General features: G+C 60.7%; 100 protein-coding genes and 5 pseudogenes. 53 read left to right on the top strand and 52 right to left on the bottom strand.

All coding sequences use genetic code 11. The annotated features are described in order from the left end of the window. Positions 1–103 precede the first annotated feature (103 nt). The 6 genes from RFN30_RS23335 to RFN30_RS23310 all read right to left on the bottom strand — a co-directional run bounded on the left by RFN30_RS23335 (position 104) and on the right by RFN30_RS23310 (position 6,062). Positions 104–1,162 (bottom strand): D-alanine--D-alanine ligase family protein, encoded by a 1,059-nt coding sequence (locus tag RFN30_RS23335; RefSeq protein ID WP_320264433.1) that lies wholly within the window; start codon positions 1,160–1,162, stop codon positions 104–106. A gap of 97 nt (positions 1,163–1,259) precedes the next feature. Continuing rightward, positions 1,260–2,132 (bottom strand): SMP-30/gluconolactonase/LRE family protein, encoded by an 873-nt coding sequence (locus tag RFN30_RS23330; RefSeq protein WP_430699079.1) that lies wholly within the window; start codon positions 2,130–2,132, stop codon positions 1,260–1,262. Beyond that, the gene (locus RFN30_RS23325; protein ID WP_320264431.1) at positions 2,132–2,770 is read right to left on the bottom strand and encodes a 2-dehydro-3-deoxy-6-phosphogalactonate aldolase; all 639 of its coding nucleotides are present in this window, start codon (positions 2,768–2,770) and stop codon (positions 2,132–2,134) included. Before RFN30_RS23325 ends, RFN30_RS23330 begins: the two co-directional genes overlap by 1 nt. Beyond that, positions 2,767–3,702 carry a 2-dehydro-3-deoxygalactonokinase gene (locus RFN30_RS23320; RefSeq protein WP_320264430.1) on the bottom strand — a complete coding sequence of 312 codons (936 nt, stop codon included), beginning with the start codon at positions 3,700–3,702 and terminating at the stop codon, positions 2,767–2,769. The genes RFN30_RS23325 and RFN30_RS23320 overlap by 4 nt, the downstream gene beginning before the upstream one ends. Further along, the gene (locus RFN30_RS23315) at positions 3,699–4,466 is read right to left on the bottom strand and encodes an SDR family NAD(P)-dependent oxidoreductase (protein WP_320264429.1); all 768 of its coding nucleotides are present in this window, start codon (positions 4,464–4,466) and stop codon (positions 3,699–3,701) included. The genes RFN30_RS23320 and RFN30_RS23315 overlap by 4 nt, the downstream gene beginning before the upstream one ends. Before the next feature lie 246 nt (positions 4,467–4,712). Continuing rightward, positions 4,713–6,062, bottom strand: coding sequence for a putative bifunctional diguanylate cyclase/phosphodiesterase (locus tag RFN30_RS23310; protein ID WP_320264428.1), 1,350 nt, complete (start codon positions 6,060–6,062; stop codon positions 4,713–4,715). Between the two features lie 300 nt (positions 6,063–6,362). Here RFN30_RS23310 and RFN30_RS23305 point away from each other — a divergent pair, with 300 nt between their 5' ends. The 3 genes from RFN30_RS23305 to gshB all read left to right on the top strand — a co-directional run bounded on the left by RFN30_RS23305 (position 6,363) and on the right by gshB (position 8,751). Beyond that, the gene (locus RFN30_RS23305; RefSeq protein ID WP_320264427.1) at positions 6,363–7,367 is read left to right on the top strand and encodes a glycosyltransferase; all 1,005 of its coding nucleotides are present in this window, start codon (positions 6,363–6,365) and stop codon (positions 7,365–7,367) included. Beyond that, positions 7,367–7,741 carry a GtrA family protein gene (locus tag RFN30_RS23300; protein WP_320264426.1) on the top strand — a complete coding sequence of 125 codons (375 nt, stop codon included), beginning with the start codon at positions 7,367–7,369 and terminating at the stop codon, positions 7,739–7,741. The genes RFN30_RS23305 and RFN30_RS23300 overlap by 1 nt, the downstream gene beginning before the upstream one ends. A gap of 68 nt (positions 7,742–7,809) precedes the next feature. Further along, on the top strand, positions 7,810–8,751 hold the full coding sequence (gshB, locus tag RFN30_RS23295; protein ID WP_320264425.1) for a glutathione synthase: 942 nt from the start codon (positions 7,810–7,812) through the stop codon (positions 8,749–8,751). Between the two features lie 33 nt (positions 8,752–8,784). Here the strand turns inward: gshB and RFN30_RS23290 are convergent, their stop codons facing one another. Next, on the bottom strand, positions 8,785–9,069 hold the full coding sequence (locus tag RFN30_RS23290; RefSeq protein ID WP_320264424.1) for a hypothetical protein: 285 nt from the start codon (positions 9,067–9,069) through the stop codon (positions 8,785–8,787). Between the two features lie 553 nt (positions 9,070–9,622). Here RFN30_RS23290 and RFN30_RS23285 point away from each other — a divergent pair. Continuing rightward, a complete protein-coding gene (locus tag RFN30_RS23285) occupies positions 9,623–10,741 on the top strand; it encodes a glycosyltransferase family 9 protein (RefSeq protein WP_320264423.1) in 1,119 nt (372 codons plus the stop codon). A gap of 128 nt (positions 10,742–10,869) precedes the next feature. Here RFN30_RS23285 and RFN30_RS23280 read toward each other — a convergent pair whose 3' ends face one another. Further along, entirely contained in the window at positions 10,870–11,028 is a 159-nt protein-coding gene (locus RFN30_RS23280) for a hypothetical protein (RefSeq protein ID WP_320264441.1), read from the bottom strand. Between the two features lie 114 nt (positions 11,029–11,142). On the opposite strand from RFN30_RS23280, the gene RFN30_RS23275 reads away from it, so the two are divergent. The 4 genes and pseudogenes from RFN30_RS23275 (at position 11,143) to RFN30_RS23260 (ending at position 16,582) form a co-directional block, all read left to right on the top strand. Further along, the gene (locus RFN30_RS23275; RefSeq protein WP_320264440.1) at positions 11,143–12,210 is read left to right on the top strand and encodes a cyclic nucleotide-gated potassium channel; all 1,068 of its coding nucleotides are present in this window, start codon (positions 11,143–11,145) and stop codon (positions 12,208–12,210) included. Positions 12,211–12,394: 184 nt separating this feature from the next. Then, positions 12,395–13,045, top strand: a pseudogene (locus RFN30_RS23270) (magnesium chelatase domain-containing protein); the annotation flags it as partial. 349 nt (positions 13,046–13,394) lie between these two features. Beyond that, positions 13,395–15,314, top strand: a complete 1,920-nt coding sequence (locus RFN30_RS23265; protein ID WP_320264422.1) for a tetratricopeptide repeat protein — start codon at positions 13,395–13,397, stop codon at positions 15,312–15,314. Between the two features lie 545 nt (positions 15,315–15,859). Continuing rightward, positions 15,860–16,582 carry an outer membrane protein gene (locus RFN30_RS23260; RefSeq protein ID WP_320264421.1) on the top strand — a complete coding sequence of 241 codons (723 nt, stop codon included), beginning with the start codon at positions 15,860–15,862 and terminating at the stop codon, positions 16,580–16,582. A 119-nt stretch (positions 16,583–16,701) separates the two neighbouring features. Here the strand turns inward: RFN30_RS23260 and RFN30_RS23255 are convergent, their stop codons facing one another. Together RFN30_RS23255 and RFN30_RS23250 are read right to left on the bottom strand one after the other, a co-directional pair. Then, positions 16,702–17,571: a plasmid partitioning protein RepB C-terminal domain-containing protein gene (locus tag RFN30_RS23255; RefSeq protein WP_320264420.1), complete on the bottom strand. Its 870-nt coding sequence runs from the start codon at positions 17,569–17,571 to the stop codon at positions 16,702–16,704. Further along, positions 17,562–19,136, bottom strand: a complete 1,575-nt coding sequence (locus RFN30_RS23250) for a recombinase family protein (RefSeq protein WP_320264419.1) — start codon at positions 19,134–19,136, stop codon at positions 17,562–17,564. Before RFN30_RS23250 ends, RFN30_RS23255 begins: the two co-directional genes overlap by 10 nt. Positions 19,137–19,195: 59 nt before the next feature. Here RFN30_RS23250 and RFN30_RS23245 point away from each other — a divergent pair. The 3 genes and pseudogenes from RFN30_RS23245 to RFN30_RS23235 form a co-directional block, all read left to right on the top strand. Continuing rightward, positions 19,196–19,391 (top strand): annotated as a pseudogene (locus RFN30_RS23245) (type II toxin-antitoxin system HicB family antitoxin); the annotation flags it as partial. A gap of 247 nt (positions 19,392–19,638) precedes the next feature. Further along, positions 19,639–19,956 (top strand): YMGG-like glycine zipper-containing protein, encoded by a 318-nt coding sequence (locus tag RFN30_RS23240; protein ID WP_067327946.1) that lies wholly within the window; start codon positions 19,639–19,641, stop codon positions 19,954–19,956. A gap of 116 nt (positions 19,957–20,072) precedes the next feature. Further along, a complete protein-coding gene (locus tag RFN30_RS23235; protein ID WP_320264418.1) occupies positions 20,073–20,687 on the top strand; it encodes a class I SAM-dependent methyltransferase in 615 nt (204 codons plus the stop codon). A gap of 174 nt (positions 20,688–20,861) precedes the next feature. Here RFN30_RS23235 and RFN30_RS23230 read toward each other — a convergent pair whose 3' ends face one another. From RFN30_RS23230 to RFN30_RS23220, 3 genes are all read right to left on the bottom strand, one after another. Continuing rightward, entirely contained in the window at positions 20,862–21,764 is a 903-nt protein-coding gene (locus RFN30_RS23230; protein WP_320264417.1) for a hypothetical protein, read from the bottom strand. Next, a complete protein-coding gene (locus tag RFN30_RS23225) occupies positions 21,733–22,902 on the bottom strand; it encodes a Shedu immune nuclease family protein (protein ID WP_320264416.1) in 1,170 nt (389 codons plus the stop codon). The genes RFN30_RS23230 and RFN30_RS23225 overlap by 32 nt, the downstream gene beginning before the upstream one ends. Positions 22,903–23,367: 465 nt before the next feature. Next, positions 23,368–23,943: a helix-turn-helix domain-containing protein gene (locus tag RFN30_RS23220; RefSeq protein WP_320264415.1), complete on the bottom strand. Its 576-nt coding sequence runs from the start codon at positions 23,941–23,943 to the stop codon at positions 23,368–23,370. Between the two features lie 457 nt (positions 23,944–24,400). On the opposite strand from RFN30_RS23220, the gene RFN30_RS23215 reads away from it, so the two are divergent. After that, positions 24,401–25,216, top strand: coding sequence for an alkaline phosphatase family protein (locus RFN30_RS23215; RefSeq protein WP_320264414.1), 816 nt, complete (start codon positions 24,401–24,403; stop codon positions 25,214–25,216). A gap of 403 nt (positions 25,217–25,619) precedes the next feature. Here RFN30_RS23215 and RFN30_RS23210 read toward each other — a convergent pair whose 3' ends face one another. Further along, complete coding sequence (locus tag RFN30_RS23210; RefSeq protein ID WP_320264413.1) at positions 25,620–27,278, bottom strand: caspase family protein; 1,659 nt, start codon at positions 27,276–27,278, stop codon at positions 25,620–25,622. Between the two features lie 141 nt (positions 27,279–27,419). Here RFN30_RS23210 and RFN30_RS23205 point away from each other — a divergent pair, with 141 nt between their 5' ends. Beyond that, a complete protein-coding gene (locus RFN30_RS23205; RefSeq protein WP_320264412.1) occupies positions 27,420–27,896 on the top strand; it encodes a hypothetical protein in 477 nt (158 codons plus the stop codon). Between the two features lie 12 nt (positions 27,897–27,908). Next, entirely contained in the window at positions 27,909–28,694 is a 786-nt protein-coding gene (locus RFN30_RS23200; RefSeq protein ID WP_320264411.1) for an acyltransferase, read from the top strand. A 420-nt stretch (positions 28,695–29,114) separates the two neighbouring features. Here RFN30_RS23200 and RFN30_RS23195 read toward each other — a convergent pair whose 3' ends face one another. Both RFN30_RS23195 and RFN30_RS23190 read right to left on the bottom strand, forming a co-directional pair. Beyond that, complete coding sequence (locus tag RFN30_RS23195; RefSeq protein ID WP_320264410.1) at positions 29,115–29,933, bottom strand: hypothetical protein; 819 nt, start codon at positions 29,931–29,933, stop codon at positions 29,115–29,117. Next, positions 29,926–30,315, bottom strand: coding sequence for a hypothetical protein (locus tag RFN30_RS23190; protein ID WP_320264409.1), 390 nt, complete (start codon positions 30,313–30,315; stop codon positions 29,926–29,928). Before RFN30_RS23190 ends, RFN30_RS23195 begins: the two co-directional genes overlap by 8 nt. A 194-nt stretch (positions 30,316–30,509) precedes the next feature. Between RFN30_RS23190 and RFN30_RS23185 the strand changes: the two genes are divergently transcribed. The 3 genes from RFN30_RS23185 to RFN30_RS23175 all read left to right on the top strand — a co-directional run bounded on the left by RFN30_RS23185 (position 30,510) and on the right by RFN30_RS23175 (position 33,336). Continuing rightward, the gene (locus RFN30_RS23185; protein WP_320264408.1) at positions 30,510–31,172 is read left to right on the top strand and encodes a recombinase family protein; all 663 of its coding nucleotides are present in this window, start codon (positions 30,510–30,512) and stop codon (positions 31,170–31,172) included. A gap of 91 nt (positions 31,173–31,263) precedes the next feature. Then, positions 31,264–32,142, top strand: coding sequence for a DUF6615 family protein (locus RFN30_RS23180; RefSeq protein WP_502572752.1), 879 nt, complete (start codon positions 31,264–31,266; stop codon positions 32,140–32,142). A gap of 42 nt (positions 32,143–32,184) precedes the next feature. Further along, positions 32,185–33,336, top strand: a complete 1,152-nt coding sequence (locus RFN30_RS23175; protein ID WP_320264406.1) for an HNH endonuclease — start codon at positions 32,185–32,187, stop codon at positions 33,334–33,336. Between the two features lie 53 nt (positions 33,337–33,389). Here the strand turns inward: RFN30_RS23175 and RFN30_RS32435 are convergent, their stop codons facing one another. Next, on the bottom strand, positions 33,390–33,542 hold the full coding sequence (locus RFN30_RS32435) for an excalibur calcium-binding domain-containing protein (RefSeq protein WP_430699078.1): 153 nt from the start codon (positions 33,540–33,542) through the stop codon (positions 33,390–33,392). Positions 33,543–33,687: 145 nt separating this feature from the next. Here RFN30_RS32435 and RFN30_RS23170 point away from each other — a divergent pair, with 145 nt between their 5' ends. The 4 genes from RFN30_RS23170 (at position 33,688) to RFN30_RS23155 (ending at position 35,467) form a co-directional block, all read left to right on the top strand. Further along, the gene (locus tag RFN30_RS23170) at positions 33,688–33,969 is read left to right on the top strand and encodes an ATP dependent DNA ligase (protein ID WP_320264405.1); all 282 of its coding nucleotides are present in this window, start codon (positions 33,688–33,690) and stop codon (positions 33,967–33,969) included. A 45-nt stretch (positions 33,970–34,014) separates the two neighbouring features. Continuing rightward, the gene (locus tag RFN30_RS23165) at positions 34,015–34,188 is read left to right on the top strand and encodes a hypothetical protein (RefSeq protein ID WP_320264404.1); all 174 of its coding nucleotides are present in this window, start codon (positions 34,015–34,017) and stop codon (positions 34,186–34,188) included. A gap of 1 nt (position 34,189) precedes the next feature. Next, complete coding sequence (locus tag RFN30_RS23160; RefSeq protein WP_320264403.1) at positions 34,190–34,411, top strand: DUF768 domain-containing protein; 222 nt, start codon at positions 34,190–34,192, stop codon at positions 34,409–34,411. A 615-nt stretch (positions 34,412–35,026) separates the two neighbouring features. After that, positions 35,027–35,467, top strand: coding sequence for a thermonuclease family protein (locus RFN30_RS23155; RefSeq protein ID WP_320264402.1), 441 nt, complete (start codon positions 35,027–35,029; stop codon positions 35,465–35,467). 303 nt (positions 35,468–35,770) lie between these two features. Here RFN30_RS23155 and RFN30_RS23150 read toward each other — a convergent pair whose 3' ends face one another. The 4 genes from RFN30_RS23150 to RFN30_RS23135 form a co-directional block, all read right to left on the bottom strand. Continuing rightward, a complete protein-coding gene (locus RFN30_RS23150) occupies positions 35,771–35,911 on the bottom strand; it encodes a hypothetical protein (protein ID WP_320264401.1) in 141 nt (46 codons plus the stop codon). A gap of 4 nt (positions 35,912–35,915) precedes the next feature. Beyond that, positions 35,916–36,254, bottom strand: a complete 339-nt coding sequence (locus tag RFN30_RS23145) for a hypothetical protein (protein ID WP_320264400.1) — start codon at positions 36,252–36,254, stop codon at positions 35,916–35,918. Positions 36,255–36,315: 61 nt separating this feature from the next. Next, positions 36,316–36,756, bottom strand: coding sequence for a Ros/MucR family transcriptional regulator (locus tag RFN30_RS23140; RefSeq protein ID WP_320264399.1), 441 nt, complete (start codon positions 36,754–36,756; stop codon positions 36,316–36,318). 82 nt (positions 36,757–36,838) lie between these two features. Beyond that, positions 36,839–37,828, bottom strand: a complete 990-nt coding sequence (locus tag RFN30_RS23135; protein WP_320264398.1) for a hypothetical protein — start codon at positions 37,826–37,828, stop codon at positions 36,839–36,841. A 174-nt stretch (positions 37,829–38,002) separates the two neighbouring features. On the opposite strand from RFN30_RS23135, the gene RFN30_RS23130 reads away from it, so the two are divergent. The 5 genes and pseudogenes from RFN30_RS23130 (at position 38,003) to RFN30_RS23110 (ending at position 39,853) form a co-directional block, all read left to right on the top strand. After that, a complete protein-coding gene (locus RFN30_RS23130; protein WP_320264397.1) occupies positions 38,003–38,662 on the top strand; it encodes a hypothetical protein in 660 nt (219 codons plus the stop codon). 7 nt (positions 38,663–38,669) lie between these two features. Beyond that, positions 38,670–38,759 (top strand): annotated as a pseudogene (locus RFN30_RS23125) (SOS response-associated peptidase); the annotation flags it as partial. Positions 38,760–38,930: 171 nt separating this feature from the next. Further along, complete coding sequence (locus tag RFN30_RS23120; RefSeq protein ID WP_320264396.1) at positions 38,931–39,209, top strand: hypothetical protein; 279 nt, start codon at positions 38,931–38,933, stop codon at positions 39,207–39,209. A 27-nt stretch (positions 39,210–39,236) separates the two neighbouring features. Next, positions 39,237–39,629, top strand: coding sequence for a hypothetical protein (locus RFN30_RS23115; protein WP_320264395.1), 393 nt, complete (start codon positions 39,237–39,239; stop codon positions 39,627–39,629). A gap of 23 nt (positions 39,630–39,652) precedes the next feature. Beyond that, the gene (locus RFN30_RS23110; protein WP_320264394.1) at positions 39,653–39,853 is read left to right on the top strand and encodes a hypothetical protein; all 201 of its coding nucleotides are present in this window, start codon (positions 39,653–39,655) and stop codon (positions 39,851–39,853) included. Between the two features lie 489 nt (positions 39,854–40,342). On the opposite strand, the gene RFN30_RS23105 is transcribed toward RFN30_RS23110, so the two are convergent. Further along, positions 40,343–40,636: a hypothetical protein gene (locus tag RFN30_RS23105; protein WP_320264393.1), complete on the bottom strand. Its 294-nt coding sequence runs from the start codon at positions 40,634–40,636 to the stop codon at positions 40,343–40,345. 114 nt (positions 40,637–40,750) lie between these two features. Further along, positions 40,751–41,005, bottom strand: a complete 255-nt coding sequence (locus tag RFN30_RS23100) for a hypothetical protein (RefSeq protein WP_320264392.1) — start codon at positions 41,003–41,005, stop codon at positions 40,751–40,753. Between RFN30_RS23100 and RFN30_RS23095 the strand changes: the two genes are divergently transcribed. Further along, the gene (locus RFN30_RS23095) at positions 40,989–41,309 is read left to right on the top strand and encodes an ArsR/SmtB family transcription factor (RefSeq protein ID WP_320264391.1); all 321 of its coding nucleotides are present in this window, start codon (positions 40,989–40,991) and stop codon (positions 41,307–41,309) included. The genes RFN30_RS23100 and RFN30_RS23095 overlap by 17 nt on opposite strands. 17 nt (positions 41,310–41,326) lie before the next feature. On the opposite strand, the gene RFN30_RS23090 is transcribed toward RFN30_RS23095, so the two are convergent. From RFN30_RS23090 to RFN30_RS23080, 3 genes are all read right to left on the bottom strand, one after another. Then, positions 41,327–42,055: a hypothetical protein gene (locus RFN30_RS23090; RefSeq protein WP_320264390.1), complete on the bottom strand. Its 729-nt coding sequence runs from the start codon at positions 42,053–42,055 to the stop codon at positions 41,327–41,329. A gap of 77 nt (positions 42,056–42,132) precedes the next feature. Then, positions 42,133–42,606 carry a hypothetical protein gene (locus RFN30_RS23085; protein WP_320264389.1) on the bottom strand — a complete coding sequence of 158 codons (474 nt, stop codon included), beginning with the start codon at positions 42,604–42,606 and terminating at the stop codon, positions 42,133–42,135. Between the two features lie 62 nt (positions 42,607–42,668). After that, a complete protein-coding gene (locus tag RFN30_RS23080; RefSeq protein WP_320264388.1) occupies positions 42,669–43,001 on the bottom strand; it encodes a hypothetical protein in 333 nt (110 codons plus the stop codon). Positions 43,002–43,104: 103 nt separating this feature from the next. On the opposite strand from RFN30_RS23080, the gene RFN30_RS23075 reads away from it, so the two are divergent. Continuing rightward, positions 43,105–43,368: a helix-turn-helix domain-containing protein gene (locus tag RFN30_RS23075; protein ID WP_292325499.1), complete on the top strand. Its 264-nt coding sequence runs from the start codon at positions 43,105–43,107 to the stop codon at positions 43,366–43,368. A 56-nt stretch (positions 43,369–43,424) separates the two neighbouring features. Here the strand turns inward: RFN30_RS23075 and RFN30_RS23070 are convergent, their stop codons facing one another. Next, positions 43,425–43,796 carry a DUF6641 family protein gene (locus tag RFN30_RS23070; protein ID WP_320264387.1) on the bottom strand — a complete coding sequence of 124 codons (372 nt, stop codon included), beginning with the start codon at positions 43,794–43,796 and terminating at the stop codon, positions 43,425–43,427. Between the two features lie 222 nt (positions 43,797–44,018). Further along, on the bottom strand, positions 44,019–46,889 hold the full coding sequence (locus RFN30_RS23065) for a plasmid replication protein, CyRepA1 family (protein ID WP_320264386.1): 2,871 nt from the start codon (positions 46,887–46,889) through the stop codon (positions 44,019–44,021). A gap of 428 nt (positions 46,890–47,317) precedes the next feature. Here RFN30_RS23065 and RFN30_RS23060 point away from each other — a divergent pair, with 428 nt between their 5' ends. Both RFN30_RS23060 and RFN30_RS23055 read left to right on the top strand, forming a co-directional pair. Then, positions 47,318–47,650, top strand: coding sequence for a type II toxin-antitoxin system RelE/ParE family toxin (locus RFN30_RS23060; RefSeq protein ID WP_320264385.1), 333 nt, complete (start codon positions 47,318–47,320; stop codon positions 47,648–47,650). A gap of 68 nt (positions 47,651–47,718) precedes the next feature. Continuing rightward, positions 47,719–48,816: a HigA family addiction module antitoxin gene (locus RFN30_RS23055; protein WP_320264384.1), complete on the top strand. Its 1,098-nt coding sequence runs from the start codon at positions 47,719–47,721 to the stop codon at positions 48,814–48,816. Between the two features lie 7 nt (positions 48,817–48,823). On the opposite strand, the gene RFN30_RS23050 is transcribed toward RFN30_RS23055, so the two are convergent. Both RFN30_RS23050 and RFN30_RS23045 read right to left on the bottom strand, forming a co-directional pair. Next, positions 48,824–49,480, bottom strand: a complete 657-nt coding sequence (locus RFN30_RS23050; RefSeq protein WP_320264383.1) for a hypothetical protein — start codon at positions 49,478–49,480, stop codon at positions 48,824–48,826. A 243-nt stretch (positions 49,481–49,723) separates the two neighbouring features. After that, positions 49,724–51,520, bottom strand: a complete 1,797-nt coding sequence (locus RFN30_RS23045) for a recombinase family protein (RefSeq protein ID WP_320264439.1) — start codon at positions 51,518–51,520, stop codon at positions 49,724–49,726. A gap of 120 nt (positions 51,521–51,640) precedes the next feature. On the opposite strand from RFN30_RS23045, the pseudogene RFN30_RS23040 reads away from it, so the two are divergent. Continuing rightward, positions 51,641–52,540: pseudogene (locus RFN30_RS23040) on the top strand (YifB family Mg chelatase-like AAA ATPase); the annotation flags it as partial. 12 nt (positions 52,541–52,552) lie between these two features. Here RFN30_RS23040 and RFN30_RS23035 read toward each other — a convergent pair. The 7 genes from RFN30_RS23035 to RFN30_RS23005 all read right to left on the bottom strand — a co-directional run bounded on the left by RFN30_RS23035 (position 52,553) and on the right by RFN30_RS23005 (position 60,977). Beyond that, on the bottom strand, positions 52,553–53,332 hold the full coding sequence (locus tag RFN30_RS23035; RefSeq protein ID WP_320264382.1) for a hypothetical protein: 780 nt from the start codon (positions 53,330–53,332) through the stop codon (positions 52,553–52,555). Positions 53,333–53,489: 157 nt separating this feature from the next. After that, on the bottom strand, positions 53,490–55,664 hold the full coding sequence (locus RFN30_RS23030) for a malate synthase G (RefSeq protein WP_320264381.1): 2,175 nt from the start codon (positions 55,662–55,664) through the stop codon (positions 53,490–53,492). Positions 55,665–55,962: 298 nt separating this feature from the next. Beyond that, on the bottom strand, positions 55,963–57,999 hold the full coding sequence (locus RFN30_RS23025) for a hydantoinase/oxoprolinase N-terminal domain-containing protein (RefSeq protein WP_320264380.1): 2,037 nt from the start codon (positions 57,997–57,999) through the stop codon (positions 55,963–55,965). A gap of 299 nt (positions 58,000–58,298) precedes the next feature. Then, positions 58,299–58,925: a CDGSH iron-sulfur domain-containing protein gene (locus RFN30_RS23020; RefSeq protein ID WP_320264379.1), complete on the bottom strand. Its 627-nt coding sequence runs from the start codon at positions 58,923–58,925 to the stop codon at positions 58,299–58,301. 257 nt (positions 58,926–59,182) lie between these two features. After that, positions 59,183–59,530 carry a hypothetical protein gene (locus RFN30_RS23015; RefSeq protein ID WP_320264378.1) on the bottom strand — a complete coding sequence of 116 codons (348 nt, stop codon included), beginning with the start codon at positions 59,528–59,530 and terminating at the stop codon, positions 59,183–59,185. A 414-nt stretch (positions 59,531–59,944) separates the two neighbouring features. Continuing rightward, positions 59,945–60,454: a hypothetical protein gene (locus RFN30_RS23010; protein ID WP_320264377.1), complete on the bottom strand. Its 510-nt coding sequence runs from the start codon at positions 60,452–60,454 to the stop codon at positions 59,945–59,947. 10 nt (positions 60,455–60,464) lie between these two features. Then, positions 60,465–60,977: a hypothetical protein gene (locus tag RFN30_RS23005; RefSeq protein ID WP_320264376.1), complete on the bottom strand. Its 513-nt coding sequence runs from the start codon at positions 60,975–60,977 to the stop codon at positions 60,465–60,467. Positions 60,978–61,565: 588 nt separating this feature from the next. Here RFN30_RS23005 and RFN30_RS32430 point away from each other — a divergent pair. Together RFN30_RS32430 and RFN30_RS23000 are read left to right on the top strand one after the other, a co-directional pair. After that, positions 61,566–62,090 (top strand): type II TA system antitoxin MqsA family protein, encoded by a 525-nt coding sequence (locus RFN30_RS32430; protein WP_430699077.1) that lies wholly within the window; start codon positions 61,566–61,568, stop codon positions 62,088–62,090. Positions 62,091–62,092: 2 nt separating this feature from the next. Next, positions 62,093–63,958 (top strand): tetratricopeptide repeat protein, encoded by a 1,866-nt coding sequence (locus RFN30_RS23000; RefSeq protein ID WP_320264375.1) that lies wholly within the window; start codon positions 62,093–62,095, stop codon positions 63,956–63,958. Between the two features lie 9 nt (positions 63,959–63,967). Here RFN30_RS23000 and lepA read toward each other — a convergent pair whose 3' ends face one another. Beyond that, complete coding sequence (lepA, locus tag RFN30_RS22995) at positions 63,968–65,773, bottom strand: translation elongation factor 4 (RefSeq protein ID WP_320264374.1); 1,806 nt, start codon at positions 65,771–65,773, stop codon at positions 63,968–63,970. A gap of 470 nt (positions 65,774–66,243) precedes the next feature. On the opposite strand from lepA, the gene RFN30_RS22990 reads away from it, so the two are divergent. The 4 genes from RFN30_RS22990 (at position 66,244) to msrA (ending at position 69,755) form a co-directional block, all read left to right on the top strand. After that, complete coding sequence (locus RFN30_RS22990) at positions 66,244–67,368, top strand: TadE/TadG family type IV pilus assembly protein (protein WP_320264373.1); 1,125 nt, start codon at positions 66,244–66,246, stop codon at positions 67,366–67,368. Positions 67,369–67,708: 340 nt separating this feature from the next. Next, entirely contained in the window at positions 67,709–68,410 is a 702-nt protein-coding gene (locus tag RFN30_RS22985; protein WP_320264372.1) for a DUF1223 domain-containing protein, read from the top strand. 84 nt (positions 68,411–68,494) lie between these two features. Then, positions 68,495–68,800 carry a hypothetical protein gene (locus RFN30_RS22980; RefSeq protein ID WP_320264371.1) on the top strand — a complete coding sequence of 102 codons (306 nt, stop codon included), beginning with the start codon at positions 68,495–68,497 and terminating at the stop codon, positions 68,798–68,800. Positions 68,801–69,026: 226 nt separating this feature from the next. Then, positions 69,027–69,755, top strand: a complete 729-nt coding sequence (msrA, locus tag RFN30_RS22975; RefSeq protein ID WP_320264370.1) for a peptide-methionine (S)-S-oxide reductase MsrA — start codon at positions 69,027–69,029, stop codon at positions 69,753–69,755. Positions 69,756–69,997: 242 nt separating this feature from the next. Here the strand turns inward: msrA and RFN30_RS22970 are convergent, their stop codons facing one another. Both RFN30_RS22970 and RFN30_RS22965 read right to left on the bottom strand, forming a co-directional pair. Continuing rightward, a complete protein-coding gene (locus RFN30_RS22970) occupies positions 69,998–71,002 on the bottom strand; it encodes a cytochrome d ubiquinol oxidase subunit II (RefSeq protein ID WP_320264369.1) in 1,005 nt (334 codons plus the stop codon). Between the two features lie 12 nt (positions 71,003–71,014). Beyond that, positions 71,015–72,376 (bottom strand): cytochrome ubiquinol oxidase subunit I, encoded by a 1,362-nt coding sequence (locus tag RFN30_RS22965; RefSeq protein WP_320264368.1) that lies wholly within the window; start codon positions 72,374–72,376, stop codon positions 71,015–71,017. A gap of 298 nt (positions 72,377–72,674) precedes the next feature. On the opposite strand from RFN30_RS22965, the gene RFN30_RS22960 reads away from it, so the two are divergent. After that, a complete protein-coding gene (locus RFN30_RS22960) occupies positions 72,675–73,601 on the top strand; it encodes an ABC transporter ATP-binding protein (RefSeq protein ID WP_320264367.1) in 927 nt (308 codons plus the stop codon). A gap of 14 nt (positions 73,602–73,615) precedes the next feature. Further along, positions 73,616–74,377, top strand: coding sequence for an ABC transporter permease (locus RFN30_RS22955; protein ID WP_320264438.1), 762 nt, complete (start codon positions 73,616–73,618; stop codon positions 74,375–74,377). A gap of 260 nt (positions 74,378–74,637) precedes the next feature. Here the strand turns inward: RFN30_RS22955 and RFN30_RS22950 are convergent, their stop codons facing one another. Further along, the gene (locus RFN30_RS22950; protein ID WP_320264366.1) at positions 74,638–75,675 is read right to left on the bottom strand and encodes a phosphatidylglycerol lysyltransferase domain-containing protein; all 1,038 of its coding nucleotides are present in this window, start codon (positions 75,673–75,675) and stop codon (positions 74,638–74,640) included. A 239-nt stretch (positions 75,676–75,914) separates the two neighbouring features. Between RFN30_RS22950 and RFN30_RS22945 the strand changes: the two genes are divergently transcribed. The 5 genes from RFN30_RS22945 to RFN30_RS22925 all read left to right on the top strand — a co-directional run bounded on the left by RFN30_RS22945 (position 75,915) and on the right by RFN30_RS22925 (position 78,909). After that, entirely contained in the window at positions 75,915–76,421 is a 507-nt protein-coding gene (locus tag RFN30_RS22945; protein ID WP_320264365.1) for a MarR family winged helix-turn-helix transcriptional regulator, read from the top strand. Further along, on the top strand, positions 76,418–77,098 hold the full coding sequence (locus tag RFN30_RS22940) for a GNAT family N-acetyltransferase (protein ID WP_320264364.1): 681 nt from the start codon (positions 76,418–76,420) through the stop codon (positions 77,096–77,098). Before RFN30_RS22945 ends, RFN30_RS22940 begins: the two co-directional genes overlap by 4 nt. Before the next feature lie 388 nt (positions 77,099–77,486). After that, positions 77,487–77,825 carry a hypothetical protein gene (locus RFN30_RS22935; RefSeq protein ID WP_127859561.1) on the top strand — a complete coding sequence of 113 codons (339 nt, stop codon included), beginning with the start codon at positions 77,487–77,489 and terminating at the stop codon, positions 77,823–77,825. 19 nt (positions 77,826–77,844) lie between these two features. Further along, positions 77,845–78,546, top strand: a complete 702-nt coding sequence (locus RFN30_RS22930) for a phosphatase PAP2 family protein (protein WP_320264363.1) — start codon at positions 77,845–77,847, stop codon at positions 78,544–78,546. 93 nt (positions 78,547–78,639) lie between these two features. Next, the gene (locus RFN30_RS22925; RefSeq protein ID WP_320264362.1) at positions 78,640–78,909 is read left to right on the top strand and encodes a helix-turn-helix domain-containing protein; all 270 of its coding nucleotides are present in this window, start codon (positions 78,640–78,642) and stop codon (positions 78,907–78,909) included. Between the two features lie 32 nt (positions 78,910–78,941). Here RFN30_RS22925 and RFN30_RS22920 read toward each other — a convergent pair whose 3' ends face one another. After that, a complete protein-coding gene (locus RFN30_RS22920; RefSeq protein WP_320264361.1) occupies positions 78,942–79,868 on the bottom strand; it encodes a DMT family transporter in 927 nt (308 codons plus the stop codon). 98 nt (positions 79,869–79,966) lie between these two features. Further along, a complete protein-coding gene (locus RFN30_RS22915; protein ID WP_320264360.1) occupies positions 79,967–80,824 on the bottom strand; it encodes an SMP-30/gluconolactonase/LRE family protein in 858 nt (285 codons plus the stop codon). 112 nt (positions 80,825–80,936) lie between these two features. Between RFN30_RS22915 and RFN30_RS22910 the strand changes: the two genes are divergently transcribed. Then, positions 80,937–81,731 (top strand): helix-turn-helix domain-containing protein, encoded by a 795-nt coding sequence (locus RFN30_RS22910; protein WP_320264359.1) that lies wholly within the window; start codon positions 80,937–80,939, stop codon positions 81,729–81,731. Between the two features lie 98 nt (positions 81,732–81,829). Next, a pseudogene (locus tag RFN30_RS22905) lies at positions 81,830–82,959 on the top strand (IS481 family transposase). Positions 82,960–83,042: 83 nt separating this feature from the next. Here RFN30_RS22905 and RFN30_RS22900 read toward each other — a convergent pair. Beyond that, entirely contained in the window at positions 83,043–83,975 is a 933-nt protein-coding gene (locus tag RFN30_RS22900) for a CHAD domain-containing protein (RefSeq protein WP_320264358.1), read from the bottom strand. Next, a complete protein-coding gene (locus RFN30_RS22895) occupies positions 83,972–84,445 on the bottom strand; it encodes a CYTH domain-containing protein (RefSeq protein ID WP_320264357.1) in 474 nt (157 codons plus the stop codon). Before RFN30_RS22895 ends, RFN30_RS22900 begins: the two co-directional genes overlap by 4 nt. A gap of 90 nt (positions 84,446–84,535) precedes the next feature. On the opposite strand from RFN30_RS22895, the gene RFN30_RS22890 reads away from it, so the two are divergent. The 4 genes from RFN30_RS22890 to RFN30_RS22875 are packed head-to-tail and all read left to right on the top strand — an operon-like array spanning position 84,536 to position 88,273. After that, a complete protein-coding gene (locus RFN30_RS22890; RefSeq protein ID WP_320264356.1) occupies positions 84,536–85,237 on the top strand; it encodes a CerR family C-terminal domain-containing protein in 702 nt (233 codons plus the stop codon). Further along, the gene (locus RFN30_RS22885) at positions 85,234–86,211 is read left to right on the top strand and encodes an HlyD family secretion protein (protein ID WP_320264355.1); all 978 of its coding nucleotides are present in this window, start codon (positions 85,234–85,236) and stop codon (positions 86,209–86,211) included. The genes RFN30_RS22890 and RFN30_RS22885 overlap by 4 nt, the downstream gene beginning before the upstream one ends. Then, complete coding sequence (locus tag RFN30_RS22880; protein WP_320264354.1) at positions 86,208–87,128, top strand: ABC transporter ATP-binding protein; 921 nt, start codon at positions 86,208–86,210, stop codon at positions 87,126–87,128. Before RFN30_RS22885 ends, RFN30_RS22880 begins: the two co-directional genes overlap by 4 nt. Positions 87,129–87,136: 8 nt before the next feature. Then, positions 87,137–88,273, top strand: coding sequence for an ABC transporter permease (locus tag RFN30_RS22875; protein ID WP_320264437.1), 1,137 nt, complete (start codon positions 87,137–87,139; stop codon positions 88,271–88,273). A 249-nt stretch (positions 88,274–88,522) separates the two neighbouring features. On the opposite strand, the gene RFN30_RS22870 is transcribed toward RFN30_RS22875, so the two are convergent. Together RFN30_RS22870 and RFN30_RS22865 are read right to left on the bottom strand one after the other, a co-directional pair. Further along, on the bottom strand, positions 88,523–89,500 hold the full coding sequence (locus RFN30_RS22870; protein ID WP_320264353.1) for a threonine/serine dehydratase family protein: 978 nt from the start codon (positions 89,498–89,500) through the stop codon (positions 88,523–88,525). Positions 89,501–89,838: 338 nt separating this feature from the next. Further along, positions 89,839–90,162 carry a hypothetical protein gene (locus RFN30_RS22865; RefSeq protein WP_320264352.1) on the bottom strand — a complete coding sequence of 108 codons (324 nt, stop codon included), beginning with the start codon at positions 90,160–90,162 and terminating at the stop codon, positions 89,839–89,841. A gap of 167 nt (positions 90,163–90,329) precedes the next feature. Between RFN30_RS22865 and mbfA the strand changes: the two genes are divergently transcribed. Next, positions 90,330–91,313, top strand: coding sequence for an iron exporter MbfA (mbfA, locus tag RFN30_RS22860; RefSeq protein ID WP_320264351.1), 984 nt, complete (start codon positions 90,330–90,332; stop codon positions 91,311–91,313). 161 nt (positions 91,314–91,474) lie between these two features. On the opposite strand, the gene RFN30_RS22855 is transcribed toward mbfA, so the two are convergent. Next, a complete protein-coding gene (locus tag RFN30_RS22855) occupies positions 91,475–91,819 on the bottom strand; it encodes an antibiotic biosynthesis monooxygenase family protein (RefSeq protein ID WP_292303390.1) in 345 nt (114 codons plus the stop codon). Further along, entirely contained in the window at positions 91,816–92,184 is a 369-nt protein-coding gene (locus RFN30_RS22850; protein WP_320264350.1) for an NIPSNAP family protein, read from the bottom strand. Before RFN30_RS22850 ends, RFN30_RS22855 begins: the two co-directional genes overlap by 4 nt. 171 nt (positions 92,185–92,355) lie before the next feature. On the opposite strand from RFN30_RS22850, the gene RFN30_RS22845 reads away from it, so the two are divergent. After that, on the top strand, positions 92,356–93,030 hold the full coding sequence (locus tag RFN30_RS22845) for an ArsR/SmtB family transcription factor (protein WP_320264349.1): 675 nt from the start codon (positions 92,356–92,358) through the stop codon (positions 93,028–93,030). 228 nt (positions 93,031–93,258) lie between these two features. On the opposite strand, the gene ligD is transcribed toward RFN30_RS22845, so the two are convergent. The 3 genes from ligD to RFN30_RS22830 all read right to left on the bottom strand — a co-directional run bounded on the left by ligD (position 93,259) and on the right by RFN30_RS22830 (position 97,264). Continuing rightward, positions 93,259–95,775 (bottom strand): DNA ligase D, encoded by a 2,517-nt coding sequence (ligD, locus tag RFN30_RS22840; protein WP_320264348.1) that lies wholly within the window; start codon positions 95,773–95,775, stop codon positions 93,259–93,261. A 12-nt stretch (positions 95,776–95,787) separates the two neighbouring features. Beyond that, complete coding sequence (ku, locus tag RFN30_RS22835; protein ID WP_320264347.1) at positions 95,788–96,669, bottom strand: non-homologous end joining protein Ku; 882 nt, start codon at positions 96,667–96,669, stop codon at positions 95,788–95,790. 91 nt (positions 96,670–96,760) lie between these two features. Beyond that, complete coding sequence (locus tag RFN30_RS22830) at positions 96,761–97,264, bottom strand: YciE/YciF ferroxidase family protein (protein ID WP_320264346.1); 504 nt, start codon at positions 97,262–97,264, stop codon at positions 96,761–96,763. A gap of 398 nt (positions 97,265–97,662) precedes the next feature. Here RFN30_RS22830 and RFN30_RS22825 point away from each other — a divergent pair, with 398 nt between their 5' ends. Then, positions 97,663–97,809 (top strand): hypothetical protein, encoded by a 147-nt coding sequence (locus tag RFN30_RS22825; protein WP_127424987.1) that lies wholly within the window; start codon positions 97,663–97,665, stop codon positions 97,807–97,809. Positions 97,810–97,818: the final 9 nt, after the last annotated feature.

Raw genomic sequence — 97,818 nt, 5'->3', positions numbered from 1 at the left:
GTCATGCGAAAGATCGTCGTCACCCTAAATGCCAGGCTCCGGGACGCCATGATTCCTCAGAGTTGATGACGAAAAGATGGGCGTTTTCGCCCAATCGCGAAGATCACGACCTCAGGCGGTTCGCCGCCGACTCCGCCATCGCGTCAGCGAGGCTCATGCCCCACTGCCTGCTGCAATAGTCGCGGAAATCGAAGCAGGGCAGGCCGGGGCAGACTTCGAACTCGATCAGATGGATGGTGTCGTTAGCCTCGACCCTGAGATCGATAGAGAAGACGTCCCTCAGGCCAAGCCCGGCGATCAGCTTTTGCGCCACGGCGCGGATTGCCCGATCGGCCGCCGGCTGGCTGGCGGCGACCGGCTCTAGCTCCGGCTCGGCATAGGTTCCGGCATTGCGGGCCGCCTGACCGGTGTCGCCATAAAGCGCCATCGAGTCGGCCATGGTCTGGAAGTCGCCGCCCGAATCGACGAAGGCGACGCCAAGCGCCTCGACGCCGGCTTCCGGCTTCAGGCCGAGGAAGCTTGCCCGCGCATTGCGGCCGGCGACATAGGGCTGGACGACGACATCGTCGCGATAATGGGCAAAGACACGCCGGCTAAGCTCCAGCGCGTGACCGAGTTCGGTGATGCGCGAATCCGGCCAGATGCCGATCTTGGCGCCGAGCCGATTGGGTTTGACGAACCAGCCGGCAGGCGAGGCGGGAGGCTCGACCAGCCACGCGCCGTTGCGCGCCAGGCCGGCAGCCGGCACCGGCAGGCCGAGTGCTGAGAGCACGGCGCCGGATCGGAACTTGTCTTGGCAGAGCGCGAACAGCGAGTCGTCGGTGCCGAGCGTCTTCAGCCCGTTCAGCCGCGCCAGCGCGGGCGAAGCGCCGCCACGGAAATAGGCGACGCCGTCGGTCAGCGTCCAGACCAGGGTTCTGGCCGGATCGGCCTTCATCAATACAGTCGGGGCGTCGTCCAGCTCGACGGCCGTGAAGGCGAGGCCGCGCTTTTCGCAAGCGCCGGCGAGCTGGCCGAATTCGGGCGCGAGATCGGTCGACTGCGCCAGATAGGACGAGATCTCGGTGGCGCGTTCCGTCGGATAGCCATCGGCGACGAGCCGATCGAAACAAGCCTTTTCCGGCTCGTGGACAAGGATCAGCGTCGGCTGGCTGTTCGGCATGGATAGGCTGCTCCGGCAAATCAGCCGCTACCATCGCATGGCCATCGCAAGCGGCTTGCGGGAAACCGACCGGGCCGGGCGATAATCCGCAAGCCGCTCAGGCGATCAGCACGCGCGGCTCGAAGCGGCCCCTGACGGACAAGCCGAGCAGGAAGGTCATGCCAGCTTGGGGGTCCAGCGCGCGCTGCTTGTCGTCCTTGCCCTTCCAGGCCGACGTCACCGCGATGCGGTCGCCCTTGCGGCCGATAAAGGCGGGGCAAGAGGGCTGCGTCACCGGCATCGGAACCTCGCGCAGCAACGTGCCGTCCGGCGAATAGGCCTTCACAGCCCTACCGCCCCAGACCGCGTTCCAGACCACGCCGTCGCGGTCGACGACGGAGCCGTCGACATAGCCCTTGAAGGAGCGATGGTCGACGAACACTTTCGGCTCGCCTGTCGGCAGCCCGGTCGCCGGGTCGCAGGCGACGCGCATCAGAAGCCCGGTCGAAGTGTCGGTGTAGTAGGCGATCGCTCCGTCCTCGGAAAAGCAGATCGAGTTGGAGACGGTGATGTTCGAAAACAGCCGGCGAAGCTCGCCCTTGAAGAACCAGTAGATCGCGCCGGCGTCCTTCGCCTCGCCCTTGCCCATCGTGCCAGTCCAGAAGGCGCCGCAGGGGTGGACGCGGGAATCGTTGGAGCGGGTCGCCGGATTGTCGGCTTCGATCGGCGTGTGCAGCGTCAGCTTGCCGGTCTTGACGTCCCTGACCTGCAGGCCAACCTCCGTGGCGATCAGCTGGCGGGCATCGTCGATGATTGCGATGGCGCTGGCCATCACCCCGAGATCATGGATTTTCAGCGCGCCGGCTAGCGGCTTTTCCAAGAGCTTGCCGTTGACGATGTCGAACCAGAACAGCGTGTCGGTGGCGGGATCGTAGCTCGGGCCCTCGCCGAGCTCGCAGATGTGGTCGCTGAGAACCGAAACGCTGTCCATCATTCCCCTCCGAAGGCTTCGTCCCAGGCGGCGACCGCGGCGCGGGCGCGCTGCGCCACCTCCTCGACGCCGGCGCCCGGCTTGTAGAGGCTCGATCCCAGACCGAACACGCTGACGCCGACCGCCTTGTAGCCGGCAAAATCCTTGTCTGAAACGCCGCCGACGGCGCCGATCAGCGTTGTCGCCGGCAGCACGGCGCGAATTGCCGAAATACCGGCGGCGCCGAGCACGCTTGCCGGAAAGAATTTCAGCGCCGAGGCGCCAAGCTTTATGGCCTGGAAGGCTTCGGTCGGCGTGAACACGCCGGGCATCGTCACCATTCCGTGGTGCATCGCGCGACCCATGACCTCGGCATCGATGTTGGGGCTGACCAGCAGCCGGCCGCCGGCCTTGTGCAGGGCGTCGACATCGGCGGCCGTCAGCACCGTACCGGCGCCGACCAATGCGGTCTCAGGCAAGGCCTCAACGATGCTGGCGATAGAGACAAACGGTTCCGGCGAGTTCAACGGCACTTCGATCGCCTCGATGCCGGCGTCATGAACCGCCTTGCCGATCAGCACCGCCTCGCCGGGCTTCAGCCCGCGCAGGATGGCGACGAGGCCGCGCTTCAATTTCGGAAAGGGCGCTGTCTGCGTCACGCGACACCTCCAATCATGCCGTTCTCGCGCGCGGCCTCGACAAGCCCGGCGCGCACCGCTTCATCCGCGTCGACGATCCGGTAGGCAAGACCGGCAAAGCCGAGAGCGGCGCCATAAAGTGCGGCCAGCGCACCGGAGGCGATCAGCACCACTGGCGCCTCGCTGACGCCGTAGCGGCGCTTGGCCGAAGCGATCTCGCCGCCGATGAGCAGCCCGGACAGGCACGCCGCCGCTTCGTCGGACTTCAAGTCCTGCAGCAGGCCGGCGGCACGGATCGCGAACAGTTTCGAGGTGACGTCGCCGCCTTCGCCCAGCGCTTGGCTGCACCACTGGCGGAAGAAAGGATTGTCCGCGCCGACGGTTGCCGGATGCTCACCCAGCGAATGTTTCAGGATCGAATGCGCGGCCAGCACGGAAAACAATTCGCCTGTCGGCCAGGTGCCGAAGCCGGCGACCGCGCCGTCCTCGACCGCGACCCATTTGGAATGCGTGCCAGGCATGCAGACGAGGTGACGGCCCTTTGCCGGCAAACCGGCGCCGGCAAGCTGCGTTTCCTCGCCGCGCATGACATCCGGCGCGTCGGCCAGGCGCTGGGCGAGGCCCGGAACAATGCGGATTTCGCGGCTCGAGCCCTCGATACGCGCCGCGCCGGCAAGGATGGCGCCGATCGGTGCCGGCACCGTGACGTAGGGCGCCTCGATCCAGCCCTGGCGCGAGCCCGCCATGCCGCAGATGATGACGGGCAAGGCTTCCGGCGCGCCCATGGCGGCGAGATGGCCTTCCAGCACCTTCGCAAAACCTTTTTCGCGCGCGGTGATCAGCCCGTCGTCGCCGCGCCGCTCGGCGAGCACCGTGCCGGCGCCGTCGAGCAACCAGGCCCGCAGCCTTGTCGTGCCCCAGTCGAGGGCGGCGACCGCAGGCGCGCCGCTCACAGGACGCCTCCGTCGACGATCAGCATTTGGGCCGTCAGCATGCGCGAGGCATCCGATGCCAGGAACAGCACGGTGCCGACGATGTCGTCGGGCTGCATGATCTCCTTGATGCATTGCTTGGCGACATGGGCGGCAAGCGCTTTCTCGGTGACCCAAAGCTCCCGCTGGCGCTCGGTGATGACCCAGCCGGGTGCCACCGCGTTGACGCGGATGCCGTCGGCGCCGAGCTTGCCGGCAAGGCCCTTGGTGAGGCCGAGTATGCCGGCCTTGGCGGCGGTGTAGGCCGGCATGTCCGGATGGTTGATGAGATAGGACGTCGAGGTGAAATTGATGATCGAGCCGCCGCCGGCGCGCTTCATGCCCGGCGCCACCGCCTGCGCGGTGAAGAAGTGCGGCCGCAGGTTGATCGCCAGATTGTTGTCCCAGAACTCGACCGTGACGTCCTTCACCTCATGGCGGTCGTCGAGCGCGGCGTTGTTGACCAGCGCCGTGATATCGCCATGCGCTTCCGCCGCCTTTGCCACGGCGGCACGCAGGGCCTCGACGTCGCGCAGGTCGGTCTTGAGATAGAGCGGGCGCCGGCCGAGCTCCTTTTCCAGGCGGTCGGCAAGCGCCGTGCTGGGCTTGTCGGCGATATCGATGAAAGCGACACTGGCACCCTGCCGCATGAAGCCCTCGGTCAGCGCTGCGCCGATGCCGGAACCGCCGCCGGTGATCAACACCGAGGCGCCGTCGAGGTCGGCGAAACGCGCCGATGGCATCATGATTTCTTTCTCCCTTTGGCCGGCGCGCATCCTAGCCATGCCGGCCCCGGGGGCAAGGGAGAAACGGCGGATTCAGTCGCTTATGTCTGACAAAATAAGGCGCTCCCCCTCACCCAGCCTCCGCTTCGCTCGGCTGACCTCTCCCCGAGGGGAGAGGAGATTGCCGGCGTTTGGCGCCAGTCTCTTCTCCCCAACGGGGAGAAGGTGGCCGCGAAGCGGCCGGATGAGGGGGCCGGGTGGGGGTAGTCAGATCGCCTTGGCGCGCAGCGCGCCGCGATAGGAATCGCGGAGATAACCGAGCGTGGCGTCGGCATCGACCGGCTTGCCGAACAGGTAGCCCTGCCCGCCGGCGCAGCCGAACTGGACGAGGCGGTCGGCCTGCGCTTCCTCCTCGATGCCTTCGGCCACCACGTCCATGCCAAGCCCCTCGCACATGGCGAGAATGGCGCGGATGATATGCTCCGACGGCCGGTCGTCGAGGATGGAGGAGACGAAGGCGCGGTCGATCTTCAGCTTGTCGAAATGGAATTCGCGCAGACGCCCGAGCGAGGACTGGCCGGTGCCGAAATCGTCAAGCGAGACGCGGATGCCGACCCGGCGCAGGTCCCCGACGATCTTTTCGGCCGAAGCCGGATCGGTCATCAGGCCGGTTTCGGTGATCTCGATCTCCAGCCGGCGCGGATCGAAACCGGTGCGCTCGAGGATGGCGAGAATGTGCAGGCCGGTGTTCTGGTCGACCAGCTGCGACGGTGACAGATTGAAGGACAGGAACAAATCCTTCGGCCAGCTGCGCGCCGCCTCGGTCGCCTTGCGCAGCACGAGCTGCGACAACGGGCCGATGATGCCGCGCTCCTCGGCGATGGGAATGAAGACGCTCGGCGGCACCATGCCGAGATCGCGGTCGGTCCAGCGGGCCAGCGTCTCGAAGCCGATGGTGCGGCGGCTGTTGAGGTCGACGATGGGCTGGAAATGCGGCTCGACCTCGCCGGCCGAGACGGCGCGGCGCAGCGCCTGCTCGATGCGGGTGACGCGCTTGGCGGCCTCCTCCATCTCGCGGGTATAGACGACGACGCGGCCGCGGCCCGAACGCTTGGCGTGGTAGAGCGCGGTTTCGGCCTTGTTGATCAGGATCTCGGTGGTCTCGTCGCCGGAATAGAACAGCGAGCAGCCGACCGAGGCCGACAGTCTCGCGGTGCGCTCGCCGACGTCATAGGGCGCCGACAGGATCTCGATCAGCATGCGCGACTTCTCGGCCGCCTGCTCCTCGCTGAACACCATGGGATAGAGGAAGGCGAACTCGTCGGCGCCGATGCGGCAGACGGTGGAGTAGCCGTCCATCGAGGCGCGCAGCCGCATCGCCACCTGGATCAGGATGTCGTCGCCGGCCTTGTGGCCGAACAGGTCGTTGATCGGCTTGAAGCCGTCGAGGTCGAGGATGCCGACGGTGAACGGCGCAGGATCGTCGGCGCGGTCGCTGATCAGGCGATCGACCTTGTCGAAGAAGCGACGATGGTTGCCAAGTCCGGTCAGCGGATCGGTGAAGGCCAGATCCGTGTTTTCCTTGCCTGGCTGCCCGGTGCCAAACGTCGTTTGCATCATGTCCCTGTTGTGATGGCGGTATTTATCCTCAGACTGGCAGCAAAGCGTTTAGGAAAAGTATCGGAAAAATCGATTTTCCCGATAACCCCAAAAATGGGCCGTGCTCCGGTTAGCCGGCTTGCCTGACACGATGGAGCTCGACAGGCTTCCCATGCTTTCGGCGACAGGCTCGAGCCAGTCGAAGGGGATCGGCTTAAACCTGGCCTTAACGGCTTCATTAAATAGTAAAGCGGCCCGGAGGCGCCGGCATTGGGGCCGGCATCGGCGCGGCCGGAGGGCCGGGCACCGGAGACAGACATGCCGCACGAAGTCCGCAACGAGCCGGCGATCGCCGTGCTGCTGCCTTGCCACAATGAGGAGCTGACGGTCGGCGAGGTCGTGCGGCGCTTTCGCGAAACGCTGCCGTCCGCGACGATCTATGTCTACGACAACAATTCGAAGGACCTGACCGCGCTCAGGGCCCGGGCGGCCGGCGCCGTCGTCGTGCGCGAACCGCGCCAGGGCAAGGGCAATGTGGTGCGCCGCATGTTCGCCGACATCGAGGCCGACATCTATGTGATGGCCGACGGCGACGGCACCTATGCGCCGGAAGATGCGCCGCAGCTGATCAACACGCTTTTGACCGAGCGCTGCGACATGGTGGTGGGCACCAGGCGCGGCGTGACCGACGATGCCGGCCGCTCCGGCCACGCCTTCGGCAACCGCGTTTTCAACCGCCTCTACACGGGCCTGTTCGGCACCGATTTCACCGATATCTTTTCCGGCTACCGGGTCTTTTCGCGTCGCTTCGTCAAGAGCTTCCCCGCGGTTTCAGGCGGCTTCGAGATCGAGACCGAGATGTCGGTCCATGCCTCGCAGCTCAAGCTGCCGGTGAACGAGATGGCGCTCGACTACGGCCGCCGGCCGGAAGGCTCGTCGTCGAAGCTGTCGACCTTCAGAGACGGCGCCAGGATCCTGTGGATGTTCGCCATGCTGGTGAAGGAGACGCAGCCGCTGCGCTTCTTCGGCACGTTCGCGCTGTTCTTCCTGGCGGCCAGCATCGGGCTGATGATCCCGCTGCTGATCGAGTTCGCCGAGACTGGACTTGTTCCGCGCATGCCGACCTGGGTGCTGTCCGTAGGCCTGATCCTCTTGTCCATGCTGGCGATGGTGACCGGGCTGATCCTCGATTCGGTGTCGCGCGGCCGCGCCGAACAGAAGCGCATCTTCTACCTTTCGATCCCTGCCGGCCGTATCGAGCGGCGCGCCGGCGTCAACGGGGAGGTTTCCCCGAAGCAGGGCAAGGCCTCGCGGGCGGCCTGATGGGCCGGCTTACCCGCTTCGTCCTTGCCGGCGGCATCGGCTTCGTCGCAGATGCGGCGGCACTTTGGCTGCTGCTCTCCGTCACGCCGCTCGGCCCGCTTCCGGCGCGCGTGCTTTCGATCGGCTTCGCGCTCACCGTCACCTGGCAGATCAACCGCCATCTGACCTTCGCGCCGTCGACCCGGGGCATCACGCGAGAAGGCGCACGCTATGGCGGCGTCGGCGTCGCCACCAGCATCGTCAACTATATCGTCTACTGCGCCATCCTGTTTGCGCTGCCTTCCCTGCCGCCGCTGGCGGCGCTGGCGGTCGCCTCGGCCGTCGCCATGGCGCTGTCGTTCCTCGGCTATTCCCGGCTGGTCTTCGACCGGTAATCTCTGGCCAATTGGCAGAAGCCTTCGAGTTCCTTATATCGGCGACAGAGATCGTGCCGGAGACTCGCATGCCCCTGAAAATCGCCGTCCAGATGGACCATGTCTCCACCGTGTCGATCGCCGGCGACACCTCTTTCGCGCTGTCGCTGGAAGCGCAGCGGCGCGGCCACAAGCTCTTCCACTACACGCCCGACCGGCTGTCGATGCGTGACGGCAAGGTGTTCGCCCACGTCGAGGAGATGCAGGTGCGCGACGAGAAGGGCAGCCATTATTCGCTGGGCGAGAAGGTGCGCACCGACCTTTCGGAGATGGACGTGGTGCTGCTGCGCCAGGATCCGCCCTTCGACATGAACTACATCACCACCACGCATATCCTGGAGCGCATCCACCCGAAGACGCTGGTGGTCAACGACCCGGCCTGGGTGCGCAACAGCCCGGAAAAGATCTTCGTCACCGAATTCCCGGACCTGATGCCGGAAACGCTGATCACCAAGGATCCCCAGGAGGTGGCCGCCTTCCGCAAGGAGTTCGGCGACATCATCGTCAAGCCGCTCTACGGCAATGGCGGCGCCGGCATCTTCCATCTGCACGAGGCCGACCGGAATCTGGCCTCGCTGCTCGAAATGTTCGGCCAGCTGTTCCGCGAGCCCTATATCGTGCAGCGCTACCTCAAGGACGTGCGCAAGGGCGACAAGCGCATCATCCTGATCGACGGCGAACCTGTCGGCGCCATCAACCGCGTGCCGGCCGAGCACGATTCGCGCTCCAACATGCATGTCGGCGGCCGCGCCGAGAAGACCGAGCTGACTGAGCGCGAGCGCGAGATCTGCGCCCGCATCGGCCCGGCGCTAAGGGAGCGCGGCTTCATCCTCGTCGGCATCGACGTGATCGGCGACTGGATGACCGAGATCAACGTCACCTCGCCGACCGGCATTCGCGAGGTGCAGCGCTTCGGCGGGGCGGATATTGCCGCCCTGTTCTGGGATTGCGTCGAGGGGAAGCGGGGGTAGGCCCTTCTTGGATAGGCCCGCTGGGGCGCCATACTATGGCTTCCATAGTCCCAGCAGCCACGTGAAGAAGGTGACTATCAATGCCAGCTTCGCAATACGCTCAACGACTTTTGTGAGCGTTATCTCAAGTAAGAAATGAACTATTTGGGTGCAATACTCAAATCTTGGAAAATAGAACGAGACGCCGTTAGGATTTTTTGTGTCTGGGTTCTCACTCCTCGCCCAGGCGTGATAGTCGGAGACGATATGCACCTCGTCTCTCTCGTTTCTGGTGCCTATGCTCACGGAACCACCCCTCCCGTTTGAAATGCTGGTCATTTCGCAGGACCCTGTTGGCGGGATCCTACTCGCGGGGCAAGATTTGTCATTTACGAAATAGCACTCTGACAGTTGGTCGCCGACCCGTGAACGGCGATGCCGGGGCAGCGGTTGCCCGCGATCCCGCACCGTCGATACCGAAGCTCCGGTAAGCTTTTTGTCGGATCGGCTGGAACGTCGCGAATCAAATGTTCCTGTAATGTTCTTGCCCTGGGCGAAAATCTATGGTTGTATAGCCTGACTTCGCTCGCGGCCTGATGGCAGCGCCGCAGGCGAACCAGATCTGAGCAATGTTCTGGCCTAAGGGCCGTCGTGTCTTTGACCGGGACGTAACCACCAGGTGGCGTCAAATGGATTTTGGGGTTGGATCATGTATTAGTTGGCATTAATATGATGGCGACAATCGGCTGCAATTGCGTTCGACTTCGCCGCCCATCTTCATTTTGCAGGGATAGATGGGGCATCTTATATTATGGGGTACTTTACTAAGCGCAGCGCTGATCTGGTTACATACCGAAGTTGGGAGGCCACGGGTCACTCGAACTCTCGGAAAATGAGAGTTCTTGTACTCAAGCTGGATCACGTGGGCGACTTCTGGATGGCGCTGGGCCCGCTTAAAGAACTGCGCCGACGGTTCTCTCACGCCCATATCACGCTTGCCGTCGGAAGCTGGAATATCGAAACCGCAAGGGAATTCGGGCTCGCCGACGACTACATTGCTTTCAATTTCTTCTCTCGCAATCCGGCGCAGGCCGAAAGGCGGGAGGAAGCGGCCAGCATTGGGCAGATGCTGACCGGCGATTTTGACCTCGCCATCGACATGCGCGTTCCAGATGAGACGAGGCCTGTCTTGCTCGCCGTCCCCGCGCGACATAGGGCGGCGATAGTCGACCGGTACGGCATGGACGGGATCGACATTGCGATCGCTCCATTCAATTTGAAATTGCGCAGAACCATCCTCTATAAGCTCGCCCAGAAGATGGGAATCGCGGACAGAATCCCCAGGCGGTGGCTTGATTGGTTCACCGACCGCGACCAGATGCGTCTTCAGCATGTGACGGAAATCCTCTCATTCCTTGTGGCCAAGACCGCTGCCTATTTCGACAGCGAGAACGAAGCCGACAAACACGCGACGATAAAGGGAGCACCGATCGTGATGGCCCCCTTTTCGAACTCTGCCTTAAGGGATTGGCCTGCCGAGTATTTTGGCCAACTCGCCGCCGCGCTGGCCAAGCGCGGCGACGTGATCGTCGTCGGCCGGAGCGAAAACCGGGCAGCGATCGAGAAGGTCGTGAAAATCGCCGGCGATCTGGGGGCCGCCCGGGTTGGCATTGCCGTCGACCTCCCGGAACTGGAGTTCAATCGGCTCATAAGGTCGGCCGCGCTGGTGGTCTCGAACAACTCGGGCACGGGGCATGTTGCCGCTCAGCTCGGCCGCCCGACCGTGGGCATTTTCACTGCATCACACCTGCCGGAAATCTGGGGCTTTCAAGGCCCGGTGGTCAGCATGCTCATGAGTTCCATCGAATGCCGTGGATGCGGCTTGGACCAAGTCCACCGATGCCCAGTCGGGGTCCGCTGCAAGTTCGACATCAAGCCGGATCGCGTGCTGGTAGAAATAAATCTGATGACGAACTACTTGAGGAGCAATCCGTCAACCTGCAGCCTTTGACCGTGAGCGCTCCCGGTGCGCTGTCCACTACAGCAGGATCCAGCTGCCCGCTTCCTGGGGATCGCCGCCAGAAGCGGCCTAGGCCCGCAAGGATTTCAACATCCTGGCACCACGCAGCCTGATAGCAGTCAGACTTTGCCGGCATCAAAGGCCAGGAGAGCGCCAAGCCGGTACTGGAAGTAGTGGCGGCCGGCGGCCACAACCTCCTGTCCGCTGAGCGCCACCAGCCGGATCGCGTCATTCTCGTCGGGTGTGGCCCTGTCTGTTCGCCTCCCGTCACGAGGCAATCCCGGACATCCGAGTTCACCGTTGGTGATGCACATCGCAGCGACAGCAAGCACCTTTACGCTTGCCTTGAAGGCGTCCTATTTTGCAGGGTAGTAGCGGCTCGTGGGCACAGAATGTCGGTACTGCCTTTCTTAAGAATTTACGCGCCGCTCAACGCGGTGCTGGCTGCGCCTGGGCTTCTGGCGGTGGCTGCGCTCACGATACCGGACCTGTCCGGACGAAGCAGACTGGCTCTGACTGCCCTGCTCGCGGTCATTTGGGGCGCCTATCTTCTCCAGTTGGCCACGACCTTGCTCAGGCGCCGGGCGGGAGACGTTCGGGACAGGACGCCGGCAATCGCCATCGATGTGCTCGCGGTCTTGGTTCCACTCGCCGCATTTCTGCTTGTCGGCACGCCCGACCGGAGCCTCTACTGTGCGGTCTGGCTGCTGAAACCGCTGCGCGACTCGACGTTCTTCCCGGTGCTGGGCAGGGTGCTGGCCAACGAAGCGCGCAACCTGATCGGCGTCACCACGCTCTTCGGCGTCGTTCTGTTCGGTGTCGCGCTCGTGGCCTATGTCATCGAGCGCGACATCCAACCGGAAAAGTTCGGCAGCATCCCCCTGGCAATGTGGTGGGCGGTGGTCACGCTGTCCACCACCGGCTATGGCGACGCTATTCCGCAAAGCTTCGCCGGCCGCGTCCTTTCCGGGGCGGTCATGATGAGCGGCATCGGCATCTTCGCGCTCTGGGCAGGCATTCTTGCCACCGGTTTCTATCAGGAAGTCCGTCGCGGGGATTTCGTGCGTAATTGGCAATTGGTCGCCGCCGTGCCGTTGTTTCAGAAACTCGGCCCGGCCGTGCTGGTCGAGATCGTGCGCGCGTTAAGACCTCGCATGGTGCCGGCGGGCGCCGTGATCTGCCGCCATGGCGAGCCCGGTGATCGGATGTACTTCGTCGTGGAGGGGCGCGTCAGCGTCGCGACGCCGAACCCGGTGGAGCTTGGCCCTGGCGCCTTCTTCGGCGAGATGGCGCTGATCACCGGCGAACCGCGTATGGCGACCGTCAGCGCCGCAACGGCGGTCTCACTCCTGTCGCTGCACTCGGCGGATTTCCAGATGCTGTGCAGCAGCAGCCCGGAGATCGCGGAAATCATCCGCAAGACCGCGCTCGAGCGGCGCGGCGCGGCGCCGACGGCTTGACCGTACCAGGTGTGCAGCCCCGGACCGTAATGGTCATCTCGGGCCCAAGATCGTTGCCGGACGGCGCCCCTTCTGTTCCCGTAATGTTCTTGCCTAAATCCGAAATCTATGGTTGTCTCGGGGTAACATCACCCGCGGTCCGACCAGAGGCCGAGGTGAGCCGGCATCCGGGGGCGCGGGAAACATGGTGGCGCGGGTTCGTACGGTCGCTTTCCAGGGCATCGAGGCCGTGCCGGTCGATGTCCAAGTGATGATCGCGCCGGGCAAGGTCGGCATGCAGATCGTCGGCCTGCCGGACAAGGCGGTGGCCGAAAGCCGCGAGCGGGTGCAGGCAGCGCTGCATGCGTCCGGCCTGTCGATGCCGTCGAAGAAGGTGACGGTGAACCTCGCGCCGGCCGACCTGCCGAAGGAAGGCAGCCATTACGACCTGCCGATCGCGCTTGGATTGATGGCGGCGCTCGGCGCCATTCCGGGCGACATGCTGGCCGGCTATGTCGTGCTCGGCGAATTGTCGCTCGACGGCACCATCGCAGCGGTGGCCGGCGCGCTGCCGGCGGCGATCGGCGCCAATGCCGAAGGCAAGGGCCTGATCTGCCCCTTCGCCTGCGGGCCGGAGGCGGCCTGGGCCGGCAAGGATTTCGATATCCTGGCGCCGCGCAGCCTGATCGCCATCGCCAACCATTTTCGCGGGACACAGGTGCTGTCGCGGCCCGAGGCCGGCATCCAGCTCGCGGCGCGCGACCTGCCGGACCTTGCCGACATCAAGGGCCAGGAGAGCGCCAAGCGGGCGCTGGAAGTGGCGGCAGGCGGCCACAACCTTCTGATGGTGTGTCCAATTAAACGAGCGATAAAGGGCCGAAACGGATTTTGCGACCCCATTGTCATACCGGAGCGTGGGTTAGAGCGGCCTCAAATCAATGAGTTGTCGAGACAGCTGCTCAGCAACAGCACGGAGAAGCAGGCGACGATCATGACGGCGAAGGGAGACACTCAACCCCGAGCATTCGAGGACCGAGAGCATCGATGCAGTACTGCCATGTCCGCAATGCCCCAGCGAACGGACGTAGGGCGGATATTTCAGAAACGACGCGTATGACCCATCTCGGAAGTCGGGCCGGATAGACTCTAGGCCAGGGTACCAATACAATCCCAAGTGCCCGGCTTTCTGAAAGTATTCAACCCACATGGCCGAGATTCGAACCCAACGCCGCCTTGCTGCAATTTTGGCAGCCGATGTTGTTGGTTATTCCCGCCTGATGGAACGCGATGAGGCTGGCACACTAGCCGCATTGAAATCACGTCGGCAGGCCGTGTTGTCTCCATTGGTCGTCCAGCACAATGGTCGCGTAGTCAAACTTATGGGCGATGGTGTGCTAGTCGAGTTCGCCAGTGCAGTTGATGCGGTACAATGCGCGGTTGAACTACAAAGGGGATTCACTGCTGCCAACGAAGGTATTCCCGAAGCCTCGCACATCGTCCTGCGTATCGGCATCAATCTGGGCGACGTCATCGTCGAGGGCAGTGATCTCTATGGCGACGGTGTCAACGTGGCCGCCCGGCTGGAGGGACTGGCTGAGCCCGGCGGCATCTACGTCTCCGCCACCGTGCACGATCATGTCACAGGCAAGCTGGCATTGGCGTTCGACGATCTGGGCGAGCACACACTCAAGAACATCGCGAAGCCAGTGCGGGTTTATCGCGCCGGAACAGGCGGGACCGGCAGACGTGCGGCGCAACCGGCGGCTGCACTCCCGAAAAAACCCTCGATTGCGGTTCTGCCCTTTGCGAATATGAGCGGCGATCCCGAGCAGGAGTACTTTTCCGACGGCATCACCGAGGACATTATCACCGACCTTTCGAAAGCGTCTGGACTCTCCGTCGTCGCGCGCAATACCGTCTTTACCTTCAAGGGCAAGGCGGTATTGATCGAGGAGGTGGCGAAGAAGCTGAATGTCGCCTATGTCCTGGAAGGAAGTGTACGCAAGGCTGGAGGGCGAGTGCGTATCACGGCTCAGCTAATCAATGGTCGCGGCGGTGACCATATCTGGGCTGAGCGGTATGACCGGACGCTGGACGATATCTTTGCCCTTCAGGACGAGATATCCAAAAGCATTGTCGACGTGCTCAAAGTGAAGCTGTTGCCCGAAGAACTGGCGACAATTATAAATCGCTCGACCGACAACCCAGAGGCTTACGAGACGCTGTTGATGGGCAGGTCGTTCCTCAATAGGGGAGTCGAGACCAAGTTTATCAAAACAGCGCAGCGACTGTTTGCCAGAGCTGTTGAAATTGACCCAAATTATGCGCGCGCTTATGCCGCTTTGGCTGATTGTGAGTGGCTTCTGTTGACCTGCAACGATCCCGATGCCAGCTTCGAGGCAGTCCTTTCCAACAGCACACGGGCGCTGGAACTTGAGCCAGGTCTCGCCGATGCCCACGCATCGCGTGGTGGGGCCTTGTTCGTAAGTGGCCGGTATGCCGAGGCGGAAGTGGAGTTCGAGCGAGCTTTAGAGTTAGACGCCAGTTCTTCCGATACCTATTTCTCTTACGGCCGGAATTGTTTCATTCAAGGTCAATACGAGAAAGCTGCCGCTCTGTACCAGCGTGCCGCATCGTTGTCACCCGATGACTATCGGGTCTGGACCAATCTAGTGATGGTCTATGTTTCACTTGGCCGCAGCGTCGACGCCAAGGAAGCAGCAAGGCAAGGTGTGCTGGGAGTGGAAAAGGAAGTCAAAGCGCACCCCGACAATGCCACCGCGCTATGTTACGGCGCCACAATGCTGGCGGAAATTGGCGAGATTGAACGCGCGCTGTCGTGGGCCTCCCGTGCTGAAATGTTCGCCGGAGACAACATTGCGGTTCAGTACAACATAGGCTGTTTTTATGCAAAGCTGGGCAAGACGGAGCAGGCTATCGATTGCCTGGAACGGCAGCTAACTGCATCACATGCCTACATCATTTTGCGCGTGCCTTGGATGCGTCAGGATAGCGACCTCGATTCGCTCCGCGCTCATCCCCGTTATGTCGCGCTTGTCAATCGGATGGAGGCCCAAATAGCTGCGACTGGTGCTTCGAATATCAGTAGGCCACGAGGAGAATGAAGCAATAACCCTGAATATGAAGCCCGGAAAATGAGCTGGTTGAGGGCAGGTCCGTTCCTGGCCCTGTTGCGACATGATAAGGGGCAGAATAGGGCTGCTGAGGGCCCGGGAGCCGACGTCGAACCGGGTCAGTTTTGCCGGATACCAGCTGTGGTCGTTGGCATGGCTGGCCGAAACAAGACATACCCAGGCTAAAAACCGCAGAAACCGACACATGGTTTGGCCCCCTCATGCTCAGCCTATAGCATATTAGTAAGAACTAATCTGTTGGCTGAGGTCGCATGGCTCGGCGCAGAGGTCCGACAAAAACTGGCCGCAATCACGGTATCCGCGACCCGGCGGGTCATCCATGCTGATATAGTGCCAATTAAACGGCGCACCATGATCCGAGGGCGCATCACATGACAATTCGCGGATGCGCCAGAGGCGGAGGCTGTTGCGGCATCTCCACAGTGTTGCGCAGAAAGCACAGACTAAGGCTGTAGAGTAGGCTAAATTCAGGACCGATTTGATCTTATGTCGAACGGTCGTGGGGGCCCTCTCGAATGCGCGCTGTCATTTTTGCCATGGTTGTTTCCGCAACCGTGAGCCCGGTTCTGGCAGCCGATCTAGAGCAGCCAATCCCGGCTGAGCTGCCATATTCGTGGACGGGTTTCTACGCTGGCGTGAACGCGGGAGCCGCGTTCGACATGAGCAAGTTCGACAACACGGCAGATCCGAACCGATTTCTGCAGCCAGTTCCGAACATGAACTTCAGCGGCACCGGCTTTCTTGGCGGTGTGCACGTCGGCTACAACTATCAAATGGGCAACTATGTCGTCGGTGTCGAAGGCAGCGCCGATTTGGGAACGCTCGATGACAAGGCGAAAACGCCAGTTGCACCGCTTGGTTCCGGTTTTATAGAGCTCAAGCAGAAATGGCTTGCTTCGATCGCCGGCCGCATCGGCTACGCATATGACCGATTTCTTGTCTACGGCACGGGTGGCGTTGCCTTCACAAGCTACGGCGTCAATACGGACGACAGCTTTTTCATCGGGCACTTCACGCACAGCTACAACGATAATACGAGGGTAGGTTGGACCATCGGCGCAGGCGTCGAATACGCGATCGATCCAAAATGGACGATTGGCGTTGATTACAAATACTACGACTTCGGTTCCAAGAACTACGCTTCAAACTTTGCTCCCGCGGCCGGGCCAGGCTTTGACTTCTTCAAGGTCAAAGAGCGCGAGAGCGTCGTCACAGCTCGGCTGAGCTACAGGTTCTAAAAAACGTAAGCCTCCATCTATAGACGCGATTTTCGACGCCGCACGGGTCTATGTCGAATCCTCCGACGTCGAAGCAAAGCCGCTGTCGGTTCGCAATCCAGCCTCCGTGAGCCGTGCGACTAGGTAGGACGTTTAATGGGTATAGCAATCCACTCATTTGGGGGGCGCAGCGACAAGCTGTGAAACTCTTCAAATTGGGCTGGGAAGTTGCGTGCGAGGTAGCGCACCACCTTGGAATTATCCATCAGCCGGTCAAAATAGCGGCTAGTTGCCAGCAGTTCCAGGCTCACAGAGCCACGTCGCTCCACAGCGCTCAGAAACTCACTGCCTAGCCTGCCAAGTTCTGGCGTCATCGCGCCCAGTTGATCTTCCGACACGTTGGCAATCATCGCCGGATCGAAACCTTCGGCCAGTAGCGCGCGCGGCGTAAAAGCGACAAGGATCTTTGCGTAAGTAAACGTGACCCGCTCCATGGCAACCATCAGTCGGGCAATCTCCAATTGCCTGGCGGGGAGCACATGCCGTAGCAAGCCGAAGATTTTCACCTTCACAGGACAGTCTTGGAGAAAATCGAGGACGTCCGGGCAAATCCCGCTGACAGGTTGACGGCCTGCGTTCCTGCTAGGAAGGGGCTCGCTGGCATGCGCTGCTGTTTCCGGTTCGAACGTCGTGCCCTGCAACCTCTGGGCCAAGCGTTTTGGCATGGTGGCAAGCCCCTCGGACACCAGCAATAAGCGAAACCTTTTGTCACTCATTATCAGGCGAAGCGCTTCGACCAGACGGTCCAAGCGCTGCTCTGCTTCCACTGCTTCTTTTATGTAATCGCGCTTGCGTCTGCACGCCGCTTCATAGGTTGCCAAGAGCTTAGGCGCGAATAGCTTCTCCTTTGACCCTGGTTGATCAGCAGCAATATTCCGGTCGTGCCTCTGGCCGCCGTCGCGCAGAACTTTGTAGGCGGCTTCCCGGGTCATACGACGCTTCACGCCCACAATATGTTCTCCGTACTTGCTCGCTCCGCCAGCCTGGCAAGGGGGGTGAGCGTGGGAAAAAGGTAGGTGTCGAGGTGTGCTCCATTGTTAGCGCGCAATTCCGATTTGCCGACGATCTCAGGCACAGGGGCAATCAGATAGTCTCGAATGACAAGGTCACCCGGGCGCATCCTGATCAAGGTGAAAATGTCGGCCAGCGATTGACGCTGGGTGTTCAGAGACCAGAAGGGATATCCATAGTCGGAAGTGCTGCAACGCGCGATTTCGATCGCAACCGTGAACTCATCGTTGATCCGGAGGAGATCGTTTTCTTTGTCATAAATCGCTTTTCCGCCAGCGTTTCCGATCGTGGCCAGCAGGGTCTCTATCTCCTGCATACGCACCATCGCCAGTGGCTCTTTCGAAGCGATGAACTGCCAGTTCCTAGCCGTCTGATATCCAATCAATTCGAAGGCCTTAAGAACGCCTCCGAAGCGTTGGTAATACAGGCTAGCTGCAGGGCACTCGGGCGCAGCGTTGATGATGGAGGTAGACAAGGTGCCTTCGCGCGCCAGGACCTTCTTCAGCGCAGCCAGCATCTCTTCGTTGCTCACGCTCAGATGCGAATAGAGCTTTCTGTGGATGGCTTGAGCCCGATCGAACAGCTTGCGGTCAACAATGGGCTCGAATACGCCTTCCACTCGCACCCACTGTTCAGGAGGATTGCTCACTGCCTTTGCTTTCAGCTTGCGGGAGCGCCTGTTCCAGATATTGGCGCCGACGTATTTTTCATTGGTTAGGACGCCGCGCACAGTTTCCCGCTTCCATGGTCGCCCGAGGTCCGTCAGCACGCCGCGCTTGTTCAGGAGCCTTGCCATCTCGAGCTCTGTCATGTGCGTTTTGACGAACTGACGGAAGATCCACCGAACCGTTGCAACCTCTTCGGGCGGCCCGGGCACCAAGATCGTTCTGTCGGTGTGCACGCTCTTTTGCTCGTGCTCGGAGAGAATTAGTTTTGGACGTCCCGAATGGTCCATAATCTGGCGCCTTAAGCCGAGCCCTGGCTTACCACCCTGGCGGAATCCCAACCGGATCAGCCTTGCCTGCCCTATGAACGTCTTTTGCGAGAGCATGCGGCTGTGCTCGGCCGCCATGCTGCGTTTGATGGCCTTAAGCACGTCCGAACCGATACTGCCGTCGTTCAAGAACTGCTCGGCGCAGAATTCGATCCGAACGCCGGCCATATGGCAACGGTATTCGTAGGAGGCGCTTTCATCGATGTTCTGAAAGCGTCCCCAGCGGCTGACATCATAGACAACGATGGTTTCGAAATCGGCGCGGCCGCTCTCCACATCGGCGAGCAAACGTTGAAGGCCAGGGCGTCCGCCTAACTTAAGGCCACTGCGACCCGCGTCCTCGTATGTGGCGACGATATCGTAGCCCATTATGTCGGCATAGTTGCGGATGGCATCTTTCTGGTTGTCGATCGAGTAGGTCTGGTGCTCTTTTGACATGCGCAGATACTGGGCCGCACGGATTCTTGGCCTCCCAAGGGGGCCTGCGGGAGCCGTTGCAAACTTGTCCATCGCCTTGCGCCGTCTTATCGATGTCTCAAACTAGCGCCAGGCGCAGAGAGGAAAAGGGTATGCGGCACTACGTTGGGCTGGTTCATAGAGACAACGATAGCGATTTCGGAGTGTCTTTTCCCGACTTCCCAGGCGTCGTGACTGCCGGTGCAAGCCTGGGCGAGGTGCGTGCGCTCGCTGCGCAGGCGCTGGCTTTCCATGTCGAGGGTCTTGTTGAGGATGGGGAAATAATTCCCGAGCCTTCACCGCTCAACACAGTGACGGCCGGAGGACAGTGTTCAGGCGTCCCGATCATGGTCCCACTAAGAGTGAAGTAGGCCGAGCGATCGTTCCTCGGGCAAGCGCCGTATTTCCGTTTTGGCGACCATGCTCTTCAACAGCGGGGAAACCATGACTCACTTCGTGAGCGGGCTTTGCCGCCGTTCCGCCGCAATGCGAGACCACTGCGGCCGTGTACGCCCCTGTTTCTTTTGGTCTTTGGGGCTTCGAAGGAGTTCTGGAGATGATGATCAAGAAGGTTTTCGTGGCGGTGTTGATGACCGCAGCGCTCGCCGGGTGCGAGACACAGACCGAGGGCCAACAGCGGGCCACCACCGGCGCGCTGATCGGCGGCGCCGGCGGCGCGCTGGTGGGCCAGGCGATCGGCGGCAACACCAAGTCGACGGTGATCGGCGCCGCGAGCGGCGCGCTGCTCGGCGCCGTCGTCGGCAGCGCAACCACGCCGCAGCGTCGCGGCGAGCAGCTCTGCCGCTACCAGGATCGCTATGGCCGGATCTACACCGCACCCTGCGACGACCGCTACTACAACGGCGACTATTGATGAGTGCTGACTAGCGGGAGACCGGCGCCTTCAGCGCCGGCTCCTTCGCGCTGTCATTCTTTTGTACGCTTTGCGGGATAAGGGGATTTTGCGGCGGGCTAGGAGGGAGGTCGAGAATGACTAGCCTGGCCGGCGCGCTGAAAATCCGTGGCAAACAGGCGGTGAAGAGGCTGATCGGTTACGACAGCCGCAACTGGCTGCGCATCCGCCAGATCGAAGCCTTCACCGCCTTCCTCGAAGCGGCCAACCGCAAGTCGCGCGACGTGATCGAGATTTCGCCCGGTTGGAACCGCTGTTGGAAGGCGATGTGTCCGGACTACCGCTCGCTCGATTTTCCCGACTTCGACATCTGCCGGGATCGCACCGACGAGCAATATTCGATCGTCATCGCCGACCAGGTGCTGGAACATGTGCAGCGCCCGATGGCCGCCGCCGCCAACATCCATGCGATGGTGAAGCCCGGCGGCTGGGCGATGGTGGCGACGCCCTTCCTGTTCCGCGTGCATGCCCGCCCGCACGACTACAACCGCTGGACGCCCGCCGGGTTAAAGCAACTGCTGGTCGATGGCGGCTTCGCCGAGGATGACGTGCAGGCCTTTGGCTGGGGCAACAAGGCCTGCGCCAAGGCGCATATCGGCGGTCCGGTGCGAGCCTATGGCGTGTGGCGCGATTTGAGCAACGACGAAGAGTATCCGCTGATGGTCTGGGCTTTCGCCAAAAAAGCAGCTTAAGCTGGCGGGCCGTTCATGCTGACATTGTGGCTGATTAAACGGCGGGCGGCCATCGCGGCGAAACCCGCCCGTTAAGCGCCAACTGTGACCAGACATTCGAGCAGCGCGGCTCTGGAGGAAACAGGGCGGCAGAACCGGCATGGGGGTTCCTCCAGCGCTGCGGGTTTGCGGCGTCTAGTATCCTACTTCAGACCAGAAATTGGCATCCCGCTGCTCCTTAAGCTCGTCCAGGGGTACTTCGATCCTTGTGAAGTCCATCCGATACATCGGCAGCTGCCAGCTTCGATAGAGGTAGCCTAGTTGGTCTTCATTCGCCTGTTCAGTGATCAAGCCTGCCTTTTGTAAGGCTAAGAGCATCTCATGTGACAGCCTGTCTGCTTCCGTTGCGGACACCTCGCCTTTGAAATCGAGGCGGCTCCATACGTCGGAGACGACGTCTAGCCCTGCTCGCGTAAAGGCTCCGAAATCCCGGAGTGCGCAGCAGACTTCCCAAGGTGGTGGATTGCCCCCTGCGAAGCCGAACACTGGCTCGTGGTTCGACGGCTCGCTCCAGACCGGGGTGCCTTCCTCATACGTTATGATGTCGGCATAGAGCAGAGATTCACGTCCCCCGAGGGTGGAATTCGGGACTATGTATTCGCCGATCGAGCCTTCCAGATAATGGGAACGTCGCTGATCATCGAGATATTCCTGCAGTTGCCTGACATGCATAGGTCGCCAGCTCTGGGCGTCAAGGTAAAGCAAGCGGGCAAGGTGATCGTAGAACCATTGCATCATCGGGCCGACGCGCGACGGCCTGATCTTACGTGGGCAGCGCACGATGTCCATGAGCACCAGAATCTTGGCAACCTCCTCAAGCGAGTGTCCGAGCAGGATACTCGACGAGCGAGGATGTCCCTCGAGCGATCTCGCCGCCGCCAGCAGGTCTCCGGCACTCTTCATTAGGATCGGTAAGCCTTCTGCTATGAGGTCGAGTTGGGCGCTGGCTGTCAGGTTTGTCAGCGTGCGGCCTCGCTTCATACCGATGTCACTGGATTTCTGAGCTTCAGGCATTCGTAGAACCTTGATCAGCTTCAACGATCAGGCGCGCTCTCTGGTAGAGTTCATCGAACGTGACTACCTCCGGCCGCACAAGGTTCCGGCGATAGAGTTCGAAACACCGGAACTTCCGGTCGTTGACACCCGGGTTTGTCTGAAACTCGGTGAGACTCCCGCAGATGACGTAGGAGCGCGGCTCCGTCGTAAAAATGACTTCACCCGTCGGGTTTCCGTCTACGTCGTATACGGTCTCCTGAGAGTGCCACTGCTCCAGCGCGGCGGCGACAGTACCCTGGACCTGAGCAACGGCGCCGGTAAGCTCTTTCGACGGCTGCCAGATACCGGAACGATACTGGTCATCCGAGACGAGGCCCGTGTCGTGGCGCTTAATCTCCACGAAGCAGGTCGTCGAGATGAGGGCGTGAGATCGGAGAAGGGCGTCGACACGCTTGCCGGGACCTGTGACAGAGAAACCTCGAACGACCTGCTCCATCTTCCTGTCATCAAGCGGGCCGAAGTGGATCAGGGATAGGCTGGTGCCGAAAATCCATGGGTTCCGCTCGAAGAACCTCTGCCAGACTCCTTCTGGGCTTAGACCTCTATGTTCTTGTGTGGCCTTGAAGAACGCTGGTTCTGTGAGGAAGCGGTCGAATACCCGTAGCTCGCGCTTGCGATATCCCAGGGCGACAACATCTTCCGTGGTGATCTCGTTCCGGGCCAACGCCGCCAGAAGCTGCTGATTGTCACCGGCGACTCTTTTGATCTGTTCCGGACTCAGGAGCAGCTGCTCCAAATCGGCATCGGCGATGTTTACCTTGCCTTCGTCTGGAAAGTTGATGCGCTTGATGTCCGTGAGGAACTTAAGAAGGCGGGTGACCTCCCCGGGTAAAAACGTGAAATACTCTTTGCCTCCGTTTTTCGTGAACTTCTGGATCGTCAGCGTCTGAATGCCGCGGCTGGTCTCGAAGAACGTGGCCTTTATCTGGAAGCGCCCGGCCGGGGTTTCCCTCAGGATTATCTCTCCCTTCACCAGCGCGAACTCGTGGCCGCCTGGGTTGTCGAAGACCTTATTTGCGATGCGGACTTTTTGATCCGCGAAGCCTTTCATAGTCGGACTGACGTACGTCTTGTCGGTCCTCATGCTGAGATGGATTTCCTGCTCGCTGACGTCGTGCATACACATCTCCGTGGGTGCGCACCAACCGGGGAAACTATGTCTAATGTAACCCAGAGGCCAGTTGTGTCCTGGCGCGGCTTATTCCGTATGTCCTGGCCCACATCGATTTTCCCGTGAGTATCGCCATTTCTCTGCCTAAACCAGACCTTGTGGTGTCCAGCCCACGTCCGATGGCTGCGCGATACCGCGCCGTAACCTGACGAGGCGTCATCCGCACATACTCCTCAGCCCAGTCGCGGTCATGGCCCGAGAGCCGTTTTTTCGATCCGTTTAGCGCAATCGTGGCAAATCACGACATGAATGATCGCAGATCGAAGAGGCCGCCAGCGCCAACCGGATGGCGGCGAGCAGCCTGGATTGCAAAAGCCGATATTTCGCGGCACGGCGGTGGGAGCTGCTACACAGTCCCAGATGGATGAAAAATGCGGTCTGCTTCCAGGCTCTCCCAACCTCCTTCGAGCTGAACTAGTGCGCAGGCTGATCTCTTTGGCGAAGCCGCTGCCTGTGATGCCCCATATGGCAAACAAACCCGAGCTTCTCCATCTGACGACACAGTTCGACGAAGCTGCGAGCGTATTCCAACTGTTGTGATCTCGGGCAGTCATCCCACACGTCGTTTAGATCAGTTATGAAATCCGTCATTGCCGCAGCGGTTTCCAGTGCGTCGTCTGTTGCTACGTTTGAGGTATCTATTCGGAACGCGTGCCGCGCCGCAAAGGCGCCCAGGAAATCGCTTGCAGAACGGATGGCATTGGTGGGCGCGACGACCATTTTGCGGACGGCACGCTCCATTTCAGCCTTTTGACGAGCTTGCTCCTCAGGTGTGGGCTTCACAAAGAATTTTACGTCGATCTGCACCGCACGGGCGATGCTGCGAAGTGTTTGTTCTTCGGGACGATGCCGGCCACTCTCGACTTTCTCGATAGTCCGCGTTGTCAATCCTGCTGCATCGGCGAGATTCTCTTGCGTAAGCCCGTGCCATTTGCGGATGAATTTCACCTGCTCGGCGATGTAGGCGGCGTCACGTTCCATAGTGTCCATTTGTTGCTCTCCCTGTTGAAGATGCAACAACTATCGTCAGGGTTGGTCGCTTGTCCCCGAACGCTGCCCGAACGTTTACCGAAAATAACCCTGATGATGCATGCAGCATCTGCAAAATTAGCCAGGGCGTCGCGTCATGCTCAAGTCCGTCGATCGCCTGCATCGAAACCGAGTGGCATTGTGTCTCCGATCCTTCGAAGGCTGGCCAACCAGAAGGTGAGCAGCTCCCTTCTCGTTGAATGGTGCCGGACCCCGTTTCTCGCGTGGTTTCTTAGGCGGCGATATGAGAAGACGAGAGCCTGCGGCACGTGCTATGCTTCCCTGCACTAAACAAGGCGCTGGAGAAATAGGGGCGTTAGGGCGCTTGCCCTGGAATGGTGCCAAGAAGCGCGCTCTCTGCTTTGCAAGGCCTTGCAGTGTCTCGACTATATCGCTGAACACTCTGTGACGAATTGTCATGCGAAAACAACTTTCTGCATTATTCCGACGAAGCTCCGGGCTGTTTCTCATCTACGCTGTTATTGCTTTGGGAGCGGCCGATATTGCATCAGCCGGTGCGCCCCCGAAATACGATCATATCGTAATTGTAATTATGGAGAACCACTCTTTTGGACAGATCCTAAAATCGCCAGCGGCTTCGTATTTGCATAAGCTGGCGAGGAACGGAGCCGTGTTCGACAATTCACACGCGGTCGCTCATCCCAGCCAACCCAATTACCTAGCGTTGTTCAGTGGCTCGACGCAGGGAGTGCGTGATGACGGTGTCCATCACATCGCGGGGCCAAACCTTGCTACACGTCTTCGCGCAGCCGGCAAGACTTTCGCCGGGTATGTCGAGGCTGAATCCCCTCGGAAGCATAACCCATGGGAGTCGTTCGCCAACGCGAAGTCATGTGAGAAACCCCTGGCTACATTCCCAGCCGATTATGGAAAACTACCGGCGGTCAGCTTCGTTATCCCCAACGTTCACCACGACATGCATGACGGTACAATCGGCCAGGCCGACGGCTGGCTGAAGGCCCATCTAAGTAGGTATGCCAACTGGTCGCGGAGACACAATAGCCTCCTCATCATCACCTTTGACGAAGACGACTACGGCATGGAAAATCAAATTTTTACGGTCCTCTACGGCGGGTGGATAAAGCCCGGCCGTTACACAGAAAGGATTGATCATTACACGGTCCTCCGAACCGTCGAGGACATTGAAGTTGCTCGTCCTTTGGGTGCCACGGTCGTGAGAAAAGCAATATCTAGCCCGTGGACAAGGGAATAGCTCCGGCAAGCGCCCCCGGATCGGGCGCTTGCCGATCTGACGACCAGCACGGCCATGCTTATTTATACTCGCCTCTAATCGGAACGCCCTTATAGTTCGGGTTAAGGCTTTTAGTCCCTATCGCGTCACAAATCTTCTCTGCGATTAAAGCGCCTTTGCTTACGTTCGGGATCCCGAGGTCAAGTATTTCAAGAATAGTCTTTGCAGTCGGCACGAAGCTGCAGAGTTGTTGTGCTCGCTCCTTAGCAATGCGGACCGTATCCTCTCTGGCCTCATTCGCATTGGTTCCGGCCGCCGTCGGGGTAGGAGTGTTTGTTTGGCACCCCGACACAGTCATCAACGCGATCACCGCGATTTGCGACGCTTTCCGCATAATTCGTTACTCCGATGGGTTCCGCTTACCTCAGAAGTCAATTTTACGGGTGACACTAAGCAACGTCTCGTCGCGTGTACTAGATACTAGGCTTTCGACGTCCTTCTTTGCCGAATCTGGAAGCGGAGTCTTCCGTTGTGTCAGCGCCACTGCTACGCCCAGCTGATAGCGATAGCTTTTGTCCGCGATACCGCTCGTGAGCTGTTCCACTGTTGGATCGCCAGCGCCAGCTATGTACTTGCCTAGCTCGTTCCGCGCCTGCCGCCTGGTCGTTGTATCGTCTGATACAAGCTTGTCGGTAAGAGTTTTGAGTCGTGGGTCGTCGATGCCTTCGTTCACGGACCCGGAAGGAGTGGCTGCCTCGGGGATGACGGAACCGTCGCAATCACGCGCGCGCCCTTGCACGCTTCCCCAATAGTACGTCTCGTCCCCCTCATGAGCCTCCGTGATTGACGACAGTACGACAGTGTCCGCAGGCTTCAAAGTGCCTACAACACATTGATATTTCAGCATGCCTGCCAAGTCGGGAATAGGTGGACCTCGGCGGATATTTGTCGCCGTTAGCGGTGTCACGTCCCTTTTAAGTATGGAGACGTAGTTCTTGGCCACTATTTTCTTCAGAAAGTCGCAACCGAATGGGTAGCGGTCATTCCCACCCCCATCCTCTTTACAGCCTGAGCTGAGTGAACGCCTACCCAAGAAAACTGCGTTTGTAGTCTTTTCGTCTTGCAACGACGCCTGCTGGTCGGCAGACAGCGCAGCTATTGCGGTGCCCGCGCCCGTCTCTAGTCCCTTTTCGACAGTGATGCCTTTCACCTCGATTGACTGCGCAGCGGTATTTAACGCGACGGCAATTGTGCGCGACGAGCAATCCTGGAAACACCAGAGCCCATCCAGTCCATCATAATACGCCGGCCTCTGCTGATGGGGCATCGCCTTAACGCGGACCTTCTCGCGCACCGCAACGGCTATTTCGTTAACCGGCGAGCCAGGCATATTGTCCAGCGTTTCTAAAAAAAAGCGGGTATATAGCGAGTTCTTTGAACTATCGCCTTTGATCCGCGGCAAGGCCGTCTCCCGAAGACCCGCAGCGTAGAACACAAACGTTCCAGTTGGCGCGGAGGCGATCACGAGCCCAGCAGAGGCGCCTATCGCCTTCGTCTCGCCGGCCTGGGATACCTTAAACGGATTGTCGCGGCAGGCATCCAATATCCAAATAGTCGCACGAGCATGACGCTCGCTCAAATCATCGATCAGTTTCGGCATCGGAATGAGCGCACCTGCAAGCGCTCTCTCGGTCCCAAGCCGATCCGGCGACGGGACATCCATCGGGACGATGTAGTTCGTTCCCCCAATCTCCACCCCATGCCCAGAGTAGTAAATAACGACGTCGTCTCCCTCGTCTACATCATCGAGAAAGTTACTCCAAGCAATGTTAAAGTTGTTCGACGTTACATCGTCGTCCAGGAGCAGCGTAGAGTTGTATCCAAATTTAATTAGGTCGTCATAAATCGCATTCGCATCGTCCGCAGGACCGTCCAGTGGAGGAACGTTAGTGTAACGGCCGATCCCAACGACTAACGCCTTCTTCGCGGCGCTTGCGTCAGTTGCAACAAGAATTACCCCAAGCAACGTACCGAGAATGAGTACGAAACAGGCAATTGCCAAATTCAATGGACGTCTTGGCATAGCTCCCCCGAGAGCAGGCGGCTTCCGCCACCGCTTTCTTGCTAACAAAAGACACTAAGAGGGCACCAGATTTCGGATTGCAAAGATAGCTGTTTTCTTCAACAATGCAAGTCGGCAACCATACTAAGGTAGGTGGCGGTGATGCGCTTGTTCATGATTTGCGTTTGGGCCATGCTTTCAACGTCGCCTCTTTGCGCTCAGGAGAAGATGCCCCTTGGTTCGACCAAATCACTTTCAGTAGGCAACCAAGGGGGCATCGAGCTTTGGAAGCCATCTGAAATTGAGCAGGGTTCGCAGGAGGCGGGCGAGCTTAAGAGTCTAAGTGAAGAAACCAAGCCACCTAAAATTGAAGAGAAGCGTCTAGTGACCCCGCTTGGGACTGTCGTGTTTGCGCAACTGTGGGACCTTACATGCGCGAGTTTGTGTCAGACTAAGGTGTTGTTGGAAAAGCCAGACGGAACAGTCAAGGTATTGTTGGACGATGTGCTGCCACAGATCCGCCCGGAAGAAGAGTCGAAGAGCCTGAAGATAGATAATCAGGTCTCAATCTCCGAGGACTTGAAGACGTTATGGGTCGATACGGATGATGGAGTTCAGACATTTCAGCTGAACAACTGACAGGGGGTTACAATGTCACTGAAAGAGCCATCGCGACTCTGTGTAATTCTCACGATTTTATTGTTCACGACCGCCGCCTCTAACGCCGGTGAATCGGCCGCGAGCCTGGTCGCGGCAGGCTTGAATATCCTATGTGCACCTTTTGGTGCACGGGTTTCAGCAAGTGAAGGGAATTTTCGCAGCAACAGTCCTAAATACCATTGTCTGGGTGCATTTCAGTTCTGCCCAGGTACATTTGAAATCTATTACAGCCGGTCAGCGGCGCAGTTTCTCGCCTCACCATCGGACCAGGTCGTCGCCTGGACGCGGTATGAGCGGGTTCAGTGGCAACTGGCGGTCAAATACAAGCTGACGGAGCTTGTTGGTACGGAGGTCTGCGTCGGCACCAATAATTGCAAGAAAATAGATGCATCCGCGATTTTAATGGCCTGTCAGTTTGGGTGTGGCAACAAGGGAAAGTTGTCTAATTATCGTCAGGGTCGAGATTGCGACGCCAGGAACGTCAAGGACGGAAATTTGGTTAGTGTATGTACGTATCTATACAAAGGCGCTGGGTATAATGTCTCATGCTTCACTGGCGTAAGCAACGATAATGCAGACCAGCCCAAACCGACTTCTGCAGGGAGCGATCATACAACTCAGCCCAAGCCAACGAGCGAAGATTGCTCATCGCCATCCGCATCGGCTGGTTCAGGTCGCATGGAGCTTGTAGTTAACAATATTACCTTTCGCTTTGATGAAAGCGCTTCTACCGACACGGTTGCGAAGATCTTTCAGCTCATTCGAGGGGCTAATTAGGCCTGCTGTTTGGGCGAAAACCGTCCGGCTTCATTTGACGGGATCTGCTGCACGTTCCAAGGCGGAGTCGATTTTGCCCGCAGGCGCGACTTTGGCCTGCATTGTGAGCCGGGCCTGTATTGCTCGGCTATACGCTTGGTCGCAAAATGGTCCGAATAGACAGCTGCCAGTGGGCGCGCCTCAGACAAGCCAGCTCAGTTCTTCTCTCGATATCAGGTCAGAGTGTTCATCAAGGGAAACGTGGTGCAGTTGTCCCAAGCTGCATTTCGGAGGAGCCCTTAAAACATAAACCAGCGTTTATGTTTTACGACGTTGCATCGAATTGCCTACAAATATGCAGGCTTGGCTGCGGGAGAGCGGAGAAGCTCCGGAACTCACACCCGTCGAAAGCGTCTGCTGGTTGCTTCGGTTCGACCAATGCTAAACGGGACCGACCAACTGCACCAGCGATGCTGGAACGAATAAATCTAGACCGCTGCACTTTCCAGGGCCAGTCAAGCGGATGCCGACCCAGCCCTCAAACGGCTTTCTTTGCAGCATCACGCCATTCAGCGGTTGTGCCCCACATTCACCGGAAAGTGAGGCGGCCGCCGCAGCCCAGCCGTCGCCTGGCACAAAAAGAATTTTTGTCGCTAGGTCCCCGCCAGTGTCTACCTTTCCGCCTGCGAGCAGTGAATAGCCCCCGAGACTGAAGATAATGAACACGGTCAATCCGAACAGGATCAGCGTCTTCCCACGAAAACGATTCCGGAGAAAGAGGAACTGTGCAAGATTGTTCACGCGTGCGATCGCATCGTTTGCTGCAAGATATCGCTTGTATGCCGATTGATAGAGGTCGTCCCCGGGGCGGGTCGCTCTCATATCCGTCACGGCGCTTTCTTGAAAAGCGATCAAGTCGGCAATAGTGGGTGTCTGGGGTGGAAGAATGTCTCTCGCCTGGCTGTTTATTTCCGATGTGACAGGATCGGTCAGGTCAGCGAGCTGCGAAAAATAAAAGACACTTGATGTTAGCAGATTCACCATGATGCCGATGGCGATGAGAATGGCGATCAAGCCAGCTGCGCCACAGGCGGACGCCAGGATTAGCTTCTGCCCTTCGAGGGTTGCTAGCCCACTTATGGAAGCCCCTGCCACGACAGCTGCCCCAAGGGCCGCCAATGTCGTCGCTAACCACTTGATCGTGTCGCGCAGGTTCGCTTTAGCCGTGGCGTAAGGGTCCGCAGCAGGCCCGTCACTCATCAGTGGAGCCCATGAGTTTGATCTGAGTTCCCATCCATTCAGGGTCGCCGAGATCTGACAGTGCCTCTTTGATTTTACCGATTTCGAGAGGCTCGGAACCTTTCACCCGATACTCAAACAGCGTCGGCTCCGATGCCAGACGATACAGGTCGTGCTGACCTCCTATTGCTTTGATCACCTCATTCGCAGAAGCGACATCGACAACTTTAGTCTTTACCCTGCCCCCCAAGATGAGCGATGCCGTTACCCTGTCGTTTGGCCAGAGCGTTGGGCCGTCCGAAGACCTCGTTCCGGCCCGGGCTGGCAGACTCATAGTCATTGAGTCACCGCCGCAAGTCACAGTGACCGTTCCGTCTCCATTATGGGTGACTGACAGGCTCATCGTCTGACTACCTCCTGGCGCGCTGATGCAACTAACAAGCGTTGTCGAATATAACAGGTAGACAGCGGTTCGGCATAGTCGTTCTGCCTCTTTTCATTCAGTGGAATTCTCCCGTGGAGACGACCTTCTTCTCTGTATCCTCGTTGTCTTCCTCTCCCGCCCAGAAGGACCATCCGACAGGAGAAGAGGACACAATGAAATACGTCGGCTATTACCGCGTATCGACCAAAAAACAGGCTCGATCCGGGCTTGGATTAGAGGCCCAACAGCAAATGGTCCGGCATTTTGCCGGAGCAAATGGCGTGCTGGTCGGAGAATTCGTTGAGGTGGAATCTGGCAGGAACGATCGACGAATTGAACTGGCAAAAGCGATAAACGCTGCCAAAAAGGCCGGAGCTTCCCTGCTAATCGCCCGTTTGGACCGGTTTTCGCGGCGTGTAAGTTTCATATCTGCGATGATGGAGAAGGGTGTTCGCCTCGTCATCGTCGAGATGCCGAATGCAACGGACTTCCAACTGCATATCTTCGCCGCGCTCGCTCAGGAAGAACGTCGGCTGATTTCAGAACGGACCAAGGCGGCGCTGGCCCAGGCTAAGCGTAGAGGGGCAGTGCTTGGAAAAAATGGAGGTGTTCTGGCTGCGGCCAACAGGGCAAGAGCGATCGCATTTGCAAACCACATCCGCCAGTTGTTGCCGAACGCCTGGGAAACGATGTCTTACTCCGAGTTGGCTCGTCGGCTTAACGAGGCGGGTGCTGTGACGATCAACGGCAATCCCTTTTACCCCCAAACCGCCAAGAATCTGATTTTGTCACTCTCTTCAGCCCCGCCCCGGCTTTCAAGTGAAGAACGTCTCTAGGCAATGATCTTGGCCCACGTCTTCTCGAATCGGTATCTGTGCGGTTAGAAATAGCCTCTGGAAAGGATGTCAGCCGGCACGCGGGGGGTTAATGGCGTCAACTGTCCAACTCTGCTCTAGTTTCCGAGGAGAGGCGGGCCGCGTCTGGAGACAGATGGCGGCCGCTCGTAGCATGGGTCTGTTCGTCGGCGAGGAAACGATAACCGAAACTTGCCTCTACAACCTTGCGTTCCGCCACTGGAAAAGTGGCATTGCGATTATCCCAGCGAGCAAGCCACAGGAAAAGGTTCACGGCGCTGATTGGGAATGGTGGTTCACCAGAAAGGGGCGCGGCGTTGGCTACAGGGTGCAAGCCAAGCGTCTGTTTCCGAGCGGTCGATATGAGAGCCTCTTCAAGTCCGGTGACAAATATGGCCAGTTGAAGACGCTGGTTACCAACGCCAAGGCTGACAACCTCGACCCTCTGTATTGCTTTTACAATTTCGACCATTTTAGCGGCCTTCGCGGCTTGCCAAATAGCTGCTCACATTCCTATCGCGGCCCAAGTTTTTGGGGATGCGCGATCGCCCTGCCCGAAGATGTACAGCGGGTGGGCTCGAATGATATCAAAGATCTTCGGCACGTGATGCATCCGTGGCACTCGCTGGTCTGCCTCTCGTCCTCCGCGGGCCATCTCCCGACCTCGGTTCTCAAGAACGTAAGGCACCTGGCTGCGCCCCGGACGGTGGGCCCAGAAAGAACGGTTCGTCGAGAAGCCATTGAGGTCGCTTCCTCGCAACGCGAACTGCCGAAATATGTGCGTCGTTTAATCGAACTCGACCGCTCGACGCGCAACGCACCGCCCGAGGAACGACGTTACCTTGATTTTGCATATTGGCAGGACAGCCTCCTTTCTGGGGACGATGTCTCCAAAGAGGGAAACCTTCCCAGTGAAGGCGTCGCAGGACTGACTGTCTTCGACGAGGAATGAGCGGGTGCCTGAAAAATCGTCGGAACGTTCTGGGAGCGCAATGTGGGATTCGAAGACATCGACAGGAATGCCATTCTTCGCGCGATTGAAGAATACGAACAGCTCGGCCGGCCAACTTTTCTGGAGCGCTACGGGTTTGGCAAAGCCCGCGCATACGTGTTGGAGCACGAAGGGAAACCGTACGACTCAAAGGCGATCGTAGGTGTCGCCCATCGCTACGCCCGCCCGGACCTCGGTCCATTGAAGGCCTCGGATTTCAGTGGCGGTAACGCGACAGTCCGCAAGAAGCTCGAGCAGCTCGGCTTCCAAATAACCGCCACTTCAGGCGAAATGACATCGCAGCGCTTGCAAATCCACGAGGTCTACACGCGCGATCGACTTCGCCAAATGTTCGGGATCGTCGATGCCACCTTGAATACCGGCGTCTTCCGGCCCAAAGGAACTCTATCGGTCTGGCTTTTCATCACAGCTGAAAAGACCGCCGACAGGACGCAGTACCATGACTCGCTCGTTGACAAAATTCTGCACTGGCAAGGTCAGACGAGCGGCCGAACCGACTCACTGATCATAGATCATCGAGCAAACGGACTTGAGTTGCTGGTCTTTTATCGCCAGCGCAAATACGAGTTCGAAGGTGCCGGGTTTCGCTATTTAGGTCCGTTCAACTATGTTAGCCACTCCGGCGGCTCTCCCACGAGCTTCATTCTGCATCGAGCCAACCAAGGCCATTCGCCGATCATAGCACCGGAGGAGTCCGACCCTGACGTTTTCGATCCGGATAGCGTCCAGGATGCGCGCAAAAGGATTGCACGCACGATTGCTCAGCGTAGAGGGCAGCAGCAGTTCCGCGACGCCCTGCTCTCCGCCTATGACGGCCGCTGCGCCATCAGCAGCTGCAGCGTAGTCGACGTGCTGGAAGCTGCACATATCGTCCCCTACAAAGGCGACGCTACGAACGTCGTCAGTAACGGGCTGCTGCTCCGGTCGGACCTGCACACCCTGTTCGACTGCGGTCTCATCTGGATCGACACTGAGAATATGACCGTCCAGGTTGCGTGCGCCCTTTTGAAGACCGAATACGAAGAACTACGCGGGCGAACGCTGCGCCTACCCGAAAACGCCGCATTGGTGCCGAGCATCAAGGCGTTAGACAAGCACCGCAACCGATCTATGCAGGATGAAGCCTCGGCATGATCGGCGACGAGAATCGCCCGACTGCTTCCTAATCGGGGTGTAGCTGAGGGGCCCTAGCAAAGGGCTTCACAGGCCACACCGTCACCGTCTCGATCCAGCTTGCCGCCCCACGAGCAATTCTGCAGATACCATTGGGCTTCGTCGCAGGAACTGATCTGCTTGCACGTCCGCCGCGGCTCGCATGAATAGCCGCTCTGCGCGACCAACTTGCGGCTGATAATCCCAAGCGGCTGGCTCGACGGCGCTGTCCCGTCAGGGTGTGACGCGCGCCAGTCCCAAGGCGTTTGAAACTTCCCGATCCATAGACCGACCTTCGAGGCTTCCGCCTCAGCTTGCTACGTCGAAAAGGAAATGGACATCATTGGCGTGAAGCGCGAGAGCGGGAAACCGGCGATGGTATTGATGGCCGATAACGGCCGCTACATGGGCGGCGCCTTCGTCACCTTCAAAGCCGACAAGCGGCAGGCGCTATGGGATCGGGTGCAGAGCAAAGCCGGCGCCCCGCCGCCGAAGGGACTGGCGAAGGAAAAGGCAGAGTGGCTGAAGCCCGGCTTGGTCGGCCGGGTCAAATTCCTCAAGGGCGAGGAGAAGCTGCGCCACGCGTCGCTGAAGGATTTCAGAGACGCTGATTGAAACACGTCGCGTCTTGCTCGTTCTGAGCATAGGAGGTGTGTGACCATGGCGGAGGAAGATGGCAAGACTGTTCAACCAGACGCTACGGATTTGCTGGCGGCACGCTTGGCTAGAGAGGTCGCCATCACCGAAGAGCAAGCCCACGAGTTAATCAGGCTGATCGGAACAGATTGGAATTCGCTGCTTCGCGAAGCCCATTTTCTTAAAGGGCGGCATTGAGATGAGCGAACGCGGGGCAGAATTCTTTGGAAAGTGGATCACCGATAACGTGATGCGCGGCAGCGTAGGTGCGGATATCATTTCGGTTGCCGAACTGACCGACAGGCTGTTTTCCGATGCCAAGGCCGCGGGCATTTCCGAGAATGAAATCGAAGTGGAAGTCGGGAGCGCCTACGAAGCGATCCTAGCCGCGATCATGGGGCGCGATGACAAATCCGACTGATCACAATGGGAGCCAGAGCTTGGGGCGCTTTAGCAATTCCTGAAACAAAAGCCGGGCCGCACCGTTGGCCTATGCCAGGTGAAAATCCCACACCCCCACACCTGGCAGTCCCCATAACTCCCGCTGGCTCCGGCCGGCGGGCTTTTTGAATTCTGGCGCGGGCCATGGGAACCAAGTCTGTGTTAGTCCGTTACGTGCCAAATTTGGGCCGGGACTGTGGACGAAGTCGGCTATTTCTGGGCTGTCTATACCGAAACGCTCAGCTTGCGAGCTGAGCGGGAGCGGCTTATGGCCGAAGCCAGAGCCGAACGGGAACGAGCGCAGCAAATCCGCCTCGAAATCCAAGCGATCCGCGAAGCGCCGCACCCATCTAATTCACCGGCCCTGTCCCGTTCCAGCGGATGAACTCGACTTCCCTGCCGGTGATCTGCCGGACCGCTTCAACAGCACTGTGTGAAGCTCTTGGCTGTGATCGCGACCTCGTCGCCGATGCTGAAGCCCTTCGCCATCAAAGGACTCTGGAGCGCGCGCCGGCTTCGTCAAGCGACTGCTAATATATGGTGGCCCGCCACCCGGCCGCCATGTTAATTTAGGCAGGCAATGGTGAAGCTCTTTTTGATCGCACTCGCCTTCGTGCTCACGTGTGGTCCCGTGTCCGCAGTAGAGCATTGGTTTGCCCATGACGGCGACACGCTGTGGCATGACAAGAAACGAGTTCAGCTGCTCGGTATCGATGCCCCCGAACTTTCGCAGCCGTGTTTTGATGCCGCTGACAAGATCTGGCCCTGCGGCAAGTATGCTCGTGACCACATTCAACATCTTATTGCCTCAGGGAATGTATCCTGCATCATTGAGGGCAAGGACCGCTATGACAACGATGTCGGCGTCTGCTTCGTGGGGACCATTGATCTCGGGCGCGACCTGGTGAAACACGGATTGGCGGTAGCCGACACTCGATACCTTGCCGAAGAGCGCGAAGCCCGCATTGCCAAACGTAACTTGTGGGCAGGGACCTTTATCGATCCGGGCGAATATAGACGGGGTGGACGCCCATAGCTGCTATCGTCGGGGTGCGTCACTCGACGCCGGCAGCCTCGATGGCAGCCGTGAGACAGGGCCGCTGGCCGAGACGATCGAAACCTGCAGTTCACGAACCACGCGATGACGCCAGATAAGCGGCGAGGTTGGACGCCTTGTCCCTGACACGGGAGCGGCCCGGCAGGCTAGCCGGTAGGCCAGCAAACGCCGGGCCTAACCGGCGGGGGCTCGGAATCGAAACACGGCACCGGCTGACAATGAACATAGGTCCCTGCCGAAATGATCGGCATCATCCATAAGGACGAAACGGGAGGTAGGTGCCTAACTCAGCAACGCATACAGCGCCAACCCAGCGATGATCAGGCAAGCAGCCATCCCGATGAAGTCGCGCCGAAGATAGAACCAGATCGAGCTGCCGAGCATCAGGGCCGTGATTGCGGCGATGTAGAGCGGGACGCTCATACCGCTAGTTTACTCGACACGGATGCTGCAGCCGGTACTCAAGCACGTGGGCGATGATCTCTTCCTCTTTGTCCAGCTTGTGTTTCTGGGCCAGAGTCACCTTATCGGTGGTTTCGAAGTGCGGCAGCGAGCGTATGAGATCCAGAAGCTGCGGGTTGCACTCGAATGCTATCGTCCTAGCGACAAGATCCGCGGGCTCGCAAAGATCCTTGAATTTGTCGAAGCCCGTGCTGAGACAGCCTTCATAGGCCTCGCGAGGCGTCTGGGCACTAGCGAAATCGCGCTTTAGCACAAAGACTGTCCCTGCAACCGCAACAGCGGCGATCAGCAGCAATCTATTCAAAAAAGGAAAGCCTCCCACATCCCCTGAATAGAAAATCGCGCAACTGCTGAGTGCGCGCCTTTTACGCTCTCGACTTCCTAGTAGCCACCTTCTTCGCAGGCTTCGTTCCAGGCTTGCGGCCGAGTCCGATCGACTTCGCCAGGACAGATCGCTGCGCCGCGTAGTTCGGCGCCACCATCGGGTAGTCCGACTTCAACTCCCACTTCTCCCGGTATTCCTCGGGCGTTAGGCCGTAGTGCACGTTGAGGTGGCGCTTCAGCGATTTGAACTTCTTTCCGTCCTCGAGGCAAATGATGTAGTCGGGGAACACCGACCGCTTCGGATTGACAGCAGGAACCAGGACCGGCGTCTCGGGTTCGGCCGGTCCCCCGATCTTCGAAAGCGACGAATTCACGCTCGCAATCAGATCGGGAAGAGACGCAACCGGCACCGGGTTGTTGCTGACATATGCGGAAACGATGTCTGCGGTTAACTCGATCAGGCTGTTCGTTTCGTCGGCCAAGATGAATCTCCAGTTGGAAGCCCCCTCACCGTCGTAGCTTTTGACAATCGTCTAATCAACAACGGAAGTAGCTGTCGGAGATTCATCTCGCACAAATCCACTGCAACATCCCTGCGCCGACCTTGCCGACGAACACGTTAGGCACGTCAGTCAACACTTCCGCAATTCGGGTGATCGCGGCTTCTGGAACGCGGGCATTTCGTGGACCTGAGCGCTCGGCCAAAATCCACCCCGCTGGCCCACACTTGCAGAACGAGAGGAGCGCCAGGGAATCGCCGTTCCAGCGATAAAAATAACGCTGACCCGATTGGACTGATGCGAGGGCATAAGCCAGCTCCTCGCCATCCCTTAGGCAGTTGCCAAATTCCTCTCCCGTTTTCCGCAACTGCTCTGCCGTGGTGATCGGGATAAGTGTGCCGATTTGCTCGAACGGTGCCTGCGGAAACGGCGTTAGGCTGAACAAATTGGCGAGGATTGCCCCTGGCTGACGACCCTGAACGATGGTGCGAACCAGTTCTTGCTCATTGTGCATCGGTGTCAGTCTTGAGATCACCCACATCAGCTCAACCAGCACCGGGGCCGGCATCTTACACTTCAGCAGCGCCCGCATGACACGGTTCGACACCGGCAGACTGGCAACTGATGCCAGTGAGACGAGGTCGTCATCGTCGATTTTTCCCGACTGGCAGGCGTGATTTGCCAGCGGCCCGCCGGCCGAAAGCACTTGATGGAGCGCGACATAGGTTTGTTTTGGCCTTGCAAACGGTCCGAATTTACCGAGTGCCGACATCATTCCAGCAGGGCAGGACCCGAACGCGTCCATCAAGATTTGTCGGGACTTGGCGAACGTGAGAAATCGGTACGTTTCGGCGTCGTAGGTGACCGTGCCATGGATAGCCAGCCATGCATGCCAGGTGTGTCGCCGATTGTCGGCAGCAAACAGGTATTCGTTGATGCGTTCACTTTGCCATATTTTCTGAACTTGAGCGCTGTCCTGCCTCGCAAGCAAGGCGATAATCGACTTTTCTGATCCATTGCGGTTCGATGACGGGCTAGTTCGCTCGCGATGCATTGGCGACCATCTCCTGATAGCCGGCCTTTCTTCATAGAAATCGCCACAGACAACTGCTTTCCGACGATGATTGTTGATCTTCAGCTCAGTTGCCAAACGTCTAACAGAGGCTACTGCTCCCTTGACAGGTCGAGTGGCGGGATCGACGCTTGATCGAGCTTTTCGGGGGGAGTTATGGACGCTGAAACTAGACGCTTTCGGAAACTAACTTCATGCTTCGCCCTCGCGTTAGTGCTGGTTTATGTGACATCGAATTCTAGCCAGGCTGACAGTGCGGTCGACCAGGCGTTGGCCGCCATGTCCGGCACTCTTGATGTCAAATCGCAGCCGTACTTCAACAAAGGTCAGTTGTCCGGCTGCACACTGGTTTTCGACGCGATCACGCAGGATTGGAACTATCGGCAAGGTGGATTTCTGAAAATTTCAGGGAACGTCTGCAACAACCTTGGCGCGAATCTGAAAGTGGTTGTGCTGGAAATTGACCCTAATGAGCCAACACTCGGGCTCAAACCATCTGCGCCGTCTCGTGCTTACCTGATTGACGACAACCTAAAGACTAACCTCGCAACACTGCGGGGCACACCCCCTTCAGATACGCCAGGAGCATTGTTTTCTATTTTTGAGGTGTCGCCCACTTTGGACATGGTTCTTGATGGCCTTCGGGCCAACAAATTGACGATCGCCTTCAACAGCAAGGGTGGCGACACGGATATACAGCTACCGTTGCAGCTCGACGTTCAAGAGGTGACGCAGTCTGGTGAACGTGTTCGGTCCAATAAAGCGAAATCTGACTTCGCAAACTGCCTAACGGCGCTTGGAAACAGTTTCAGATAGCTCTCAGATGTGCAACCTCTACAACATCACGACCAGCCAAGACGCCATTCGCGAGTGGACCAGCGCCTTGCGCGACATCACGGGCAACCTAGAGCCGTAGCTTGACACTTATCCGAACACCCCTGCCTCGGTTGTGCGAAATGCGCCGGATGGCCAGCTCCGCGACTGTTGACTGTCCGCTCATTCTTATTGGACCAAGGCATAGCAGTTCTTGACAGCAAAATCCTGTCCGTGTTCGTTGGGAGTGGGCAACGTCGCAGGGGGATATATGCGCAAGTTCTTATGTATATTGTCTTTGATAGCAACAACGCCGGCATTGGCTCAAAGCGCACCAATCGAACCCGACGCCGTCATTAGCGATCAAATTTCCAGAAGCATATTAGAGCCAGCCGTCAACATGGTTCGTCTTCACGGTTGGCGATGCGACAGCATCTCAGCGCTTCGACCTTTTTTGATGAGTCGTGGTTTTGCCGTTGTCTGTAATGGCTTCAACTACACCTACAATTTTGAAGACAAGGGCGGGAACTGGATCGTTTCTGTCGAATGAGCGACCGCATTTCTTGAGGGGGAACTCGTGAAAAGGCTGACTGTCTTGTCGGCAGCGCTCGCGCTCGCCGGATGTGTTACGCAAGAGCAGGTTGACAAGGTTGTGGCTACACAGCGCCCAGCGACCACTGCGGAGAAATCAGCAATTGTGAGTGCTGCGCGTGACTACTTTGTTGATCCATATTCGGTGCGCGACGCAGAGATTTCCAACGTGGTCCGGCTCAACGATCAAGGTCTTGAAGCGGTTTGCGTGAAGGCGAACGCTAAGAATCGCATGGGCGGCTATACGGGTCGACAGGCCACGTCCGTGCGACTGCTGAATGGCAAGCCGGTAGGGACGTTAGAGAACGCGCCCGCCTGCTACCTGCCTCAAATGCGATTTGAACGGTTCCCAGAGCTAGAGGCGCTGAAGAATCTCTAGATCGATCCATAGGAGGTCAAACCTTGAACAAGCCGCTTATAGCCGCTGCCGTCACCGCTCTTTTCGCGAGTTCTGCGCCAGTCATGGCGGACGCACAGATGGACGCAATGCGCGAATGCATGACGGTCGAGCAAAGCAAGCCTGATTCCAGCCGAGACGGCGTGTCCGCGTCCGAATATTGCGCGGCCTATGCCATCCTTAAGTCAAAGGGTCTGGCCGACTGAATAGCGAGCGGCGGACTTGTGTTTCAGTGAAATCGGGGCAGCATGAATCTACGATGGCCGATAAACTTGCTTGAGGACGGCTCAGTCGTCACTCAAGAAGGCGAATATCTAGGAACCTGGGGCACCGATGAATCGGACGCGATGTATGAATTCACGCCAGACGGCGCAGCCGAACCCCTGCTGTGCAATGTATTTGTGAAGTTCTTATGTGATAGCATTTTACAGTGGCACAGCTATAGGCGATAGTTTCGTGACAATTTACCAACGATCATCCGAGTTGCCCGAATGATATTGGTCGTATTCTTGCGTATCTCGGTTATTGTCCCAATTAGGAATATTGGGATATTTCTCGTCGAATATTCTCTGATTCTTGGCTCGTTCGCGCCACATCGCAAAGTGCCCGAGGACCATTACCACAAGCTGGAGCGTGAACCATATAGCGCCAATTGCGATAATGATCTCCACAGTTATTCGCTCCGTCTTCGCCGGTCACTGCTGCGACTTGCAAGATTCTAACTGACGCATCATGCTCGCCTTCTCACGGCCAATTCCGACGCGGTTGCCGACAAGGCCGCAAACGCTGGTCATGATGAACACCGCAAGCCACCAGCCAGCGAAGGCAGTGCCGAACACCGCGATGCCGAATGAGGGCATAACTATCGTCGCGAGGATGAGGCCGGCCACAACGAAGGAAGTCGTCCAGCGCTGTTGTGTGGTCGTCCAGGCGTGCCGAATGAACCTATTGCGAACTATGCGTAATGCTGTCTGAAAATTACGGTTCATCAATACCCCCTAGATGCCCAAAATCGTTCCTATCGCGGGATAGTCGATTCGGCAAATGCTAGGCCCGCCGGGTGTGAACGGCGGGCTTGTGGTCGGTCGCCGCTGATTTGGCGGCTAAAGCACACGTCTTCCCTTGAAGGCAAAAAGGCTATCCCAATGCTTCTTCCGGTTCCCGACCATGTCGCAGAGTTCCTGAATCATAAAGTCGATTTCGGAAACCGGATCTCGATCACCATTCAGGATACCGAGCCTCCTTGTTTCGATGTCAATCAGCCCTGAAAATATCTCGTTGTCGATAATCGCTTGCCCGAGGATAGCGCCGTCCATCGGACCAACCTGATGGAGAACGGCAATGGATGCACGCGTCATCAAGGCGCTGGCCTGCGAGAGCAGGCTCAAGATTCTGCAATTTCTGAGCTGGCCTGAGCTGTATTTTCCCGATGTTCCCGATGCTCGACAGACAGGCCTGACGAACAAGCTGATGTGCGGCAGGCTCGGCATAACACAGGAGTCAGTCAGCCTCCACATGCGCTGGCTCACTGAGGCCAAGTTAGTGACGGCTACGAAAGTTGGCACGCGCGTTTTCTACAAGCGCGATGAGCAGGGCATCGATGGGGCTGTCAGTTCACTGTGCGAACTGCTTCAGAATGGTCGAGCAGGCCCAGTCGGGTAAATGCGTTATGACCGCATTTAGTAGTGAATGGAGCCCTTCCCGCATCGGTGCCATTTGTACTGGTAGCCGGATTGGCCATTCTTGCCGTAGCACCATTTGGCGGCCTCAAGCTGACGGCCCAGGGCGTCTCTTGTAGCGCAGGCCTTTTCCGTCTGCGGATCATCACCTGAACCGCCCCGACAATTTTCGTTAGCCACCTGCCACTGACGGATCAGTTTCGTGGGAGGAAAGGCCTTTTTGGCCTCATTTGTCGGGCTCTGTTCCTGGCTAGGCCGAGCCGAAAAGCTCGGAAGAGGAATCTCGCGTGGTGCAGTCTTGGCTGAATCTTCCTGGCTGGGAGTGACACTGGGCAGCGAAACACCTTTAGCCGGCTTGTCCGTTGACGCGTCAGGCTCGCAAGAAATCAGTTGCATGCCGTCAATTCGCAAAGCCCGAGGGCTCTCAACGTCCAGGATGAATGACCGTTGCGAAGGCGGCTGGCCAGCTTCCATGCAGTCGGCATCAACAGCATAGCGATTGGGTCGAAGCGGTTTCACGGTGGCGACAACGCACCCTGACTCGGGAAATTCGTAGTAGTGCCCGCCCTTGGAAACCGAAAACTCTATGGAATCCAGTTTGCCTTGGCGAAACTGTTCGCAGTAGTCGACCGATCTCATGTAGGCGCCGTCGGCAATTGGCAGTGCATCCGTGGCATTGGCATTGGATGCGCCAACGACCAGGGATAGCAGGGGAAGTACCGTCTTCATCGGAGATCGGGCTAAGAACCTACCGGAAAGAGCACCCATGAGACCGCATCCTTGAGTGTGGGTTCCTCGGCCAGGGCCTAGAATTGCACCTTTGACCCCGGCTTGATTCTGATCGCAACGACGCAGTCCTGGAAAATTTCGAACAGCTCACCTTCCTTGGTTTTGCCACGATAAACTAGAGGTTCGGCATTCGTGCAGTTCGAACCCTGATAGACGTCGGCGTCAGGTTGGCCGCCAAATCGGTCAACGAATTCGGAGACCACCTGCTGCAAAGCCAAATCCTGTCCGTTGTAGAAGCATGGATACAGGTCCATCTGCGTGATCGACTGCTTGATGCCGAACACCATCGATGCGCAGGTCTCACCCTTCAGCCGCAAAAACACATGGTTCTGCTCATCATCGGTTGCGACCACCGGCGGCAGCACCTTGATCTCGTAACCATCAGCTTTGGCCTTCTGTTGCACCTGCTCGAAGGTGTCGCTGATCGTGAACCCTTTGAAGTTGCTGTCCGCATAGGTCAGACCAGGGAACGCAACGAAGAACGCTGCCAAAATGGTCCGGGAAACACGGCTAACGAGGCAAATTCCAGATGGAGCACCCATAGCCGCACCTCTCAGTAGTAGTATCGCTTGTTTCGAAACAGGTACATCAACAGGTAGATCGGCAGCCAAAGCCCGCCGGATAGGATCACCAAAATGATGTGAAACCAGTGGGGAAACCGCTTCACTGGCCCGCCGGCGCCGGTCGCAGCCGCGGCTGCCGCAGCTCCGCCGCCAGCATTCATGAACACCTGGGGGCTATTGCGTTGGCTCTTCAGAAGCTCGATCTCCCGCATTTGGGGATCGAGAATTTCCCCGCAGTGCTTGCACTTCTTGGATTTCGGATTGATCGGCTCCGCGCAATACGGGCAATCGATCGTAGCGGCTGTCGACGCAGTCTCGTCCATTGTTCCCCCAGTGTCTGACACCCCAAGGCGATAGCACTTCGCCTGATAATCATGGTCTTATATTACGTGGTTTCGGCCGAGGGCAACTGATTGCTTCCTGAAAATGGGAGTGCAATCACTGGTCGCCTGGAATCTTCGTCGCTTGAGGGTCGAACGCGGCATCTCACAGGACGACCTGGCGCTTTCGGCCGGCGTTGAACGGGCTTATGTCGGCTACTTGGAGCGGGCAGCGCGCAATCCGACGATCGTCACGCTCGAAAAACTCGCTGACGCGTTGGGAGTTGAAATGGCACAGCTGTTTCGTGAGCCGGAAGAAGGGGAATCCGTTCCAAAAACGTTACGTGCCGGCCGTAAGAAGGGCCGCTGAGCTGCGAAATGAGGTTGCCCACCTCGTCGGAACGGAGTGGGCTTAATCGAAAATGGCTACTCACCCTTCTTAAAGCGAGCCCTGACCTGGCTAGAGATCGTCGCCAACTGCGCATCGAACGTGCCTTCGATGGCGATTGCCTTTGCCTTCTTCAGCGCTTCGACCAGGTCGTCCATGTCGTTGCATGCGATTGCATGCTTGCCCTTGGCAAGTTCGAGCGGGACCTTTCCGTACTTGATCGACAGCATCAGCTTGCCCTCAGCATCAGTGGTCCACCAACGGCCACGGAACTTCCGCAGCCGGTTTTCCGGCTCCGCCATATACAGCTGATGATCGATCTGCATAAGCAGCCGCTGCTTACGCTTCGATGCAGGGTCCGATCCTTCGCGCTTCGGTGCCGCTACCAGTTTGAATCCTTCGAATGCCATTGTGATCTCCTTTCGTTGATGATCGACAACGGCGTCCCTTCTGATGGCTGGGAAGGTCAACGAGATAGTCGGCTGCGAACGATGGACGTTCCAAAGGGGGTAGGGAACTGGTCATTTCTGTAAAACAGTCGAACAAATCCCTTTCTGCACACCCGATTTTGATACGGGGGGATAGGGAAATCGACCATTTTTCTTAAAAAATCTAACTTCGCCCCGATCCCCCTATCGAGACGAGTTAACTTCATCTCCATGTTCTACCGGCATTTCTGCACGAATGTGCATCAGCTTTTTTAAACCACTCAGCTTCATATCGTCGAGCTTGTAAAAGACAGGCCTAGTGCCATTCGGACCCGTTCTTCGATCGCTCTTCAACGGCAGAAATACGTGTTTGAGCAAGTCGGATAGGACTTTTGTCTCGTTTTCGACAACCACGCTGCCGAATTTTCTCTGAAACTGTGCTTCGAAAACTGTGTTGTTCTTCAAAACGTATTCGCGAAAATCCGCAAGCTCATTTCTATGGAACCAAACATCCGGCTGGAAGCTCCAACCGTCGAAAATGGGCGTGCGTGACAGTGCTTCCCTGAGCAGAAACGCTTTCACGTTGTGGTCAGGCGTAACCAAAGGCGCAGCGCCAACCATTTCAAGGCGGTCTCGCATCATTTCACGGTCCAGGGCGGCGAATCTAGGGTTGAGAAGCTGTTCGAATGCCCGTACCCTCTCACGAAGGCGTGCTTCCTTGTCCAGTTCGATCAGCCCTGGGAAGATCTCGCGGCGATAAAAGCGCTCGATGTGAGCTCTTCGAATGCTGTCGGCTTCTTGAAGGGTTAGCTTGTCGCCTGAACGTTTTTTGCTGTTTAAAAGTTCAATTTCATAGTCCGTAAGCTTGGGGGAGTTCATCAATCGCTCAACGTAGCGATCGTGCGCCTCCGTCTTGCCAACCCGAAGGTAGTTTGCACCAAGCTCCGCCATTTGGGGATCCGGGGTAATATAGTCGACCTGCCAGCCGTTTCGGCGTTTGTATTCCAGAAAATTCTCTCGAAACCGATTCTTGGAAGCTCTCTGCAAAGCATTCACAGGCAGTGCGAGCCTAACCAAGTCATCGCTCTGAGCCAGCAGGTCGACACCACCATCTGGACCGTCGCCGACAAGGTATGAGAAAATCTTCGAGTCCTGCAGCTCCATTGCGATGACATCTACGTCTGTATCGAAGTTCTGCGTCTCTGGAGTCAGGAATACCTTTACCATACCAGGATCTCGAACACGCGCTAGCTGCTGGTCGCAATCAAGGTGGGTGTTCGTGATGGAGGGAAAAATACCGTAAACTACATCAAAATACTTTTCATTGTTATCGAACTTCAGATCAACGCCGGAGCTGAGGGCAGGAGACGAGAGAACCAATTGATATCGGCGAGATTGCGCCTTGGGATCGACTATGAACGCCACCGCCGGGTCGCCACTGGTTCGCGCCGTGTCAGCCGTGATACTCACGAACTTAATTTCGGGATCATTCACCGCAATTGCTGCAGAGAGGCTGTCAACAAACGCCTTGTTGTTCGAGACCACATAACACCGTTTTTTGCCTCGAAGGTTCGTGACCAAGTCGCCGATGATATGATTGGAAGACTGGAAAAACTGGGCTGGTCGAACGCTTGGGACATATTGGTTCAGATAAATCGATACGGGTCGCGCCGCCTGTCGGTTAAACCAATCGGCCAGAAATCCAAAGGACACCCACGATAGGTCGGCATCCAACGCCACTACGTTCGATGCCCTCGTGATAATGCTAACCAGACTACGCAAAATTGCGGGCCGCTTGTCCGCCATGGTGTCTGAGAAGAAATGCGCGAGGACCTGCTCGGATTCGTCGATCAGGACATAATCGTATGGCTTCTTCAAATCGACCGCGCGGAGACTGTCCAGGCAGACGCCAAATCTAGCTTGATGCGATGCGTTGCCCTTGGTCTTGACGTCCAAATAGCAATCGATCTGCAAATTGCGGCACATCGCCCTGACCAGCGATCGTCGATGACCAATGACTAGAATGCGAGCCTTGGGGACCTCCGCGACCAAGCGCTGAAGTGCCGTGGTTTTGCCCGTGGATTTGGGGCTTTTAACAAACGTTAGACCAGCGTCTGGTTTCAGATCTGGCACGAAGCCCGTATTCGTTACGATCGGAATAGCTCGAGGAAATGCTGCCTTGGCCAGATCAGGAACCCATTCGGGAATTTCTGATTGCTCCCCTTTAGTTGAGCACAGCACCGCGGCTTCGAACCCACCAAAATCATAGCCCTGCGCGTTGCCCCGTTCGGCGAACACCTTCTTACAAACGAAGCAATAGACGTTTCGCCTGCCCTTCTTGGAAATGTTAAAGATTGCCGACGGGTTTTCATCGTCATGAGACGGGCAGTGAACCAACGTTTTTTCGCGGATCTCCTTGGCTGGCAGTTTCCGTCCATCCGCCGTCTCTATGATCAGGTTGAGATCAAGACTCCCACGGGACGTGCCGACGACCGTTGATGGCAAATTGGATTCGCCTGCGGGTCTCTCGGCCTCGCCGAGCACTTCTGAAATCAGATGGTTTGCAGCATCCGAGGAAAGACCGCGATCGAACAGCCAAATTTCTGCATCGGTGTTGCCAAAACATAGGCTGGCGGCAGTGGTCATCGCACGATCACCTGAGAGCCGCGCTGCCAAAGCTGATGCCAGCGCCTCTATTTCTGGAAGTGACCTTACCGGGTGCTCTAGCGCGAAAGCGATGCGAAATCGGTGAGTTTCTGGCGTGTGACTATGGGTCGTATAAACGATTGTCGCATAATTGCGGACCAATTCGTGCTCGAACGCTTCTTGAAGGGTCATTCCACGGTCTACGTCGACCGACACCACGTTGGCCTCGATGAAGGTCTTTTTCGAGCGTTTATTGCCCTGGAATACGTAGGAATATGCAAAACCGGACTTTATCTGATCCGCAAGGGCCGCCGGGGTGACCGTATGGGGCTGAAAGTGCTTGAAATTAGCCCTATTTTTCGAGTTGTTCTTATTGATCAGGCGCTGGTTGATCGAGACGTAGAGAGGTCTGGATAGCCAGTCTGTCATCATTAATGCCCCGAGCCATTTCCACAAGCAATTAACCGCCGAGACGCGAACTGGTCGGCGCCAATGATATTTCAGATCCAAGACGACTAACTGGGGGGCTTGGCAGACGTGGCGGGTAAAAAACGCGGAAGGTCATCCACGAGGATTGGAACAACCTGACGGCTGGGACCGTTGGTGAACTCGTCTTTCTCGTTAGATGTATCCAACCTGCCCCTCCGTTCCTTATGCGCTTTAGCTAGTGAGCCTAGGGCCGAGTTTCCAGAGGCCTACGTCGAGCCGCCAAAAATATCTGTCTGGGCGGCCGCTTACAGCCGGGCCGCCAGACCAGAAGGGCGAACGCAGTTCCAGGGCTTCCCAACGTCGCGGCGATGTGTTACCTGTCACGTAATATCAAGTTCGTTACCTAATGGGTAATTCGGCGGCGGGAAATGGAATTCACGTATGAAAACAACAAACTCCGCCGTCAGCTCAACTCGAGTGTTGAGCTACTAAAGGCGTTCGGAGATAAAGCAAAGCGCATTCAGATGCGGTTGGATGTGCTAGCTGCTGCCGAGTGCCTTGCTGACGTTCCCCACGATCCACCTCCTCGGCGCCATCAACTAAACGGCGACTGGGAAGGTTGCTTCGCCGTGGATATCACTGGGAACTGGCGTCTGATCTTCAAACCAGATCACGATCCAGTTCCCCTAAAGGAGGATGGAGGTGTCGATTTGGCCAAGGTAACTGCGATCACCCTTGTGGGTGTTGTGGACTACCACTGAGCTGAGTCCCGAGAAAACACAGGGCGCGCATAAGTAAGAAGAAGAGCGCGCAGATAGGGTAGAATACGATGGACGGTGTAAAGACGGTTGCGGACAGAGAATGGTCACCGGATTGGGCAACTCATCCCGGTGACCATTTGGCTGAGTACATTGAGAGTCGTGGGTGGAATCAAGCTGAGTTTGCTCGACTAGCTGACATGACGCCCAAGCTTGTCAGCACAATTATCAATGGAAGCAATCCCGTGACGGCCGAGACCGCGCTTAAGCTTGAGCGGGTGCTTGGAATGAAGGCGAGTATCTGGACTTCCCTTCAATCCAATTGGGATCTCCACCAGGCCAGGCTTGCCAAAGAGAAGCAGCTTGATGAGGCATCGGATTTCGTCAGCTGCTTCCCCGTGAAGGAGCTTGTTGACCGTGGTGTGCTGCGTCCCACAAGGGATATTTCGCGGCTCTTAGAGGATTTGCTTAAATTCATCGGAATTGGAAGTCCTCATGCCATGCAAGCTAGGTTCGATAGCCTTGCTGTGCACCATCGGCAGTCCAGAGCGTTTAACACCGACCATTTCCATGTCGCGGCTTGGCTTATCCTCGGAGAGCATAAGGCACGCAGCATGAATCTCGATGCGTACGATTCACATCGGTTCATCACCGCGGTTCACGAAATTCGCGATCTTACGGTCACACAGCCGGATGTTTTTGAACCTCGCATGTACGAACTCTGCAGGGCTGCCGGCGTCGCTTTCGTCCTTGAAAAGCCGATCACTAAGACGCGCCTATTTGGATCAGCTCGATGGATCGAGGGCGACCGTGCGATCATCCAGATGTCTCTTAGAATGAAGAGCAATGATCACTTCTGGTGGACGTTCTTCCACGAGGCCGCTCACATCGTTTTGCACAAAGGTCGCTCATTCGCTGATGACAAGGGAGGCGAGGGTGATGGCGTTGAGGATGAAGCTGACTCATGGGCCGAGGATGTTCTCGTTGGAACCCAGCGTTTTGCAGAGTTCAAAGCCACAAAACCCCGATCGGAAAAAGACGTGGTGGAATTCTCGCACTCTGTTGGGATTCATCCAGGCATCGTTGTGGGCATGCTACAACACAATGGCATAATTAAATTCACTCACCTCAACGGGCTCAAAGAGCGGTTCGAATGGAAAGACGATTGACTCGGTCTCAGCCGGATGCGTCCTTGCTCGTCGGCAGCACCCTGAAATCGTCGCCTACCAAAAGCTCGGAATTGTTGTGCCCTATGAACTTCGCCATGTACGAAGTTGCACGACCCTCACCCGTCAAATTTCGATGGTCATGGTCGAGAGCCTGGATATCCATCTCCCTTAATGAGAACCGTTCCTTGAAGGCTAGGAACCGTTCCTTGTCGGCGATAAGTTTTTGAAACCCTTCCCGAACCTGATCGGTGAAAATCCAGATCGAATGGATATGAGGGTTTTCTAGCGCTCCTATCGACCTCCAATATCTCGATCCATTCATGTCCAGGCAACCGATCGCTAGCGGTCTTAGAGGATCGAACCATGGTCGATGGTAGTTCCGTCCTATCAGTTGCCGACACAGGTAGTTGTAAAGGTCGGTGAACGTATCCAGCTCTGATTTCGCCTTGAGGATGTCGATCGAGGCGGAACCTTCATGCCGCTGATTGCGACGGCTGTGATCGAATGAAAGCGTGATCAACAACCCATTCCGTTTCTTGAATGTCGAGACGGAATCGAACCTCCCTTTATGCTGTTTGATGAACTGACCGATCCTCTCATCGAACCACGATGCATATTGCTGTGTGATGGTCGTTGGAGATGGATTTGAGACGGCTTGATGCATGTGGGTGGCTTCTTTCAAAGGGATATAGACCCATCAGATTTGGTGGGGGAAACGGATTTGGGTGTTCGAGGTCGTGCGAGGATAAGCCGTCGGCGCGGGTCGAAAACCGATTTCGAAATGGGAAAAGTGAAAAGCGAGGTGAAAGGCGGTTCTGGAGGTTCTGAGAAAGATAGCCGGGCAACCGGACCGGCTATTTATGGGATGGGATCGCGAGTGCTCTCAGCTTGGGTAGGAAATCTCGTGTCACTCGGCCCTAGCAGGCTCGTCGAATACGTTGTCCCACCCGTCAGACCAGCCAATTGGCATCCCTCGATCACTGCCCGAGATTGCGCCGTCTTTGTCGACGAGAACCTCGGCGATGAAGCTTGCCGGATCATCGCTTTTCAGGACGACCCGCCGAGACACGCCGTCTGCCAGAACCACGCTAAAGCTTCTGTTGTACCGCTGTGCCTGTCGATCGGATTGCTCGATGAGATCCAAGATCTGGTTGCGATCTTGGATATCGATGTCCGCGGCATCCAGGAGGGCAGCAGCTTTGTCTTGCCGAGGTAGCGAACCTTCGACCTCCAATTTGAGATCGGTGACGATTTCGCGGAGCCTTGCTGCCAGCATCGAGCGCTGTGAAATCGCCTCAGAACCTTCCATCTTTTGGAGCTGGTCGATCAAGAGCCGTAGCTCATCCGGTGAAATCGACTGCTGCTCGCGAATTTCCCGCCGCTGACGATCAACGTCCGCTATCTGCTGCTCGACCGAAGCCAAGTCTGCTTCGCATTCCCGCAATTTGGTCGTCAGGAACTCAACCGAAATCGCGCCGTCGTCGATCAATGCATATGTCCGTTCTCGCTTCAGCTCCAGTTCGCTCTTTTTTTCGGCCAACGCGACTGAACGTTCGTCCAGGATCAGCACTTCGGACTTCTGCGACGACGCCCGGAACATCTCGGCCAGATCGATCTCTTTGACGAACAGGAAGAACGACCTTTCAAAATCCTGGTAACGCCAGGCCGTCGGAACACAATTCAGTCCGCGCAGGGCATGACTACATTTCAGATAAGTCCCACCTCCCGGGCCGACGCCCTTGTTCAGGAAATGCATGGGAGAGCCGCAGTACCCGCATGTCGCCAGATGGGTAAATAGGTTGCGCAGCGCCTCTCCCTTGCGTCCTCCGCCTTCGACCTTGCGCTTCCCCCGGGCAAATTGTGCTCGAAGAAACAAGTCCTCGTCGACGATTTGTGGGTAATAGTCTGGCATCGGATCACCGAGCGGAACCCGTCTTCCGTTCTGCTTAGTATGTGGTTGGAACTCACCAAGGACCGCCCGGGCCTGGAGAATCTTGGTGACGTATGACTGTACCCATCCGGTTGATCTCCCGAATGCCGGGACTCCGGAATCGTTCAGCCGCCGCGTAATGACGAATGATCCTTGGCCGCTGGCACTGTCCTCGAAAATACGTCTGACAACTTGTGCCCGATCATCGATGACATGAAAACCTTTGCGGTCCTCTGACAGCTCCAGCCATGCAGGGCAAAGACCAGTAAGCTTCTTTTCACCTACAGCCCTTCGTTTGGCGTCCCAGGCAGCGGAAAGCCGCTGGCTTTTCATCTCCGATTCTTCATTTGCACGTGCCATCACGACGATCGACATGATCAGCTGCGCAAATTCTGCTTCTCCTGCCTTATAAAGCTGGTTGTCAGACAGGGTGACGAGATTGATTCCGTTCGAGGTGATGTCGAAGAACAGAGAGACCGAGGCATTAAGTTTTTGGCGGGAAAGGCGGTCAAAAGACTCCACAAGAAGGTATGAGCCCTTTTGAATCCTGCCTGCCTTCACCGCATCTAGGAATTTTCCAAGGGCGCCCGAGGAGACGTTGTCGCCCTTGAATGCAGAAACGCCGATATCCTCTAGCCTGAAGTCTTCGACTAGCTCGAGATCATGCTCGACTGCGTACTGCTTGGACCTCTCAGTCTGTCGTCGCAAACTGTCGCCCTTAAGCTGGATGTCGGTCGACATGCGGACATAGGAATAGGCGAGCGGTTTTTTCAGGTGAACCTCCGATTTGGCGCGACTTAATACCCTACAATGATGTCAATTTCCAACCGCCGCATTTGAATTTAATATTCTACATTATGTTGATGGTGTGCATTATTAAGGAATTTAATCTGGTACAATCTCCTGATGGTCGGACCGCCAGGCTCGGGCAAGTCGATGCTGGCGCAAAGGCTGCCCTCGATCCTGCCGCCGCTGGCGCCGAAGGAGCTGCTCGAAGTCTCGATGATCGCCTCCGTCGCGGGCGAGCTTGGCGAAGGCAAGCTCACCGACCGGCGGCCGTTCCGCGCCCCGCACCACTCCGCCTCGATGGCGGCGATGGTGGGCGGCGGCTTGCGGGCGAGGCCGGGCGAAGTGTCGCTTGCCCATCACGGCGTGCTGTTCCTCGACGAATTCCCGGAATTCACGCCGCAGACGCTCGACGCGTTGCGCCAGCCGCTCGAGACCGGCGATTGCGTGATCGCGCGCGCCAACCACCGCGTCACCTATCCGGCGCGCATCCAGCTGGTGGCGGCGATGAACCCGTGCCGCTGCGGCATGTCGGGCGAGCCCGGCTATCGCTGCCTGCGCGGCGACCGCTGCCGCACCGAATACCAGGCGCGCATTTCCGGCCCGCTGCTCGACCGCATCGACCTGAGGATCGAAGTGCCGGCAGTGTCGGCAAGCGACCTGATCCGGCCGGACAAGGCCGAGACGAGCGCGGCGGTGGCGCAGCGCGTGGCCCGCGCCCGCACCATGCAGCGCGAGCGGCTGGAGAAGCTGGGTGCCGCCGCCACCACCAACGCGCACTGCCCGCCGGCGATCATCGAGGAGATCGCTAGGCCCGACGCCGCCGGACTGACATTGCTCAAGGACGCCAGCGAAAAGCTCGCCTTCTCGGCGCGGGCCTATCACCGCGTGCTGAAAGTGGCGCGTACGCTCGCCGACCTCGACGCCAGCGAGACCGTCGGCCGCATCCATCTGGCCGAAGCGATCTCCTATCGGATGAGCGCGGAACGGATGGCGCAGGCGGCGTAATCAGAATGCCCTTCAGGCTGGGATGAAATGCTTTTGGCATTCCGGACGCGGGTCTCTCGGGCGGCATGGTGGCGGACGGGGCGGAAGAACCTTGCTGAAGTCATGCGGCTCGAACTTTACAGTGATCGTGTTGCCGGTTGTGCTCTTGAACTCACCGCCTCCCGTGAGTGTAACGGGAGCGAGGCTCACGCTGACCTTACCGTTGACGTCCTTGACGACATTGATAGACATCTTGAACGTATTGGCATCGGTCGAGCCCTGCTTCAACTTCAAACAAATGTCACTGGAATCGTCGCCGCTCTGTAGGGCGGCGCTCCACAAATTGACCATGGCTTTGGCTATTGGAGCCTTTTCGAGCGCGCCTGGCTGATAGTCCACCGGCTTGCTGCTCGGCGATACCTCTTCCTGGATGAGGAGAACCTGGCTATCGGTAGTCACTTGGCTCGCTCCAACATTGCCTCCAACAGCCGCACTACCCACAGGTACCGGGCTTAAAGCAACGCCTGCGCTTACCGTGCCTTCCGATGTCGAAAGCAGTTCCATTTTGACAGAAACTAAATCAAAGCCGAGTAGGCCGTTGCCGCAAACCTTGGTGCGTGAATTTGCAATTACGGAAGGGTATCCGAAGGGTGAACGTTGATATGCCGTATAGATACTGATCTGCCGTTTTACTTCCGCGACAACCTTATATATATCGGTCTGACTTATCGGCTTTAGGTCCCTGAAAGATGCAGATGCACAACCTTGCGCGACTAAGGCAATCACTGCTGCAACGATAAATACCTTTCGCATCTTCTGCCCCGCCCCTAGATCTCCCGACTATAGACGTTGCTCTATTTTTACTTTAGTAGCAACTGAAATCTAAAGCAGGTAGAAGTGGCGGCAGCGCGTGAGACGACCTGGCGTTCACTTCGCACGAGGTAGGTGGCGCAAGAGCCGTAGTCGCGCTTTACTCCGCCCGCTCGTTCGCCTTCAGCTCCAGCCGCCGCGCGTGCAGCACCGGCTCCGTATAGCCGTTGGGCTGGTTTGTCCCCTTGAACACCAGGTCGCAGGCGGCCTGGAAGGCGACTGACTTGTCGAAGTCTGGCGCCATCGGGCGATAGAGCGGATCGCCGACATTCTGGCGGTCGACGATCGCCGCCATGCGCTGCAGCGAATCCCTGACCTGGATTTCCGAGCACACCTTGTGGTGCAGCCAATTGGCGATGTGCTGCGAGGAAATGCGCAGCGTGGCGCGGTCCTCCATCAGGCCGACATCGTTGATATCGGGCACTTTCGAGCAGCCGACGCCCTGGTCGATCCAGCGCACGACATAGCCGAGAATCCCTTGCGCGTTGTTGTCGAGCTCGCGCTGGATCTCGTCCGGCGTCCAGTTCGGCCGCACGGCGACCGGCACGGACAGAATGTCGTCGAGCTTCGCCTTCGGCCGGCTCTTCAGCGCCGCCTGCACGGCGTGCACGTCGACCTTGTGGTAGTGGGTGGCGTGCAGCGTCGCCGCCGTCGGCGAGGGCACCCAGGCGGTGTTGGCGCCGGCCTTGGGATGCGCGATCTTCTGTTCCAGCATCGCCGCCATCAGGTCGGGCATCGCCCACATGCCCTTGCCGATCTGCGCGTGGCCGGAAAGCCCGCATTCGAGCCCGATGTCGACATTCCAGGCCTCATAGGCGGAAATCCAGGCGGCCTGCTTCATGTCGCCCTTGCGGATCATCGGGCCGGCTTCCATCGAGGTGTGGATCTCGTCGCCGGTGCGGTCGAGGAAGCCGGTGTTGATGAACACCACGCGCTCCTTCGCCGCGCGGATCGCTTCCTTGAGGTTGACGGTGGTGCGCCGCTCCTCGTCCATGATGCCCATCTTGATGGTGTTCTTCGGCATGCCGAGCAGCCCCTCGACGCGGTCGAAAATCTCGACGGCGAAGGCGACCTCGTCGGGCCCGTGCATCTTGGGCTTCACCACATACATCGAGCCGGCGCGGGAATTGGCGCGGCGGCCGTTGACGCCGACATCGTGCAGCGCGATCAGCGCGGTGAGCGCGGCGTCCATGATGCCTTCCGGCACCTCGTTGCCGTCGCGATCCAAGATTGCCGGATTGGTCATCAGGTGGCCGACGTTTCTCACCAGCATCAGCGAGCGGCCGGGCAGCAGCAGCTGGCCGCCATTCGGCGCCGTGTAGCGGCGGTCCGGGTTGAGGGTGCGGACAAAAGTCTTGCCGGCCTTGGTGATCTCTTCGGCGAGGTCGCCCTTCATCAGGCCGAGCCAGTTGCGATAGACGACGACCTTGTCCTCGGCATCGACGGCGGCGACCGAATCCTCGCAGTCCTGGATGGTGGTCAAGGCGGCCTCGAGGACGACATCGGCGATGCCGGCCGCGTCGGTCTTGCCGATCCCGCTGGCGCGGTCGATGACGATCTCGATATGCAGGCCGTTCTTCACCAGGAGCACGGCTTCCGGCGTGGCGGCATCGCCGCGATAGCCGACGAATTGTTTCGGATCGGCAAGCGTGCTGGCGCCGGCGCCCTCGCCCACCTTCAGCGCGCCATTCGCCACCGAGAGCCCGTTGACGCCGGCCCATTTGCCGGTGGTCAGCGGTACGGACTGATCGAGGAAATCCCTTGCCCAGGCGATGACCTTGGCGCCGCGCGTCGGGTTGAAACCTTTGCCCCTCTCGGCACCGCCGGTCTCGGGAATGGCGTCGGTGCCGTAGAGCGCATCATAGAGCGAGCCCCAGCGCGCGTTGGCGGCGTTGAGCGCATAGCGCGCGTTCATCACCGGCACGACGAGCTGCGGCCCGGCGACGACGGCGATCTCCGGATCGACATTCTGCGTGCTGACGCTGAAGGCCGGGCCTTCCGGCACGAGATAGCCGATCCCCTTGAGGAAAGCCTTGTAACCCTCCATGTCGAGCGGCGCGCCGTTGGCGCGATACCAGTCGTCGAGCTTCTCCTGCATGGCGTCGCGTTTGGCGAGCAGGGCGCGGTTCTTCGGCGCCAGATCGTGGACGATGGCCGAGACGCCGTCCCAGAATTGAGCCGGGTCGATGCCGGTGCCGACTGCTGCCTCCTCGGCCACGAAGTCATGGAGCTCCCGGGCGATCCGCAACCCGGCGATCTCGATGCGGTCGGTCATCAGCACGTCTCCAGATATCCCGCTTTGCCGGCTGTTGCCGGCCTGGGGCCTTTGGCATGTCGGGGTTCAACGGTCAATTCGGCTTAAGGTGAAGTAGGGCATTTGGGCAAGTTGGCGAAGTCGGCGGTGACGGCGTCCTTCTCCCCGTTCACGGGGAGAAGATGGCGGCAGCCAGATGAGGGGCGGCGCGGCGTTGTGCGAGCTGGCAATATAGTGAAACTGCGTTGGCTGGCGCTGCCCCTCATCCGCCCTTCGGGCACCTTCTCCCCGTAAAACGGGGAGAAGGAAGAGGCTCCCTTCACACCGCAATCCGCGGCCGTCCCGAGGCCACCGCCACCACATGCGCCTCGATGAACATGCGCTGGTCCTCGACGGTGGAGACGCGGAATTCGGTGGAGACGTCGATCTCGGCGCTGTCGGTGCCGGCGTCCCTGGCGCGTTCGGCAACGATCGCCCGCACATCAACTTCCGCTGCCGCAATCGCCGCCGCCTCGTCGGTGAAGTCGCGCACCGTTTGCCCCGATGCCAGGCGGAAGAGGCCTTCCCTCGGCTGGCTGACACGGGCCTCGGCCGAGACTCGCACCTGGCCGACCACGGCGCCGAGCGCGTTGGCGACGTCTGTATCCTCCGGCACGATGCAGCCATTGCCGACCAGCGGCGGCAGGCCGGCATAATGCAGCGGCGCGGAGGCGCCGAGGCCGATGACCGGACGGTCGAGCGCGACGCTGACGCGGACAATGCCCGGATGCGCGTCGACCGCGCGCTGCACCAGCGCATGGGCAACAGTGGCGGCACCGTCCAGCCCGTCCTCGGCGAAGGCGGTCTCGAGGATATATTCGGCCGACCAGCGCGTCAGCGTGATGAGCACGCGCTCGGCGAGCGCCTCCGGCGTCGCCGCGATCGCCTGGCCGCGGCCGTCGCGCCGGCGGGAAAACAGCTCGGCGCCGAGGCGCGCGGCGGAGGGGTCCCAGTTGGCCTGCTTGCCGAGCACATGGGCGGCATCCGAGGGCGTGAAGCCGCAGATATGCACCAGGCCACGCGCCACCAGGCGGTTCAGCGTTGCGTTCTGGGCATTCGACGAGAGCAGCCGGTCGAGCGTCAGCGGGACAGGGCCGATCGCCTCGTAGAGCTTTGCCTCCGGCGCGGTGAGGCCGGCGGCAAGCCGGTCCGGCACGCCGGTGCGTACGGCAAAGCGCCCGTCCATGCGGCCGGGATTCGGCGCGCGCAGCTGGCGCTCCAGCTCGGCGGTGACGGCCTCGCCATGCGCCATGCCGGCCAGCGCCAGCGGCACCAGGCGGCGCGGTCCGAGCAGGATCTTCGGGTCGAGCGCCCCGTCCTCCAGCGCCACTTCGGAGTCGCCGCCGAGGCCGAAAGTGCGCATGGCGACCGCCTCGACCATGGTGCGGAAGCCGCCGACGGTGGCGCCTTCGGGATCGAGGCGCGGGCGGCCGCTGTCCAGCACCGCGACGTCGGTGGTTGTGCCGCCGATGTCGGAGACCATGGCATCGTCGAGGCCAGTCATATGGCGCGCGCCGACCAGGCTGGCGGCCGGGCCGGACAAAATAGTCTCGATCGGCCGCTGGCGGGCGAAGGCCGCCGACACCAGCGCGCCGTCGCCGCGCACCACCATCAAGGGTGCCGCGATGCCCCGCTTAGTGAGAAAGCCTTCGGTCGCCGCCACCAGCCGGTCGATCATCGAGATCAGCCTTGCGTTGAGCAGCGTGGTGAGCGCGCGGCGCGGGCCGCCGAGCTTGGCCGACAATTCATGGCTGGCGGTGACCGGCAGGCCGGTCTTCTCCCGGATCAGGTCGCGGGCCGCAAGCTCATGCGCCGGGTTGCGCGTGGCGAAATAGGCGCAGACGGCAAAGCCCGACACCGAACGCCCAAGCTCCGGCAGCGCCGCCTCGAGGCCGGAAAGGTCGAGTTTTGCCGCATTGCCGTGTACGTCATGGCCGCCGGGGCAGAACACCACCGGATCGGTGCCGAGCGCCGTCTTCAGCCCGTCGCGGGCAAGGTCGGCCTCGGAAAAGCCGATCATGACCAGCGCCACGCGGCCGCCCTGGCCTTCGACCAGCGCGTTGGTGGCAAGGGTGGTGGACATCGAGACAAGCTTGATCGCCGCCGGGTCGGTGCCGGCTGTCTCCAGCACAGCATCGACCGCGCCGGAAATGCCGACGGCGAGATCGTGCCTGGTGGTTAGCGCCTTAGCCTTGGCCAGCACCTTGCCTTTGTTCGGCGTATCGAGGGGCCCACCTTGCTCCGACCACAGCACGGCATCGGTATAGGTGCCGCCGGTGTCGATGCCGAGGAAGAGGGGGTGGGATTTGGCGGTCATGGAAAGGTCCGGGGATTTTTGTCGCCTGCCTTAGCCGATACGGGCTGGCGGATAAAGGCAGGAGAGGTGGGCCAAGGTTGGCGCGGCACCGAAGATTTGCTGAAGCGCCGGCGGGACAGCACCCCCCTCTGGCCTGCCGGCCATCTCCCCCACAAGGGGGGAGATCAGATGTCATCGGCCCCTTCGCCAATGGCCAGCGTTGCAGGAAGTGCGCCAGCGACCGAACTGCCAATCTCCCCCCTTGAGGGGGAGATGCCCGGCAGGGCAGAGGGGGGTGCGAAGGAACACCGCCTCCGCGATTAGCCTACGAACCCCATCCGTTTATGGCTCCCATCGCAAAACGGCTTGTTCGCCGAATGGCCGCAGCGGCACAGGAACACCTTGGTGGTGCGGGCGATGGTGTGGCCGGTGCCGGTGACGATCTCGGCGTTGCCTTCGAGCTTCAGCGGGCCGTTGACGGTCGGCGTCACGCCAAGCGGGCCATCCCGCACTTCCAGCACCTGCGCCTCCTTCAGCGGCGGCTCGCCGGTGGCGGAAAAACCGGCCTTGATGTGGCTGTTGTCGCAGAAGGGCTTGTTCTGCGAGGCGCCGCAGCGGCAGAGCGTGGCGCGATGGAAGGTCTCGCCGTTCAGCACGATCTCGGCATGGACCGCCAGCGGGCCGTTCTCGCGCACGCGCACGGTGTTGACCACCGGCGGCTTCTCCTGCGGCCCGCCATCCTTGCGGGCATAGGTGATCGCACCCGACGGACAATTCTCGGCCAGCGCCACCACCTTCTCGACGCTGGCCGCGTCCGGGTGGATCCACTCGCCCGAGGCGTTGGGCACGAAGACATGCGGGTTGCCGAGCACGCAATTGCGCGAATGGATGCAGCGCTTGCCGCTGAAGGAAACGTCGATCTTCTCGCCTTCGACAGTGCCTGCCATTTGGGTGGGGTCTCCTGTTGGGAAAGAGGCGAGGCTAGGGCGGCGGCGGGAAGGGCGTCAAGCTGGCCGGGAGAAGAGGCGCCAAATCTCCCCCCTTGAGGGGGAGATGGCCGCGAAGCGGCCAGAGGGGGTCGTCTCACGTGGATCGCCGACATCGCTTTTTTCGTCGCGCAAGGCGTTGGCGCTCGACGCGCAGCGACCCCCTCTGTCGCCTTTGGCGACATCTCCCCCTCAAGGGGGGAGATTAGCGCCGCCGCTCACTCCGCCAGATCGACCGTCTCGGTCGAGTGCTCCACGCAGATGAAGCAGCAGGTGTCGCAGGGCCGGTCGTTGTCGGGGCCGACGCCGGCGGTGACGGAATCGTCGCCGTTCACCCAGGCGCCCCAGCAGATATGCTCGCCGGGTTCGCAGGAGATCGGCACGGATTTTCGCGCCCCCGGCCGGATGAGAAAGACCTTGTCGCCGCCCGGCCAGACTTTTTCGCTGTCGCGGCTGAACAGCTCCAGCGCCACGCCGTCCGAGCGCTGGTTGCGGACGAAGACGGACATGTCGGCGGCAAAGGCCGGGGTGGTGAGGAGAAGGAAGGCGAGCGAGAGGCGAATCATGGTGAGGTCCCCGAGGGGAGTAGAGCACGGGTGGAGTGCATAATCTCCCCCCTTGTGGGGGAGATGCCCGGCAGGGCAGAGGGGGGCGCTGTCCCGCCGGCGTATCGAGGCTTGGGTTCCTCGCCCCGCCAAAAGCGGGGGCTCCAAAGGACGGGCGAGACCCGTGGCTCGCCCGGAACGGTGGCCGCGAAGTGCACGGAGCAGGAGCCTTCGTAGGGCGCTCCCCTCTCCGTCTCGGCTTCGCCGAGCCACCTCTCCCCACTTCGTGGGGGCGAGGAACCTTGACCTTGTGACGTTGCGCTCCTTCGCGCCCCCCTCTGCCCTGCCGGACATCTCCCCCACAAGGGGGGAGATCAGCAGCTTCGGCGCCCCGCTCATTCTGCAACGTCTGCGATTTGCAAGGCCACGAAGACCCTACCTTCTCACCACCACATGCGGCGCGAACGTCTTCACCGCATCGACCATCTCATCCCCGCGCACGTCGAGCGAGGAGATCTCCATATGCACGATGGTCTTGCCGAAGGGCATCAGGCCGAAGGCGTTGGCGGCGGCGTATTTGATTGCGTCCGGCGGCTCCTCGGTGAGCTCGAAATTGAGCATCGCCGCGCCCTTGCCGCCGGAGGCGAGGCGAACGCTCTTCACCTTGCTCCACGGCACCAGCACATCGCCGGCGCGAGCATCGCGGAAGCCCTGGCTGTTCAGGGTGACCTTGACCGAGGTGTCGAAGGCGCCGCGCGCGATGAAGAAGCCGAGGCCGAGACAGGCGACTGAGAGCAGCGCGATCCACAGCACATGACCGCCATTCGCCCCCGCCGCCACGCCCTGCAGCGCGCCGAAGCCGAAAATGCCGCCGATCAGGAACGGCCCGAAGGCCGGAAAGATCTTGCCGGTGGGGCTGTTGCGGATTTCGAGCGGCGCGGCCATGTCCGCCCGCTCACGGTTCCGATTTCAGCAGCGTCCAGATCCAGCCGATGAAGGTGAGGACCAGGAACGGATAGCCGATCGCCGGCAGCGGCGACGAGGTGGGCAGCAGCGGCGCGCCCCAGAGGATCATGAGGGACGAGACGACGAAGAGCACGGCCGACACGAACGCCGTGAGCCGCATCCAGAGCGCGAAGGTGGCTTGCGCGCTGACCATGGCGAGCCCCGCCGCCCACAGCGCAATGCCGCCGGCATAGGAAGGCACGCTCGCCTGCAGCCCCGCCGCATTGCCGGCCAGAAGCAGGCTTTCGCCGGCAAGGAAGGTGAGGAAGCCGGCCGCGACGAGGTCATTGCCGAGCCGCTGGTATTTCATCGTGAGCAGCGCCGCCGCGACGACGACGCCCACGCCGTCGATGGTCCAGAGCGTCTCGCGCAGCGCGTCGCTCGCAACGAAAGTGCCCGCCATGCCCAACGCGCCGCCGACGGCGAGGCCGATCGCGGCGACGGTATCAGAGGTGGAGCGCATGTGATGTCTCCCCAAGCTGGGGAGAGGATACCTGAGCGGGGAGGTTACCAAAAGACGGAGCTGGCGGAATCCCCATATTGAAAAATGTTACCTTTGAGCTCACAGGCCTAGAAAATCGATGCGACCCTTGACATCTCGGCATTGGTATCATTTGATACCGCCTAAGCGAGGGTCCCGTGGACGAGGATTTGAAGACATAGATCCCCAGATCCGAAGGCAGATCATCGCCAGATGTCGTTCTAGGAGAACGAGGGGATCCTCATTTACACCTGACGCGCCAACTAGATGGCAGCCGAGGGCGCTTAGGGATCCCCGATCGCCGGAGGCCTATTTTACGGATGATTCGGCGTGGGAATACATCGCGCAATGCCTAGAGAAGGGCTGCCGAGTTGAAACGATCATGCTTGATCACCCCCCGGGAAAAAAGGGCTTTGTATTCAAAGTACCTGGCTATGGTCCCGTCCAAGCCATTTATGTGAAGCTAAAGCTCGGCTCCGACAAAATACTTGGTCGCAGTTTCCACGAAGATCAGCCACCGACGATAGCAATCGTCGAGAGCTCGTTTGTTCTGCTCGAACGGCGAAAGGGATGTTGATGAGTAACAATCCTCATATTTGCGACTTCTGCGGAGAGCGCGCCGCGATCAAGACGTGGCAAGTTGAAAGCTTCCTGTATGGATCCGGGGAAGACCGGGTTGAATTGGCTGCCAGTGTTCCCGTTTGGAAGTGCGATGCGTGTGGCACAAGTTTTACTGGGGAAGAAGCTGAAGAGCTGAGGCATGAAGCGGTCTGCGCTCACCTTGGTCGTCTAACCCCTAATGATATCAGGGCCATTCGCCAGTCCTTCGGCCTGTCTCAAGACCAATTCTCTGAGCTGAGTGGCTTTGGCATTGCGTCGATCAAACGATGGGAAAGCGCTAACCAGATACAGAACTTGTCAGCCGATCGATACCTACGACTTCTCAGCATGCCGGAGAACTTCCGCGCCATAAGCGCCTTGGCTGGTAGTCGCACATCGTTGAAGACAACCTTTCGAACAAACCTTCCTGAAAGCTCGATACAGGATGCCAAGTTATTCAGGCTCCGACCGCGAGCACTGGCTGAGGCCGCTTAGTAATGTTCACCATTACTTTCTACTCGTATAAGGGCGGCGTAGGCCGCACTATGGCTCTTATCAATACTGCTGCAGAATTAACTAGACGCGGGCGGCGCGTTTTGATTATGGACTTCGATCTCGAGGCGCCAGGCATCTCAACCTATAAGCCGTTTCAAAACTCAGGTGATAGCGCTGGCTTGGTCGACTACGTTGCAGAGTTTAGCAAGACTCTTCGAGCTCCCAACGCTTCCGAGTTCGTTTTCGAATGCATACTCAGCATCGACGGAACCGACCGACCAATTTGGGTGTTCCCGGCCGGTCGTAGAGACGAGATGTACGGAGCAAAGCTTGCATCTATCGATTGGCAAGATCTTTATGAACATCGCGATGGCTATCTGCTGTTCGAGGACCTTCGACAACAGCTAAAGAACGACTATCGGCACTTCGACTATATTTTGATAGATAGTCGCACTGGGTATACCGATGTCGGCGGTATTTGCACTCGGCAGTTAGCCGATGTTGCCGTTCTGATGTTTTTCCCAAATGAGCAGAACATTCACGGCTTGGAAGCGATTGCAAACGAGATTCGAATCGCCTCGGCAAATCGATCCCGACAACTTGATCTGCTTTTTGTCCCCTCTAATGTTCCTGATCTCGATGACGAAGATGGCATCTTAAAACATATGATGGCGTTGGCAGGTGAGCGCTTGAGTTATGACGAGGCTTCTTCTGTCATCCATCACTATGACAGCATGTCGCTTCTTGATCAGAACATCTTCGTGTTATCTAGACCTAGATCTCGTCTGGCCGAAGAATACCGAGCACTGACGAAGGCCATAGTGCAGCTCAACATCGAGGATAGAGATGGTGCTCTATTCGCTTTACAAAAACTGAGAACGCGCCTTGAGCAATCTGGGTCTCGGGGCAGCAACGAGCGGCACGTAGAGCAAGCAGGTGAGACGTCGATTATCAATTCACTTGACGATATCGGCCGCATTCATTCTTCAGATGGAGAGGTGGCGTGGAATTTGGCGACCGTTTACAGGTCATTGGGGAATTTTTCAAACGAGTTGAATGCATTAAACGACGCAATACAGGCTGGTTATAGCACCGCTAGCGTACGGTTGCGTCGAGCACTTAACCTGATGAGCCAGTCTCGCCCAACGGAGGCCAAGTCTGATCTGCTGGCCGCGCTTTCCTCTCATACAGCCGGACCGATAGAGCTTAGGTCTGCAATCGAGGCAATGCGTTCGATAGACCCCCAATGGCATGTTCCCACAGAGACATCAAAGGCTTTGGCAAATTTGGAGCCAAGTGACCTCATGCGCCTTGCTGAGGTAATGATGATGGAAACGAACGATCTAAAGATAATGCTGCCTCTCTTTGAGAAGGCCATCGCTAAACCATCCGCCGAATTGGTCAGAAGCCATATTCGAAATCACATGGCACTTACGCTCATCGGGTTGGGTAAATTCGATGAAGCTGTTAACTTTATAGCAGAGGACCGGCAATCGATTTTCTCCACCAATGACGTGCCATCGATATTTAATCTTGCGATGGCGGAGTGGGGACGCGACCAGTACCCATCATACGACATACTGGGGCATTTCGTTTCTTTTTTTGACAGAAATACCACCCGCAACGGAACAAACTATTTACAGTGCTTTGGGCTTGCCTACGCGCTACTCGGCGAGTTCGATACGGCGACAGCTCTAGTAAGACACGCAAAACGTTCTTTAGGTCCTGGGCGTGTCTTTAGCTCATGGCGTTATAGATATGTTGACCGAGATTCCATGGCTCTAGATTTAAGTGAGATGGAACGCTCTATAGAAAAGCGATTTATTCTTCCAACGTTTATGAGTAAGGAAGAGGCGTCGTTGCATTGATACGCCCTCTCAATCGCCCATCTTAAGCGCCTGGATAAACGCCTCCTGCGGGATATCCACCTTGCCGAACTGGCGCATCCGCTTCTTGCCCTCTTTCTGCTTGTCGAGCAGCTTGCGCTTGCGGGTCACGTCGCCGCCGTAGCATTTGGCGGTGACGTCCTTGCGCAGCGCCGAGACGGTCTCGCGGGCGATGATGCGGCCGCCGATCGCCGCCTGGATCGGGATCTTGAACAGGTGCTGCGGGATCAGCTCCTTCAGCTTCTCGCACATGGCGCGGCCGCGCTTTTCGGCGGCCGAGCGGTGAACCAGCATGGATAGAGCGTCGACCGGCTCGTCATTGACCAGGATCGACATCTTCACCAGGTCGCCCTCGCGATAGTTGGTCAGATGATAGTCGAAGGAGGCGTAGCCCTTGGAGATCGACTTCAACCGGTCGTAGAAATCGAAGACGACCTCGTTGAGCGGCAGGTCGTAGGTGAGCATGGCGCGCTTGCCGACATAGGAGAGGTCGGCCTGGATGCCACGCCTGTCCTGGCAAAGCTTCAGGATGCCGCCGAGATAGTCGTCGGGCGTGAGGATGGTGGCGCGGATCCACGGCTCCTCGATCGAGGCGATCTTGACCACGTCGGGCATGTCGGCCGGGTTGTGCAGTTCCTTCGTCGTGCCGTCGATGAGGTTCATGCGGTAGACGACGGACGGCGCCGTGGCGATGAGGTCGAGGTTGAACTCGCGCTCCAGCCGCTCCTGGATGATTTCCAGATGCAGGAGCCCGAGGAAGCCGCAGCGGAAGCCGAAGCCGAGCGCGGCGGAGGTCTCCATTTCATAGGAGAAGGAGGCGTCGTTGAGACGCAGCTTGCCGACGGCGGCGCGCAGATCCTCGAAATCGGCGGCGTCGACCGGGAACAGGCCGCAGAACACCACCGGCTGCGCCGGCTTGAAGCCTGGCAGCGCCTTGGCCGTCGGGCGGCGGTCCTCGGTGATGGTGTCGCCGACGCGGGTGTCGGCCACTTCCTTGATCGAGCCGGTGAAGAAGCCGAACTCGCCGGGGCCGAGCTCGTCGACATTGACGCGCGCCGGCTTGAAGACGCCAGTGCGCTCGACGAGATATTTCGCGCCGGTGCCCATCATGCGGATGGTCTGGCCCTTCTTCATCACGCCGTCGATGATGCGCACCAGCACGATGACGCCGAGATAGGCGTCGTACCAGCTATCGACCAGCATCGCCTTCAGCGGTGCTGCAATGTCGCCCTCGCGCGGCGGCGGCAGCTGGTGGACGATCGCCTCCAGCACGTCCGGCACGCCGAGGCCGGTCTTGGCCGAGATCAGCACCGCATTGGAGGCGTCGAGGCCAATCACCTCCTCCACCTGCTCGCGGATGCGCTCGGGCTCGGCCGCCGGCAGGTCGACCTTGTTCAGCACCACGACGATCTCGTGGTTGTTGTCGATGGCCTGGTAGACGTTCGCCAGCGTCTGCGCCTCGACGCCTTGGCTGGCGTCCACCACCAGCAGCGAGCCCTCGCAGGCGGCGAGCGAGCGCGACACCTCATAGGCGAAGTCGACATGGCCGGGGGTGTCGATGAGGTTCAGAACGTAATCCTCGCCGTTCTTGGCGCGGTAGTTCAGCCGAACGGTCTGGGCCTTGATGGTGATGCCGCGCTCGCGCTCGATGTCCATCGAGTCCAGCACCTGCTCCTTCATGTCGCGCTCCTCCAGCGCGCCGGTGAGCTGGATCAGCCGGTCGGCAAGCGTGGATTTGCCATGGTCGATATGGGCGACGATGGAGAAATTGCGGATGTGGTCGAGCGGGGTCGTCATGCGGCGCGCTTTAGCAGGGGCGGGGTTGAGGGGCAAGCGGCGGGGGCTTCGGACACGGCGCGGGAACTGCCGATCTCCCCCCTTGCGGGGGAGATGGCCGGCAGGCCAGAGGGGGGTGTGACGGATCGCGACGCGGCAAGACGAAGATTCCTGCCCCAACGGAGTGGGGAGAGGTGGCTCGGCGAAGCCGAGACGGAGCGGGGGAGCGCCCCACGAAGACCGCCTCTTCGTCCGCTTCGCGGACACCTCGCCCCCGCCGTTGGCGTGGGCGAGGAACCAGGTGCGCAACGCCGGCGGGACAGCGCCCCCCTCTGCCCTGCCGGGCATCTCCCCCGCAAGGGGGGAGATCGGCTGTGCCTGCCTCTGCGCAAACATTCAAATCCGCTTAAACTTTCATGCACCCCTTTAGGCTATATTTCTACCCTCGGGTGTAGGCAGGCTGTGCTGCCGGCGGTGTTTGGGGTCAAGGAATGTTTTCGTCCGTAAGAGATTTCGTCCGCTCCCAAAGCGGCTCGATGATGCCGATGATGGCGCTGTTGGCGATCCCGCTGCTGATCGCGGTCGGCTTTTCCGTCGACTACACCTCGGCGGTGACGACCAGGAGCAACATGCAGAACGCGCTGGACGCCGCGATCCTGTCGATCACCACGATGGAGACCACGACCTCGAAGGCCGACCGCCAGACGGCGCTGCAGCAGGCTTATGCGGCAAACAGCGGTCAGGGCACGGTGACGCTCAACACCGTCGACGTCGCCGCCGACGGCACGGCGGCATTCAGCGCCACGGCGGCCTATCCGATGCCGACCAATTTCATGGCAATCGCCAGGATCAAGTCCGTCCAGATCGGCGTCGGCTCCTCGGTGCGCAAGACGCCGGCGCTGACGCAGGCCGATTTCAAGGTGACCAAAGTGTCGGGCTACTGGAACAAGACCATGTATCTCTACGGCACCAAGTTCGGCCAGACGAGCGCCCAGAGCCTGATGAAGATCGACTACAAATACGTCCCCTATCAATACACCTACAAGGTGGGCAACAAGAGCTACACCGTGAGCGAGCCGAAGGGCTACGGAACAACATCCGTCTACACGGTGAACGGAAGCACGCAGACGCAGGTCCAGCAGCAGACATGCACGACGACCGGCTCGACCACCGCCTTCACCAATCCGCCGGCCGGGTCGATCCCCGGCTCCACCAAGGACAGCAGAACCGGCAAGACGATCTACTTCAACACCACCTGCGCGACCACCACCTACCCGGCCAACGGCTCAGGTGCGGCCATCGACGTCAGCCAGATGGACAAGCTCTATCTGCAGATGGACGTCCCCTCGGGCAATCCGCAAACCTTGAAGTCGGACGATGCCGCCACCTCGAACCGGCTCTATATCGGCACCAGCGAGACCGACATGCCCGAGGTCGCGACCGGCCAGACGGTCGACATCTTCAGCGCCGTGCCCTGCAACCAGACCAGCTACCAGGCCTGGGAAGACGGCGGCAACCCCGTGCCGGCCGATGTCAGCAACGCCGACTTCTTCTACAACGTGACCGGCAAGTGCGCCTTCAACAAGCGGCAGTCCGAGACCGTGATGACGCAGTGACGGTGGAACTGCTGATCTCCCCCCTCGTGGGGGAGATGGCCGGCAGGCCAGAGGGGGGGCGCTGTCCCACCGGCTTTGGCGAGCGTTGCGGCATGCGTTGCGTCGAGAGCCTCGAATCCCGGTTTTGCGAAGAAAACCTCTGAATATTGAAATGCTAGCGCTCTACGGCGCCCCCCTCTGTCCTGCCGGACATCTCCCCCACAAGGGGGGAGATCAGATGTCGCTCCGGCCTTCGCCAATCTCCGGCGTCGCGCGCCTCCCAATCACAAACCGGTGAAGCTGTAACGAAGCCTTCCGCAGCGGCGAAATGGGAACATCGCCGCAACGGAGACTGCTTCCCATGACCGGATCAAGGACAACGCTCGGATCGCTCGCCGGCGCAGCTTTAATCGCGCTTGCCGCCACGGCCGGCACTGCTTCCGCACAGCCGCTCACCGTGGTCGAGCTGTTCACCAGCCAGGGCTGCTCGTCCTGCCCGCCGGCCAATGCCAATCTGATCAAGGTCAAGGACCGGCCGGGCGTGCTGGCGCTGTCCTTCAACGTCACCTACTGGGACTATCTCGGCTGGAAGGACACGTTCGGCCGGCAGGAATTCACGCAACGCCAGGTCAATTACGAGCCGCCGCTCGGCCATGACGGGCCGTTCACGCCGCAGGTGGTGGTGAATGGCAGCACCGATGCCGTCGGCGCCGTGCCGGGAGAGATCGAGCGGCTGATCTCGACAAGCCCGCACGCCAAAGGCCCGGCGCTTTCACTCGGCGACGGCAAGGTGAGCATCGGCGCCGGCACGGCGCCGGGCGGGCCGGCCGATGTCTGGCTGGTGCGCTACAGGAAAGGCGTCATCGAGGTGCCGGTGGCGCGCGGCGAGAACACCGGACGCACGCTGCCGCATGCCAATGTCGTCCATTCGCTGCAAAAACTCGGCCGCTGGAACGGCCAGGCCACGACGCTGCCGCTGCCCGCGGCAACCGGGGGCTTGAGCACCGCGGTGCTGGTGCAGACGCCGGGCGGCGGGCCGATCCTGGCGGCGGCTGCAAACTGATCATCCCTTTCTCGCGCGACGCCGCAGGAAGCGGCAGCGCACCAACGGGCCCGCATCGCGCGCCACAACCCAAGGAGACTATCCATGACCAGATTCCTGACCGCGCTCGCCTTTGCGCTCGCAACCACGGCCTTCGCCGCCGGCGCCCGCGCCGACGACACGACCAACGCAATGAAGCCCGCCAACGCCATGGCGACCGACGCGATGAAGCCGGCGACGGACGCAATGAAACCGGCCGATGCCATGAAGCCCGATGCGATGAGCACCCAGGCGATGAAGCCGGCTACCGACGCGATGAAACCCGCAACGGATGCGATGAAGCCGGCGGATGCCATGAAGCCGGTGACGGATGCGATGAAGCCCGCCGACGCGATGGCCCCGGCGCAATAAGTTTAGCGGCTGACCCGTGTCGCACGCCCCCTCACCCAGCCTCCGCTTCGCTCGGCTGACCTCTCCCCAAGGGGAGAGGAGATTGTCGGCGCTGGCGCCATCTCTTCTCCCCATGGGGAGAAGGTGGCCGCGAAGCGGCCGGATGAGGGGGAGCGCCGCACGGCAAAGTGAGAACTGAGCTGCGGCTTCCGTCGTATAGTCGTAAGCTAGAACAAGGAGATCCAACATGAACGGCATCGACAAAAAGGCTGCGCGGCGATTCCTGGCCCCGCTTGCGGCGCTGGTGCTGACGGCGGCGGGCGCTGCCTTCTGGCAGACGCCGGCGCGCTCGGCCGAGGATGCGGTGGTGATTCCGCCGCCGGCTGTGGACGAGAAGGCGGCAAGCGGCAGCGAGAAGGCCGTCTTCGCCGGCGGCTGCTTCTGGGGCGTGCAGGGCGTGTTCCAGCACGTCAAGGGCGTGAGCAAGGCCGTTTCCGGCTACACCGGCGGCAGCGCCGAAAACGCCGTCTACGAGGTCGTCGGCACCGGCCGCACCGGCCATGCGGAATCGGTCGAGATCACCTACGATCCATCCAAGGTGACCTATGGCCAGCTCCTGCAGGTCTATTTCTCGGTCGCCCACAATCCGACGCAGCTCAACTACCAGGGGCCGGACCAGGGCACGCAGTATCGCTCGACGATCTTCGCCGAGAACGACGAGCAGAAGAAGGTGGCCGAGAGCTACATCGCCCAGCTCGACAAGGCCAAGGTGTTCGGCAAACCAATCGTGACGACGCTGGAGACCGGCAAGACCTTCTATCCGGCCGAGGACTACCATCAGGATTTCCTGACGCTCAACCCGACCTATCCCTATATCGTCTACAACGATCTGCCCAAGATCGAGAATTTGAAGTCGCTGTTCCCGCAGCTCTACAGCGAGAAGCCGGTGCTGGTGCTGGCATCGAGCAAGAGCTGAGGTTCGAGGCGAGGGGCGATGCTCGCTTAGGGACGTCGGCGGGACAGCCCCCCTCTGCCCTGCCGGACATCTCCCCCACAAGGGGGGAGATCAGCCGTCACGCCGTCCTTCGCCAATCTCCAACGTTGCAGGAAAGGCGCCAGCGACGAAGCTGCCAATCTCCCCCCTTGTGGGGGAGATGCCCGGCAGGGCAGAGGGGGGCGCGAAGGATCACGGCGTCTCCGTGGTAGCCCCGAACCCCCTCAATCATACGTCAAATCGGTCGCCTTCCCGCCAAACACGCGGTAGGCATAAAACGAATAGAAAATGATGATCGGCAGCACGACGACGACGCCGGCCAGGATGACGGCCAGGCTTTCCGGCGCCGAGGCGGCCTGCCAGATCGTCAGCCTGTCGGGCACGACATAAGGGTAGAACGACCAGGCGAGGCCGGCGAAGCCGAGCGCGAAGATGGCGGCCAGGGTCAGGAACGGCCGGATCGCGTGCTGGTCGTTCGGTTTCGGCAGATGGAAAGTCTGCCGCCACAGCCCGAGGAACAAAAGCGCCGACGCGATCGGCAGCGGCGAGAGATAGAGGATCTCCGGCCACAGGAACCATTTATCGAAGATGCGCGGGCTGGCGAAGGGTGTCGCCAGCGACACCAAGACCATGCCGAGCGCCGTCAGCACCAGTATGGTGCGCAGCCAGCGCACGGCTTTTCGCTGCAGGTCGCCCTCGGTCTTATAGATCAGCCAGGCCGAGCCCATCGCGGCGTAAGCCGCCGACAGGCAGAGCGCGACCAGCGCGCCGAAGGCCATGCCGCCAAGGCCGACATCGAGGCCGAGCACGTAGACGCCCAGCATATAGCCCTGCGCCAGCGAGGCGGTTGCCGAGCCGATAAAGAAGATGCGGTTCCAACGATGCTTCCTGCCGGCCGGCACCTTGGCGCGGAAATCGAAGGCGACGCCGCGCAGGATCAGCCCGACCAGCAGCACGAAGACCGGCAGATAGAGCGCCGTCAGGATGGTGCCGTGCGCCATCGGGAAGGCGACCAGCAAGAGCCCGACGGCCAGCACCAGCCAGGTTTCGTTGGCATCCCAGAAGGGACCTATTGCGGCGATCATCGTGTCCTGCTCCGCGTCGTCAGCGGCGGCGAAAAGGATGCCGATGCCAAGGTCGAAACCGTCGAGGATGACATAGATCAGGATGGCGAGGCCCATCAGGCCGGCGAAGATCAGCGGAAGCGCGGTCGGCCAATCGAAGGTCATGTCACTCGCTCCCTATTCCTGGGCAGCAGGCTGCGAAAGCGCCGCGTTCATGACGCCCGGCAGCGGCGAGGTATCGCCATCCTTGGCCGCCTTCAGCGCCAGGTGCACAAGCACGCCGAGATAGGCGATCAAGAGCAGCACATAGAGGATGAGATAGACGGCCAGGGTCAGCGCGACGTGGCTGCCGGCGACCGGGCCGACGGCATCGGCCGTCTTCAGCACGCCGGTGACCAGCCAAGGCTGGCGGCCGATCTCGGTCGTGTACCAGCCGGCCAGCGTCGCCAGCCAGCCGGAGAGCGCCATCGGCACCATGATGAGGGCCAGCGGCTTCGGCAGGCTGTGGCGGCGCTTGAGGAAGAAGGCGGCCGACCAGGAGACGATCAGCATCAATATGCCGGTGCCGACCATGACGCGGAAACCCCAGAACACCGGGAAGACCGGCGGGTGGTTGCCGGGATAGTCGTTCAAGCCCGGCACGACGCCGCTCGTGCTGTGACGCAGCACCAGGCTGGCGCCGTCGGGGATGGCGAGCTCGAATTTGTTTTCCTTCGCCGCCTCGTCCGGCAGCGCGAACAGGACCAGCGGCACGTTGGGGCCGGTGTTCCAGTTGGCTTCCATGGCGGCGATCTTCTGCGGCTGGTGCTCAAGCGTGTTCAGGCCGTGCTGGTCGCCGGCAAAAATCTGGATCGGGATCAGGATGGCGGCGGTGAAAACGCCGGTGCGCAGCGCCTTCCACATCGATTCCGAGCGATCGCCGTAAAGATAACGCAAGGCCGACAGGCCGGCGATCAGGAAGGAGACGGTGAGCCCCGAGGCGAGCAGCATGTGGACCAGCCGGTAGGGCATGGACGGATTGAAGACGATCGCCCACCAGTCGAGCGCATGCGCCTTGCCGTCGATCATCTGGAAGCCGGCCGGCGTCTGCATCCAGGAGTTCAGCGCAATGATCCAGAAGGCCGAGATCGTGGTGCCGCCCGCCACCAGCACGGTCGCCAGCGTGTGGATGCGGTTGGAGACGCGCCGGAAGCCGAACAGCATGATGCCGAGGAAGGCCGCCTCGAGGAAGAAAGCTGTCAGCACCTCATAGGCAAGCAGCGGGCCGGCGATGTTGCCGACCGTTTCCATGTAGCCCGGCCAGTTGGTGCCGAACTGGAAGCTCATGGTGACGCCGGAGACGACGCCCATGGCGAAGGACAGCGCGAAAACCTTCACCCAGGTGAAATAAGCGCGCATCCAGGAGGTGTCGCCGGTGGCGTTATAGCGGAGCTTGAAGAAGAGAAGCACCCAGCCAAGTGCAATGGTGATCGCCGGAAACAGGATATGGAACGAAATATTCGCGCCAAACTGGATACGCGACAGGATGAGCGGGTCCATGCTCGGCTCCGGCTGCAATTTATGCTTGAAGGATAGGCCTCAGACACGCATCGGTCAAAGCGGCGCGGCGTCACGCGAGGCGCGTTGTCGCAGCGCCGGGCGGGAGGTCGCGCCAGCATTAATAGACATCTCGCGTGACACCTTGCCGACGCCGCGAACGCGGCGCGCAATAGAGCTACGCCGCCGGCCGGCGAAGGCGGCTGTCCAGAACTGTCAGGAGGACCGTCGATTGCCGGTTTGAATAAAACCACATCCGACCTATATCAGGTCACGTTTTTCCAGCCGGCCGTATTTCAGCATGTCATCCATCATCTCGATTTCCGGTGTCACGAAAACCTATGCCACCGGCTTCAAGGCGTTGAAGGAAATCAATCTCGACATCGAGCGCGGCGAGATCTTCGCGCTGCTCGGGCCGAACGGCGCCGGCAAGACGACGCTGATCTCGATCGTCTGCGGCATCGTCAACCGCTCGTCGGGCACCGTCACCGTGGACGGCCACGACATCGGCAAGGACTACCGCGCGGCGCGCAGCCTGATCGGGCTGGTGCCGCAGGAGCTCACCATCGACGCCTTCGAGACGGTCTGGGCGACGGTGAACTACAGCCGCGGCCTGTTCGGCAAGGCTCCCAACAAGGATTTCGCCGAGAAGGTGCTGCGCGACCTCTCGCTATGGGACAAGAAGGACGCCAAGGCGATCACGCTTTCGGGCGGCATGAAGCGCCGGCTGATGATCGCCAAGGCGCTGTCGCACGAGCCGCGCGTGCTCTTCCTCGACGAGCCGACGGCCGGCGTCGACGTGGAATTGCGGCAGGACATGTGGGCGATGGTGCGGCGCCTGCGCGAGGACGGCGTCACCATCATCCTGACCACGCACTACATCGAGGAGGCCGAGGCGATGGCCGACCGCGTCGGCGTCATCAACCGCGGCGAGATCATCCTGGTCGAAGGCAAGGCCGAGCTGATGCGCAAGCTCGGCCGCAAGCAGATGACGCTGGAATTGCGCGCGCCGCTCACCGCCCTGCCGGACGGCCTGTCGCGCTACGCGCTGGAGCTGTCGGGCGACGGCGGGCAGCTCACCTACACCTATGACAACCAGAGCGACCGACCGGGCGTCGCCTCGCTGATCCGCGACCTCGAGGCCGCCGGCATCCAGTTCCGCGATCTCGACACCAAAAACAGCTCGCTCGAAGAGATCTTCGTCAATCTTCTGAGGCAAGAGCCATGAACCCGCGCGCGGCCATGAACCTTCGTGCAGTATGGGCGATCTACCGGGTGGAGATGGCGCGCGCCTTCCGCACGGTGCTGCAGAGCATCATCTCGCCGGTGATCTCGACATCGCTCTATTTCGTCGTCTTCGGCTCGGCCATCGGCTCGCGCATCAACGAGATCGACGGTATCAGCTACGGCGCCTTCATCGTGCCCGGCCTGATGATGCTGTCGCTTTTGACGCAGTCGATCTCGAACGCGTCCTTCGCCATCTATTTCCCGAAATTCGTCGGCTCGATCTACGAGCTTTTGTCGGCGCCGGTCTCCTATCTGGAGATCATCATCGCCTATGTCGGCGGCGCGGCGACCAAGTCGATCATACTTGGCCTGATCATTTTAGGCACCGCGGCGCTGTTCGTGCCGCTGAGGATCGAGCATCCGTTCTGGATGGTCGCCTTCCTCGTGCTGACGGCGGTGACCTTCAGCCTGTTCGGCTTCATCATCGGCATCTGGGCAAAAACCTTCGAGCAACTGCAGCTGGTGCCGCTTTTGATCGTCACGCCGCTCACCTTCCTCGGCGGCAGCTTCTATTCCATCCACATGCTGCCCGGCATCTGGAAGACAATCACGCTGTTCAACCCGGTGGTCTATCTGATCAGCGGATTCCGCTGGAGTTTCTATGGCAAGGCGGACGTCTCGGTCGGCGTCAGCCTCGGCATGACGCTGGTGTTTCTGGCCGTCTGCATCGCGATCGTGGCCTGGATCTTCAGGACGGGGTATCGGCTGCGGAATTGAGGGGGGCCGACGTTCATCGTCACTGTGGTTCAGAAAAATCCGAAACGCCGGCGGGACAGCACCCCCCTCTGCCCTGCCGGGCATCTCCCCCGCAAGGGGGGGAGATCGGACGTCGCTCCCGTTTTCGCCAATCGCCGACGTCGAATGATGGGCGCCGCCGATGAGGCTGCCGATCTCCCCCCTTGCGGGGGAGATGGCCGGCAGGCCAGAGGGGGGTGTGAAGGATCGCGGCGCCGGCGATCTTCTTTTAATCGCCCCCGCTAAATCGCCTTGATCAGCCGCAGCAGCCCCAGCATTTCCATCAGCGTCCCTCGTCGGAAGGCGATGTAGGTCGGCTCCTCCTGCCCGTGGAAGCGGCGCTTGAAGGCGGCCTGGCCCTGCAGGTTGAAGCGCGAGCGGTTGACCCAGGGCGACTGGTAGGCACGCTGGAAGGCGCCGCGCCAGAAATTCGATTCGGCAAAGCCGCTCGGCTCGACGTCGAGCAGAGGCGACAGGCCGAGCGTGACGACCGAAATGCCTTCCTCGCGAAAGCGGTCGACGGCGAATTTTGTCAGGCCGATCTCGGCATGCGGCGTGGCGTCGACCTGCTTGCGCTTGAAGGCGGTGGTGTAGCCGATGACCTTGCCGCCGCTGAACAGTGGATCGAAATCGAGGATGGCGACGAGCTCGCCTTCGGGACCATGCAGGACGAAACGGCGCATGTCGGCGCCGAGATGGTCGGCGAAGGGCCGGTTGAGGAAGCCCATCTCCCAGCGCTTGACGATGCGCTCGCCGCGCCAGTTCTCGGACAGCCGCGAAACCTCGTCGAGGAGCATGTTTTTCCTGTCCTCGGCGAAGGTGAAGCCCTTCTTCGCCAACCAGCGCTCCGAATAGCGCACGGTTTCGTTACGCTTGCCCGAGAAATCATGCGCCGGCAGGTGCAGGCTGGTGTCGACGCCGAGCCGATTGACCTGATAGCCGAGCCCGGCCAGCACCTTTGCCGTGGCGGCGCCGATCTGGACGAACCAGGGGCCGCCGGCAGCCTCTACGAAACGCTTGATGTAGCCGGGCCTTTCCGCCGGATCGACCACCGGATCGCCGAGCGCGAAATGGTGCTTCATCTTGGTGCCGAAGGCGATGTAACCGTCGCCGTCGCTGAAATAGGACAATTTCTGCTGCACGGCGGTGGAATAGGCGAGCGAGAAGTCGCCGTGCCGCCGGACCAGCGCCAGGCGCTCGAGATGCGTCAGCTCGCGGCGCGGCACCTTGGGCGCCGCGCCGTCAAGAAACCTGTCGATATAGATACGCAGGGAGGGCATGAGCTTCCGCGTGCCGATGAACAGAGACCCGCAGCCCACGGGCCTCGAATCAGTCGCCTTGGCGCGATCGATTATCGGTCATGTCGCGCCAGCGCCATATAGGATGCTATCGACCGCGAATGAAGAGGGAATGTCTGCCGGCCGAAGCCGGCACCGACCGGTTTGCATCGCAAAGCATATTGCCAAATTCCATGCCATGTTATATATCAAGTTATCGTTTATCATCCGGCAGCTCAGTTATGGAAGACATTCTGCGATCCCTCGGCTTCCTCTGCCTCGGCAGCAGGCTGAAGCGCATTGGCGAGCAGCTGCAGGCCGACACGCAGCGCGTGCTCGACGGCCTGGATGTGCGGATCCAGTCGAGCCAGTATCCCCTGCTCGCCGCGCTCGACAGGCTGGGGGCCCTGCCGGTCGGCGAACTGGCGCAGTCCCTCGGCGTCGCGCAGCCGGGTGTCACACGGGCCGTGTCGCTGCTCACGGAACTGGGCCTGGTCGAGGTCAGCCCGTCTAACGATGACCAGCGGCGCAGGATCGTCTCCCTCTCGGCGAACGGCCAGCGGCTGGTCGACACCGCCAAGCGCGATGTCTGGCCGCGCATCGAGGACGCGGTCGCGGACTTGTGCGCGGACCTCTCCGGGCCGCTGCTCGGCCAGCTCGCCACCATCGAGGATCGATTGGCCGCGACCCCGCTCGCCCGCCGCTCGGAAAAAGCCGGGGCCGTCGCGGCCAAGGCTGTGGCGCGATGAAACACGTTCTCGACCGTCCCATCTGGAGCGCGCTTGCGACGCGCCATCTGGCCTTCGCGGAAGGCGACAGCCTCGCCAGGCGGTACCGGCCGTCGATCGTTCCCTTCGCCGCCACCGCGACGGACGATGCGGAAAGCCTGCGAGCATTGGGCAAGCTGCTTCCGCCGCTCGAAAGCTCGATCCTGGTTCAGACGGATCCGATCGTCCTGCCTGCGGAGCTTTCCGCGGTTTCGACAGCGACCCTGGTGCAGATGACTGCCGGGCGGCCGGTTCAGGCCGTGTCCGACGAGCGCGTGCAGCGCCTGACACGGGACGATGCGGCCGAGATGCTCGCGCTCGCGTCGCTCACCAAGCCTGGGCCGTTCACGCTGGAGGCCTTGAGCCTCGGCGAGTTCTGGGGCGTGAAGGTCGACGGCAGGCTCGCGGCGATGGCCGGCGAGCGAATGAAGCAGCCCGGCTATTGCGAGCTCAGCGGCGTGTGCACGCACCCGGATTTCCGCGGCGGCGGCCTTGCCAGACTGCTGTCGCTGTTCGTGGCAAACCGGATCATGGCGCGGGGCGAGATTCCCTATCTCCACGCCTATGACAGCAACGCACCGGCTATCGCCCTCTACGAGTCCATCGGCTTCCGGTTGAGAACCACCCTGAACATGGCCGTGGTTCAACGCGCGGGGTAGCTGTCTATTGCTTCGTCATCCTATGGGTCATGAGCTTTCCTCTGGCTCTTGAGGTGGCTGGAACGTGTGACCTGTCGATCCCTATAGACGGCCGATCACATTTTCGTGACATCGGCGTGATCAAACTAGGTCGATTTGCCGGCTGACGATTGGTCGCCTCCGGCACGTACGCACCGGTGCCAATCATGCACGACAACCCGGCGAGCGGATCCACTAGCGGCCTCGGGGCAAAGGCGCCAACGGTGGCTGCGGGGCCTATTTTGCGACATCCGGCTTCGATCCCGTCGCAGCGCGCCTTGCCGGACGCGCTCAGCTTGACGGCTTCACGCGCTTCGGAAACAAGAACGGCGACGGGCGCGGCGAAGGCCGCTTCGGGAGGGATGAAAACGTGAGTTTCTGGGGATTGGCGCAGCTTGGCGTTTCGACGGTGATCTTCCTGCTGGCGGCGATGGCGGCCAAGCAATGGGGGCTGGCGCCGAGCCTGGCCAAGATCCTTTTGACGCTCGCGCTCTATTCGGCCGGCAATCTGATCATGCTGAGGCTGATCCGCGAATTCGGCATGTCGGTGTCGTTCAGCCTGTCGGCGGTGATCCAGCTGGTGTCGGTGAATGTCGTTGCGCTGGTCTTCTTCGGCGAACGATTGAATGCATTGCAGGCGACTGGCGTCGTGCTGGCGATCGCCGCCGTCGCGCTGATCACGCTCGGGCCCTATATGCAGCGGCTGTAGCTGGGATCCAAGGCCCCAAATGAAAATGACCGCCAAGGCGCTGTTCAGCAGAATAGAATTCCCGATGCTCCTGGCCGGGCTGGCGATCGCCGGCGGGCTATGGGGCCTGGTGGAACTCATGGAGGTGGCGCGCGCGACGACGCCGCATGCCTTCGACACGGAAATCCTGCTCGCCTTCCGCCATGCCGGGCAGCCGGACAGTCCGATCGGCCCACCCTGGCTGCAAGGCGCTGTTCGCGATATCACCGCGCTCGGCAGCACCAGTGTGTTGGTGCTGATCACGACGGCGACGATCGTCTACCTGTTGCTGATCCGCAGGCCTGCGACGGCGCTGTTCGTGTTCGTTGCGGTGGCCGGCGGCCAGCTGCTTTCGAACTTGCTCAAGTTCGAAGTCGACCGGCCCCGCCCCGATCTCGTCTCGCATCTCGTCAACGAGACGTCGCTGTCCTTCCCGAGCGGCCACGCGATGCTGTCGGCGGTGACCTATCTGACGCTTGGCTCGCTCGCCGCGCGCTTCCTGCCGAACCAAAGGACGAAGATCTTCGTGCTCGGCCTTGCCGTGCTGACCACGGTGCTGGTCGGGACCAGCCGCGTCTATCTCGGCGTGCATTGGCCGTCGGATGTGCTTGCCGGCTGGTGCGCCGGCTTCGCCTGGGCCATGTTGTGCTGGCTCGCGGCGCGCCTGCTGCAGCGGCGCAAGGTGATGGCGGACAGCGATTGATCCACGTCAGATCCCCATGCTGAATGATGCTTGAGACATTGTAATATCTATATTATACATCGATACTGCATTCACAAACATGGATTCCGGCCGATGATGACTGCCGCACAGATGCGCGCTGCGAGGGCATTGGCCGGCATCGACCAGAGAACGCTCGCTGAGCGCGCCGGGGTGTCGCTTCCGACCATACAACGCATGGAAGCGAGCGAAGGCGTCGTCCGGGGCGTCGTCGATTCGCTGATGAAGGTCATCCAGGCGCTCGATGTGATCGGGGTGGAGCTGATCGGCGAGAACCAGGCCAGCGAGCGCGGCGGCAGGGGCGTGCGGCTCAAGTCCACCGTGGCGCAGACCCAGCAGGACTGAGCCGCGGCCGCCATCGAGCCAACCGAGAATCGTCAAATTGCCGCTTCGATCGGCTCGGCAAGCTTCGGGTTTGCGCGCGCGGCTATCAGGCAGCCGGCGACGATCAGGCCTGCCCCCGTCAGCGTGGTCCAGGCCACCTCCTCGCCGAAGAAGAACCAACCAAGCGCGATCGCCCAGATGAAGGCCGAGTATTCGGTCGGGATGAGATATTGCGCTTCGGCGCGGGCGTAGGACCAACTCATCAGGAATTGACCGGCGAGCGACAGCATCGCCACGCCGGTCAGGGGAAGCCACAGATCGCTTGGCAGCGCAACGGCAAGCCACGGCGCGGCGCAACCAAGGATGATCCCGACGAAGATGTTCTGGAACAGCATGATCTCGATCGGCTTGGCCAACAGTGCCTGTTGCCGGGCGAGAACCAGATTGTAGCCGTAGAACACCGTCGATACGAGCACCGCCGCTGTGCCAAGCAGGGCATCCTGCGAATAGCTCTCCCGCCCGAACTGGCCGGACAATATGATCGCGACTCCCGCGATGCCGGCGATTGATGCCCATATAGCCTGGCGCCGGATGCGTTCGCCCAGCAGCAGCGCGGCGAGGAAGAGGGCAAAGAGCGGCGCGACAAAGCTGAGCCCGATCGCCTCGGCGAGCGGCAGCCTGGCAAGGGCCCAGAAGAATGAGACCAGAACGACGCCGACAATCGCAGCCCGCAACGCGTGCAGCCTCAGCACCGCGACCGTTGGCCGTGAGCGCGGCCCCGCTGACCAAGCCGCGACCGCGATCAAAGTCGCGACCATGCTGCGCCACAGCAGCGTGTTGTAGACGCCGATGGCGATGGCCAGGGACTTCATCGCCGCGTCCATCCCGGACAGAAGGAAGATCGCCAGCGCGCATATGAACACCGGGATCGTCGGGGAAACGGCGCCGCTCAGGCTGGATGTCTTCACGGCTTCGCTCATTGCTGCCGGATATCCTGGAGCGGACGGCGGAACCAGATGGCAGCCCCGTCGATTTGGCGGTCCAATCCCGATTGACGTGGTTCCAGCCGCGACCGCTCTCAGTCGACCGTCAGCGCCGCGACCTCGCCCTCGTTCATCAGCGGCACGAAGATCTTCTCACCGTCGGTGCCGATGTCGGCACTGCCCGGCTTGAAGGTGGCGACCGCTTGCGGCTTGCCGCCGGCCTTGTAGCGATACAGCGTGCCGGTCATGTAGGCGGTGGCGTAGATATCGCCGCCGATGGCGATAACGCCATCGAGATCGGCGAATTTTTGGGCGCCAGGCAGCGGCGTCACCTTCCTGCTGGCGAGATCGACCGCCAGCACTCCGCCCGGCTCAGCCGTGCTGAAATCCGGCTTGATGCCCTTGCCCCAGGACGCCACGATCAGCCTGTCGCCGTCGGCGAAGACGCCGTTGGGCGAGGCGAGCAGCGCATCCTTGACGAACAGTTCCGGCTTGTCGCCGTCGATGCGGTAGATCGTGTCGGCCAGCATGTCGGTGACATAGACCTTGCCCGAGGCATCGGCGGTCATGTCGTTGAGGAAGACGGCGCCCGGCACGTCGATGCTGGAGACCAGCTTGCCGCTGGCGAGGTCGACGACGCGAACCTTGGTGATGTCGGCGGCGTAGAGCTTGCCGCCCGAGATCGCCATGCCCTTGGGCGCGTCCATGCCGTCCACCCAGCGCCTGGTGATGACCTTGCCGTCCATGGACAGCAGCGACAGGTAGCCGTTGCCGTCCGCTTCGCCGGGATTGCCGACGATGTTGGAGACGACGATGCGCCTGTCGGCGGCATCGACAAACGCCGATTCCGGCTGCTCGAAACCGGATGCGCGCCAGATCTCGCCGGCCTGAGCAGCGGATGTCGCGGCGATGCCGGCTATGGCGAGAAAAGTCGAGGCGATGACGGTCTTCATGGTGCTCTCCTGTGATGACGGCGGAGAGCTAGGTTTTTCGATACTTTTGCGGAAGACGGTTCGAGCGTAGTATCGAAGATCGATACGAAATCGTCCAAACGGGGTGCATTTCATGAACGGTCCGATCTTCGAGGCACTGAAACGGACTCTGAAGGCCAGGGGCCTGACCTACCGGATGCTGGCCGAGCGCATGGGCGTTTCCGAGCCGACGGTGAAGCGCATCTTCCATGAGCAAAACTGCAAGCTCGACCGGCTGATCGAGATCTGCGCCGCGGCGGAAGTGGAACTGGAAAATGTGCTGGGCTCGATGAACCGGGGGCCGGGACCCGCCAACCACGTCGCGCCGGAGATCGAGCGCAAGCTCGCCGCGCGACCGGCGCTGCTTTTCGTCTTCATCATGCTCTCCGAAAAATTCACGCCCGAGGGCATCATGCGCTCGCAGGGCCTCAGCGAAGCTTCGATGTTCCTCTATTTGCGCGACCTGGAAGAGCTCGGCCTGGTGGCGCTCGGGCGCGGCCTGTCGGCAAGATTGCTGGTCGACACACCCATCCAGTGGGATTTCGAGGGACCGCTGAAGCCGCATTTCGAGACGACCAACAAGAACTTCATCGGCTGGGCGATCGGCCATATGGAACGGCAGGCAACCTTCATCAGCTTCTCGCGGCGCATGCGGCCGGAAACGGCGGAGATGGTGCGGCGGGAGGCGGAGGATCTCGCCGAGCGCGCCAGGCTGCTTGCCCACCACGACCAGCACACCACGCCGGAAGATCAGCTTATCGGCTACAAATGGACCTTCGCCTTTGGCGCGACGCCGTTTCCGGCGATCATGCCGATCGGGCCGCATCCGCGCGATGCCGGCGCAAAGCTGGAGGGCAGCGCGAAGGGGCGCCGTCCGCTGCCGGCGTAGTTGCCCCCTTCTCCCCTTTGTTTGGACCGGGGACATCGCGAACAGGTGTGCGAGGACATCGCGAACAGTTTTGCGCGTTTTGCGCGAGGGGGTTCGGGATGCCATTCGAGGCCAGAAGGGTGATGAGCCAAAAAGAAGAGTTCGTGAGATTGGCGCTGGCGCCTGGCGCCAATGTGAGCGCGTTGTGCCGGCGCTTCGGCATTGGCCGGACCTGTGGCCACAAGTTGCTTTCGCGCTATCGGATGGAAGGCGCGGCCGGCCTGGCGGAGCAGTCTCGGCGACCACTGTCGAGCCCGGCACGCAGCGCGCCGGAGGTGGAAGCAGCAGCCGTTTCGGTGCGTGTGGCGCATCCAGCCTGGGGTGGGCGCAAGATCGCGCGCGTGCTTGCCCGCGAAGGCATCGGCACGCCGGCGGCCTCGACGGTCACCGGCATCCTGCGCCGCAACGGTATCGAGCTGGGGGCTTTGGGCGGCGGAGCCCAGCCTTTCATTCGCTTCGAGCATGCCGCCCCCAACCACCTGTGGCAGATGGACTTCAAGGGCCACATTGCCTTGCGCGCCGGCCGGCTGCATCCGCTTACCGTGCTCGACGACCATTCGCGCTTCTCGATCGCGCTGTCGGCCTGCGCCGACCAGACCACCGAGACCGTAAAAGCCCGGCTGATCGCCGCCTTCCGTCGCTATGGCCTGCCGTGGCGCATCGCCACCGACAATGGCCCGCCCTGGGGCGATGGCGGTCGCAACGACTTCACCTTGCTCACCGTCTGGCTGATCGAGATTGGCATCGCCGTCAGCCACTCCAGGCCTTGCCATCCGCAGACACTCGGCAAGGACGAGCGCTTCCATCGTTCGCTCAAGGCCGAGGCATTGCAGGGACCGCCCTTCGCCAACCTCGCCGAGGCTCAGGATGCATTCGACCAGTGGCGCCACGTCTACAACGCCCAGCGTCCCCACGATGCCTTGGGCGGCGGCGTGCCGCTCGATCGCTACCAAGCCTCGCCGCGCCAGTTCGCGAAACTGTCGAGCCGTTCGAATATGCCCAGGACGATCTCATCCGCCGCGTTCAGCAGCACGGCTTCGTCTCCATTCTCGGCCGAACCATACGCTTGTGCCGGGCCTTCGCCGGAAAGTCTGTCGCTTTCCGCCCCACCGCCACCGACGGCGTCTTCGACGCCTGGTTCAGACATCAGAAAATAGAAACCATCGACCTCAATGCCCTCGCCCGATAGCATGCAAAACTGTTCGCGATGTCCTCGCACACCTGTTCGCGATGTCCCCGGTCCAAACAAAGGGGAGAAGGGAGGAGGAGGCGTCAGGCCGCCTTCGCCTCTTCATGCGGCACCGCGAGATCGTCGCGCGCCTTGCGCGCCAGCTTCCTGGCCGAGCGCTTGGGGCTGTCGCCGAACAGTTCGGTGGCATCGGCAAGGCAGGCCTTGCTGAGGCTCCTTTCCGAACGCTTCAGGAGCTTGCGCAGGAGCTTGGTGTCCTCGGGCGGGCCAAGCGGCTCGCCGTCGGCGGCGAGCAGCGCGCGCATGACGAAGACGTCGTGCAGCTCGCCCAGCAGCTCGCCGAGCTTGTCGACCGCCTTGCGGCGCGCCTTGATCGGCGTCGGCCACAGGCGGCCGAGCAGCGACAGATGCATCGAGTGCGTCTTGGCGGCCTTGCGCAGATCGTGAAAGTCGTTGGCCTCGCCGCTCGAGCCGGCCTTGTCCAGCGCCTTTTTCGCCCGCCGCAAGGTGGCGCGGGCGCCTTCGGCCAGGATGTCGGCCGCCTGCTCCGGCTGATCGGGCAGGGACAGCCTGTCGATGCGCTCCAGCCCTTCCTGGCAAGCGGTGACGGCGGCATTTATGGCGGCGTCGAGACCGGGGCCGGCATGAAGCTCGTGCTGGCGCAGCACCAGCCGGTCGCGGACGGCATCGAGACCGCCGCCGGCGCTTTGTTCCGGAAAGGCGTCCGCCAGGCGATCGACGGTCTCGATAAGAGCGGTCGCCTCGCGCGGGCCGGCAAGCAGCGCCGACACCTGCTTATAGCATTCGTTTTCGGTCTGGCAGAACAGTTCGTCGCCGGAACGAACCAGGCGTAGCAAGGCTCGGATGCTCTTCAGCCGCTTGCGGCATTTGTGCAGCCCCTGCTCCGGCTTGTCGCGCGCCGTCTCGAGATGGCCGAGCGCCTTGCCGATCTCGTCGGCCAATATGCGCCTGACCTCGCCGGTCAGCGGCAAGCGCGGATCGATGCGAAAGCTCATGCGGCGATCTCCGGAATCCCCCCGAGGGCCAGCGACGCGTTGTAGAACCTCGACTCGCCGGTGACCTCGCGACCGAGCCAGTCGGGCAGCATTTCGTCAGGCACGTCCTCCAGCGTCTCCAGCTCCGCGACCACGAGCCCCGAGAGCACTCCGCCGAACACATCGACTTCATAGAGATAGCCGCGGTGTCTAACATGGTGGCGTGTCTTCTCGATGACACGCCCGACGGCGAACGCCTTCAATTCCTCGGCCTCGTGGAGAGGGATCGTATATTCGAATTCGTCGCGCTCGCGCGCCCTGTCGCCGAACTTCAGCGTCAGCTTGGCGGAGCTCCCGTCGCTGATGCGCACGCGCACCGTGCGGCCCGGCTGCGCGGCGACGTAGAACTGGCGAATGCGGATATCCGCCTCGACCAGGCTCCGCCAGGCGGGGTCAGAGACCAGGAACTTGCGCTCGACTTCCTTGCCCATGGCCGCGCACTAAAGCCGGTGCAGGCGGAGATGGCAAGCCGAGTCGGGAATCAATTTGACTTTAATCAATCGATTGATTAAATGATTGTGATGAGCAAGCAAACGAACGCCAAAAGGCCGCCACGCGAAGCCTCTCCCGCCGATCAAACGCGCGCGGCGCTTGTGCACGCCGCGCTCAAGCTGTTCGGCCGGCAAGGTTTCGACGGCACCTCGACGCGCGAGATCGCGGCCGAGGCCAAGGCCAATATCGGCTCCATCGCCTATCATTTCGGCGGCAAGGAAGGCCTGCGCGCCGCCGCCGCCGACTTCATCGTCGAGACCATCCAGGGGATCGCCGGTCAGGCGTTCGCCGCGCCCCAGGCAGCCCCATCGAACCCGGAAGCCGCGCGAGCGCAGCTTTTTGCCGCGCTGGAGCGGATGGTGGGTTTTGTCGTTGCGAGCCCTCAGGCCGGCGAGATCGTACAATTCGTACTTCGCGAGCTGTCGCATCCGACGGCGGCGCTCGACCGCATCTATGCCGGCGTGTTCGAACCGACGCATCGCCGGCTTTGCCAGATCTGGGAACAGGCGACCGGCGAGCCCGCCGAGAGCGAAGCCACCAGGCTCACCGTGTTCACCATTATCGGGCAAGTCATCTATTTCCGCATCGGCCGCGAGGCGGTGATGCGCCGGATGGGCTGGCGCGAGATCGGCAACAAAGAAGCCGGCAAGGTCGTTGCAGTCGCAACTGACAACCTCAGGGCAATGCTGGCGGCACGCGATGCAGCCGCCGGCAGGAAGGGCAAATCATGAGTTTTCTCTGCTCCCTGCCGCTCGCGGCCCAGCTGTTCGGCGCCTGCGCGCCGACCGCACCGCTGGCCGTCGGCTATGTCGAAGGCGAATATGTGCTGATGGCGCCGATCGAGGTGGCGCAGGTCGCGACGGTCAATGTCAAACGCGGAGACCGTGTGACGCCGGGCATGCCGGTGGCGACGCTGGAAGATGCCGACGCCAAGATCGCCGTGGCGCAGGCGCAGGCGGCGCTGGCGCAGGCCAAAGCGCAGCTTGCCGACCTTCAAGTGGGCAAGCGGCCGGAAGAGATCGCCGTGCTCAAGGCGCAGGTCGACATGGCGAAGGCCCAGGCCGCCGACGCCAAGCGCAAATATGACCGCGCCAGCGACCTCTACAAACGAGGCACCGGCACCCAGGCCGACTACGACACGGCATCGGCTTCGCTGGAGACGGCCGATGCGCAGGTCGGCCAGGCCGAGGCCAATCTCGCCGTCGGCGGCCTGCCGGGGCGGGCCGAGACGATCAAGGCGGCCGAGAACCAGGTCAAGCAGGCGCAATCGGAATTGGGGCAGGCCGAGTGGCGGCTGTCGAAGCGGGTGCTCGCGGCACCCTCGCCCGGGCGGGTCAACGATGTCATCCGCAATCCGGGCGACACCGCCGGACCGACCGCGCCGGTGATCTCGATGCTGCCGGACGGCGCGGTGAAGCTCAGCGTCTATGTGCCGGAGACCGCCTTCTCGTCGGTGAAGGTCGGCACGCTGCTCAGCGTCCGTTGCGACGGCTGCGGGCCGGATCAGAAGGCGCGTGTCAGCTATGTATCGCCCGATCCGGAATTCACCCCGCCGGTGATCTACTCGCTCGAGAACCGGCAGAAGCTGGTCTTTCTCGTCGAGGCGCGGCCGGAGGGCGATGCCGGGCCGCTGCAGCCCGGCCAGATCGTCGATGTCGACTTGGTGGACCTCGGGGCGAACCTCGGGGCGGATCTCGGAAAATGAACGTCATCGACGTACACGGGCTGGTCAAGCGCTTCGGTAACAAGACCGTCGTCGACCATGTGACGATGGCGGTCGCCGAGGGCGAGATCGTCGGCTTCCTCGGGCCGAACGGCTCGGGCAAGACGACGACCATCCGCATCATGTGCGGGCTTTTGACGCCGGACGAGGGCCAGGGCACGGTGCTGGGGTTCGACATCCGCGCCGACTCGCTCAGGATCAAACGCGAAGTCGGCTACATGACCCAGAAATTCTCGTTCTACGAGGATCTGACGATCGGTGAGAACCTCGAATTCGTGGCACGGCTCTACCAGCTGAGACCGGTCGAGCACTATGTGTCGCAGACGCTGCAGGAGCTCGGCCTGACCACACGCCGCAACCAGCTGGCCGGAACGCTTTCCGGCGGCTGGAAGCAACGGCTGGCTTTGGCCGCCTGCATCATGCACCAGCCGAAGCTGCTTCTGCTCGACGAGCCGACGGCGGGCGTCGACCCAAAGGCGCGGCGCGAGTTCTGGGACGAGATCCACAGGCTGGCGAGCGGCGGGCTGACGGTGCTGGTCTCCACCCATTACATGGACGAGGCCGAGCGCTGCCACCGCATCAGCTACATCTCCTACGGCAAGTTGCTGGCCACCGGCACGGTGGACGAGGTGGTGAGGAATGCCGGCCTGACCACCTTCGTCGTGCAGGGACCGCGACTCGACCAGGTGGCCAAGGCGCTGGAGGGCCGACCCGGTGTCGACCAGGTAGCGCCATTCGGCGCCACGCTGCATGTCGTCGGCTCCGACAAGCCGGCGCTGGAAAAGGCGCTTGCCGATGTCGAGAAGAAGCACAAGGGCGTGACGGTGACGCCCGGCGAGACCAGCCTGGAAGACGTGTTCATCCAGTTCATGGCCGGCTCGAAGGACAATATGGCATGAAAGATGGCTTGAAAGCGGTCTTCTCCTTCGCGAGACTCGGCGCGCTGCTCATCAAGGAGTTCATCCAGATGCGGCGCGACCGCATCACCTTCGCCATGATGCTGGGCGTGCCGCTTCTCCAGCTGGTGCTGTTCGGCTACGCCATCAACAACGACCCGAAGAGCCTGCCGGCCGCGCTGGTCGCGACCAGCAGCGATCCCTACACGCGGGCGATGGTCTCGGCGCTGCAGACCACGGGCTACTACCGTTTCGACCATGTGGCGCAGAGCGCGGCGCAAGCCGAGTTCCTGATGGCGCGCGGCGACGTCGCCTTCGTCGTCACCATCCCGGCCGATTTCGCGCGGCGGGTGGAGCGCGGCGACAACCCGCAGATCCTGATCGAGGCCGACGCCACCGACCCGGCGGTGGCCAGCGGCGCCATCTCGACATTAAGCACCGTCGCCGGCCAGGCGCTGCTAAGAGCCCAAGGCATGCAGGAAGCGGCCAAGGAGGCGGCGCGCGGCCAGCTCGATGTCGTCGTGCATCGGCGCTACAACCCGGAGGGCATCTCGCAATACAACATCGTACCCGGCCTGCTCGGCGTCATCCTGCAGATGACGATGGTGATGATGACCTCGATCGCGCTGACGCGCGAGACCGAGCGCGGCACGATGGAAAACCTTTTGGCCATGCCGTCCAGCCCGCTCGAGATCATGCTGGGCAAGGTGCTGCCCTATCTGGTGGTCGGCGCGGTGCAGGTGGTGGTGGTGCTGGCGGCGGCGAAGCTTCTGTTTTCCATTCCCTTCATGGGATCGCTCACGCTGCTCCTGTCCGCCGTGCTGGTGTTCGTGCTGGCGCTGGTGCTGCTCGGCTACACGATCTCGACGATCGCGCGCACGCAGATGCAGGCGCTGCAGCTCACCTTCTTCTTCTTCCTGCCCTCGATCATGCTGTCGGGCTTCATGTTCCCTTATCGCGGCATGCCGGGCTGGGCGCAGACGCTTGGCGAGATCTTTCCCCTGACGCATTTCCTGCGCATCACCCGCGCGGTCATGCTGAAGAGCGCGGAGCTGCCGGCGGTGGCGACCGAGATCGGCTGGCTGGTGCTGTTCGTGGCGTTGTTTGCCGGCGTGGCGCTGGTGCGGTTCAGGCGGACGCTGGATTGATCAATGTGTCGCTGAACGGTCTGACGCTGGAGGGACAGCACCCCCCTCTGCCCTGCCGGGCATCTCCCCCGCAAGGGGGGAGATTGGTAGCTCCGGCGCCCCCGCTCCTCCTGCAACACCGGCGATTGGCGAAAGCAGCGGCGACAGCTGATCTCCCCCCTTGCGGGGGAGATGTCCGGCAGGACAGAGGGGGGTGGGACGGAGCGCGGCGACTATGGCTTACGGGCCACCGCACTCTTCCCCAAAAATCTAAGCGGCCGCCATGATCTCCGCATAAGTGCCGAAATCGACGTTGCCGCCGGAGAGCACAACCGCAACGCATTTGCCGGCGAGGTCGATCTCGCCGGATGACAGCGCCGCAAGCGCGACACAGCCGCCGGGCTCGACCACCAGCTTCAGATGGGCCATGGCATCGCGCATCGCCTGCGCGGCCGCCTTGTCGGAGACGGCGATGGCGCCGGCGAGATTCTTGCGGTTGATCTCGAAGGTGATCAAGCCGGGCTCGGCGGTGAGGAGCGCGTCGCAGATCGAGCTGTGGCCGGGCTCGTTCGAAACCCGCTCGCCCTTGGCGAGCGAGCGGCGGGTGTCGTCGAAATGCTCCGGCTCAACCGCCCAGACGGCGGTGCGCGGCGAGGCATCTTTGACCGCGACGGAAATGCCGCTCGACAGGCCGCCGCCGCCGCAAGGAACGATGACGGCATCGAGGCTGACGCCCAGCGCCTTCGCCTGCCGCATCAGCTCCAGCCCGATCGTGCCCTGGCCGGCAATGATGGCCGGATCGTCGAACGGCGGCACCAGCACCATGCCTTTCTCGATATAGGGGCGAACGACGGTCATGCGGTCGTCCTTGAAGCGGTCGAACGGCACCACCTTGGCGCCCATCTTGCGGACATTGCCCACTTTCAGCGCCGGCGCGTCGACGGGCATGGCAATGACCGCCCGGACGCCGAACATCGCGGCCGAAGCGGCGACACCTTGCGCGTGGTTGCCGGAGGAAAAGGCGACGACGCCGCGGCTGCGCTCCTCTTCGGTGAGCGACGACAATTTGTTGTAGGCGCCGCGGATCTTGAAGGAGCCGGTGCGCTGCAGCGTCTCCGGCTTGAACAGGATGCGGCCGCCATGGCGCTTGTTGAGCTCCGGCGATTCGATCAGCGGCGTCTCGACGATCAGTCCGGAAAGCCGCGCGGCGGCGGCGTGAATGTCGGAGATGCCGGGGAGAGCGGTCATAGCGAGGCCCTTGCGAAGAACGGGACCGCCTATGGTGCATGGAAATTGTCCCGGCGCGCCAACGAAAAAATGTGATGGAGACAATGTTGGTAGGTGATGACGGACGGCGAAGCGCCGATCTCCCCCCTTGCGGGGGAGATGGCCGGCAGGCCAGAGGGGGGTGCTGTCCCGCCGACATCTCAGCCGATCAATGCTGACTATGCCGGCAAGTTACGGGCTGCTCTACGGTTGCCGGAAAGGTCAGCGTTCCTTCGCACCCCCCTCTGTCCTGCCGGACATCTCCCCCGCAAGGGGGGAGATTGGCAGCTTCGGCGCCGACGCCCTTTTCAAACCGCCCCTCACCCCAGCAGCGCCGTTGTCCGCTTCTTGCCGCCGAGCTTGCGCCAGCTGTTGAAGCGATGCGTGGCGGCGGCAAACGAGATCTTCATCTGCTGGGCGACCGTGTAGCGCGACTTGCCCTCGTCGAACATGCGGTAGCAGCACTCGACGCCTTCCTCGGTCAGCTTGCCGTCCGGCGTCTTGTTGTGCGGATTGGCGGGGTCGAATTTTTCGGCCTGCTGCTCGACCATGCCCTTGAGGCGCTGCAGGTCGGCCTCGATGCTGGCGATGAGATCGAGAACGGGTTTCACGTCGAACGCATGCGGGGGCTTCTTTTCCGTCATTCCTGCTTCCTTCGATTTCGGCTGATGCAGCCTATATAGGTGAACATTCGGCAATAATGAAGGGCGAGATTGAATCAACGAATTCTACCCGTTCCGCCACGTCCACGATTGACCCCCCGCATCCAAGTCCCTAGTTTAGAATGGTTCTAAACTAGGGTGATTTCCTCATGCTTTCCCGTGTTTTCGGCTTCGGCCGCCGCTCCTTCGATTCGCTGTCGGAGCAGGAGATCCTGGCGCTGGCGATTTCTTCCGAAGAGGACGACGGGCGCATCTACCGCGCCTATGCCGACGGGCTGGCGGAAGATTTTCCGCAATCGGCCAAGGTGTTCGAGGCGATGGCTGAGGAAGAGGACGGCCATCGCGATTCCCTCATCGAGCTCCACCGCAAGCGCTTCGGAGAGCGCATCCCGCTGATCCGGCGCGAGCATGTCAGAGGCTACTACGAGCGCAAGCCCGACTGGCTGGTGCGGCCGCTCGGCATCGAGCATGTGCGCCGCCAGGCCGAGGACATGGAGCGGCAGGCCTACCGCTTCTATGTCGAGGCGGCCAAGCGCACCACCGATGCCTCGACCCGAAAGCTGCTCGACGAGCTGGCCGCGGCCGAGCTCGGCCACGAGAATTCCGCGCATGAGCTGGAGCAAGAGCACGTCCCGGGCGAAGTGAAGGAGGAGGAAGCGACGGCCGAACAGCGCCAGTTCATCCTCACCTATGTCCAGCCGGGGCTGGCCGGGCTGATGGACGGCTCGGTGTCGACGCTGGCGCCGATCTTCGCCGCCGCCTTCGCCACGCACGCGACCTTCCAGACTTTCCTGGTCGGCCTCGCCGCCTCGATCGGCGCCGGCATCTCGATGGGCTTCACCGAGGTGGCCTCCGACGACGGCAAGCTTTCGGGGCGCGGCTCGCCGGTGAAGCGCGGCCTCACGGTCGGCGTCATGACGACGCTGGGCGGGCTCGGCCACGCGCTGCCCTACCTCATTCCCTATTTCTGGACGGCGACCATCGTCGCAGCGATCGTGGTGTTCTTCGAGCTCTGGGCGATCGCCTTTATCCAGAACCGCTACATGCAGACGCCGTTCTGGCGCGCCGCCTTCCAGGTGGTGCTGGGCGGCGCGCTGGTGTTCGGGGCAGGCGTGCTGATCGGGAATGCGTAGCTCCTTCTTCCCCTTCTCCCCTTGCGGGAGAAGGTGGATCGGCGCGCAGCGCCGAGACGGATGAGGGGTGTTCCAGCGGAGTGAGACGTGGGCGTTCCCTGGAGCACCCCTCATCCGTCGCCTTCGGCGACACCTTCTCCCACAAGGGGACAAGGGGCGCCTCACCCATTCACCGCGCGACTGTCCTGCGGCGCCTCGGCTCTTTCATTCAGCCCGTAGTCGCGCACCACATGGGCGATGCGCAGACGATAGCCGGCAAAGATTCCGCCGCGCCCCGCCTTCTGCGCCTGCCGGTGCTCCTCGGTGTTGCGCCAGGCCTTCACCGCTTCCTCGTCGCGCCAGAAGGATAGCGAGAGCACGCGCTTCGGATCGGTCAGGCTCTGGAAGCGCTCGACCGAGATGAAGCCGTCGATGCTCTCGAGCAGCGGCTTAAGCTCCGCTGCGATGCCGAGATAGGCATCGCGCTTTCCTTCCGCCGGCTCGACCTCGAAGATGACGGCGATCATGCCTCTATCCTTTCCTTGACCGTTACGTTGGTGTCGAAAACCGTCCTCGGCCCATGCGGCCCCGACACCAGCGTGAGGAAGATGCGATCCTCCTTGAGGATGAATTTTTCGCGCCGCGCGAAGTCGTAGTTTGCCTTGCCGGCGGGGTCGGCGGCAAGGCGGGCGCGATAGGCTTCGTAGGCCGCGAGGTTCTCGATGTTATAGGCGGCGTAGGCGACAGTGGCAGAACCCTCATGCGGCGCGAAATAGCCGATCAGTTCGGCGCCGCAGCGCGGGATGGCCTGGCCCCAGGCGCGCGCATATTGCTCGAAGGCCGCCTTGCCGAACGGGTCGATCTCGTAACGGATGAAGCACGTGATGGTCATTTCGGTCTCTCCTCGTCGGTTGGCTTTGTGGCGGCGACAGTTCGATGGCGGTCGAAACATCGCTTCCGTCGGCGTGATAGGCATTCTCGTGTCAGGAGCATTCGCCGCGCTCCTTGAGCTGGCCCGAGAATAGTGCTTCGCTTACGGGAATGCTTCGATAAGGATCGAACTATGCGTGAAGGACCCGATATCGCCCGCATCGCCAGCCTGGTAGGCGACCCGGCCCGCGCCAATATGCTGAACGCGCTGATGGGCGGAACGGCGCTGACCGCATCGGAACTGGCGCTGGAAGCCGGCGTGTCGCTGCCTACCGCCTCCTCGCACCTGTCGAAACTGATGGATGGCGGGTTGCTGACCTTGGCGAGCCAGGGCCGGCACCGCTACTACGGCCTCGCCAGCCCGCAGGTCGCGGGTATGATCGAGGCGATAATCGGCGTCGCGGAGGCGGTCGGCCCGAAGCGGGTGCGGCCCGGTCCGCGCGATGCGGCCATGCGCGTGGCCCGCGTCTGCTACGATCATCTTGCCGGCGAGCAGGCAGTGGCGATGCTCGACCGCCTCGTAGACAGGAAGGTGCTGCTGCGCGAGGAGAACGAGATCAGGCTCTCGCCGTCAGCCATTTCGCATTTCGCCGCACTCGGCATCGCGATCGACGACAAGGCCAGGCGGCCCGTGTGCCGCGCCTGCCTCGACTGGAGCGTGCGACGCTCGCATCTGGCCGGTGCGCTGGGTGCCGCCATCCTCGACAAGGTCATCGCCGAGAAATGGGCGCGGCGTGAGAAGGACAGCCGCGCCGTGGTGTTCTCGCCGAAGGGCAAGGCGGAGTTCGAGAGGGTGTTTCTGGCCTGAGATCGCTGACGGTAATTTCGCGATGTCGGCGGGACAGCACCCCCCTCTGCCCTGCCGGGCATCTCCCCCGCAAGGGGGGAGATTGAGCGCTCGGCCGCCTTCGCTGATCTTCGACGCTGGAAGAATGGCAAAGCGCCGGGCCAGGTGATCTCCCCCCTTGCGGGGGAGATGGCCGGCAGGCCAGAGGGGGGGGAAGGAACGCGGCGCTGCCGACTTCGCTCACAAAACTCACCCCCGTTTGAGCGGCTTCCCCAGCTTGAAGAAATCCTTCCACGGGTCCGCCTTCTTCAGCCCGCTCAGCGTCGTCTCGTCGCCGAGCGGGAAAGCGTTGGGCGCCAGACCTTTCTCGATTTCCGGCCATGTCACCGGCATGGACACCGTCGCGCCCTTCTTGGCGCGCGAGGAATAGGGCGCCACCGTGGTCGAGCCCCTGCCGTTGCGCAGATAGTCGACGAAGATTTTTCCCGTGCGCGCCTTCTTCGACAGGGTGGCCGTGTAGCGATCCGGGTTGGCCTGCTCCAGCGCGCGGGCGAAATCATGGGCGAAGTCCTTGACCTCGTCCCAATCCGCCGAAGGCTTCAACGGCACCAGCACGTGGTAGCCCTTGCCGCCGGAGGTCTTGACGAGGTTCGGCAGCGACAGCTCGTCGAGCTGCTTGTGGATGTCGAGCGCCGCCTCGCGCACGCGGCTGACGTCGACGCCTTCGTCGGGGTCGAGGTCGAAGATGATCTGGTCAGGCTTTTCCAGCGCATCGATGGTCGAGCCCCAGATGTGGACCTCGACCACGCCGTACTGGACCAGGGCCGCAAGCCCGTCGAAATCCTTGATGAACAGGATCTCCTCGCCGTCGGTCGGATCCTTCATCCTGGCGATCTTGTCGCTCATGCCCGGCGAGGCATGCTTCTGGAAGAAGCGCTGGCCGTGAATGCCGTCGGGCGCCCGCACCAGGCTGAGCGGCCGGTTGACGACGAATTGCTCCATGCGCGGCCAGACCAGCGCATAGTGGTCGAGCAGGTCCCGCTTGGAGACCTTCTCGTCGGGCCACAGCAGCTTGTCCGGATGCGAGAGCTTTATCGAGGTCATCGCCGTTCCGGCCGACGCCTTCGGCGCCGCCTTGTCGCCGCCCGATTTTGCTTCGGCCTTGCCGTCGGTCTTCTTCGGCTTTTCCTGCACGACTTCCTCCGCCGGCTTATCCTCGCGCAATCCCTGGAACGAGGCGTGGCGGATTATATGGTCGGATGTCCAGCTGCGGAACTCCACTTCGCCGACAAGCTCGGGCTTGACCCAGGTGAGCCCCTTGCCCTTCGGCACGGCGGCCGAAAAAGGCGAGTCCTTCGCCTCGAGGGCGTCGAGCTTCCTCTTGAGATCGGCCATCACCTTGCCGGAGAACCCGGTGCCGACGCGACCGGCGTAATTGAGCTTGCCGCCCTCGAAATAGCCGACGAGCAGCGAGCGCAGGCCCCGCCCGGTCTTGTCCGAGGGCAGGTAGCCGCCGATCACGAATTCCTGGCGCAGCGTGCATTTCGACTTGATCCAGCTGAGGCCGCGCCCGCTGCGGTAAGGCGCGTCGGCGCGCTTCGAGACCACGCCTTCGAGACCCATGCGGCAGACATGCTGCAGCATGACCTTGCCGGGTTCGTGGAAGTGGTCGCTGAAGCGCAGCGCCGAGTTGTCCGGCTGCTCGCCGAGCAGTTCGGCGAGCGCCTGCTTGCGCTCGACCAGCGGCTCACGGCGCAAATCCTTGCCATCGAGCCGCATCAAGTCGAAGACGTAGTAGACGAAGCGGCCGGCGCGACGGGCGGAGAGCTCCGCCTGCAGCAGCGGAAAAGACGACACGCCGCTGTCGGCCAGCACGACGACCTCGCCGTCGATGATGGCGTCGCGGCATTTCAGCTTGGCGAGCGCAGCTGTGACCGGGCCTTCGAATTTCTTCGTCCAGTCGAGGCCGGCGCGCGTCAGGAGCCTGACCTCGCTGCCGGCGATCTGCGCCTGCATGCGGTAGCCGTCGAATTTCACCTCGTGCAGCCATTCGTCACCGGAAGGCGCATCCTTTTCCAGGGTTGCAAGCTGCGGCTCGATGAATTCGAGGCGTTTGGCATGGCCAGCCTTGGCCTTGCGGGCGGCCGGTTTGTTGGAGTGCCAGACTTTTGGCTTCTCGCCCTTGGCCGCCTTGCCTTCGCCGACCTCTTCTATCGTGAGGCCCGACCTCACCGATTGCGGCGCGTCCTCGAGGATGTCCTCGCCGGGGCGGGCGGCGGCATCGTCGGACTTGATCAGCAGCCAGTTGTCGCGCTTTTCGCCGGGCCTGGGCTTCAGTCTGACCAGATGCCAGCGGCCATGCAATTTATGGCCTGCGAGTTCGAAATTGATACGGCCTTTCTTCATGCCATCGGCGGGATCGCCTTCCGGAATCCATTTGCCGTCGTCCCAGACGATGACCGAGCCGCCGCCATACTCGCCCTTCGGAATGGTGCCCTCGAAGGACGCATAGTCGATCGGGTGGTCCTCGACATGCACGGCCAGCCGCTTCTCATGCGGATCGAGGCTCGGGCCGCGCGTCACCGCCCAGCTCCACAGCACGCCGTCATGCTCGAGCCGGAAATCGTAGTGGAGGCGGGTGGCGGCGTGCTTCTGGATGACGTAGATGCCGCCGGCCTCGCCTTTCTTGTGCCGGGTTACCTTGCCGGCAGGCTCGGCGGTTTTGCGGAAGTCGCGCTTGGCATGATATTGCTCGAGACCGGCCATGACATCCTGCTCCTATGCGGATTTGCGGCTTCCATGCCGGCTGCGACCGGTAGCGGAGGCCTTGGCCTTCGTCCGCGCCGATCCTTTCGATGAAGATTTGCCGGCTTTCCCGCCGCCTTCCGCGTTCAGGCTCTTCTTCAGCGCGTCGAACAGGTTGACGACATTGGACGGCTTCGCCGGCGCCTTGGCCTTGGGCGCCTTCTTGCCGGCCTTCTTGGCGCGGATCAGCTCGAGCAGCGCGTCCTCGTAGCGGTCGTCGAACTTCGAGGGGTCGAACTTCGCCTTCTTGCTGTCGATGATGTGCTGGGCAAGATCGATCATCTCGTCATCGGTCTTGGTTGCCTTGATGTCGTCGAAGACCGTGTCGGGCTGGCGCACCGTGTCGTCGTAGCGCAGCGTCGTCAGCACCATGCCCTTGCCGAGCGGCTCGATCGCCACAGGACGTTCGCGCTGGTAGAGCACGATGCGCGCGAGGCCGGCCATCTTCTTTGCCGCCATCGCGTCGCGGATGACGGCGAAAGCCTCTTCCGACACCTCGTCCGCCGGCGAGACATAGTAGGGCGTGTCGAGATAGATCTGCTCGATCGAGGATTTCTCGACGAAGCCGTCGAGGCTCATCGTGTGCGAGGATTCGATCTGCACCGCCTCGATCTCATCTTCCTCGACATGGACGAAGTCGCCGTCGCTCACCTCGTAGCCCTTGATCTCGTCGCCTTCCTCCAGCGGCTTGCCGGTCTCGGCGTCGACATAAATGCGTTTGACCGTGTTGCCGGTCTTGCGGTTGAGGATGCGGAACGAGACCTTCTCGGCATGGGTCACGACATTGGTCAATTCGATGGCGCAGGTGACCAGCGACAGTTTCAGATAGCCCTTCCAGGCGGGGCGCGGTGCCATGGCAAACTCCTGCGCGGTGCGATCTCAATCGCAACGGATGGGGGCTCGCTTGGGTTCCGGCAAGCCGGCGCCTGCCGTCGCGGCATGGCCCTCAGGCCGCCAGCAGGTTGATCCTGTTTTCCGCTATCTCGGTGAGCTTGCGGTCGGTCGCCTGGTCTTCCTTGAGGTTCTTGGCCAGCACGTTGGCGCAGTCGCTGCGGCCGAGCTGCTTGGCCCAGGCGATCAGCGTGCCGTAGCGCGTCATCTCGTAATGCTCGACCGCCTGCGCGGACGCGATCAGCGCGGCGTCGAGAACCTCCTTGTCGTCGATATCGCCGCTCACCTCATCGGCCCCCTCGAGGATGCCGTCGATGGCCGGGCAGTTGACCGTCTTGGCCCTGACGCCATGCAGCTCGAACACCTGCTCGAGCCGATCGACATGGCCCCTGGTCTGCTCGAGGTGTTTTGTGAAGCTGGCCTTCAACTGCGGATCGGTCGCCTCGCCGATCATCTTCGGCAGCGTCCGCTCGATCTTTTTCTCGGCATAATAGATGTCGCGCAGCATGTGGATGAAGAGGTCGTCCAGCGTCTTGATGTCTTTCGAAAAGAAACCCATGGCTCTTGCCTTCCATTGCTTGTGCGGAGTGGGGAATTCAACGGCGGCGCGGCCGCCTTCGTCGGAGCCAATCCGCGCGGCCTGAAGGATCAACGTGTCCCTTCAGGGCGGGTTCCTGGTCTTTTCCGGGTGGGCAAGGAAATTTCGCAGACCGTCTCGAACGTGAAACAGAAGCGCGCCCAAGCGACATTCAGACGAAACATATGTGATGCAAAAGTCACACGAGCCGGAAACGCGACAAAAGGCACCGAAAGACCGCGAATCAGCCGCAATCCAGCCACGAAGCAACGAGGTTTCGACCAGAAATTAACATCGCGTTCACCGACTATTCACGCCTCGACGCTATGCTCTCGGACAATTCGGAAGGGACATCCGAAAACGGGACAGGGACAGGTAAAATGAACTTCTGGAACCACATCGCCGGCTATGCCGCCGCCATCCGCGAATTCGTCGCGCCGACCTATCGGCCCGAGCGCTACTACATGCGCGGCCCGGGTCCGGCCTGCGCGCGGCGCGGCAACTCGCTCGGCATCGGCACGAACTGATCGTCATGC

Source organism: Mesorhizobium dulcispinae (assembly GCF_033977345.1).
Classification (GTDB): domain Bacteria; phylum Pseudomonadota; class Alphaproteobacteria; order Rhizobiales; family Rhizobiaceae; genus Mesorhizobium; species Mesorhizobium dulcispinae.
Note: the sequence above shows the minus strand (reverse complement) of the source record. Positions and strands in the feature narration are given on the sequence as shown.

Excerpts from the sequence above, each read along its gene's own strand:
- RFN30_RS23335 (WP_320264433.1), bottom strand. The coding sequence starts at position 1,162 with ATGCCGAACAGCCAGCCGACGCTGATCCTTGTCCACGAGCCGGAAAAG.
- RFN30_RS23330 (WP_430699079.1), bottom strand. The coding sequence starts at position 2,132 with ATGGACAGCGTTTCGGTTCTCAGCGACCACATCTGCGAGCTCGGCGAG.
- RFN30_RS23315 (WP_320264429.1), bottom strand. The coding sequence starts at position 4,466 with ATGATGCCATCGGCGCGTTTCGCCGACCTCGACGGCGCCTCGGTGTTG.
- RFN30_RS23310 (WP_320264428.1), bottom strand. The coding sequence starts at position 6,062 with ATGCAAACGACGTTTGGCACCGGGCAGCCAGGCAAGGAAAACACGGAT.
- RFN30_RS23305 (WP_320264427.1), top strand. The coding sequence starts at position 6,363 with ATGCCGCACGAAGTCCGCAACGAGCCGGCGATCGCCGTGCTGCTGCCT.
- RFN30_RS23300 (WP_320264426.1), top strand. The coding sequence starts at position 7,367 with ATGGGCCGGCTTACCCGCTTCGTCCTTGCCGGCGGCATCGGCTTCGTC.
- gshB (WP_320264425.1), top strand. The coding sequence starts at position 7,810 with ATGCCCCTGAAAATCGCCGTCCAGATGGACCATGTCTCCACCGTGTCG.
- RFN30_RS23290 (WP_320264424.1), bottom strand. The coding sequence starts at position 9,069 with ATGACCAGCATTTCAAACGGGAGGGGTGGTTCCGTGAGCATAGGCACC.
- RFN30_RS23285 (WP_320264423.1), top strand. The coding sequence starts at position 9,623 with ATGAGAGTTCTTGTACTCAAGCTGGATCACGTGGGCGACTTCTGGATG.
- RFN30_RS23275 (WP_320264440.1), top strand. The coding sequence starts at position 11,143 with ATGTCGGTACTGCCTTTCTTAAGAATTTACGCGCCGCTCAACGCGGTG.
- RFN30_RS23265 (WP_320264422.1), top strand. The coding sequence starts at position 13,395 with ATGGCCGAGATTCGAACCCAACGCCGCCTTGCTGCAATTTTGGCAGCC.
- RFN30_RS23260 (WP_320264421.1), top strand. The coding sequence starts at position 15,860 with ATGCGCGCTGTCATTTTTGCCATGGTTGTTTCCGCAACCGTGAGCCCG.
- RFN30_RS23250 (WP_320264419.1), bottom strand. The coding sequence starts at position 19,136 with ATGGACAAGTTTGCAACGGCTCCCGCAGGCCCCCTTGGGAGGCCAAGA.
- RFN30_RS23240 (WP_067327946.1), top strand. The coding sequence starts at position 19,639 with ATGATGATCAAGAAGGTTTTCGTGGCGGTGTTGATGACCGCAGCGCTC.
- RFN30_RS23235 (WP_320264418.1), top strand. The coding sequence starts at position 20,073 with ATGACTAGCCTGGCCGGCGCGCTGAAAATCCGTGGCAAACAGGCGGTG.
- RFN30_RS23225 (WP_320264416.1), bottom strand. The coding sequence starts at position 22,902 with ATGCACGACGTCAGCGAGCAGGAAATCCATCTCAGCATGAGGACCGAC.
- RFN30_RS23220 (WP_320264415.1), bottom strand. The coding sequence starts at position 23,943 with ATGGACACTATGGAACGTGACGCCGCCTACATCGCCGAGCAGGTGAAA.
- RFN30_RS23215 (WP_320264414.1), top strand. The coding sequence starts at position 24,401 with ATGCGAAAACAACTTTCTGCATTATTCCGACGAAGCTCCGGGCTGTTT.
- RFN30_RS23210 (WP_320264413.1), bottom strand. The coding sequence starts at position 27,278 with ATGCCAAGACGTCCATTGAATTTGGCAATTGCCTGTTTCGTACTCATT.
- RFN30_RS23205 (WP_320264412.1), top strand. The coding sequence starts at position 27,420 with ATGCGCTTGTTCATGATTTGCGTTTGGGCCATGCTTTCAACGTCGCCT.
- RFN30_RS23200 (WP_320264411.1), top strand. The coding sequence starts at position 27,909 with ATGTCACTGAAAGAGCCATCGCGACTCTGTGTAATTCTCACGATTTTA.
- RFN30_RS23195 (WP_320264410.1), bottom strand. The coding sequence starts at position 29,933 with ATGAGTGACGGGCCTGCTGCGGACCCTTACGCCACGGCTAAAGCGAAC.
- RFN30_RS23190 (WP_320264409.1), bottom strand. The coding sequence starts at position 30,315 with ATGAGCCTGTCAGTCACCCATAATGGAGACGGAACGGTCACTGTGACT.
- RFN30_RS23185 (WP_320264408.1), top strand. The coding sequence starts at position 30,510 with ATGAAATACGTCGGCTATTACCGCGTATCGACCAAAAAACAGGCTCGA.
- RFN30_RS23180 (WP_502572752.1), top strand. The coding sequence starts at position 31,264 with ATGGCGTCAACTGTCCAACTCTGCTCTAGTTTCCGAGGAGAGGCGGGC.
- RFN30_RS23170 (WP_320264405.1), top strand. The coding sequence starts at position 33,688 with ATGGACATCATTGGCGTGAAGCGCGAGAGCGGGAAACCGGCGATGGTA.
- RFN30_RS23165 (WP_320264404.1), top strand. The coding sequence starts at position 34,015 with ATGGCGGAGGAAGATGGCAAGACTGTTCAACCAGACGCTACGGATTTG.
- RFN30_RS23160 (WP_320264403.1), top strand. The coding sequence starts at position 34,190 with ATGAGCGAACGCGGGGCAGAATTCTTTGGAAAGTGGATCACCGATAAC.
- RFN30_RS23150 (WP_320264401.1), bottom strand. The coding sequence starts at position 35,911 with ATGAGCGTCCCGCTCTACATCGCCGCAATCACGGCCCTGATGCTCGGC.
- RFN30_RS23135 (WP_320264398.1), bottom strand. The coding sequence starts at position 37,828 with ATGCATCGCGAGCGAACTAGCCCGTCATCGAACCGCAATGGATCAGAA.
- RFN30_RS23130 (WP_320264397.1), top strand. The coding sequence starts at position 38,003 with ATGGACGCTGAAACTAGACGCTTTCGGAAACTAACTTCATGCTTCGCC.
- RFN30_RS23120 (WP_320264396.1), top strand. The coding sequence starts at position 38,931 with ATGCGCAAGTTCTTATGTATATTGTCTTTGATAGCAACAACGCCGGCA.
- RFN30_RS23105 (WP_320264393.1), bottom strand. The coding sequence starts at position 40,636 with ATGAACCGTAATTTTCAGACAGCATTACGCATAGTTCGCAATAGGTTC.
- RFN30_RS23095 (WP_320264391.1), top strand. The coding sequence starts at position 40,989 with ATGGATGCACGCGTCATCAAGGCGCTGGCCTGCGAGAGCAGGCTCAAG.
- RFN30_RS23100 (WP_320264392.1), bottom strand. The coding sequence starts at position 41,005 with ATGACGCGTGCATCCATTGCCGTTCTCCATCAGGTTGGTCCGATGGAC.
- RFN30_RS23090 (WP_320264390.1), bottom strand. The coding sequence starts at position 42,055 with ATGAAGACGGTACTTCCCCTGCTATCCCTGGTCGTTGGCGCATCCAAT.
- RFN30_RS23080 (WP_320264388.1), bottom strand. The coding sequence starts at position 43,001 with ATGGACGAGACTGCGTCGACAGCCGCTACGATCGATTGCCCGTATTGC.
- RFN30_RS23075 (WP_292325499.1), top strand. The coding sequence starts at position 43,105 with ATGGGAGTGCAATCACTGGTCGCCTGGAATCTTCGTCGCTTGAGGGTC.
- RFN30_RS23070 (WP_320264387.1), bottom strand. The coding sequence starts at position 43,796 with ATGGCATTCGAAGGATTCAAACTGGTAGCGGCACCGAAGCGCGAAGGA.
- RFN30_RS23065 (WP_320264386.1), bottom strand. The coding sequence starts at position 46,889 with ATGACAGACTGGCTATCCAGACCTCTCTACGTCTCGATCAACCAGCGC.
- RFN30_RS23060 (WP_320264385.1), top strand. The coding sequence starts at position 47,318 with ATGGAATTCACGTATGAAAACAACAAACTCCGCCGTCAGCTCAACTCG.
- RFN30_RS23055 (WP_320264384.1), top strand. The coding sequence starts at position 47,719 with ATGGACGGTGTAAAGACGGTTGCGGACAGAGAATGGTCACCGGATTGG.
- RFN30_RS23050 (WP_320264383.1), bottom strand. The coding sequence starts at position 49,480 with ATGCATCAAGCCGTCTCAAATCCATCTCCAACGACCATCACACAGCAA.
- RFN30_RS23035 (WP_320264382.1), bottom strand. The coding sequence starts at position 53,332 with ATGCGAAAGGTATTTATCGTTGCAGCAGTGATTGCCTTAGTCGCGCAA.
- RFN30_RS23030 (WP_320264381.1), bottom strand. The coding sequence starts at position 55,664 with ATGACCGACCGCATCGAGATCGCCGGGTTGCGGATCGCCCGGGAGCTC.
- RFN30_RS23025 (WP_320264380.1), bottom strand. The coding sequence starts at position 57,999 with ATGACCGCCAAATCCCACCCCCTCTTCCTCGGCATCGACACCGGCGGC.
- RFN30_RS23020 (WP_320264379.1), bottom strand. The coding sequence starts at position 58,925 with ATGGCAGGCACTGTCGAAGGCGAGAAGATCGACGTTTCCTTCAGCGGC.
- RFN30_RS23015 (WP_320264378.1), bottom strand. The coding sequence starts at position 59,530 with ATGATTCGCCTCTCGCTCGCCTTCCTTCTCCTCACCACCCCGGCCTTT.
- RFN30_RS23010 (WP_320264377.1), bottom strand. The coding sequence starts at position 60,454 with ATGGCCGCGCCGCTCGAAATCCGCAACAGCCCCACCGGCAAGATCTTT.
- RFN30_RS23005 (WP_320264376.1), bottom strand. The coding sequence starts at position 60,977 with ATGCGCTCCACCTCTGATACCGTCGCCGCGATCGGCCTCGCCGTCGGC.
- RFN30_RS32430 (WP_430699077.1), top strand. The coding sequence starts at position 61,566 with ATGTTGATGAGTAACAATCCTCATATTTGCGACTTCTGCGGAGAGCGC.
- RFN30_RS23000 (WP_320264375.1), top strand. The coding sequence starts at position 62,093 with ATGTTCACCATTACTTTCTACTCGTATAAGGGCGGCGTAGGCCGCACT.
- lepA (WP_320264374.1), bottom strand. The coding sequence starts at position 65,773 with ATGACGACCCCGCTCGACCACATCCGCAATTTCTCCATCGTCGCCCAT.
- RFN30_RS22990 (WP_320264373.1), top strand. The coding sequence starts at position 66,244 with ATGTTTTCGTCCGTAAGAGATTTCGTCCGCTCCCAAAGCGGCTCGATG.
- RFN30_RS22985 (WP_320264372.1), top strand. The coding sequence starts at position 67,709 with ATGACCGGATCAAGGACAACGCTCGGATCGCTCGCCGGCGCAGCTTTA.
- RFN30_RS22980 (WP_320264371.1), top strand. The coding sequence starts at position 68,495 with ATGACCAGATTCCTGACCGCGCTCGCCTTTGCGCTCGCAACCACGGCC.
- msrA (WP_320264370.1), top strand. The coding sequence starts at position 69,027 with ATGAACGGCATCGACAAAAAGGCTGCGCGGCGATTCCTGGCCCCGCTT.
- RFN30_RS22970 (WP_320264369.1), bottom strand. The coding sequence starts at position 71,002 with ATGACCTTCGATTGGCCGACCGCGCTTCCGCTGATCTTCGCCGGCCTG.
- RFN30_RS22965 (WP_320264368.1), bottom strand. The coding sequence starts at position 72,376 with ATGGACCCGCTCATCCTGTCGCGTATCCAGTTTGGCGCGAATATTTCG.
- RFN30_RS22960 (WP_320264367.1), top strand. The coding sequence starts at position 72,675 with ATGTCATCCATCATCTCGATTTCCGGTGTCACGAAAACCTATGCCACC.
- RFN30_RS22955 (WP_320264438.1), top strand. The coding sequence starts at position 73,616 with ATGAACCTTCGTGCAGTATGGGCGATCTACCGGGTGGAGATGGCGCGC.
- RFN30_RS22950 (WP_320264366.1), bottom strand. The coding sequence starts at position 75,675 with ATGCCCTCCCTGCGTATCTATATCGACAGGTTTCTTGACGGCGCGGCG.
- RFN30_RS22945 (WP_320264365.1), top strand. The coding sequence starts at position 75,915 with ATGGAAGACATTCTGCGATCCCTCGGCTTCCTCTGCCTCGGCAGCAGG.
- RFN30_RS22940 (WP_320264364.1), top strand. The coding sequence starts at position 76,418 with ATGAAACACGTTCTCGACCGTCCCATCTGGAGCGCGCTTGCGACGCGC.
- RFN30_RS22930 (WP_320264363.1), top strand. The coding sequence starts at position 77,845 with ATGAAAATGACCGCCAAGGCGCTGTTCAGCAGAATAGAATTCCCGATG.
- RFN30_RS22925 (WP_320264362.1), top strand. The coding sequence starts at position 78,640 with ATGATGACTGCCGCACAGATGCGCGCTGCGAGGGCATTGGCCGGCATC.
- RFN30_RS22920 (WP_320264361.1), bottom strand. The coding sequence starts at position 79,868 with ATGAGCGAAGCCGTGAAGACATCCAGCCTGAGCGGCGCCGTTTCCCCG.
- RFN30_RS22915 (WP_320264360.1), bottom strand. The coding sequence starts at position 80,824 with ATGAAGACCGTCATCGCCTCGACTTTTCTCGCCATAGCCGGCATCGCC.
- RFN30_RS22910 (WP_320264359.1), top strand. The coding sequence starts at position 80,937 with ATGAACGGTCCGATCTTCGAGGCACTGAAACGGACTCTGAAGGCCAGG.
- RFN30_RS22900 (WP_320264358.1), bottom strand. The coding sequence starts at position 83,975 with ATGAGCTTTCGCATCGATCCGCGCTTGCCGCTGACCGGCGAGGTCAGG.
- RFN30_RS22895 (WP_320264357.1), bottom strand. The coding sequence starts at position 84,445 with ATGGGCAAGGAAGTCGAGCGCAAGTTCCTGGTCTCTGACCCCGCCTGG.
- RFN30_RS22890 (WP_320264356.1), top strand. The coding sequence starts at position 84,536 with ATGAGCAAGCAAACGAACGCCAAAAGGCCGCCACGCGAAGCCTCTCCC.
- RFN30_RS22885 (WP_320264355.1), top strand. The coding sequence starts at position 85,234 with ATGAGTTTTCTCTGCTCCCTGCCGCTCGCGGCCCAGCTGTTCGGCGCC.
- RFN30_RS22880 (WP_320264354.1), top strand. The coding sequence starts at position 86,208 with ATGAACGTCATCGACGTACACGGGCTGGTCAAGCGCTTCGGTAACAAG.
- RFN30_RS22870 (WP_320264353.1), bottom strand. The coding sequence starts at position 89,500 with ATGACCGCTCTCCCCGGCATCTCCGACATTCACGCCGCCGCCGCGCGG.
- RFN30_RS22865 (WP_320264352.1), bottom strand. The coding sequence starts at position 90,162 with ATGACGGAAAAGAAGCCCCCGCATGCGTTCGACGTGAAACCCGTTCTC.
- mbfA (WP_320264351.1), top strand. The coding sequence starts at position 90,330 with ATGCTTTCCCGTGTTTTCGGCTTCGGCCGCCGCTCCTTCGATTCGCTG.
- RFN30_RS22855 (WP_292303390.1), bottom strand. The coding sequence starts at position 91,819 with ATGATCGCCGTCATCTTCGAGGTCGAGCCGGCGGAAGGAAAGCGCGAT.
- RFN30_RS22850 (WP_320264350.1), bottom strand. The coding sequence starts at position 92,184 with ATGACCATCACGTGCTTCATCCGTTACGAGATCGACCCGTTCGGCAAG.
- RFN30_RS22845 (WP_320264349.1), top strand. The coding sequence starts at position 92,356 with ATGCGTGAAGGACCCGATATCGCCCGCATCGCCAGCCTGGTAGGCGAC.
- ligD (WP_320264348.1), bottom strand. The coding sequence starts at position 95,775 with ATGGCCGGTCTCGAGCAATATCATGCCAAGCGCGACTTCCGCAAAACC.
- ku (WP_320264347.1), bottom strand. The coding sequence starts at position 96,669 with ATGGCACCGCGCCCCGCCTGGAAGGGCTATCTGAAACTGTCGCTGGTC.
- RFN30_RS22830 (WP_320264346.1), bottom strand. The coding sequence starts at position 97,264 with ATGGGTTTCTTTTCGAAAGACATCAAGACGCTGGACGACCTCTTCATC.
- RFN30_RS22825 (WP_127424987.1), top strand. The coding sequence starts at position 97,663 with ATGAACTTCTGGAACCACATCGCCGGCTATGCCGCCGCCATCCGCGAA.